This window comes from Enterococcus alishanensis, from assembly GCF_019218635.1.
In the GTDB taxonomy this organism is placed as follows: domain Bacteria; phylum Bacillota; class Bacilli; order Lactobacillales; family Enterococcaceae; genus Enterococcus_A; species Enterococcus_A alishanensis.
On the sequence record NZ_JAHUZB010000003.1, the window covers coordinates 115344 to 229923 of the forward strand.

125 protein-coding genes and 1 pseudogene (2 of these 126 only partly in view) are annotated in these 114580 nt (G+C 35.8%); 82 read left to right on the forward strand and 44 right to left on the reverse strand.

Annotated features, from left to right (window positions below; translation table 11 throughout):
• Positions 1–225, reverse strand: the beginning of a protein-coding gene (locus tag KUA55_RS07450; RefSeq protein ID WP_218325572.1) for a MerR family transcriptional regulator. Its footprint begins 237 nt before the window's first position; 225 of the gene's 462 nt are visible here — the first part of the coding sequence; it begins with the start codon at positions 223–225; its stop codon lies off the left edge, out of view.
• Between the two features lie 351 nt (positions 226–576).
• Between KUA55_RS07450 and KUA55_RS07455 the strand changes: the two genes are divergently transcribed.
• Positions 577–1263, forward strand: a complete 687-nt coding sequence (locus KUA55_RS07455) for a flavodoxin family protein (protein WP_218325573.1) — start codon at positions 577–579, stop codon at positions 1261–1263.
• 383 nt (positions 1264–1646) lie between these two features.
• Here KUA55_RS07455 and KUA55_RS07460 read toward each other — a convergent pair whose 3' ends face one another.
• The gene (locus KUA55_RS07460) at positions 1647–2147 is read right to left on the reverse strand and encodes a cysteine hydrolase family protein (protein ID WP_218325574.1); all 501 of its coding nucleotides are present in this window, start codon (positions 2145–2147) and stop codon (positions 1647–1649) included.
• A 12-nt stretch (positions 2148–2159) separates the two neighbouring features.
• Positions 2160–2702, reverse strand: a complete 543-nt coding sequence (locus KUA55_RS07465) for a cysteine hydrolase family protein (protein ID WP_218325575.1) — start codon at positions 2700–2702, stop codon at positions 2160–2162.
• A 115-nt stretch (positions 2703–2817) separates the two neighbouring features.
• Here KUA55_RS07465 and KUA55_RS07470 point away from each other — a divergent pair, with 115 nt between their 5' ends.
• A complete protein-coding gene (locus KUA55_RS07470; RefSeq protein WP_218325576.1) occupies positions 2818–3213 on the forward strand; it encodes an Lrp/AsnC family transcriptional regulator in 396 nt (131 codons plus the stop codon).
• 607 nt (positions 3214–3820) lie between these two features.
• Positions 3821–4798 carry a bile acid:sodium symporter family protein gene (locus KUA55_RS07475; protein WP_218325577.1) on the forward strand — a complete coding sequence of 326 codons (978 nt, stop codon included), beginning with the start codon at positions 3821–3823 and terminating at the stop codon, positions 4796–4798.
• Positions 4799–5089: 291 nt separating this feature from the next.
• Here the strand turns inward: KUA55_RS07475 and KUA55_RS07480 are convergent, their stop codons facing one another.
• From KUA55_RS07480 to KUA55_RS07490, 3 genes are read right to left on the reverse strand one after another with little or no spacing between them, the layout of a single operon-like run.
• Positions 5090–5452 (reverse strand): hypothetical protein, encoded by a 363-nt coding sequence (locus KUA55_RS07480; RefSeq protein WP_218325578.1) that lies wholly within the window; start codon positions 5450–5452, stop codon positions 5090–5092.
• A 30-nt stretch (positions 5453–5482) separates the two neighbouring features.
• A complete protein-coding gene (locus tag KUA55_RS07485) occupies positions 5483–6154 on the reverse strand; it encodes an HAD family hydrolase (RefSeq protein ID WP_218325579.1) in 672 nt (223 codons plus the stop codon).
• Between the two features lie 60 nt (positions 6155–6214).
• Positions 6215–6601 (reverse strand): hypothetical protein, encoded by a 387-nt coding sequence (locus KUA55_RS07490; RefSeq protein WP_218325580.1) that lies wholly within the window; start codon positions 6599–6601, stop codon positions 6215–6217.
• Positions 6602–6880: 279 nt separating this feature from the next.
• On the opposite strand from KUA55_RS07490, the gene KUA55_RS07495 reads away from it, so the two are divergent.
• The 9 genes from KUA55_RS07495 (at position 6881) to KUA55_RS07535 (ending at position 14805) form a co-directional block, all read left to right on the forward strand.
• Entirely contained in the window at positions 6881–8101 is a 1221-nt protein-coding gene (locus tag KUA55_RS07495; RefSeq protein WP_218325581.1) for an MFS transporter, read from the forward strand.
• 318 nt (positions 8102–8419) lie between these two features.
• Entirely contained in the window at positions 8420–9217 is a 798-nt protein-coding gene (locus KUA55_RS07500) for a helix-turn-helix domain-containing protein (protein WP_218325582.1), read from the forward strand.
• Positions 9218–9564: 347 nt separating this feature from the next.
• Positions 9565–11019, forward strand: coding sequence for a DNA-3-methyladenine glycosylase 2 family protein (locus KUA55_RS07505; RefSeq protein ID WP_218325583.1), 1455 nt, complete (start codon positions 9565–9567; stop codon positions 11017–11019).
• 10 nt (positions 11020–11029) lie between these two features.
• Complete coding sequence (locus tag KUA55_RS07510; protein WP_218325584.1) at positions 11030–11575, forward strand: methylated-DNA--[protein]-cysteine S-methyltransferase; 546 nt, start codon at positions 11030–11032, stop codon at positions 11573–11575.
• 209 nt (positions 11576–11784) lie between these two features.
• On the forward strand, positions 11785–12324 hold the full coding sequence (locus KUA55_RS07515) for a methylated-DNA--[protein]-cysteine S-methyltransferase (RefSeq protein ID WP_218325585.1): 540 nt from the start codon (positions 11785–11787) through the stop codon (positions 12322–12324).
• 25 nt (positions 12325–12349) lie between these two features.
• On the forward strand, positions 12350–13177 hold the full coding sequence (locus KUA55_RS07520; protein WP_218325586.1) for an isocitrate lyase/PEP mutase family protein: 828 nt from the start codon (positions 12350–12352) through the stop codon (positions 13175–13177).
• Between the two features lie 314 nt (positions 13178–13491).
• A complete protein-coding gene (locus KUA55_RS07525; RefSeq protein ID WP_218325587.1) occupies positions 13492–13749 on the forward strand; it encodes a hypothetical protein in 258 nt (85 codons plus the stop codon).
• A 562-nt stretch (positions 13750–14311) separates the two neighbouring features.
• Positions 14312–14512 (forward strand): cold-shock protein, encoded by a 201-nt coding sequence (locus tag KUA55_RS07530; protein WP_218325588.1) that lies wholly within the window; start codon positions 14312–14314, stop codon positions 14510–14512.
• A gap of 59 nt (positions 14513–14571) precedes the next feature.
• Entirely contained in the window at positions 14572–14805 is a 234-nt protein-coding gene (locus KUA55_RS07535) for a hypothetical protein (RefSeq protein WP_218325589.1), read from the forward strand.
• A 246-nt stretch (positions 14806–15051) separates the two neighbouring features.
• Here the strand turns inward: KUA55_RS07535 and KUA55_RS18305 are convergent, their stop codons facing one another.
• Positions 15052–15222, reverse strand: coding sequence for a hypothetical protein (locus KUA55_RS18305; RefSeq protein ID WP_246601438.1), 171 nt, complete (start codon positions 15220–15222; stop codon positions 15052–15054).
• Positions 15223–15668: 446 nt separating this feature from the next.
• On the opposite strand from KUA55_RS18305, the gene KUA55_RS07545 reads away from it, so the two are divergent.
• On the forward strand, positions 15669–16286 hold the full coding sequence (locus KUA55_RS07545) for an NUDIX hydrolase (RefSeq protein WP_218325590.1): 618 nt from the start codon (positions 15669–15671) through the stop codon (positions 16284–16286).
• A gap of 116 nt (positions 16287–16402) precedes the next feature.
• Here the strand turns inward: KUA55_RS07545 and KUA55_RS07550 are convergent, their stop codons facing one another.
• Complete coding sequence (locus tag KUA55_RS07550; RefSeq protein WP_218325591.1) at positions 16403–16702, reverse strand: bacteriocin immunity protein; 300 nt, start codon at positions 16700–16702, stop codon at positions 16403–16405.
• A 138-nt stretch (positions 16703–16840) separates the two neighbouring features.
• Between KUA55_RS07550 and KUA55_RS07555 the strand changes: the two genes are divergently transcribed.
• The 6 genes from KUA55_RS07555 (at position 16841) to KUA55_RS07580 (ending at position 22164) form a co-directional block, all read left to right on the forward strand.
• Positions 16841–17278 carry a hypothetical protein gene (locus KUA55_RS07555; RefSeq protein ID WP_218325592.1) on the forward strand — a complete coding sequence of 146 codons (438 nt, stop codon included), beginning with the start codon at positions 16841–16843 and terminating at the stop codon, positions 17276–17278.
• 403 nt (positions 17279–17681) lie between these two features.
• Complete coding sequence (locus KUA55_RS07560; protein ID WP_218325593.1) at positions 17682–18272, forward strand: TetR/AcrR family transcriptional regulator; 591 nt, start codon at positions 17682–17684, stop codon at positions 18270–18272.
• A 12-nt stretch (positions 18273–18284) separates the two neighbouring features.
• A complete protein-coding gene (locus KUA55_RS07565; RefSeq protein WP_218325594.1) occupies positions 18285–18476 on the forward strand; it encodes a cysteine-rich KTR domain-containing protein in 192 nt (63 codons plus the stop codon).
• Between the two features lie 60 nt (positions 18477–18536).
• A complete protein-coding gene (locus tag KUA55_RS07570; RefSeq protein ID WP_218325595.1) occupies positions 18537–19238 on the forward strand; it encodes an ABC transporter ATP-binding protein in 702 nt (233 codons plus the stop codon).
• Positions 19232–21532 (forward strand): ABC transporter permease, encoded by a 2301-nt coding sequence (locus KUA55_RS07575; RefSeq protein WP_218325596.1) that lies wholly within the window; start codon positions 19232–19234, stop codon positions 21530–21532. Before KUA55_RS07570 ends, KUA55_RS07575 begins: the two co-directional genes overlap by 7 nt.
• 29 nt (positions 21533–21561) lie before the next feature.
• Positions 21562–22164 (forward strand): efflux RND transporter periplasmic adaptor subunit, encoded by a 603-nt coding sequence (locus KUA55_RS07580; RefSeq protein ID WP_218325597.1) that lies wholly within the window; start codon positions 21562–21564, stop codon positions 22162–22164.
• 53 nt (positions 22165–22217) lie between these two features.
• On the opposite strand, the gene KUA55_RS07585 is transcribed toward KUA55_RS07580, so the two are convergent.
• The 10 genes from KUA55_RS07585 to dapA all read right to left on the reverse strand — a co-directional run bounded on the left by KUA55_RS07585 (position 22218) and on the right by dapA (position 29830).
• A complete protein-coding gene (locus KUA55_RS07585; RefSeq protein ID WP_218325598.1) occupies positions 22218–23129 on the reverse strand; it encodes a hypothetical protein in 912 nt (303 codons plus the stop codon).
• A gap of 57 nt (positions 23130–23186) precedes the next feature.
• Positions 23187–23681 carry an AraC family transcriptional regulator gene (locus KUA55_RS07590; RefSeq protein ID WP_218325599.1) on the reverse strand — a complete coding sequence of 165 codons (495 nt, stop codon included), beginning with the start codon at positions 23679–23681 and terminating at the stop codon, positions 23187–23189.
• A gap of 48 nt (positions 23682–23729) precedes the next feature.
• Positions 23730–24104, reverse strand: a complete 375-nt coding sequence (locus KUA55_RS07595; protein ID WP_218325600.1) for a helix-turn-helix transcriptional regulator — start codon at positions 24102–24104, stop codon at positions 23730–23732.
• Between the two features lie 375 nt (positions 24105–24479).
• Positions 24480–25328, reverse strand: a complete 849-nt coding sequence (locus KUA55_RS07600; RefSeq protein WP_218325601.1) for an SDR family oxidoreductase — start codon at positions 25326–25328, stop codon at positions 24480–24482.
• A 154-nt stretch (positions 25329–25482) separates the two neighbouring features.
• Positions 25483–26403: a helix-turn-helix domain-containing protein gene (locus KUA55_RS07605; RefSeq protein WP_343214717.1), complete on the reverse strand. Its 921-nt coding sequence runs from the start codon at positions 26401–26403 to the stop codon at positions 25483–25485.
• A 135-nt stretch (positions 26404–26538) separates the two neighbouring features.
• Positions 26539–26700: a hypothetical protein gene (locus KUA55_RS07610; RefSeq protein ID WP_218325603.1), complete on the reverse strand. Its 162-nt coding sequence runs from the start codon at positions 26698–26700 to the stop codon at positions 26539–26541.
• Positions 26701–26808: 108 nt separating this feature from the next.
• Entirely contained in the window at positions 26809–27411 is a 603-nt protein-coding gene (locus tag KUA55_RS07615; RefSeq protein WP_218325604.1) for a hypothetical protein, read from the reverse strand.
• 56 nt (positions 27412–27467) lie between these two features.
• A complete protein-coding gene (gene dapD, locus KUA55_RS07620) occupies positions 27468–28175 on the reverse strand; it encodes a 2,3,4,5-tetrahydropyridine-2,6-dicarboxylate N-acetyltransferase (protein WP_218325605.1) in 708 nt (235 codons plus the stop codon).
• Between the two features lie 7 nt (positions 28176–28182).
• Positions 28183–28938 (reverse strand): 4-hydroxy-tetrahydrodipicolinate reductase, encoded by a 756-nt coding sequence (gene dapB, locus KUA55_RS07625; protein ID WP_218325606.1) that lies wholly within the window; start codon positions 28936–28938, stop codon positions 28183–28185.
• Position 28939: 1 nt separating this feature from the next.
• Complete coding sequence (gene dapA / locus KUA55_RS07630; protein ID WP_218325607.1) at positions 28940–29830, reverse strand: 4-hydroxy-tetrahydrodipicolinate synthase; 891 nt, start codon at positions 29828–29830, stop codon at positions 28940–28942.
• A 392-nt stretch (positions 29831–30222) separates the two neighbouring features.
• Between dapA and KUA55_RS07635 the strand changes: the two genes are divergently transcribed.
• Positions 30223–31371: a M20 metallopeptidase family protein gene (locus tag KUA55_RS07635; protein WP_218325608.1), complete on the forward strand. Its 1149-nt coding sequence runs from the start codon at positions 30223–30225 to the stop codon at positions 31369–31371.
• A gap of 301 nt (positions 31372–31672) precedes the next feature.
• Complete coding sequence (locus KUA55_RS07640) at positions 31673–33004, forward strand: uracil-xanthine permease family protein (RefSeq protein WP_218325609.1); 1332 nt, start codon at positions 31673–31675, stop codon at positions 33002–33004.
• Between the two features lie 36 nt (positions 33005–33040).
• On the opposite strand, the gene KUA55_RS07645 is transcribed toward KUA55_RS07640, so the two are convergent.
• Positions 33041–33382, reverse strand: coding sequence for a carboxymuconolactone decarboxylase family protein (locus KUA55_RS07645; RefSeq protein ID WP_218325610.1), 342 nt, complete (start codon positions 33380–33382; stop codon positions 33041–33043).
• A gap of 46 nt (positions 33383–33428) precedes the next feature.
• Positions 33429–34178, reverse strand: coding sequence for a DeoR/GlpR family DNA-binding transcription regulator (locus tag KUA55_RS07650; RefSeq protein ID WP_218325611.1), 750 nt, complete (start codon positions 34176–34178; stop codon positions 33429–33431).
• Positions 34179–34365: 187 nt separating this feature from the next.
• Here KUA55_RS07650 and KUA55_RS07655 point away from each other — a divergent pair, with 187 nt between their 5' ends.
• A complete protein-coding gene (locus tag KUA55_RS07655; RefSeq protein WP_218326147.1) occupies positions 34366–35046 on the forward strand; it encodes a ribulose-phosphate 3-epimerase in 681 nt (226 codons plus the stop codon).
• Between the two features lie 2 nt (positions 35047–35048).
• Complete coding sequence (gene hxlB / locus KUA55_RS07660) at positions 35049–35606, forward strand: 6-phospho-3-hexuloisomerase (RefSeq protein WP_218325612.1); 558 nt, start codon at positions 35049–35051, stop codon at positions 35604–35606.
• Between the two features lie 45 nt (positions 35607–35651).
• Here the strand turns inward: hxlB and KUA55_RS07665 are convergent, their stop codons facing one another.
• Positions 35652–36404 (reverse strand): DeoR/GlpR family DNA-binding transcription regulator, encoded by a 753-nt coding sequence (locus KUA55_RS07665; protein ID WP_218325613.1) that lies wholly within the window; start codon positions 36402–36404, stop codon positions 35652–35654.
• Between the two features lie 220 nt (positions 36405–36624).
• On the opposite strand from KUA55_RS07665, the gene KUA55_RS07670 reads away from it, so the two are divergent.
• The 19 genes from KUA55_RS07670 to KUA55_RS07760 all read left to right on the forward strand — a co-directional run bounded on the left by KUA55_RS07670 (position 36625) and on the right by KUA55_RS07760 (position 56054).
• Positions 36625–37425: a sorbitol-6-phosphate dehydrogenase subunit gene (locus tag KUA55_RS07670; protein ID WP_218325614.1), complete on the forward strand. Its 801-nt coding sequence runs from the start codon at positions 36625–36627 to the stop codon at positions 37423–37425.
• A 12-nt stretch (positions 37426–37437) separates the two neighbouring features.
• Positions 37438–39351: a PTS mannitol transporter subunit IICBA gene (locus KUA55_RS07675; protein WP_218325615.1), complete on the forward strand. Its 1914-nt coding sequence runs from the start codon at positions 37438–37440 to the stop codon at positions 39349–39351.
• Positions 39352–39366: 15 nt separating this feature from the next.
• Positions 39367–40527, forward strand: a complete 1161-nt coding sequence (locus KUA55_RS07680) for a mannitol dehydrogenase family protein (RefSeq protein ID WP_218325616.1) — start codon at positions 39367–39369, stop codon at positions 40525–40527.
• Positions 40527–41174 carry an HAD family hydrolase gene (locus KUA55_RS07685; RefSeq protein WP_218325617.1) on the forward strand — a complete coding sequence of 216 codons (648 nt, stop codon included), beginning with the start codon at positions 40527–40529 and terminating at the stop codon, positions 41172–41174. Before KUA55_RS07680 ends, KUA55_RS07685 begins: the two co-directional genes overlap by 1 nt.
• A gap of 78 nt (positions 41175–41252) precedes the next feature.
• Complete coding sequence (locus KUA55_RS07690; protein WP_218325618.1) at positions 41253–41456, forward strand: TMEM175 family protein; 204 nt, start codon at positions 41253–41255, stop codon at positions 41454–41456.
• Between the two features lie 467 nt (positions 41457–41923).
• Positions 41924–42316 carry a hypothetical protein gene (locus tag KUA55_RS07695; RefSeq protein WP_218325619.1) on the forward strand — a complete coding sequence of 131 codons (393 nt, stop codon included), beginning with the start codon at positions 41924–41926 and terminating at the stop codon, positions 42314–42316.
• A gap of 102 nt (positions 42317–42418) precedes the next feature.
• Positions 42419–45196: a sigma-54-dependent transcriptional regulator gene (locus KUA55_RS07700; protein WP_218325620.1), complete on the forward strand. Its 2778-nt coding sequence runs from the start codon at positions 42419–42421 to the stop codon at positions 45194–45196.
• Between the two features lie 147 nt (positions 45197–45343).
• Complete coding sequence (locus KUA55_RS07705) at positions 45344–45775, forward strand: PTS sugar transporter subunit IIA (protein WP_218325621.1); 432 nt, start codon at positions 45344–45346, stop codon at positions 45773–45775.
• Positions 45772–46251, forward strand: coding sequence for a PTS sugar transporter subunit IIB (locus KUA55_RS07710; protein WP_218325622.1), 480 nt, complete (start codon positions 45772–45774; stop codon positions 46249–46251). Before KUA55_RS07705 ends, KUA55_RS07710 begins: the two co-directional genes overlap by 4 nt.
• A gap of 21 nt (positions 46252–46272) precedes the next feature.
• Positions 46273–47088, forward strand: coding sequence for a PTS mannose/fructose/sorbose transporter subunit IIC (locus tag KUA55_RS07715; RefSeq protein WP_218325623.1), 816 nt, complete (start codon positions 46273–46275; stop codon positions 47086–47088).
• Positions 47081–47929: a mannose/fructose/sorbose PTS transporter subunit IID gene (locus KUA55_RS07720; protein WP_246601439.1), complete on the forward strand. Its 849-nt coding sequence runs from the start codon at positions 47081–47083 to the stop codon at positions 47927–47929. Before KUA55_RS07715 ends, KUA55_RS07720 begins: the two co-directional genes overlap by 8 nt.
• A gap of 231 nt (positions 47930–48160) precedes the next feature.
• Complete coding sequence (gene lysA, locus KUA55_RS07725; protein WP_218325625.1) at positions 48161–49459, forward strand: diaminopimelate decarboxylase; 1299 nt, start codon at positions 48161–48163, stop codon at positions 49457–49459.
• A gap of 10 nt (positions 49460–49469) precedes the next feature.
• Complete coding sequence (gene dapF, locus KUA55_RS07730; RefSeq protein WP_218325626.1) at positions 49470–50300, forward strand: diaminopimelate epimerase; 831 nt, start codon at positions 49470–49472, stop codon at positions 50298–50300.
• Positions 50301–50484: 184 nt separating this feature from the next.
• Positions 50485–50934 (forward strand): flavodoxin, encoded by a 450-nt coding sequence (locus KUA55_RS07735; protein WP_218325627.1) that lies wholly within the window; start codon positions 50485–50487, stop codon positions 50932–50934.
• A gap of 232 nt (positions 50935–51166) precedes the next feature.
• Positions 51167–52189 (forward strand): adenosine deaminase, encoded by a 1023-nt coding sequence (gene add, locus KUA55_RS07740; protein WP_218325628.1) that lies wholly within the window; start codon positions 51167–51169, stop codon positions 52187–52189.
• A 140-nt stretch (positions 52190–52329) separates the two neighbouring features.
• Positions 52330–52977, forward strand: coding sequence for a GNAT family N-acetyltransferase (locus tag KUA55_RS07745; RefSeq protein ID WP_218325629.1), 648 nt, complete (start codon positions 52330–52332; stop codon positions 52975–52977).
• 136 nt (positions 52978–53113) lie between these two features.
• Positions 53114–53473, forward strand: coding sequence for a YxeA family protein (locus KUA55_RS07750; RefSeq protein WP_218325630.1), 360 nt, complete (start codon positions 53114–53116; stop codon positions 53471–53473).
• Between the two features lie 11 nt (positions 53474–53484).
• On the forward strand, positions 53485–54231 hold the full coding sequence (locus KUA55_RS07755; protein ID WP_218325631.1) for an ABC transporter ATP-binding protein: 747 nt from the start codon (positions 53485–53487) through the stop codon (positions 54229–54231).
• An 11-nt stretch (positions 54232–54242) separates the two neighbouring features.
• Positions 54243–56054 (forward strand): ABC transporter permease, encoded by a 1812-nt coding sequence (locus tag KUA55_RS07760; RefSeq protein WP_218325632.1) that lies wholly within the window; start codon positions 54243–54245, stop codon positions 56052–56054.
• 156 nt (positions 56055–56210) lie between these two features.
• Here KUA55_RS07760 and KUA55_RS07765 read toward each other — a convergent pair whose 3' ends face one another.
• The 5 genes from KUA55_RS07765 to lepB form a co-directional block, all read right to left on the reverse strand.
• Positions 56211–56810: a response regulator transcription factor gene (locus KUA55_RS07765; protein ID WP_218325633.1), complete on the reverse strand. Its 600-nt coding sequence runs from the start codon at positions 56808–56810 to the stop codon at positions 56211–56213.
• Positions 56803–57912 carry a sensor histidine kinase gene (locus KUA55_RS07770; protein ID WP_218325634.1) on the reverse strand — a complete coding sequence of 370 codons (1110 nt, stop codon included), beginning with the start codon at positions 57910–57912 and terminating at the stop codon, positions 56803–56805. The genes KUA55_RS07765 and KUA55_RS07770 overlap by 8 nt, the downstream gene beginning before the upstream one ends.
• Before the next feature lie 63 nt (positions 57913–57975).
• Entirely contained in the window at positions 57976–58728 is a 753-nt protein-coding gene (locus KUA55_RS07775) for an ABC transporter permease (protein ID WP_218325635.1), read from the reverse strand.
• 14 nt (positions 58729–58742) lie between these two features.
• The gene (locus tag KUA55_RS07780) at positions 58743–59402 is read right to left on the reverse strand and encodes an ABC transporter ATP-binding protein (RefSeq protein ID WP_218325636.1); all 660 of its coding nucleotides are present in this window, start codon (positions 59400–59402) and stop codon (positions 58743–58745) included.
• A gap of 161 nt (positions 59403–59563) precedes the next feature.
• The gene (lepB, locus tag KUA55_RS07785) at positions 59564–60106 is read right to left on the reverse strand and encodes a signal peptidase I (RefSeq protein WP_281419016.1); all 543 of its coding nucleotides are present in this window, start codon (positions 60104–60106) and stop codon (positions 59564–59566) included.
• 148 nt (positions 60107–60254) lie between these two features.
• Between lepB and KUA55_RS07790 the strand changes: the two genes are divergently transcribed.
• The 5 genes from KUA55_RS07790 (at position 60255) to KUA55_RS07810 (ending at position 65179) form a co-directional block, all read left to right on the forward strand.
• On the forward strand, positions 60255–61307 hold the full coding sequence (locus KUA55_RS07790) for a serine hydrolase domain-containing protein (RefSeq protein ID WP_218325637.1): 1053 nt from the start codon (positions 60255–60257) through the stop codon (positions 61305–61307).
• Positions 61308–61317: 10 nt separating this feature from the next.
• Positions 61318–62475, forward strand: coding sequence for a cation:proton antiporter (locus tag KUA55_RS07795; protein ID WP_218325638.1), 1158 nt, complete (start codon positions 61318–61320; stop codon positions 62473–62475).
• Positions 62476–62593: 118 nt separating this feature from the next.
• Complete coding sequence (locus KUA55_RS07800) at positions 62594–62974, forward strand: HsmA family protein (RefSeq protein WP_218325639.1); 381 nt, start codon at positions 62594–62596, stop codon at positions 62972–62974.
• Between the two features lie 15 nt (positions 62975–62989).
• Positions 62990–64459, forward strand: a complete 1470-nt coding sequence (locus tag KUA55_RS07805; protein WP_218325640.1) for an MFS transporter — start codon at positions 62990–62992, stop codon at positions 64457–64459.
• A 69-nt stretch (positions 64460–64528) separates the two neighbouring features.
• Entirely contained in the window at positions 64529–65179 is a 651-nt protein-coding gene (locus KUA55_RS07810) for a hypothetical protein (protein ID WP_218325641.1), read from the forward strand.
• A 180-nt stretch (positions 65180–65359) separates the two neighbouring features.
• Here the strand turns inward: KUA55_RS07810 and KUA55_RS07815 are convergent, their stop codons facing one another.
• Complete coding sequence (locus tag KUA55_RS07815; protein WP_218325642.1) at positions 65360–66121, reverse strand: MurR/RpiR family transcriptional regulator; 762 nt, start codon at positions 66119–66121, stop codon at positions 65360–65362.
• Between the two features lie 162 nt (positions 66122–66283).
• Here KUA55_RS07815 and pfkB point away from each other — a divergent pair, with 162 nt between their 5' ends.
• The 6 genes from pfkB (at position 66284) to dhaM (ending at position 70954) form a co-directional block, all read left to right on the forward strand.
• A complete protein-coding gene (gene pfkB / locus KUA55_RS07820; protein ID WP_218325643.1) occupies positions 66284–67237 on the forward strand; it encodes a 1-phosphofructokinase in 954 nt (317 codons plus the stop codon).
• 2 nt (positions 67238–67239) lie between these two features.
• Positions 67240–68229, forward strand: a complete 990-nt coding sequence (gene lacD / locus KUA55_RS07825) for a tagatose-bisphosphate aldolase (RefSeq protein ID WP_218325644.1) — start codon at positions 67240–67242, stop codon at positions 68227–68229.
• A 103-nt stretch (positions 68230–68332) separates the two neighbouring features.
• Positions 68333–69301 carry a dihydroxyacetone kinase subunit DhaK gene (locus tag KUA55_RS07830; protein WP_218325645.1) on the forward strand — a complete coding sequence of 323 codons (969 nt, stop codon included), beginning with the start codon at positions 68333–68335 and terminating at the stop codon, positions 69299–69301.
• Between the two features lie 19 nt (positions 69302–69320).
• Positions 69321–70010, forward strand: a complete 690-nt coding sequence (locus KUA55_RS07835) for a YczE/YyaS/YitT family protein (RefSeq protein ID WP_218325646.1) — start codon at positions 69321–69323, stop codon at positions 70008–70010.
• 12 nt (positions 70011–70022) lie between these two features.
• Positions 70023–70583: a dihydroxyacetone kinase subunit DhaL gene (gene dhaL, locus KUA55_RS07840; protein WP_218326149.1), complete on the forward strand. Its 561-nt coding sequence runs from the start codon at positions 70023–70025 to the stop codon at positions 70581–70583.
• A complete protein-coding gene (gene dhaM / locus KUA55_RS07845; protein WP_218325647.1) occupies positions 70583–70954 on the forward strand; it encodes a dihydroxyacetone kinase phosphoryl donor subunit DhaM in 372 nt (123 codons plus the stop codon). The genes dhaL and dhaM overlap by 1 nt, the downstream gene beginning before the upstream one ends.
• An 88-nt stretch (positions 70955–71042) precedes the next feature.
• Here dhaM and KUA55_RS07850 read toward each other — a convergent pair whose 3' ends face one another.
• Positions 71043–71687: an HAD family hydrolase gene (locus tag KUA55_RS07850; protein ID WP_218325648.1), complete on the reverse strand. Its 645-nt coding sequence runs from the start codon at positions 71685–71687 to the stop codon at positions 71043–71045.
• Positions 71688–71862: 175 nt separating this feature from the next.
• On the opposite strand from KUA55_RS07850, the pseudogene KUA55_RS07855 reads away from it, so the two are divergent.
• A pseudogene (locus KUA55_RS07855) lies at positions 71863–72048 on the forward strand (family 1 glycosylhydrolase); the annotation flags it as partial.
• A 13-nt stretch (positions 72049–72061) separates the two neighbouring features.
• Entirely contained in the window at positions 72062–73186 is a 1125-nt protein-coding gene (locus tag KUA55_RS07860) for a glycerate kinase (RefSeq protein WP_218325649.1), read from the forward strand.
• A 10-nt stretch (positions 73187–73196) separates the two neighbouring features.
• On the opposite strand, the gene KUA55_RS07865 is transcribed toward KUA55_RS07860, so the two are convergent.
• Positions 73197–73643 carry a GNAT family N-acetyltransferase gene (locus KUA55_RS07865; protein WP_218325650.1) on the reverse strand — a complete coding sequence of 149 codons (447 nt, stop codon included), beginning with the start codon at positions 73641–73643 and terminating at the stop codon, positions 73197–73199.
• Positions 73640–74104: an Rrf2 family transcriptional regulator gene (locus KUA55_RS07870; protein ID WP_218325651.1), complete on the reverse strand. Its 465-nt coding sequence runs from the start codon at positions 74102–74104 to the stop codon at positions 73640–73642. Before KUA55_RS07870 ends, KUA55_RS07865 begins: the two co-directional genes overlap by 4 nt.
• A gap of 484 nt (positions 74105–74588) precedes the next feature.
• Between KUA55_RS07870 and KUA55_RS07875 the strand changes: the two genes are divergently transcribed.
• From KUA55_RS07875 to KUA55_RS07885, 3 genes are read left to right on the forward strand one after another with little or no spacing between them, the layout of a single operon-like run.
• Positions 74589–75125: a hypothetical protein gene (locus KUA55_RS07875; RefSeq protein WP_218325652.1), complete on the forward strand. Its 537-nt coding sequence runs from the start codon at positions 74589–74591 to the stop codon at positions 75123–75125.
• A gap of 9 nt (positions 75126–75134) precedes the next feature.
• On the forward strand, positions 75135–75929 hold the full coding sequence (locus KUA55_RS07880) for a hypothetical protein (RefSeq protein ID WP_218325653.1): 795 nt from the start codon (positions 75135–75137) through the stop codon (positions 75927–75929).
• Between the two features lie 12 nt (positions 75930–75941).
• Positions 75942–81257, forward strand: a complete 5316-nt coding sequence (locus KUA55_RS07885) for a hypothetical protein (RefSeq protein ID WP_218325654.1) — start codon at positions 75942–75944, stop codon at positions 81255–81257.
• Positions 81258–81301: 44 nt separating this feature from the next.
• Here the strand turns inward: KUA55_RS07885 and KUA55_RS07890 are convergent, their stop codons facing one another.
• Positions 81302–82273 (reverse strand): VOC family protein, encoded by a 972-nt coding sequence (locus KUA55_RS07890; RefSeq protein ID WP_218325655.1) that lies wholly within the window; start codon positions 82271–82273, stop codon positions 81302–81304.
• A 40-nt stretch (positions 82274–82313) separates the two neighbouring features.
• Between KUA55_RS07890 and KUA55_RS07895 the strand changes: the two genes are divergently transcribed.
• The 3 genes from KUA55_RS07895 to KUA55_RS07905 all read left to right on the forward strand — a co-directional run bounded on the left by KUA55_RS07895 (position 82314) and on the right by KUA55_RS07905 (position 85812).
• Positions 82314–82895: an alpha/beta hydrolase gene (locus tag KUA55_RS07895; protein ID WP_218325656.1), complete on the forward strand. Its 582-nt coding sequence runs from the start codon at positions 82314–82316 to the stop codon at positions 82893–82895.
• Positions 82896–82969: 74 nt separating this feature from the next.
• The gene (locus KUA55_RS07900; protein WP_218325657.1) at positions 82970–84424 is read left to right on the forward strand and encodes a helix-turn-helix domain-containing protein; all 1455 of its coding nucleotides are present in this window, start codon (positions 82970–82972) and stop codon (positions 84422–84424) included.
• 272 nt (positions 84425–84696) lie between these two features.
• A complete protein-coding gene (locus KUA55_RS07905; RefSeq protein ID WP_218325658.1) occupies positions 84697–85812 on the forward strand; it encodes a tyrosine-type recombinase/integrase in 1116 nt (371 codons plus the stop codon).
• 43 nt (positions 85813–85855) lie between these two features.
• On the opposite strand, the gene KUA55_RS07910 is transcribed toward KUA55_RS07905, so the two are convergent.
• Positions 85856–86839 (reverse strand): hypothetical protein, encoded by a 984-nt coding sequence (locus KUA55_RS07910; RefSeq protein WP_218325659.1) that lies wholly within the window; start codon positions 86837–86839, stop codon positions 85856–85858.
• Between the two features lie 73 nt (positions 86840–86912).
• On the reverse strand, positions 86913–87683 hold the full coding sequence (locus KUA55_RS07915; protein WP_218325660.1) for a glycyl-radical enzyme activating protein: 771 nt from the start codon (positions 87681–87683) through the stop codon (positions 86913–86915).
• 151 nt (positions 87684–87834) lie between these two features.
• Here KUA55_RS07915 and KUA55_RS07920 point away from each other — a divergent pair, with 151 nt between their 5' ends.
• The 12 genes from KUA55_RS07920 (at position 87835) to KUA55_RS07975 (ending at position 100122) form a co-directional block, all read left to right on the forward strand.
• Positions 87835–88578 carry a DeoR/GlpR family DNA-binding transcription regulator gene (locus KUA55_RS07920; RefSeq protein ID WP_218325661.1) on the forward strand — a complete coding sequence of 248 codons (744 nt, stop codon included), beginning with the start codon at positions 87835–87837 and terminating at the stop codon, positions 88576–88578.
• A gap of 115 nt (positions 88579–88693) precedes the next feature.
• A complete protein-coding gene (locus KUA55_RS07925; protein ID WP_218325662.1) occupies positions 88694–91138 on the forward strand; it encodes a glycyl radical protein in 2445 nt (814 codons plus the stop codon).
• An 11-nt stretch (positions 91139–91149) separates the two neighbouring features.
• On the forward strand, positions 91150–91830 hold the full coding sequence (locus KUA55_RS07930; protein ID WP_218325663.1) for a fructose-6-phosphate aldolase: 681 nt from the start codon (positions 91150–91152) through the stop codon (positions 91828–91830).
• Between the two features lie 370 nt (positions 91831–92200).
• Positions 92201–92551, forward strand: coding sequence for a MerR family transcriptional regulator (locus tag KUA55_RS07935; RefSeq protein WP_218325664.1), 351 nt, complete (start codon positions 92201–92203; stop codon positions 92549–92551).
• A gap of 175 nt (positions 92552–92726) precedes the next feature.
• Entirely contained in the window at positions 92727–94328 is a 1602-nt protein-coding gene (aspD, locus tag KUA55_RS07940; protein WP_218325665.1) for an aspartate 4-decarboxylase, read from the forward strand.
• 9 nt (positions 94329–94337) lie between these two features.
• A complete protein-coding gene (locus tag KUA55_RS07945; RefSeq protein WP_218325666.1) occupies positions 94338–95066 on the forward strand; it encodes a GntR family transcriptional regulator, LSA1692 subfamily in 729 nt (242 codons plus the stop codon).
• Between the two features lie 12 nt (positions 95067–95078).
• A complete protein-coding gene (locus KUA55_RS07950; protein WP_218325667.1) occupies positions 95079–96374 on the forward strand; it encodes a Sapep family Mn(2+)-dependent dipeptidase in 1296 nt (431 codons plus the stop codon).
• Positions 96375–96581: 207 nt separating this feature from the next.
• Positions 96582–97535, forward strand: a complete 954-nt coding sequence (locus KUA55_RS07955; protein WP_218325668.1) for a glycosylasparaginase — start codon at positions 96582–96584, stop codon at positions 97533–97535.
• 18 nt (positions 97536–97553) lie between these two features.
• Positions 97554–97883, forward strand: a complete 330-nt coding sequence (locus KUA55_RS07960) for a PTS sugar transporter subunit IIB (protein WP_218325669.1) — start codon at positions 97554–97556, stop codon at positions 97881–97883.
• A gap of 19 nt (positions 97884–97902) precedes the next feature.
• Complete coding sequence (gene celB, locus KUA55_RS07965) at positions 97903–99258, forward strand: PTS cellobiose transporter subunit IIC (protein WP_218325670.1); 1356 nt, start codon at positions 97903–97905, stop codon at positions 99256–99258.
• Between the two features lie 12 nt (positions 99259–99270).
• The gene (locus tag KUA55_RS07970; protein WP_218325671.1) at positions 99271–99789 is read left to right on the forward strand and encodes a GrdB-related putative oxidoreductase; all 519 of its coding nucleotides are present in this window, start codon (positions 99271–99273) and stop codon (positions 99787–99789) included.
• A 15-nt stretch (positions 99790–99804) separates the two neighbouring features.
• Positions 99805–100122: a PTS lactose/cellobiose transporter subunit IIA gene (locus tag KUA55_RS07975; RefSeq protein ID WP_218325672.1), complete on the forward strand. Its 318-nt coding sequence runs from the start codon at positions 99805–99807 to the stop codon at positions 100120–100122.
• A 34-nt stretch (positions 100123–100156) separates the two neighbouring features.
• On the opposite strand, the gene KUA55_RS07980 is transcribed toward KUA55_RS07975, so the two are convergent.
• Positions 100157–100849 carry an alpha/beta hydrolase gene (locus KUA55_RS07980; protein WP_218325673.1) on the reverse strand — a complete coding sequence of 231 codons (693 nt, stop codon included), beginning with the start codon at positions 100847–100849 and terminating at the stop codon, positions 100157–100159.
• Between the two features lie 173 nt (positions 100850–101022).
• Between KUA55_RS07980 and KUA55_RS07985 the strand changes: the two genes are divergently transcribed.
• From KUA55_RS07985 to KUA55_RS08025, 9 genes are all read left to right on the forward strand, one after another.
• The gene (locus KUA55_RS07985; protein WP_218325674.1) at positions 101023–102480 is read left to right on the forward strand and encodes an NAD-dependent succinate-semialdehyde dehydrogenase; all 1458 of its coding nucleotides are present in this window, start codon (positions 101023–101025) and stop codon (positions 102478–102480) included.
• Between the two features lie 125 nt (positions 102481–102605).
• Positions 102606–103892 carry an MFS transporter gene (locus KUA55_RS07990; RefSeq protein WP_218325675.1) on the forward strand — a complete coding sequence of 429 codons (1287 nt, stop codon included), beginning with the start codon at positions 102606–102608 and terminating at the stop codon, positions 103890–103892.
• Positions 103893–105914 carry a CocE/NonD family hydrolase gene (locus KUA55_RS07995; protein ID WP_218325676.1) on the forward strand — a complete coding sequence of 674 codons (2022 nt, stop codon included), beginning with the start codon at positions 103893–103895 and terminating at the stop codon, positions 105912–105914. It begins immediately after the preceding gene.
• A 79-nt stretch (positions 105915–105993) separates the two neighbouring features.
• Positions 105994–106767, forward strand: coding sequence for a Cof-type HAD-IIB family hydrolase (locus KUA55_RS08000; RefSeq protein WP_218325677.1), 774 nt, complete (start codon positions 105994–105996; stop codon positions 106765–106767).
• A 15-nt stretch (positions 106768–106782) separates the two neighbouring features.
• Positions 106783–106971 carry a hypothetical protein gene (locus KUA55_RS08005; RefSeq protein WP_218325678.1) on the forward strand — a complete coding sequence of 63 codons (189 nt, stop codon included), beginning with the start codon at positions 106783–106785 and terminating at the stop codon, positions 106969–106971.
• Between the two features lie 540 nt (positions 106972–107511).
• Positions 107512–108075 (forward strand): GNAT family N-acetyltransferase, encoded by a 564-nt coding sequence (locus tag KUA55_RS08010; protein WP_218325679.1) that lies wholly within the window; start codon positions 107512–107514, stop codon positions 108073–108075.
• A gap of 67 nt (positions 108076–108142) precedes the next feature.
• Complete coding sequence (locus tag KUA55_RS08015; protein ID WP_218325680.1) at positions 108143–109279, forward strand: hypothetical protein; 1137 nt, start codon at positions 108143–108145, stop codon at positions 109277–109279.
• Between the two features lie 253 nt (positions 109280–109532).
• Positions 109533–110195 (forward strand): CoA transferase subunit A, encoded by a 663-nt coding sequence (locus KUA55_RS08020; protein WP_218325681.1) that lies wholly within the window; start codon positions 109533–109535, stop codon positions 110193–110195.
• Positions 110189–110827 carry a 3-oxoacid CoA-transferase subunit B gene (locus KUA55_RS08025; protein WP_218325682.1) on the forward strand — a complete coding sequence of 213 codons (639 nt, stop codon included), beginning with the start codon at positions 110189–110191 and terminating at the stop codon, positions 110825–110827. Before KUA55_RS08020 ends, KUA55_RS08025 begins: the two co-directional genes overlap by 7 nt.
• Before the next feature lie 45 nt (positions 110828–110872).
• Here the strand turns inward: KUA55_RS08025 and KUA55_RS08030 are convergent, their stop codons facing one another.
• The 10 genes from KUA55_RS08030 to KUA55_RS08075 all read right to left on the reverse strand — a co-directional run.
• On the reverse strand, positions 110873–111085 hold the full coding sequence (locus tag KUA55_RS08030; protein WP_218325683.1) for a hypothetical protein: 213 nt from the start codon (positions 111083–111085) through the stop codon (positions 110873–110875).
• A gap of 33 nt (positions 111086–111118) precedes the next feature.
• Positions 111119–111559 carry a VOC family protein gene (locus KUA55_RS08035; protein ID WP_218325684.1) on the reverse strand — a complete coding sequence of 147 codons (441 nt, stop codon included), beginning with the start codon at positions 111557–111559 and terminating at the stop codon, positions 111119–111121.
• A gap of 32 nt (positions 111560–111591) precedes the next feature.
• Positions 111592–112062 (reverse strand): GNAT family N-acetyltransferase, encoded by a 471-nt coding sequence (locus KUA55_RS08040; RefSeq protein WP_218325685.1) that lies wholly within the window; start codon positions 112060–112062, stop codon positions 111592–111594.
• A 94-nt stretch (positions 112063–112156) separates the two neighbouring features.
• The gene (locus tag KUA55_RS08045; protein ID WP_218325686.1) at positions 112157–112294 is read right to left on the reverse strand and encodes a glycine zipper domain-containing protein; all 138 of its coding nucleotides are present in this window, start codon (positions 112292–112294) and stop codon (positions 112157–112159) included.
• Positions 112291–112821 carry a putative immunity protein gene (locus tag KUA55_RS08050; protein ID WP_218325687.1) on the reverse strand — a complete coding sequence of 177 codons (531 nt, stop codon included), beginning with the start codon at positions 112819–112821 and terminating at the stop codon, positions 112291–112293. The genes KUA55_RS08045 and KUA55_RS08050 overlap by 4 nt, the downstream gene beginning before the upstream one ends.
• Positions 112821–113327, reverse strand: coding sequence for a GNAT family N-acetyltransferase (locus tag KUA55_RS08055; protein ID WP_218325688.1), 507 nt, complete (start codon positions 113325–113327; stop codon positions 112821–112823). The genes KUA55_RS08050 and KUA55_RS08055 overlap by 1 nt, the downstream gene beginning before the upstream one ends.
• A gap of 8 nt (positions 113328–113335) precedes the next feature.
• Entirely contained in the window at positions 113336–113869 is a 534-nt protein-coding gene (locus KUA55_RS18510; RefSeq protein WP_281419017.1) for a sugar O-acetyltransferase, read from the reverse strand.
• Between the two features lie 24 nt (positions 113870–113893).
• Positions 113894–114067, reverse strand: coding sequence for a hypothetical protein (locus KUA55_RS08065; protein ID WP_218325689.1), 174 nt, complete (start codon positions 114065–114067; stop codon positions 113894–113896).
• 21 nt (positions 114068–114088) lie between these two features.
• Positions 114089–114424: an SdpI family protein gene (locus tag KUA55_RS08070; RefSeq protein ID WP_218325690.1), complete on the reverse strand. Its 336-nt coding sequence runs from the start codon at positions 114422–114424 to the stop codon at positions 114089–114091.
• A gap of 12 nt (positions 114425–114436) precedes the next feature.
• Positions 114437–114580: the 3' portion of a hypothetical protein gene (locus tag KUA55_RS08075; protein ID WP_218325691.1), read on the reverse strand. 63 nt of this gene lie beyond the right edge of the window; the window shows 144 of its 207 coding nt (coding positions 64–207); its start codon lies off the right edge, out of view; it ends in the stop codon at positions 114437–114439.

A 114580-nucleotide genomic window follows, 5' to 3' on the forward strand; every position in this document is an offset into this window, starting at 1 on the left:
GTCTCCTTGAATTTGTGATAAACGAGCAAATTCAATTAACGATTCGATGGATACACCAGCGTTTCGTAAACTCTTAACGAGAAAAACCCAATTCAAATCTTTCTTTTGAAAATCTCGATAACCTCGCTGGTCACGAGTGACTGGCGGAATCACACCGATTTTTTCATAATAGCGAATCGTGTCTGTGGTTAAGTTGAATAAGTCAGCAACTTCTTTAATGTTCATATTTTCGCCTCCTAATTGAGTTACCTTGAATCATTCAATAAATGAACTATATGCTATGGAGTGAACTTCAAGGCAAGTGAAAAGTTTTATCATTCCTCATTTTTATTGTACCTGGAAATTTTCCAAAAGAAAAAAAGACTTGCTTTGAAGTGAGCTCCAGACTGTAGACTTAGTTTTATCAACAAACGAAAGGAAGAAATAAATGAAGAAAAAAATTTGATAACGCTATTTTTCGTTCGTCGGGTCACTATTTTAACGGCCTGTGGCAATATTGATGATGAAAATAGCTGGCGTATGACAAAACTGTACAAGTTTATTTCCAGCAAGATAAAATATTAGGAGGATTTTTTCATGAAATTAAAAAAACAAACAATAGTGGCATTGACTTCATTTTTATTCATTTTAACGGGTTGTCAAACCGGAAACACGGAAGATTCTGAAACAAGTAATACTAATGAGAACACGCAAACAAGTGAAACAAGACAAAGACAAACTGGACGAGGAGCAGAATCAGATGGACAAGATACTAACGCTGATGCCGATCCAACTAGAATTCTAACTGAAGATGCTGATGCAATTGTCATCTATTTTTCTAGAGGAGGAAACACTGAAGATTTAGCAAATATGATTCAACAAGAATCGAATGCTGATATTTTAGAATTAACAGTTGCTGATCCATATCCTGCTGATTACGAAGAAACGGTTGAAAGAGCTAACCAGGAACGAGAAACAGAAAATTATCCTGAGCTATCAGTTGAAATTCCAGATTTAAATCAGTATCAAACAATTTATCTCGGATCACCAACATGGGGCATGAGTTTATCTAGTCCAGTTACTACTTTTCTTCAAGAAAATGGCGGAGCTTTGTCTGGCAAAACAATTGCCTTCTTCAACACCAATGCTGGTTATGGCGTGGGATCATCTGAAGACCAACTAGCCCAACTTGTACCTGATGCAAATTTACGCGCTAGTCTTTCCATGGAGGATGTTGAAGTGCCAGATAGTCAATCTGCTGTGGAGGCTTGGGTAAATCAGTAGTTTTAAGACAAGCATTTAACTATTCTGATTTTCTAGAGAACCTTATTGTAAGCCAGCATAAGAGTCATTCGGTCAAAGAAGTTATAAAAAATCGATATTGCATTTTAGTTTAAGATATTTAAATAATAAAGAGCCATCAATTCTAATTGAGAGAAGGAATAACTGAAAAGAATTTCAGAAACTCGATTAATCTCTTAAGCGGTCTTAATAAAGGGACGTTGTTTACGCAACGTCCCTTTTCAGCTGTATTTTAATAAAAAATCAAGAGGCCGTGGGCTATATTTGCAATCCTAATCCTTCGAGAAATTTGTAGCTTTTTAAATAATAAAGAGACCTTCGCTATTAAAGAAAGTCTCTTAATCATTCTCAAATCGCGGATAAATCTAATCCAAAAGTAAAAAGCGCTCCTGCCAAATGCCTTCATAAAACTGAATCGTCTTTTCAGCAGTCATAAAAGGATTGTCAAAAGTACTCGTCAAGCCTTTTTCCATAAGAACATTATAACCAAGACCGTGAGCAAATTTAACAGTAGCATCGATGCAATATTCCGTCTGAGCACCGCAGATTTCAAAGGTCTGAATCTTATTTTCAATTAGCACATCTTGTAAGGAAGTCTCAAAAAAGGAGTTTGCATGCCTTTTAGTAACAAAGTTAGTCCCATACTCTGTTTTTAACTCAGGAATAATTTTCCATTCATACGTGCCTTCAACTAAATCTTCATCAATGTGCTGAACAAAAATGATTGGTTTATTTTTGGCTGTGTATTTTTCAATCTTGGCATTAACCTGTGAAATTAATCTATCTAAATGGTCAATTTTACCATTGTTAAAACAGACCCCATTTTGTAAATCAATCAATAATAATGCTTGGCTTAAATCAGTCATTTTAAGTCCTCCTTAATTAAAAATAAATTCTTCAACTGTCTGAACGGTCGCAATTTTACTTAAATTGGTGAGGTAGCTTTCATGAACATCTTCGGCTTTTACCAATTTATCCTCAATGAATAAATCTTTTGTCGTCGTCGCATCAGACAGAACAATCGGTGAAAAATTTCGTTTGGTACTAGCTTTTGTTGTAGCATTGATGCACATATGGGTCATCATACCACAAATTACTAGTTGTTCAATTTCAAATTCTTTCAGTAAACAACGTAAATTTGTCTGGCGAAAACTATCTGGAAAGTGCTTTATAATTTTTAAAGAGGTGCTATTTATTTTCAATTGAGGATGAAATTGCACGCCATCTGTGTGGGCAGCAAAAAAATCAGCTTTTTTCCCTAATTTAACATGTTGAATGTAGATAATTGGCAAGTGCTGGGTGATAAAATAGTCCTCCATTTGATTAATTTTAGTCAAGGCTTTGTCGGGTTGGTATAGTGGTGACTTACCTCCGGGGAAATAATCTTTTTGGACATCAATCACTAAAAGTGCCTGTTTCATCAAAAAACTCCTCTCTGAACTATTGTTTAAGTATAGAGATACCGCTATGATTTACATAGAAGCTGATGAAAATGATCGATACAAATTATTTTCACGATGAAAGGAATCAATATAAATGGATGAAATTGATTTTCAAATACTAAATTTATTGAAAAATAATAGCCGTTTAACGAATAAGGAAATCGGTAGTCAGATTCATATGACTGGTCAGGCTGTGGGCAATCGAATCAACCGCTTATTGGATGATAAAATTATCAAACAATTTACGATCGAGATTGCTTATGACAATACCCAATATATTCGTCTATTTATGAATAACTCTGAATTCACAGCCCTTGAAGAAGCAGTGAATCGCTTTTCCGAAATCGAAGTGTTCGATAAAGTTTCCGGTCAAGCCTGTTACATAATCGTTGCTCATTTCAGTAGAGAACAATTACAAGTGTTTATTGAAACCATTTCAAGATGGGCGCGCTACAGTGTGGAAACAGTACTGGTGAACCGCAAGAAATAGTTTTAAATATTTTGGTTCGAATGATCAAAGTCTTTAAAGCACTACAAAAGAAGGACCATTTCTTATTTTTCAGAAATGGTCCTAGTTGTTTATTCTGTTAAAAAGGGTGTATTTTTTTCGCGGCGGCTGATGCTTTTTTCCGATCACTGGATGAGTCCCGTGATCAAAAAGGTGATATTGCGCGTATTTATAGCGTTTGTTTTCATTCGTTTTCATAATCCTGCAAGTTATTTACGAAAAATACAAGAAAAATTCAAATTTAGATTGACATTGCAGTGGCAATTTTGTACACTGTAAAGAAATATTTATAAAATATTCTGAAAATTCAGGAAAAGAGGGTGAAGACCATGATGAAGACAAACGCAATCATTATTTTATTATTATAGTCGGGACTTTTTTGAGAAATTAATCAAAAAGTCCCTGTTCACATTGCATTGAAAAGAAGGAAAGACTTCTTTTATGGAATGTTTTTTTTATACCTAATTTATCTTGCACTTATTTTAAAAAATGAAAAGACGAGAGACAGCTCTCTTTTAAATAAAACACACTAAAACAGCGATTCTCTTGGTAGTAAGTACCAACTAGAATTTGGAAGGAAGAAACGCCTATGAAAACCGTCAATGCGATAGCAACTTTTGTAAACAAGTACCTGATCTACATCATGATTATATTAATGTTTATCTCCTATTTTTTCCCGCAGCCTTTCTTATGGATTCCTGATCGTACGACTAATCTATTGAGTATCATCATGTTTTGTATGGGGATGACCTTGAATCTAGATGCTTTTAAAATGGTGGCACTACAGCCAAAAGCTTTCTTTTTAGGGATCCTTTTCCAATTCACGATTAGTCCGCTAGTAGCTTATGGATTAGCTAATTTGTTTGGTCTTTCTTCTGGTTTAATTATTGGTTTCGTTTTGTTGGGAGCCGTTTCAGGTGGAACTGCCAGCAACGTGATGACTTTTATTGGTCGCGGTGATGTGGCTTTGACTGTTTCATTGACCACCGTTTCTACTTTACTGGGGACAGTTGTGACGCCATTTTTAACTTTGACTTTAGCTGGTAAATACACTAATATCTCATTTATGGCGATGTTGTTGTCAGTTCTACAAATGGTATTGGTACCGATTATTCTTGGGGTTATTGTTCATAAAATCATCGAAAAATACATTGAATATTGGTTGAAAACTTTTGTTTTGATTTCTTCAGTAAGTATTTTGCTAATTGTTGCCGGAACGGTTTCAAAAAATGGTGCAGCAATTGTTCAATCAGGTTTGATCGTGATTGTTTTAGTGTTCCTGCACAACTTGATTGGTTATGGTGCTGGTTATGGTTTAAGTCGGATGTTAGGTGTCAGTAAAAAGCAAGCCAAATCAATCATGTTCCAAGTAGGTATGAAAAATACTGGTTTAGCGATTTCCTTAGCGAACGCCCATTTTGCTTCAATTGCTGCCGCTGTGACGCCAGCTGCTGTTGGAATGGTTATCCATCAAATTACTGGTCCAATCTTAGCGAATCTTTTTGTTAAAAAAGAAGACGAGAAGAAGGAAGAAGTTTTCGTTGAAAAAAGTGAACAAGTTTCGTAAGGAATAAGAATTTTTAGTATATGAAAAAAACAAAGAGCCATTGAATCGTATGATTCATGGCTCTTTTTGCGTTTACTGAAGTTATTTCTGGGAGCAAGTTTACTAAATTATGAATGTAATATCTCCTTAACCTTTTTCCAATTTCATGTGCTCGTTTTTTTAATATTTTTAAAAGTATCCGCTCGCTAAAAAAAAGCGTAATCCAATCGCTGCACAAGTTTAAAATAACCCATCAAAATAATGAAGGAATCATATTTGCTAAAAATTTCTACGGTATGAAAACTAGTCTGTTTAGTGTTTAAATTTTTGAGCTAGTCTTTGGAAAAAATTAGGACGAAATGAAGCTGAAATGTCTGTCCAATTTTCAATATTGGGCACTTTATTTTTCTCGAAATAATCTACAAAGAATACGATAATTTCATCCTCATTTTCTGGGATATAAGAGTAATGGCGCATCTTTCCTTCTGCAGATAAAAAACGAATTTCTATCGTTGCTGCGTACTGCATATAAAGGCTAGTATGGATGGGCTCTTTGGGTTCTAAGATGATAAATTCCGTTTCCTTATTTCTTAAGGCGTTTACAATCAGTTCTTTTGTTATTGTGGGAGATAGATAAACTTTATCATTAATGGTTAGCTTAAATTTATTTAACATCTGTAAAACTCCTTGGGTTTTCATCATAAACTAATGCTTAAAAATATTAGCTATCAGCTGGAATATTTCTTTCATATCTTTTCCTAGATAGTCGGCGTGGGATTGATCAATCGTCATTCTAGTTTCTTGATAAGCAATTGTAGTAATACCAGCGCTGATGGCAGCCGTAATACCGTATGCTGAATCCTCGATAGCAATAGCATTTTCGGCTAGAACACCTAATTTGTCCAAAGTAATCCGGTATATTTCTGGGTCCGGTTTACTTTTTTCAACGAATTCACCACTAAAAATCACATCAAAATAGCTTTCGATTTTACAACTCTTTAAAACTTCCAAAATATGGTTGTATTCAGAAGAAGAAGCTACCGCCAATTTAATATTCTGCTCTTTTGCAAACTTTAAAATTTTGACAATATCTTTTCGAAATAGTTTAGCATAATCTACTCCTTCATATTTTTCTTTATTAAAAGATTCAAATTTAGATTTAAGGGTATCAAGAGGAAGGGGTTCTTTCAAGAAACTTGCTAAGGTGAGGTACAGGTCATCAAATGATCGTCCCACCAGAACATTGTATTTTGAAGTATCAGGGTCAATCGGCTCATGGTTTTCAGTAGCGATAAATTGTCGTTGAATATCAAAATCTAAAAATTCTGAATCGACAATGACACCATCCATATCGAATATGATTGCTTTATGATTCATATTTAACCTCCAATGAAAATATTGTCTTTAATTAGCCTATAAAAAAATCAGTACAAATCTTTATCTAGCTTTTATATTTTTTTGAATATCTCGTGAATTAAGGGTAAATCCAACACTCATCACTAAAATAAAAATAAAATCGATTAAGTCATTGCTACTTTGCTGAAGATTGATTTGTAACCAGTTAATAATTGTAAAAAACAAGAAAAAAATAATCCCGAAAATAACAAATTGAAGGAAGAGACTTGCTGAAGTATAAAGTGTCAAATAATAGCCAATGAATAAAGACAATAACATTGGGAGCAAAAAAATATAATGTTGATAAGAAAGAGAATGGTTAAATAAATCAAAAATCAATCTTCCAACAATCAAAAGAAAAAAGATAAATAACGTTCGATAAATTACATTAGCAGGCTTTGATGGATCAAAAATTTTCCAATTAAACATCCCCGATTCCCCCTATATATACAGTTATCTTAACATATTTTTCCCATGGTTATGGCAAGAAAAACTGAGTATTATCTAATGATTTCGTTTATCTTGTTGCTTTAGATGTAAGTTAAGTGATAGAAGACTGAACCCTTTTTTTTAAAATAAGAAAAGCCAACCTTCTTGCAAATAATAAGTCTCGTGATATACTCAATGGTGCAATTAGGAATTCTCCGAAAAACCCATTTGGGCGTATAAATTGTATACACTAAATTTATTACTCAAAGGAGAGTTCTTATGAAAACAAGAGAATATCAAGTAAATAATTGGAGAAAAAATATAGCATACTTACTATCATCGCAGGCGATCTCTATGATCGGAACGATGTTAGTGCAGTATGCTATTATTTGGCATGTCACCCTTTCTACAAATTCGGGGCTAATGACTGGGCTTGTCGCTTCTGTCGGTTTGTTACCAATGGTTATTGTGATGCCTTTTGCTGGTGCGCTTGCAGATCGCTACAATCGCAAAAAAATTTCAATTATCTCAGACAGTGTAATCGCATTGGTATCTTTGTTAGCAGCAATAGCCTTGTTGCTCGCAAATAATTTAGAAAGCAATATGTTCTTACTAGTAGGATTAACTTTTATTCGTTCAGTTGGTCAGGGATTTCAAACGCCTGCTGTGTCGGCCATCTTACCACAATTGACGCCTAAAGATTCCTTAGTGCGGATTAACGGAATTGACCAAACTATTCAAGCCGGTATGATGCTAGCTAGTCCGGCATTAGCAGCAACTTTGTTAAATTTTTTACCACTAGCTTTCATTCTACTAATAGATTTTATAACGGCTATAATCGGTGTGTCTATTATGTTAACAAAAGTAAATGTACCAAGCATAAAACGTAAAGAAAATTCTCAAATAAATATAATTGATGATATTAAATCAGGATTGACATATTTAAATGCCCACAAAATTTTAGTTGCACTGATTGTGGCAGGATTTATTGGAAGTGTGTTAGCTACGCCAGCTTCAAATTTAGCCCCCTTGCAAATTACCAGAGAATTTAATGACGGGCTTTGGCAATTATCGGCTAGTGAGATTGGTTTTGCGGCAGGAATGCTGATTGGTGGAGTAATAATGAGTGTGTGGGGAGGACTGATAGATAAAATAAAGACAGTCGCATTAGGCTATGCTCTTTTAGTTATTCCCTTCCTTACACTCGGAATAACTTCTCATTTCTGGATATATTTTCTGATGATGGTTACTATTGGTTTGGTTGTTCCTATTTCGCGAACAGCAATGGTTTCATTTTTTCAAACAGCAACGGATAACAGCCATATGGGTAGAGTCATGAGTATTGTTACCATGACTATTAGTTTTGCATCGCCAGTCACTTTACTGATAATCGGACCATTAGCTGACGTTATTTCAATTAATTTAATCATGATTGCTGCCGGATTTTTACTGATCCCTTTGGTCATTTGGCTGTTATCTGGAAAATATTTCAAAGTATGAGCAATCAGAAGGTTTTAGTATCTCAGTAGATGGAAAATGGTGTATTTACTCTTACAAGATAGAAACTAAATATAGTTATTAGTCGATTAATATTGATAGAGGGGATTGTTTTTTACTAATAATCAACCGTATTAAGCAATTTATTGGTAATCACTGGTTTTTAAATTTCTTCAGTTTCTTTCAAAGTTATCCGGAAATTATTAATGTATAAATGATATCATTACTTGCAATATAAAAAGCGTACTATTTAAAAAATATATACAATGATAAAATCTATAGGTGATGATAGTTGTTTGAAAAATATTAGGAGGTAAAAAAATGGATATCTCTAAAAAATTAAAAAATTACCGTAAGGATCAAAATATGACTCAAGAAGAATTATCAAGAAAAATCGGGGTCTCATTAAAACTAATAAAGGAATGGGAGAGCGGGATAAGCGCTCCAGAAGATAGTGAGTTACAGCAAATAAATAACCAAATAATAGTTACTGATTTAAAGTTGCCGTTTTATTTCGGTAAGCCAACAAGTAGAAAACCATTTCTTATTTTATTAATAATACCATTATTGATATTTGCAATTTTCATTCAAGTTAATATTTTTGTAGGAATTTTATCAGGATTTTTATCAATGATCTTCATATATGGATTAGGGTTTTATGATTTTAGGAGATATTATGCTTATTTTATTGTAAAAAAAGATGGAATAATCGTTTCAAAAGAAAAGGAGCTCCAACTATTCCCACTGATATCAATAATTAAGGGTGGTTTAAAAATACGGAAAGAAGAAAAAATCCAATATAACGATATTAACTACATGAATATTTTTTTTGATAGTGATGGTTTTAAAGGATATGGGACTTCAATATCGTATCGGCCAAGACAACTTTATACAACCCGAGAAGTAATCATGTTACAGGTGTATTTAAAAACGAATAATGAGGTTATTAATCTTAATTTGGATCAGATTTTTTACCCGGACTCCAAAGAAAGAAAACATATATTATATTTATTTAAGTTTTTTAATCAAAAGGGTATACCCATCATTGATGATCATAAAATTTTAAAAGCAATTAACGAAGGTCAGTCATTTATTGATTCCGCATATAAAAAGAATTGATGAAAGTTTTTTGTTCCAATAATTTTGATTTTTAGACTTACTTGCCTGTCAGTTGATAATCTGACAGGCATTTTTAATGCTATTTTTCAGAGCATAGGTAAAAAATACAAATGACTCTGAATAAAATTGATTTAGTTACTACATTTTCATACATAAAGAATGGTTATCTTCAATTTAACTACTATGTAAAAAGTTCGACAAATATTACCGTAAATAAGTACCGGCTTTTTTGATTTTTTATTAGGCACTCTTTATAGAATTCCTTGCTATCTAATAAATGCCATGTCCGAAAACGACCAGATATATGTTATGCTTTTGCTATAATTAAGTAGCAGAGGAGAAAATTTATGGAAATACATGATAGTGGATTATATGCTGCTTTTAAAGCAAAAGATAACCGTTTTGATGGTCGATTTTTTGTGGGTATCTCTTCAACTGGGATATATTGCCGTCCAATTTGTAAAGCGAAACAAGCAAAAGAAGAAAATTGTACTTTTTTTCAATCGGCAGCTGAAGCAGAACAAGCTGGATTCCGTCCATGTCTGCTTTGTCGTCCCGAACTGGCACCGGGGAAATCCGTTGCTGATGCAAACGTGAATTTAAGTTATCGTGCTGCTAAATTGTTAGAAGAAACCTGTACCTATAAATTAAGTATTCAGGAACTTGCTGAACAGTTAGGCTATACAGATAGACATTTGCGCCGTGTATTTACAGCTGAATATAATGTGTCACCTGTCCAGTATCTTCAAACGTGTCGACTACATCTTGCAAAACAATTACTCACGGATACGAATCTAACTGTGCTTGAAATTGCAATGGCAGCTGGTTTTGGAAGTTTAAGACGTTTCAATGCTGTTTTTAAAGAGCAATATCGTTTAACTCCTACACAACTACGAAAAAAAGTTATCACAAAACCTACTGTTGATGAGATTACATTGTCCTTGAGTTATCGACCTCCTTATCGTTGGAATGAGATCCTCACTTTTTTAAAGAGTCGAGCGATCGAAGGTGTTGAAGCGGTCATTGATGATAAATATATGCGGACTGTCCGATTAAAAAATATTAAGAACGAAAAAATTGAGGGTTGGATTAAGGTATCTCATAATGAGGAAAAAGAATCATTGAATTTAACAGTGAGTCATTCTTTACTGTCTGTACTCCCGCAAGTTTTAGCACGGACAAAAAAGATGTTCGATATTTATTGCAATCCTGAAATTATTTATCAAGCATTAAAACCAATGAACAAAATCATCAAAGATTCTTGCGTACTTGGAACACGATTACCTGGTTGCTTTGACTCCTTTGAAATGTCGGTACGGGCAATTTTAGGGCAACTAATTACTGTGAAAGCTGCAGGTACAATTGCGGCACGCATTGCTAAGACTTACGGACATGAAATACAAACAGGAATTAATGGGCTTACTCATACATTTCCGTCATCAGAGGATATTATAGCGTTAGAAAATATTGAAGAATCTTTCGGAGTTCTCGGTGTTACTTCTGCAAAATCAAGGACAATCCTTCAGTTGGCAGAACTTGTACAAACAGCTGAATTAAATCTAGATTTTTGCGTCAATCCAGAAACGGAAATGAAGAAATTACTTGCTATTACCGGTATCGGAAATTGGACAGCTCAATACATCGCTATGCGTGCGATGGAATGGACAGATTCTTTTCTTGAAACTGATGCTGGTGTAAAGAAAGCTTTAAGTGGCTATTCTGCAAAAGAAATGTTGTCTATTGCGGAAGAATGGCGACCCTGGCGCAGTTATGCTGTGATCAATTTGTGGCAGACATTATAAGGAGGTTTTTATGTACTATTCGACAATTTATCCATCACCTATTGGCAATATTACTCTTGCTTGTGATGGCAATGGAAAAAATCTCGTTGGTCTATGGATGGACGGACAAAAATACTACGGTGATACAATCCCTGAAGCTATGATACCAAATGATGATATTTCACTATTTAATAGGACAAAAGACTGGTTAGGCCAATACTTTAGTGGTGATAAACCTAAAATTTCAAAATTACCGTTAGAACCTATCGGTAGTGAATTTCGACAAGGAGTCTGGCAAATTCTGCGTGAGATTCCTTATGGCGAAGTCATTACATATGGCGATATTGCAACTATAATGGCGGCGAAATGTGGAAGAAAAACAATGTCAGCTCAAGCTGTCGGCGGTGCGGTAGGACACAACCCCATTTCAATAATTATCCCTTGCCATCGTGTAGTTGGTACAAACGGAAGTTTAACGGGTTTTTCTGGTGGGATCAAAACAAAAATAAAGCTGTTGGAACATGAAGGGGTAGACTTATCAAAAATGTTTATTCCCAAAAAAGGTACAGCCCTTTAGTAGTCTCGTATTTATCGGAGGATCACTTATAATTTAATTCCCGATCAACGAAAAATCATTTTGCAGGGTTGGTATATGAAAAAAATAATTTTAATCGGATTGTCCGGTTTCATTTATTCAGTTCATGATTATTTTATAACCAAATTTGCTTTAAATTGACCATATATGTAAACACGTAAAAGGACAAAACTTAAAATGGAGGAGAAAAAATGCACTATTATACTTATTATAATAGCCCGTTAGGAAAGATATTGTTGGTTTCTGATGGAGTCGCGTTAATTACTTCAAAATTAGAATGTCACAGATTTTATGATAAGTTTAGCCAAGAGGCAACTAAAGAAAAAGATGATTTAAAGGTTTTCGAAGAAACTAAAACGTGGTTAAATAGATATTTTGCAGGAGAAAACCCTAGTATTAAAGAAATAAAGCTAAAACCAGTTGGAAGTCACTTCCGACAAGTTATTTGGAAAATGCTTTGTAATATAGCTTACGGTGAGACAGTTACATATGGTGAACTTGCAAGACAGGCCGCTATTCAGCTTGATAAAGATACGATGTCTGCGCAAGCCGTTGGTGGAGCGGTGGGACATAATCCAATTTCAATAATTATCCCGTGTCATCGAGTGATTGGCTGTGACGGAAATTTAACAGGGTATGGCGGAGGGTTAAAAAATAAAATCCATCTCTTGAAATTAGAAGGGGTAGATACATCCGAGTTCAAAATACCAACTAAAGGCACAGCCCTATAAAATAAATATTTAGCGAGGTAAAACTATGGATATGGAGAAACAAAGAAAACAAGCTAGAATATTTTCAGAAATGCATAAAAATGGGGAAATGTTTATTTTGCCTAACGTCTGGAATGTTGGTAGTGCAGTTGTTTTTGAAAAAGAAGGATTTCAGGCTGTTGCAACGTCTAGTGCTGGAGTCGCATACGATTTAGGTTATTCAGATGGGGAAGACATTTCATTTGAAGACCTACTAGAAGTTGTGAATAAGATATCTAATCGCATAGATGTACCTCTTTCAGTAGATTTTGAACGGGGATATGGAGAAACAAAAGTAGTGGTAAAAGAAAATGCCAAAAAATTAGTTCAAGCTGGAGCCGTTGGTTTCAATATTGAGGATGGTATGCCTGACGGAACATTGTCCTCCTTAGAATTACAGCTTGAAAAGATTGAAGGGCTAGTGGAATTAAAACAAGAGCTGGAGATTGATTTTGTTATAAATGCTCGAACTTGTGCCTACTGGTTACAGGTGGCAGATGAAGAGAAAAGGTTAGAGATTGCGATTGAACGAGGAAATGCATTTTCAAAAGCTGGAGCAGACTGTATTTTTATCCCTGGTGCTTTAAGTAAACAGGTGGTGAAAAATATTTTAACAGAAATATCTGCCCCACTTAACATTATTTTGAATAATCAGTTTCATGACCTCAATGAATTAAAAAAAATGGGTGTACAAAGAATAAGTTTAGGTTCTTCTCCAGTTAGATATATATATAATGAGACTATTGAGCTAGCTGAAAAGATTAAAAAGAATGATTTCGATGAGTTGCTTAAAAATCCTTTTTCATACGAAATCGCAAACGAGTATTTTAAATAGATAAATCAATCTTAATTTGTATACTAAGAATTCTATTTGGAATAAATCGTCTTTTATCTAAAAATAGATGCTTTCCAAAATTTATTTAAAAATGAAAGAGACATAAGCAATTTGTGCTTTTCGCTCCTAAAAAATGGTGTCAATTGCAAAAATGACAAATTTTGAGGAGAGTTACTCAAATTGTGTTTTTTCAAGTAAAATCAGCCAAACTTTATGGTAATTTAATATGACTATTATATAAAAATGGTTATGATTGGACGTAAAAAATATTTAGGCGTATCATAAAATTATAAATAAAGAAAGCGGTGTTTATTATGGCAGATTACGAAAAAAAAGAAGAAAATGTGTTGAATAATATTGCTGATACAGTAGTTAGATTAGATGGTGAATTGGATAAACTTAATTCACTTAATGAAGACACTACTAAGAAACATGAATTTAAGAAATGGTATGCAGAAAAAAAAGCAATTCATGAAATTAAACATATTTTACACGAAGTTGGAAAATATGCTAAATATGATGATGATGAAATGAAAAAAATTGATGATTACTTCACTAATTTTGAAGGATAGAATTTCAACACACAAATAAAATCATTCAGTAAGATCAAAAACCGAAAAAGTTTTTGATCTTTTTTGTTTTCGTTTTATATGTTTCTCTTAGATAAATAGCGCAGTTCCATGAAAATGATCAAATATATCTAGATCAGGCTATTAAGAATCAAGGTTTATCGATTGCTTTCAAAGATATTTACACAAGCGATATCGAAGAGATTAAAGCCAAAATTGTTCGATCTTTTGAAAAAGTTTGATGGCAACTGTTTACGACAGTGATTATCGGTTTTTTTTAACGCTATTCACCTCATAAGTGTTTATTCAATATAACGTTTATCAAAAGTCAAGGATATCCTAAAAGATTAATATCATTGGATCAATATTAATATATGATAGGTTCTTTTCATACTTTTCTCACTTTTAACTTGTAAGTGACAGTGACAGCTGTTAAGGTAGGAAAGTAGTAAAGTTTCATTGTGAATGCAGGTCATCATTAAATAATTATTTTAATGCTTCTTTCTTACACTTTAAGATTCTATTGCAAATAAACACTTAGATGTGTAACTGGAGGTAATTATATATGAATAAAGGTACTGTAAAATGGTTTAACGCTGATAAGGGTTTTGGATTTATTACTGGTGAAGATGGCAATGATTTATTCGCTCATTTCTCAGCAATCCAAGATCAAGGCTTTAAAACTTTAGTAGAAGGTCAATCGGTTTCTTTCGACATTGAAGAAGGACAACGTGGACTTCAAGCAACAAATATCATTAAAGACTAATTTTTCGGTGGAGACCCACAGCGGTCTTCTTTTTTTTTAAATGAAGGAGGAAAATAATCATGGCACAAAGTTTTGGTATTTCGACACCCGTTCCCTCTGCTTTAGGGGAAAAATTTTATATTGGTGAAATTGTTTTGAGTGTGGACGGAAATAAATCTGAGAAGGTTGTTATTGAACGTTTATTGACTAATTCAGCGATTGTTATTTTTGATCGCACTGGTGGTAACGACTATGAACAACTAACTAATAAAACAGTCATCAGTTATTCTAAACTTCAAAAAATTGAAGATTAAGCTGAGCTAACCTCACGGATAGTTAAATCGACAGTTATTATGTAGAAATGCTACGGCTTTCTCTATAATAGCTGTCGATTTTTTTGTCTTCTTTATCATAAAGATTATTAATCATTTTTATAAGGACGATAAGTCTGATGTTTGGCTTCAAACTCACTGAGCTTAATTATTTTATCTGTTGAAAATTCGATAATTGAAACCCCTTCAAAAGTATACTCCCTTTCTTCCTTAGCATGAAAAAACCATTCAGCAACGAAAATATCCTGGTGCTACTTCCAAGATCCGATAGATTTTCCATTCCAACACAGTTTGTTTTTTTAACATATCCGCAATCCATCGTTTTATTTCTGATAAGCCCATATAAATCGGACCATAGCATTCTCTGTAGATAATTTCTTCATGGAAATAATCTGTCAACTGCGAAAAATCCTGAGTAATCCAGCAATTAAATAATTTTGGACAGTTTGCTGATGAGTCATTTTAAAAATCTCTTTTCGATAGGACTTAGTTTAAATTTTTACCGTGAATCGAATCTAATATAAATCGGAATTTTTATTAAATATTTCAATTAATTAGGTATAATAAAAATGAGTTTGTAGCTATAAAAATGTGTAAATGATTGGGGTCGAACAAGTAGGAAGGGAAAGAAATTAAAATTGGAGTTAGATTTTTGATAGAGATTAAAAAACCGCATTATTCCTTCTTACAGTGATTAAAAAAGATATTTTTAGTAGCTAATTTACTAGTTACACAACAAGCAGATAGTTTGGAAAAAAATCAGAGAAGTGCTATGAGTTGATGTGGAAGTGGACCTCAGAATTATAGGTGGCGGAATAAAAGAGAAATCAGATAGGATGATAAGAATGACAACTAGATGGTTAGATTGGGCGCAAAAATTACAAGCGATTGCACAGGCAGGACTGACTTACTCGAAAGATAAATATGATATTGAACGGTTTCAAGCAATTCGTGAAATCAGCATCGATATGATGACACAACAAACAGATTTAGAGCAATCAAAAATCAAAAATTTATTTGCTAATGAATCTGGTTATGCTACACCAAAAATTGATATTCGAGCTGTTATCTTTCGTGATAATAAATTATTGATGGTTAAAGAAGAAACCGATGGATCTTGGGCATTACCAGGCGGCTGGGGGGACATTGGTTTGTCACCTAGTGAAGTCGCAGTGAAGGAAGTAAAAGAAGAATCTGGTTACGAAGTCAGAGCGACTAAATTTTTAGCATTGATGGACAAAAATAAACATGCTCACCCTGAATCAGCTTATTATGTCTATAAAGCCTTTATCCAATGTGAAATTATTGGAGGAGAGCCAGTAGCTGGGATGGAAACTTTAGCAGTCGGTTTTTTTGATGAAGCACATTTGCCAACGCTATCGACAGAAAGAAATACTGAAGGACAGATTAAGACTATTTTTGAATACTTAAAAGATGAAAGTAAACCAACTAGTTTTGATTGATACTGACACGTAAAAAAGCAGTCGAAGGACGGCTTTTTCTCTTTTTCTCTTTTTCTCTTCTTCTCTTCTAACGGTTCAAAAAAACTGTTTCTGTAGGTTTTTTCTAGTAGGAAGTCTTAAAACCACAACGGTAACATCATTGCGCTCAAGGCTACTCCTTTATACTTATTAGCATCAGAAGCGATTTGATAATATAAAGTCATTAGCGCTTTAGGACAATCATTTTTATGACCTAGGAAATATTTTGGAATATCGTAAGAAAGTCTAGCAGCAATCAATTTTGAATCACCAGATTTTTCTAGCTCTTTTGCTGAATCAAGTAGCATTTTTTGTATTTCAGGATATTTTTTCATTTCTTCATCACCATAAGCAACACTTAAGTTGTTCATCATCGCAGTAATTTTTTCTTCAGACATACAAATCATCTCCTTGGTATTAGCCTACGCTTGATAAAAATAAATACAATAGAGCTTGACGAATGTGACAAAAGCGTTAGATTTTTTGTTGCAAAAACAGTTGTTGCTATTACAATAAAATTAATAGGAGGGATTGATATGAAAGCATGTCCAGAATGTTATGGCAGTGATAATCGCGCAACACCGATACTAAATAAAAAAGCTTGTTTGAGTGAACATATGCAATACATCTGCGGTACTTGTGGTAGATGTATATGCATAGCTAAAGATTCAAAAAGAAATTTAGCCCGTTGGAATTTTCCCTTTAAATCATTGGAAATTGCAAAGCTCTATCTTAGAGCGGCAGATTTTTCGGAAAAACATAATTGTGGAATTTACGAAATCATTAGCCAAACAGGTAGAAAATCCTATAAAATTTTCCCAACTAAAAGGGATTTTATGAATTACTTAGAAAAAAATAATAAGCAATCATCTTCTATGGCGGCCTTATTTCAAGAAGAGACCTATCTAGTTTTTCCAAATACAGAAGTAAGAAAATTAACTAAAGATGAGATTGTTAAATACTTACAAAGCTAAAAAGGTGCCAAAGAAGCGAAAAATATCCGTTTCTTTAGCACCTTTTTTAATTGGAAAAAATGTAGATAATGTCATAATAGAAATTCATATTTTTTTTTAGCGTCATTTATCTTGAAAAAAGGTTCACCAATATATTATCCAAAATCGCTAGAAGAACTAATTAGAAAGCTGCAAAGATTGATAATCGGTAGAATCGAATAGTTTTTATCGTTCAGATTATGGTAGCATGAATCAGTTTTAAGTTTGGATGTAAGAGATATAAATTTAAACGAATCATTTTCCCTTCACCAATAAACTGGTGAATTTTTTATTTATAAATCTTTACTAATTCCACCAAAATAGTTATAATGACTTTAAATAATAAATTAGTCATTAAAGTCATTATGTTTTAGGGAGGGGAAAAATGCCTAGGAGTTTAACGGAACAAGAAAAAGAGATGCAACGACAATTGTTGTTAAAACATGGAAAAGAATTGAGTTTTCGCTATGGTATTAGTCGTGTGAGTGTCGATGATATTGTCAAAGATGCTGGCGTGGCAAAAGGAAGTTTCTACAATTATTTTTCTTCTAAAGATGATTTTTTGTATCAGTTAATTTTACAAATTCACGAAGAAGGTTTTGCTGAGGTAAATCAATTAATTGAGGTAATCGGGAAATTATCTGCTAGTGAAAAAAGAGCACAAATTAAACGATTTTTCTTAGCTTTGATGAATGATCCAAAACAACGATTTTTGTTGAAGGAACGGCAAGAGGTTGAAAATTTCCTAGCCCGTCATTCTAAGGATAGCTTTGCTGAAATAGAAAAAATGGAAATCGATAATTATCAAAAAATTATTGCCAAGTTAAGTTTAGGAGAAAAGAATCCTTTTATTATCCAAAATTATATTCATATTATTTTTTTCGGGGTAAGTCACAAGGAGCTGTTGTTTGTTGATTATATTGATGCAACGGTAGAAGTCATGTTGGATGGTTTGTTAAATTATTTGGAATTGTAGGAGGGAAAGATGATGCTCGTTAAAGATAATTGGCTGCATTGCCCCATCTGTAAAGCCAAGACGCGAAATAAGATTTATGCCAATACAATCGTTAAAAACTTTCCACTTTTTTGCCCGAGGTGTAAAGGTGAAAGTGTGGTAAATGTAAAAGAATATCAAGTTACCGTAATTAAAGAGCCGGACGCTAAGACGCAGAGCCGATAACAAAAAGGAGAAAATCCTTGAAGTTATTGGCTCTTTTTGTTTGTTGGAAAGGAGAAAAAAATGTCATTTATTCAATTAAAAAATGTCAGTCGGCATTATGATGTTGGGACGCAAGTAGTTAAGGCGGCTGATGAGGTTTCTTTTGAAATTAGTAAAGGAGAATTATGTGTTGTACTGGGGCCAAGTGGTGCTGGTAAAACGACAATCTTAAATTTATTAGGTGGTATGGACACTGTGACCAGCGGAGAAATTTTGGTGGCAGGTCAACGAATTGACCAATTAGATGAATATGAGTTAACTGAGTATCGCAGAGTGGAGGTCGGTTTTGTTTTCCAGTTTTACAATTTAATGCCTAGTTTAACTGCTTTAGAAAATGTAGAGTTGGCTCGTCAAGTCAGCCAGAATGCTTTAGAGCCACGGGAAGTTTTAGCTCGGGTGGGTCTGGAAGATCGGATGGATAATTTTCCAGCTCAGTTGTCAGGAGGGGAGCAACAAAGAGTTTCAATTGCGCGGGCATTATGCAAAAACCCAACGCTGTTGTTGTGTGATGAGCCAACTGGCGCGTTGGATTCTGAAACAGGTGCGCAAGTGCTAAAAACTTTGAAAGATTTAAGTGACAATTTCAATACGACTGTCGCGATTATTACTCATAATGCCCAAGTAGCACCAATTGCTAATCGCGTGATTCGAATGAAAAATGGTCGGATTGATCAAGTAGAAATAAATCCCAATCCTGTATCGGTGGAGGAGATTGCATGGTAAAAAAAATGCTGACAAAAAAACTCTTGCGAGACATGTGGGCAGCAAAATGGCAGTTTTTGTCGATTATTCTTTTGAGTGCGTTAGGTGTAATGGTGTTTGCTGGGCTAGATGCCGGCTGGCGAGATATTGATGTTTCTTTAAACAAGAATTTCCGCGAACAAAAACTACCAGATTTGTGGGTCTCTCTTTCAACTGTCGATCAAGCAACTGTTTCAAGACTAAACCAAATTGATGGCGTTAAAACCACGCAAGTTCGTTCTAGTTATGAAGCGACTGCGCAAGATTTAACTAATGAGCCCACGATTTTGTTAAATGGTTTTGAAGGAGAAATCAATCTTAGTCAACCTACGGTGCTGGCTGGGAAAAGACTAGCAGAAAACGATGTAAGAGCGGGATTGATGGAAAAAAAATTCGCTGAGGCACAAGGATTAACGGTAGGTGATACGGTAAAATGCAGCATTGGAAATATGGAAATTGATTTTTTGATCACCGGATTGATTCAGAGCCCTGAATATATTATGAGTACTAACGACATTGTGCCGAATCCGAAAGTGTTTGGCTATATGTACGTAAATCAGCAGGCTCTCAATTTACCTGCAAATGAAGTATTGGTCATGTTGGAAGATGGTGTAAAAAGTGAAAGCTTAAAACATCAAATTGAAAAAGTTTTTCCTGGGAGTATGGTTCGTGATCGATCTGCACATCGTAGTACCGATACGGTATTGTCAGAAGTTTCTCAATTTCGTTCTTTTTCCTATGTATTTCCGGTTCTCTTTTTTATGGTCGCCGCTTTAGTGGTCTTAACAACTATTTCAAGAATGGTGGACAATCAGCGTTCGCAGATGGGTATATTAAAAGCTTTAGGTTATAGCAAAAAGAAATTGTATTTTCATTATTTAAGTTATGGCTTTTTTCCATCTTTAATCGGTGGTGTTTTAGGTTTATTTATCGGTAAAACATTAGTAGCAAAAATATTGTGGCAAGCAGAAGCAGGCACTTTCACAATGCCGCAACATTATAACGCACCGATTTCCATGCTATCGATATTTGTTTGTTTGCTCTCAATTGGCTTAGCAGTTGGCATTTGTTTTTTCGCTTGTCGTCAACAATTGAAAGAAACTGCTGCTGAGTTACTACGACCAAAACCACCAAAATCTGGAGAACGAATATTGCTGGAACGATTCCGTCATCTTTGGAAGAAAATGTCCTTTAACGGGAAACTAATTAGTCGTAATATGTTTCGGGCGAAAACGCGAAGTTTTATGGCATTGTTTGGGATTTTAAGTTGTACGGCTTTATTGATCAGTGCCTTTGGAATGGAAAATAGTTTTCGTCATTTAGTGGATGTCTATTACGGGGAAACTTATACCTATGATATCAAAGCACAGTTAGAACCAAATCCTGGTTCAATTGAATCTTATCAAAAACGCGTACCGGCAAAAAAAATTGAAGGGATTATGGAGAAACCAGTCAGCTTAGCCGCTGAAGATACTAGTCGTATGGTAAATATGACGGTCGTTGACAATCAACAGAGTTTAATTCATTTCTCTGAAGATAATTCGAATTTACCGAAAGAAGGGCTTGTGATTACTGAAAAGTTAGCCGAAACTATTGGTCTTTCACGAGGAGAAAAAGTAGCACTTACTTTGCCTGGTGATGCAAAGCCGCTAAATACTTTTATTGCAGATTTTGCATCTTTTGGTACTGGACAAGGTATTTTTATTTCTCGAAGTTTATGGGATAAAAGTGGGAAGGGTGATTTCGTTCCTACTTCGTTATTAATCAAAGAACCTAAAAAAGATATTGCAGCATATCTTGAGCGCACAAAAACAATTGCTAGATGGTCAACAGTCGAGACTCAAATAGCTGAAACTTTGACTTTGATGGATAGTATGCGAGGTGTGATATTTTTATTAGGCGTTTTTGCTTTATTGTTGGCTTTTGTCGTGATTTATAACATGGGTATCCTAAATTTCGTAGAGAGAACACGTGAATTTGCGACGTTGAAGGTTTTAGGTTATCACAATCGTGAAATCAGGAGCTTAATCATTCGAGAAAACAGTATTCTCAGTTTAGTTGGTGTATTACTCGGGATACTTCCAGGGATTTTATTGGCTAATTTGGCATTAAAAGTAGCTGAGCCAGATGATTTTGTGATTAGTGTGGCATTTTCACCCTTGAATATATTATGGTCCTGTCTCATCACATTTATATTTTCGTTAGGTATTCAAATGATATTGGCACGTAAAGTCGCATCGATTGATATGGTTTCTGCGCTAAAAAGTATCGAGTAAATTTTTTTTCGAAGAAAGGGAGATAGATAATGAAAAAAATTATCAAATTAATTATACTATTAGGCGTTTTAGGCCTAATAATAACTGGCTGTTCCCAAGATAAATCTGAAAATAAAACAACGGCTTCCGAACCTACAATAAAAACTAGTATGTTTGGTAAAGTAACGGCCGCCAAATCTTATACTTTATTTGCACCAATTAGTGGAACAATTAATGGATTTGATTTAAATAATGGACAAGAAGTTAATTTGAATGACCTACTTTTCCAAATTAATTCTGGAGAAGAAACGGCTCAGATGAATGCTAAAAGTGCCGGTGTGGTAACAAATATTTCAGTTACTGAAGACCAACCAATTCAAGCAGGAGAACCGTTAGCGATATTGATGGATGATTCTCAAAAAGAATTGTTAGTAGAAGCAGATGAGGTAGATTTAGCCCAAATTAGAGTGGGGGATGCAGTTGATATTGAGTTAGATAGTCAACCCGATGAGCAATACGAAGGGAAAATTGAATACATTTCAGCGATTGGTGAGGAACAGCAAAATGCTACTTATTATGAAGTCCAAGTAAGTTTTAACCCTGATAAAGATGTGTTGTTAGGTATGAGTGCCACAGCTTTTATTCGTAAATGATCTATAGAATAGATGGAAAAACCACGACTGATCAGTCGTGGTTTCGTCTTCTACTAATCCATCAGAGCGGCTACTCGATTCGCTAGATTATCAGAAACACCTCTAATATCAGTAACATAGGCTTTATTAATAATTTCGTTTGCCATTTGTTTTCCTTTGACTGGATCATCCCAATCAAGATCTTGAAAGTGAGTGGGCACTGGATAAACCGTTACCGTGCCGTCTCCATTATTGTGATAAACAAAGGTACCACCGGCTAAAGGTGAGGCGGAGACAACAGTCACATTTTGCGGAAGATAGACCCCTGTGTACCAAATTTCAAGAGGAATATTTTGATCAAAGCTAAACTCCCAGACATAGTTGAGGTAACTATTAATGTTGGTATTGTTATCCTCGACCGTTTTAATGACTACTTTTGCTGCTAATTGTTTGCCATCTTTATACTGATAAGAACTGGGCTCAGAGTTATCAACTTTAAGACCATACCAACCAATATTTTCGTTATGCCAACCAGCATTTATTAAATTATTTTGTTCTGCTAAGCTGACTGTATAGTTGTGAGAGCCAGAGATTGCGTTGGGATTGTAGGCGCGATAAACGGCTTCTCCTTGATTTGTATCAGAATACCAGCCGACACCTTCATATTTCCAGCCAGCTTTGACTAAACTATCTCTTTCACTGGCATTTAAAGTATAATGATGATCTGCCGCATTGGCATTATATAAACGATAAACTTCATCACCACTATCAGGTGCGGTCCAACCAATTCCCTCAGTCCACCAGCCAGCACTTATTAGATAATTCCGCTCTTCGATACTTTTGGTGTAAAAATGTTCCCCAGTATTGTGATTGTACAGACGTTGCATCAATTGTCCTTGATTTGCTGCGTGACTGGTGTCTGAGAAACTTAATGCTACCGTCGCAGTCAGTGCCAAACTGCCTACCAACAATAAAATCTTTTTCATGTTTTCCCCTCCCTAATATTTATCTCTATTAAGTGTACCAATTCTCTAAAATATTGCCTAGTTTTTTATAGGGATATAAATATCAGTCAAACTTTTATCTTTATAATTTTTGGCTGGCTCAGTCACGTATAGTTCAAAGGGAACAGCATCACGGATTTGATCTGGATGCTTAAATAACCACTCTTGATACATGTATTGCCAAGCATCACCGTACTCTTTAGCAGATATTTCAAAATGTCCCACCATAAATTTTCCAGAGATATTGGAAATCGTGATCTCACCACTTTCTTCAATTGGTTTATCAGTGGGAATGGTCATAGCAACACTGGTTCTTAAATTTTTATCCTGCGTGATAAAAGGATTGTCATCATAAATAGTTAACACCTTTGTCTTATCAGGAACAATCAAGTCATTTTCAGTAGCAAATGCAAATAATTGATGGAACATTTTGCGGCTTTGTTTTCTAAAGGCGGAGTAACTTCCTCTGAAGCGAATATAAATAATTTTTAAATCTTCTAACCTCTCGACAGTCATACTTTTTGGTGTAATCATACAATGATCCTCCTATATTTTAAGATAACTTAATTATGAAAGAATCAGTCATTGATTTCTTGTCAATTCTTGCTGTTTACGATATTGTGTCGGGCTAAAACCAAATTGTCGTTTAAAAGCTTTACTGAAGGTACTGCTATCATTGTAGCCGTAATTTAAAGCTACTTCTGTAATTGGAATCGTCTGATTGACGGATATAAAAATAGCTGCCCGTTCCAATTTAAAGCGGGTAATAAATTGATTTAAAGATTCTGTTGCGTATTTTTTAAAAATACGGTGAAAATGAAAATTGGAAAAATGCGCATGAATTGCTAAATCTTCTAAGCTAATCGCTTCACTGAGATGTTGTTCAATATAATCTTCTGTCTTATTTATTAAACGTTGGTACACCTGATGTTTAGATTCTGGTTCATTTTCTGGCACCTGACAACCTCCTTAAAAGAGCTAATAATTTATTTTAACATTTTTTTGTTGTTATTTAGAACCTCTGCTTGTAGCGATCTCAAACTATATAAATGAGTTGTTAAATGCCAATTCATAAAACGGAGTAAATAGACTATCTTCAGTCAGATCTGTTGTACAAACTTTAGATTTTTAAATAGATGGGTATTATTGTACTTTATCAAACCACTAATAATTCATTTAATATGTAGTTAACGAAGCATTAATCGATATGCTCCAAAAAAAGCTGCTAGCCAAGAGGGAGAATTTATGTGCTTTTCTTCAAACAGAAAAAAGCCTATCAAGCAGTTTTCAGACTGTTCGATAGGCTTTTTGCCATGATAATTTTTAAATTTATTAGCCTTGCAACAATTCTTTTAATCCATCTACCCGTGAAGCAAGTGGACGACCTAGAGCTTGGGCAAAATCATCCGAAGTGACATCTAACTGGCCATTTTTAATATCATGTTGGAAAGTTAAAAACATTTCTGCCACAGACTGAGGCAATCCATTAGTAACCAGATTTTCGATGAATGCTTGATCACTACCAGCAATGACCTCAATATCTTTGCCGGTTGCTTCTTTCAAATCTTGAGCCAATTCTCCGTAAGATACTGGTGTTCCAGATAATTCTAAAACCTCAGGGAATTCTCTCGTTGCTACAGCTTTCGCGGCAACTTCAGCATATTCACGTTTTAAAGCCCAGCCAGTTTTACCATTTTCTGCTGCATAAACAAATTTTCCACCTGCTAAGGCTGCACCGGCAAGCGGTAACTCATTTTCTAAATACCAATTGTTTCGTAAAAAAGTATGGGGAATACCGGACGCTTTAATCGTTTTTTCGGTGAATAGATGGTCAGCAGCTAAAGCACTAGTTGAATGATCCACATCTGCAAAACTAGTGTAGGCGATAAAAGATATATCGTTAGCTTTAGCAGCATTGACAACATTTTCATGCTCTTCCTGACGATTACCTGGCGCACCAGAAACAAATAAGAGTGCATCGATATCTTTCAAGGCAGCGTTCATTTTTTCAGCAACGCTGTAATCGGCAATCCGCACCTTAAAACCTTCTGTTGTTAATTTTTCTGCTTTTTCTTGGCTGCGGGCCAAAGCAAAAATATTTTCTTGTGGCACTAAATCTTTCAAAAATCCTAAGGCTAATTGTCCAAATCCACCAGTCGCACCTGTTACTAAATAATTCATATCAAATCGCTCCTTTTTCTGTGTTGTATATTTTAAATTTACAAGATTCATCTTAAGCATTATTAATATATAAGTCAAGCAGAAATATTCAATATCCATGATTTTTTTTGAAATAGGCAATAAAAAAACTGTGAAATTCGCTTAACAGCGCCTCTCACAGTTCTTGATTTAAAATTTCCACCCAAATTTCAATTTTTTGAATTTGTTCAGTAGACAACAGATATTTTTCTACCGAAAAAGGCGCGATGTGTATTTTATGGGTAGGTAGCCAGGTCTCTAATAAATATTTTAGTGCCGTATCAATATGTTGCATTGTTGCTGTTTTCAAATCTTCAGCTTCAAAATGGCAGACCACATATTCGCCAGGTTCCATCCGCCATTCTGCTAAATCGGGAACTAAAGTGCCGTCACTTTTTCCTCCTGCGAAATAATTAAAGCTAGCGTCTTTTCCTAAAGTAGTCGGATCGATGCTTTGATCTTTGAGAAATGAGGCACCTAATTCAGGACCATCAGGTAAAATAGCTGGATAATTCTTTTTAACACGATGAAATTTTTTCCATAGTTTTGCTGGACCATCGATGCCTGTTGCGCCCGCGATTGGGATATGACTGGCGATTGATAGGTCGCCTATAAAACCTAGATAAGTTTCAGGCACTGTTAATGTATGGCGCTGGATTTCCAAAACTATCTGGGAAGTAATCAGCGGAACATTTTCATCTACGTCAGTATACATTAGGCGTAATTCTGGTTTGGCGACTTGATTTAGTAAAGGTCTTTCTTGTCTAAATTTTTCAGGAGTCAGGCCGTAAGCTGACTTAAAAGCTTTGGTAAAAACGGCATGACTATGAAATCCTGTTTTTATAGCAATGTCTAAAATCCGATGGTCCGTTTCCAATAAAAGTTGACTAGCTTTTGCCAGTCGTCGCAGTTTTACATATTCTGAAAAAGAGCGACCTACCAATCTTTTAAATAGACGTTGATAATAAAAAGGAGAGAGATGTGCCATTTTTGCTAAATCAATAGCTCTTAGATCTTGTTGTAAATGGTCTTCAATATAATCAATCGTTTGTTGAATTTCCTACCAAGTTTCCATAAATACCCTCCTTTGTTTTAAAAAAATTTGCAACCAAACGTTAGATTTTTCTTTTTACTGCAAGAATGGCTAAGCATTGTTTAATATCAGGTAAGATATCTTCATCTTTGACATTAATCACTTTTGACCCATTCCTTCTTTAGTTGTGTTATTTAAATCTTGTAAATAAGGGGTGAAACTTTCCAATTGTTCGTTCAACTCATTCCAAAGGGGATTTTGTACAAAATTTGTAACTAGATCCATCGTTGGCTTATTTGCACGATCAAATTTATCCCACATTTTTCTTCACTCCTTTTTCTTTTAGCTTATCATAAAGAAATTTGCGAGATTTGTTCTGTGATGCTCTTTTGAGAACAAAAAAACTGCCGCAACGACAGTTTATTGAAACTATTTTTCCATCGACACAAATGGTGGAAAGTGGTCGCCAGATTCTTTGCGAAGTAAGCTAACCGTATCTACATCAAAGCTTTCTCCATCGTAATGATAATGGAGTTTTTCTTGATCTAAATAAAATTTGTGACAAGCTTTAAAGGCGATTGTTTTAAACTTTCCATCGGCAATCGGTTGGTCGCGATACAAAGTCTGGTCCTCCATTAACGATAATACTTGATCTTCTAATTGCACATCATAAATTCCACTGACGATTCCATAGGCAGGCACGTCCTTTCCGGTTGCTGAAATGAAGCGAAAGCTACCGGTAATTTTCCCGCTGCTATGACGTTTTGCTAATTCAAAACGAAAAAGTCCCACACTGCTGAAATCTTTTCTCAATTTATCAGGTTTACCAGCAGTCATTTCCCAAATTTTTTCATTTGATACAATGAACATGTCCCATTGGCAACTTGATTTATTGTATTTTAAATTGGAAAAGGACATTTGATCACTGTAAACACCTTGCAATTCGCCGTTTTCTAATTCATAGATTAGTTCTTCGGTGGCTAAAGTTTTTCCATCGACATGTTCTTCTAAATAATCAATTAAATCTTTCAAAAAATCGCTCCTAAAATAAAAAAATTCCCTACAAAATAAATTGTAGAGAAAAATGACTATTTACGCAAATCGTTTAAGAATTCTGTTTTACCAGCAGTTTTTTCATCTTTCATCTTGATGACTTTAGCTGGAGAGCCGGCAACGACAGCACCAGCAGGTACATCTTCAGTTACGATAGCACCAGCAGCAACAACCGCATCTTTTCCGACGCGAACGCCTTCTAAAACTACGGCATTGGCACCAACTAAAACATTGTCCTCAATGATAACTGGTGTCGCTGAAGGTGGCTCTAAAACGCCAGCTAAGACTGCACCAGCACCGATATGAGCGTGGTTGCCGACAGTTGCTCGCGCGCCTAAAATTGCGCCCATGTCAATCATTGTTTCTTCGCCGATGGAAGCACCAATATTAATTACGGCCCCCATCATAATCACAGCATTGTCACCAATCGCTACTCGATCACGAATAAAGGCACCCGGTTCGATTCGAGCATTGATTCCAGTCATATCTAGCATGGGAATCGCTGAATTACGGCGATCATTTTCCAAATAGCTGTCAGTGATTTTTTCTGCATGGTCGGCTAATACTTTTTTTACAGCAGCCGCATCACCAATTAAAGTCCAACTATTGTTTTCGCCGAAAAATTGGACTTTGTCAGCTGTTACGTCAGTTAAATTTCCTTGGACATAAGCTTTGACAGGGGTCATTTTTTCAGCATTTTTTATATATTTGGCAATTTCATAAGGGTCAGTAAAATTTGTCATAGTATCCTCATTTCTCATCAATTAATTTTTCCATGTCGTATAGGCCAGCAGTTTTTTTATTTATATATTTGGCTGCTTTTACTGCACCGTTGGCAAATATATTACGGGATAAAGCAAAATGATTCAGCTCAATGATTTCATCAGGACCGGCATAAATTACGGTATGTTCACCGGGAATCGTCCCACCGCGAACAGCATGAATTCCTAGTTCAGATAATGGATTGGTTAAATCATTGCCATGGCGACCATAAATATATTCTTTCTTTTCTTTAACACTGTCATTGACGGCATCCGCTAAAAGTAAGGCAGTGCCGCTAGGGGCGTCTTTTTTCAAATTGTGGTGTTTTTCTACAATTTCGATATTAAATTCGTCTTCTAGTAACGGTGTAATTTCGCGAATGGCTTTCGCTAATAAATTAATGCCTAGAGACATATTAGCTGAGAAGAAGACGGCAGTTTCTTTGCTAGCAGCTAATAATGCTTGTTTTTGTTCTTCTTCCAAACCAGTTGTAGCAATTACCACAGGCATTTTTTTCTCAACTGCAAACCCTAAAACTGCTGGTACATTTGAAAAGTGGGAAAAGTCAATGATCACATCTGCTGAAACATTTACGTCAGAAATTTGTGTAAAAGTAGGAAACTCAGCGGCAAAAGATTCACGATCGACACCAGCTACGACTTGCATTTCAGTTTGTTGAGCAATTATTCCTTGCAAAACTTTACCCATTCTACCATTGGCGCCACTTAATATAACGTCTAGCATGTTAACCCTCCAAACCGTACGCTTGCATTTCTTTTTCTAAACGAGCCACTGTTGCCTCAGATGGTTGGCTTAACGGTAAGCGATAATGAGTTTCGGTTCCTTTAAGTAGTCCAACAGCTTTTTTAACTGGAATAGGATTGACTTCAGAGAAAATTGTATGAATCAAAGGGATTTGTGCCAATTGTAATTGACGTGCCCGTTCATAATCGCCGGCTAATAAACGTTTTGTTAATTCGCTGGTCGCTTTTGGAGCAATGTTGGCGATCGTTGAAATCGTACCAGAACCGCCCAATGCTGTAATGGCTAATACTTGGTCATCATTGCCCGAATAAATCGCGAAGTCTTGATCTTCTGCCATGATTTGAGCGATTGTAGCGATTTGCGAAATATCGCCAGAAGCTTCTTTGATGCCCACGATATTTGGAATTGTGGCTAATCTTTTTACCATATGAGGTGGGATATTAAAGTTTGTCCGTGAAGCAACTGAATATAATAAAATAGGCAGTTTGACACTTTGAGCAATTTTTTCATAATGCATGAACAAACCATCTTCATTGGCTTTGTTGTAATAAGGTGTTACTACTAATAAAGCATCTGCGCCAACTCTTTCCGCGCCAGTTGATAATTCGATCGCATGATTGGTGTCGTTAACACCAGTACCGGCAATCACAGGAATTCGGCCATCTACTTTTTTTACTACTGCTTCGATGACAGCAATATGTTCATCATTGGTTAAGGTCGATGCTTCCCCAGTCGTTCCACAAGCGACAATTGCATCAGTACCTTGAGAAACTTGCCATTCAGTTAATTCTTCTAATTGGTTAAAATCGACAGAGCCATCCGCAAAAAATGGGGTGACTAGCGCAACTGCAGAGCCTTCAAAAATTTTCAATCTATACACTCCTCGAAAAAAATATTCTTATTAAGATGATTGAATTATAACTATTATATGAGAAAGTATCAATGATTTTCTAATGAAAACCCAAGTTATTAACAAAAAAATCAGCCTCCCAAAATGGGGGACTGATAATAAAAAAGGTGCAGCAGGAATATAACGAAAGGATTCGATTAAGAGGTTAGAGAATTAGCGGATAATTCTGCACCTTTAGTGAACTGTAACGTAATACATTAGAAATCTTTGAAAACGATTCCTTATAGCTTTATCCTACAGAATTCAGCTACTGTAGTCAATAAATTTTCATAAAATAATCATTTTTTATGAAAATTAGGCAAAAGTAGCGATCTATATTATAATAAGAAAATAAAAAAATTGGAGTTGATTAAATGCTAGCTTCAGAAATAATTGAATTAGAATCTTTTGTGACACAGACTCGTCGTGATTTGCATCAAATCCCTGAACTGGGTTTAGCTGAAAAAAAAACAGCTGCATATATTCGTCAAAAATTAACCGAATTTGGTATTCAAGAAATTTATGAAGTGATTGAAACTGGAACAATTGCTGTCTTACGAGGAGAAAAAACTGGCAAAACCATTGCTTTTCGTTCAGATATTGATGCGTTACCTGTAGAAGAAGAAACGGGTGTTTCATTTGCCTCAAAAACTAAAGGGAAAATGCATGCTTGCGGACATGATGGACACATGGCGACCTTATTAGCTTTTGCCAAATATTTAACTGCACATCCTGATGAAATCATCGGTACGATCGTTTTAATTTTTCAGCCAGCCGAAGAGGGACCTGGTGGAGCACAGTTAATTTTAGAAACAGGGATTTTACAAAAATTAGGCGTAGAAAAAATTGTCGGTCTCCATGTTTGGCCAGATTTATCTGCTGGGAAAATTGCTTCACGTCCTCATGGCTTAATGGCAAGAAATGCTGAAGTCACTTTGAAAATTAAAGGCCGCTCCAGTCATGGCGCCCAACCGCAATTAGGGGCAGATGCTATTGTGGCTGCTGGTGGAATTATTTCAGGCCTAAATAGCATTTTAGCGAAAAATATCAATCCTTTAGACGCCGTAGTTTTGAATTTTGGAACGATCCACGGTGGTGAGGCCATGAATATTGTCGCTAAAGAAGTTGAAATGAAAGGTACTTTACGGGCATTTGATGATCGGGTATATGATGAAATCGTTCGACGAATTGAACTTTTAGCTGGAGAGATTGCTAAAGGTTACGGTTGTGAAGCAGAAGTCCAATTTAATCACATGTATCGAGTGGTTGATAATGATCCAGAGATGGTCCAAATTTTAGCTGAAACGACAGCAGAATACTATGAAGAAACGCCGCCTTCCTTGACAGCTGAAGATTTTTCTTTGTATCAAACTGAAATACCAGGTTTATTTTTCTTTTTAGGTATTCGTAACGAAGAAAAAGGTTATATTCATCCATTACACAATGGAAAAATGCAATTTGATGAAGCTGCATTGTTGACGGGTGTAGAAACTTACGTGCGCTTGTTAAAAGCTTTTAATTAAATAAGTCCGAGAGAAACAGCTGAAACTGTTTCTCTTTTTTATTGCGGCACATATCGAAAGCGCTTAAATAAATAACGGTTTAAAGACTCAAAAGAGAATCTCATGAAAATATTTTAAAAAAACAAAAAATTATTTGTATCGAAAAAAATATTTTTATATAATAGATTTGTTGAAGGTGACGAGTCATGATCTTTTTTTAAAATGTAAGCCCTTTCTGTTTACCCTTGTGATGCTGTTCACTTTCGAATCCTTAATTGCTCAGTCACTTAAGTCTCAGAAAAATGTTTTGAGGAGGAAAAGAATGAAAGCAGAGATGAAAAGCAATTTATTTCAGTACGATGCAAAAACTAAACTATCAGAAGTAGTTCCTTTAGGTATGCAGCACGTTGTCGCAGCAGCCGTTGGAATCGTTACACCCGGAATCATGATTGCCGGAGCCAGCGGAATGGGTGCGGCAGATCGAACCTTAATTATTCAAACTTGTTTAGTTTTTTCTGGTTTTGCTACCTTGATTCAACTTTTTAAACCTTTTGGAATTGGTTCCCGGCTACCAGTGATGATGGGGACTAGTTTTGCCTATGTGCCAATTTTACTTTCTATCACCAATGGAGAAGCTTCAGGTTTTGGCATGATCATTGGTGCTCAAATGGTGGGTAGTATTGTTTCCGTCTTAGTTGGTCTGGGGATTAATAAGATTCGAATATTATTTCCACCTTTGGTTACTGGAACAGTTATTTTGAGTATTGGATTTTCATTATTCGATGTAGCGGTAGGTTATATGGCGGGAGGAAAAGCTAGTCCTACTTTTGGTTCGCTGCAAAATTGGGGCGTCGGCTTAGCGACGTTTGCGATTGTTTTTTTCTTTACGTATTTTGTTAAAGGCGTGTTTAGTCTAGCATCAATTTTAATTGGTGTAATTGCTGGTTATCTATTATCCATTGCATTGGGAATGGTAGATTTTTCGGCGATTTCAAATGCTGGTTATTTCCAAATGGTTCAGCCATTACATTTTAAACCAGAATTTGAAGTTATCCCCATCGTAACTTTAACTATTATGTTTATTGTAAATGCAGTGCAGGCGATAGGAGATTTGACTGCTTTGACTGTCAGTGGTTTAGATCGTGAACCAACCAATCAAGAATTAGGCGGCGGTATCATCGGAAATAGTATTACAACTTTTGTAGGGGCGTTTTTCGGAGCATTACCTACAGCAACTTTTAGTCAAAATATCGGTTTGGTTTCTGTTACTAAAGTGGTTAATCGTGGCGTTTTCTTGTTTGCATCAGTTGTTTTAATGATTGCTGGATTTGTGCCTAAAATTTCAGCCTTATTGACGACTATTCCACAAGCCGTAATTGGTGGGGCTACTATTGCTGTATTTGCTTCAATCTCCATGACGGGAATGAAAATGATTGCTTCGGCTGGTTTTTCTCGAATTAATACAGGCATCATCGGCTTATCGTTAGCTTTTGGGATTGGAATCCCATTGACAACAGGTTCATTGGCTGGTCCAGGATTTCCTGCTTGGGTCGACCAAATTTTTGGTGGTTCTGAAGTAGTTCTTACTACAATTATCGCGATTATTTTGAATTTATTATTAAATCATACAAAAGTGGGACGTGAAAAAGCCTAAAAATTGCCAGAGCATAAAATTGCTCTGGCTTTTCTCTTATTGATTTTCTAACATTTCTTTTGCATAAGCTAAGGCTTTCCCACTGTAGGCTGCCCCAGGTCCGCCAGACATACCAATTGCAATTTTTGCTACATCAGCTAGCTCTTCAAAAGTTGCGCCAGCTTTAATCGGTAAACCGACATGTGTGATGATGCAACCTTCGCAACGAGCACCAATAGCTACGCCTAAAGTAATTAGTTCTTTCGTTTTGGCATCAACGGCACTTTCTTCGTTAATCGCTTGTGCCATTCCCTTAAATGCTTGACCGGTACTTCCGATGGCTTCCATCAAAATCTTATTTTGTTGCGCCATTTCTTGTTGGGTTTCTGCTAAACTCATAAAATACCGCCTATTATTTGATGGATTTATTATAAAACAAACGTTTTCAATCAATTAATAGAACATCTTTCAAACTATATTCCCGACGAATTTGATTAGGTAATTTTTCCGCGATTAAATAAGTTAAATCATCAATTGGTCCGACAATTGCATGACTGACAGTACTAAACTTATCAGTTGTGGCCATGCCTAAAACTTCAGTAGCACACCTTGTCATTTCTTGTTTAATTTCTGCCTCAGCTATCGTAGGGACACTTGTTCCTGCATCTAAATCAAGATTATATATTCCCATTACATAAAGATCGGCTCGAATTTGTTTGAGACTCTTATAAGTTGTTACCCCAATATTAATCATTGATTGTTTATAAAATTCTCCCCCCAGATTAATTACTTCTAAATTTTTGTGCTGGGACAATGCCATTGCAATCGGTGGACTGTTAGTAATAATCCGTCCTCTAAAATCTAGCGGAATTTCGTTGGCTAAAGCTAGATTAGTCGTACTGCCATCAATGATAATGACACTATCTTCTTTTAGAAACGGTAAGGCTTTTTTGGCTAACGCTGTTTTTTTGTCGTTGTCTAGATTAATCCGAAAGCTAAAATCAGTAACAGGAGGCCCTACCCGTAATGCGCCACTATGAACACGTTTTAAAAGGCCTTTACTATCTAGTTCCTTTAGATCACGGCGAATTGTGTCTTCAGAAACTTCCAAGCGAGCACTTAAATCGCTGGCAATGACTTTTTGTTCGGAATTTAAAATATCGATAATTGTCTGCTGTCTTTCCTCTTTTAACATCTTTTTAGCACCTACTTTAAGTCTTTTTCATATTTTCTCATTTTTGCGGTTTGTCGTCAATTTTTCGATATTTTGCATGCTTAAAAGCATTAACATGCAAAATATATAATTTATTTTGCATGTTTGTATTGATTTATATTTAATGAGCGTTTACAATGAAAGCAATTAAGAGAGGAGATATATGAAAATGACGAAAGATATTGTGCTGTCACCGTCAATTATGTGTGCTGATTTGGTTAATTTAGAGAATGATATTCGTGAACTGGAGAAAAATGGTTTAAATACCTTACATATCGATGTGATTGATGGCGATTTTTCTCCCAGTATGCCTTTAGGTTTAGAGACGATTAAGCGGATGCGGGAAATTACAAAAATGAATTTTGATATTCATATTATGTCCACAAATAACGAATTTTTCATTCAAGAAATGCTGAAAATTGGCGTGGAAAGCATCACTTTTCACCTAGAAACCAGTTTACACGTAGATCGGTACATTCAATTAATTAAAAATACCGGTACCAAAGTAGGTGTAGCTTTAAATCCAGCGACTCCTTTGTCAGATTTAGCTTATGTTTTACCTGATTTAGACTTGGTCTGCTTGATGCTTATTAATCCTGGTTTTGCAGGTAATAAGAATGAAAAGCAAGTTCCTTATGCGCAACAAAAAATTATTGATCTGAAAACATTAATCGAGAAAAATAGTTTAACGACTGCTATTCAAGTGGATGGCCGGGTCTCACTAGCATCTATACCGGATCTAATTAAGGCAGGTGCCAATAATTTAGTGTTAGGAAGCACCAGCTTATTTATTCCTGATAATACTTTAACGGAAAATAAAGCGACTTTGATGAAAGTGATTGGAGGATAAACATGTCATTTAACCAAGTACAAAAAGAAATTTTATCAGAATTAATTTCTACTTTAGAAGCAGTTTCAAATGAACAGGTTGATCAATTGATTGGTGCAATCGAGCAAGCTGATCGTGTATTTTTCGTAGGAGTTGGCCGGGTTTTATTATCATTAGAAGCAGTTGCCAAGCGTCTAGCACATCTAGGTGTAGATACTGTAGTAGTGGGTCAGATTACTGAACCAGCGATTACTGAAAATGATTTATTGATTGTTGGCTCTGGTAGTGGGGAAAGTTTATTTCCATTAGGAATTACCAGAAAAGCCCGATCCTTTAATGCTAAAGTTGCCCATATCGGTGCCAATCCTAAGAGTTCTATGAGCGAGTTGACAGATTATTTTGTGCGAATTCCTGTTCAAACGAAACTAAATTTACCAGGAGAAATCCCTTCAATTCAACCGATGACTAGTTTGTTTGAACAAAGTTTATTGTTGTTAGGAGATACAATCGCATTAATGATAATTCAGAAAAATCAGATTGATCTGCCGAAACTGTGGCAGTATCATGCAAACTTGGAGTAACAAATAAAGAAGCCCATCAATTAAATTTTGACGGGCTTCTTTACCTTAGGCCGGTTTGACATGAATATTTTTTTTACTGAACTCGGCTAAAAGTTTTTGATCTTTGGCATCAGTGACTAAAATGGTTACAACTTCTGGCGTACAGCAAATATAATTACTATATACATTTAGCTTATCAGCCGAAGCCATGGCGATCACTTCATCAGAAACTTGACACATTTTTTGTTTCATTTGAGATTCTTGTTGACTGTGGACCGTCACGCCAATTTCCGGATGAAAATTATAAATACCCATTAGATAAGTATCAATCCGCATTTCATCTAAGACAGTTAAGGCTTCTACACCTAAACTAATGGCTGCTCGTTTCGCGACAATTCCACCCAAAGCAATAGTCTTGATATTTCTTTTTTTGATTGCTTCAATCGTAATAAAAGGTGAATTTGTGACAATTGTAGCTGAAAATTCTTCCGGTAACGCTTTAACCAATTCAAGATTAGTAGTGCCACCATCAATTAAAATGACACTATCCTCAGTTAGCAGTGGTAGCGTTTGGGCAACCAAAGCCTGTTTTTTTTCAACATTTGAAGACAAACGTTGTTCAAATGTTGTGACGGCTGGACCTAAACTGATGGCCCCACTGTAAATTCGTTTTACCAAGCCTAGTTGATCCAACTCCCGCAAATCTCTTCGAATTGTATCTTCAGAAACTTCGAATTTCCGACTCAAATCAATTGCTAAAATCTTTTTTTTCGCATTTAATTCTTCTAAAATTAAATTCTGTCTTTCTCTCTTCAGCATAAAATCCCTTCTTACTTATATTCATTTCCTTAATATTACCATAAAATCGCAATAAAAAATTTTTTTATAAAACGTAATCGTGCAAAAAAAATGAATGATTGTGCAAAAAAATGTTGTAATTTGCACGTTAAGCGTTTACAATGTAAACAAGCAATGAGGAATCACTAAAAACAAGCAAAAAAATAGCTTGTTTTAAAAATTTAAAACGAGGTGCGAAAAAATGATGGAAAAATGGTTGAACTTATCTGGAAAAGTGGCAATTGTAACGGGTGGAAGTATGGGGTTAGGTGAAAAAATGGTCGATGCACTTGCAACAAATGGGGCACAGGTGATCTCAGCAGATATCACTGAGATGGATACTCATGCAGGTAAAGACAATGTGACCTTAATCGTTTGCGATGTTGCCAATAAGGCCTCTGTAGATAGCATGGTGGCTGAGGTTGTTGAAAAATTTGGCAAAATTGATATTTTAGTCAACAATGCTGGCGTAAGTCGTCCACGGATGTTGGTGGATTATTATGGAGAACATCCTGAATACGAATTGACTGAAGATGATTTTGATTTCATGACTAACGTCAATCAAAAAGGTGTTTTCTTATGCTCTCAAGCGGTGGCGAGAGTCATGGTGAAACAAGAATTTGGCGTCATTATCAGCATGTCTTCTGAAGCAGGGATTGAGGGTTCCAAAGGCCAAAGTGTTTACTCAGCGAATAAAGCTGCAGTTCATGCCTTTACCAAAGCTTGGGCAAAAGAATTAGGTCAATTTAATATTCGCGTCGTAGCAGTAGCACCTGGCATTAATGAAAGAACACCAATGAACAACGATGCAAATTTTAAAGCATTAGCTTATACTCGTGGCCTTGATCCAACTGTTGTTCATCAAGACTTTTCATCAATCCCATTAAATCGTCCTGGGAAAATGACGGAAATTGCTGACTTAATTTGTTACTTATCATCTGATCATGCTTCATATATTTCTGGCACGACAATTAATATCACAGGCGCTAAATCTACTCGTTAGGAGGAAAACTGGATGGAAATCTCTCAAAATAAACCAGGTATTTTGGCTAAAATTCGCCGCTTCGGTGGATTCATGAGTGGCATGGTAATGCCAAATCTAGGTGCTTTTGTTGGTTGGGGTTTGATGGCCGCACTATTCATTCCCAATGGTTGGTTACCCAATGCTCAATTAAATGAACTTGTTGGTCCGATTTTAAATTATGTCTTTCCATTATTAATTGGTTACACTGCTGGATACAATATTCATGGTCAACGTGGTGGGGTAATTGGTTTATTCACTAGTATGGGTGTGGTAGTGGGTTCAGACATCACTATGATTAGTGGTGCGATGATCATGGGGCCATTATCCGCTTGGGTCTTAAAGAAATTTGATCAATTTATTGATGGTCGTATTAAACCGGGCTTTGAAATGTTTGTTAATAATTTTAGTTTAGGTATTATTGGTGCCATTTTTACAATCGTAGCTTTTCTGTCTGTAGGACCAGCAATTCGTGGTTTAGTTGCTATCTTAACCGCGGGGGTTCAGTGGGCAACCGATAATCGAATGATTCCCGTGTTATCCGTTTTTATGGCTCCAGCTCAGGTATTATTTTTAAATAATGTAGTGAATCATGGGATTTTAGCGCCAATTGGGTACGCCCAAGCTGCAGAATTAGGAAAATCAATTATGTTCTTGGTTGATACAAATAATGGTCCATTATTAGGAACGTTATTCTCAATTGCCTTATTTGGTCGCGGTAAAGCAAAAAACACAGCTCCGATGGCGATGTTTATTGCTGGAATTGCCGGGATTGGGGAGGTTTACTTCCCATTCGTTTTAGGAAATCCGATTATGGTCTTTGCCACAATGGGTGGCTTGGCGGTCTCCTTGTACTTGCAGGTCTTGTTAGGAGGCGGGTTGATCGGAGTCGCCTCGCCGGGTAGTTTGATAAATATTGCTTTAATGACACCAAAAGATGCCATCTTTGCCAATTTTGTCTCGATACTTGCTGGTTTCATTGTCTCGACCCTGATAGGAATGTTCTTATTAAAGACATTCGGATCAGGTGAAGAAAATGAGCTAGAAAGTTTTGAAGTCGGTGATCGTAAAGTTCGGAGTGTGGCTGATTTTGCTGCAAGTTCTGGAAAACAAACAGCATTATTGAAAAAAATCAATGCAGCAGTGGCAAAAATTGTCGTGGCTTGTGATTCAGGGATGGGTTCTAGTGCGATGGGGGCTTCTGTCTTGAAGAAACGCTTGAAATCAGAAGGTTTAGGTGGGATTAAAGTGGTTAATTCTTCCGCTAATCAAATTGATTCTGATGCCGATCTGGTTATTACACTGGACTCGTTAATTGAACGAGCCGAGATTAGTGGAAATAATCCTAATATTGCTTACATTCCAATTAATAATTTCTTGAAAGAGAGTGATTACGATGAAGCAATTGCTTTTGTTAAAGAGAGAAATAGTGAAAGTAGCGAACCAGAAATTTTTGAGACTGAAGAAGAAATTGCAATTGATTCCAAAATCTTAAATGAAGACAATATCCTCTTAAATCAAAATTTTAATAATGTAGAAGAAGCTATTATCGCTTCGGGGAATCTGCTAGTGAAAAGAGGTTATGTGACTGGTGATTATGTAGATCAAATGATTGAACGAAATAATCGTTTGCCAGTCTATGTAGGAAATCATGTGGCAATTCCTCATGGTTTAGAAGACGCTCGCGGAGCGATTAAACATTCTGGAGTATCAATTATTCAAGTACCTGAAGGCGTAGCTTTTCCAGATGGTGATATCGCGTATATCTTTATTGGGATTGCCGGAAAAGATAATGAACATTTAGAAATTTTAAGTACAATCACAAATGCGTTGGTGGACGAAGCCAATGTTGAAAGGATTCGCAAGGCGGAAACAGTCAAGGAAATTTTAACTGTTTTTAAAAAATAAAATGGAGATGAAGGTATGAGTAATAAAAATGTGTTAATTGTCGGTGCTGGTCGTTTAGGCAAAGGATTTGTAGGAGAAACGTTCTTTAATGCTGATTGGCAAATTAGTTTTCTCGACAACAGTCCAAAAGTAATCGATAAATTAAATGAAAAAGGTTATTATGATGTGCGGGTTCATACCACAGATGATGTTTTCATGAATAAAATTGAAGGTTATAAAGCCTATTTAGCAGATGATAATTATGCTGTCATGGATGATTTTTTAGCAGCTGACTTAGTGATGTTGCCACTTTACCCAGAAGATTTTGAAGAATCAGCGAAATACTTAGGAAAATGTTTTGATAAACAATTTGAAGTCAATCCTGAAAGTAAAAAAACTTTAATTTGTTTAACTAATAAGAATCATATTATTGACCAAATTACTGCATACTATCGAGAAAATTTAGCTTCAGAAGAGGCAAAGGCCTGGTTTGATAAAAATGTTGTCGTAAGAGATTCCATCGTTCGTCGTTCAACTGATGCCGATTCAGAATATAGTACTGATTTAGTGACGACTGCAGTGGCGGCCTTAATTATCCAAGGGCCTGTTAACAGTGACTTTAGTGATGTAAAGTGGCTAGATGTTAGAGACAATGTTGAGATGCTGAAGGATATTAAAGTCTTTACCATCAATGGGCCCCATGCGGCGACGGCTTACTTTGGCTATTTGAAGGGTTATGATGATATCACTACGGCTCAAACAGATCCAGAAGTGGCGGCTTTAATTAAAGAAGTTCACGATGCGACTGTTCACGCAGTACTGTTTGAATATCCCGTGACTCGTGATGAAATTCGTGAACTAGAATATCTGCCAAAAGCTAAAAATGAAATGCCTGATGCGATTTATCGAGTTGCTTACGATCCAATTCGCAAAGTGGGAGCTCATGATCGTTTTATGGGTGTCGTGGCGCTATGTGAAAAATATGGGATTGATTACACTGGTTTAACGAAAGCTTTAGCTAGTGCCTTTGCTTATAATGAACCACGAGATGAGAGCGCCATGGAAATTCAAGCAGATATTAAAGATATTGGCTTAACTAAAACAATTGCCAAATATATTGGAAGAACAGAAGATGATGACGTTGTAGCGAAAATCGTAGAACAATACCAAAAACTGGCAATTAAGGAAGTAGTATAGTGACTTTTCAAGCAGTTATCTTTGATATGGATGGAGTAATTATTGACTCTGAGCCGATACAACTGGCCCGGCAAAAGGAATTTATCGCCCATAAAAATATCCATATTTCTGAAGAAGAAATGCTAAAAGTGGTGGGTGCTAATCGAAAATTAACGTATCAAATTATCTCTCCTTATGCGCCAGAAGAAACTTTTGATACCTATTTTCAAGGTTTTACGGATTATTTTAAAGCGCAAAAGATTGATTTTCAAAGTATTTTAAACGAAGAAATTTTAACTGTCTTTGATTGGTTAAAGAAAAAAGACAAAAAAATCGCTTTGGCTTCTTCAGGATCACCAGAAAAAATTGCAACGGTATTAGAAGAATGTGATTTAGCGGGCTATTTCGATGTTGTTTTAAGTGGTGATCAGTTTAGACAATCGAAGCCTCATCCAGAAATCTATTTCACAACTGCAGAAAAGTTAGCTTTGCCTGTGGAAGCGTGTATCGTAGTTGAAGATTCTGAATATGGTATCACCGCCGCAAAAAAAGCCAGCATGTATACTTTTGCTAAAAAAGAAACCCGATTCAATTTCTCTCAAATAGATGCCGACCAACTGTTTACTGACTTTGATGAGTTACAACTTGCTTTGGAAAAACAAAATTAATTCTAAAGAGAGGCTTGCCTCTCTTTTTTTGTTCTTCTGTATTTTTTTAGGTCCTACACTAAACAAAAAGGAGGCAACATGTTAAAGTCACGGGTTGAGATTTTTACTGAGGGGATTATTTCGATCGTTACGACATTATTAGTTTTGGAATTGCCACAATCAGCTGGTGGTAGTTGGAACGATTTATTTGCAGTGGGTCATAAGTTAGTCGTTTATTTAATTAGTTTTGTGCGCTGGCTACTTATTGGAACACAACCATTACCATCTTTTCCAAATCGTTGATAAAAACGATGGGGTGGTTTTATGGGCGAATAATGTGTTTATTTTAATGATGACTCTTTTTCCATTTGTAACACATGGGTGGGTGATCAATCCTTGTGCTTGGCCACCGCAAGCCTTGTTTGGTTGGATTCTTTCAGGCACCATCAGATCATATTTTTTTCCGCTTATATTTTAGCATATCCGATAGGTGAGATTCTCCTTTAGTAAAAGTTATTTAGTCACTATCCAAAGCTTTATTGGTCAATTGTTTGGGTGGTAGTAGCCTTATTTACAAGTTATTTTATTACGCAGTTAACTGTTATTACCATCAATATAATTGTTCTGGTAAGGTGATTTATTCATGAACGGAAGATTAAAAGATGAATCTAAATGATATGGTTGAGATTTTTTTTCAAGCAATTTTTTATTGCTATGAGATTCTGAAGTAAGGTACACTGCAAGTATGAAAATAAGTGAGGGGATATTGTATGGCGTTATTTTTGCAAGAGGAGAGTTTTTGTCAATTTTTAGCTAGTAAGTTTACTGACCGTCAGTTTTCGTTAGGGCATTCGGTGATTTCCATCAATGTAGTCAGTCTAAGTCCTATTATGAGTTGCCTCTATTATAGTGAAAATTTCTTTGCGGCTGCTAAATATAATCGTCAACTGGAAGTTTTCACGGATTATTTATTGGTAGATCAATCAGAAATTGTTAGTAAAGAGCTAACCAAGCAAGGTCTGAACTATCAGTTAACCATTGAAACACAAGAGAAATTAGCCAATGATCAACATTTAAAATTGTCATTCAATCTATCATCCATGACAGGAACAAAGTGGCATAAACAAAATCTAAAAAATATTGTTGCTAGTTTTAGTGAATAGTTAAAAAATCCGAGATTGCCGTCTCGGGTTTTTAATTTAGATTGGCAAAAGACCGAGCATTGTCTATAATGAAGAAAAGTGTTTCAAAAAAGGGGTGAAAAAATGAAGCGGATTGACAAAGTGTATCAAAAACTAAATGAAATTTGGTATACGAGTGATGAGACTCGTTTAATCCAAGAAAAAGGTTCTTCAGCTTCTGAGTTGGCAGAATTGTTAGCGTTGTCTCGAGCAAATGTTAGTTCAGAGTTGAACAAGTTAGTCCGGGATGAAATGGTTGTTAAAATCAAAGGATATCCTGTGCGTTATATTTCAGTGGAAGCTTTAGAAGAAATTTTACATATTCAATGGCCAGCTAGTCGTAATGAAATCGAAAACGTTGATGAATTTATTGTCGACAATCAATTTAAATTCAATCATAAAAAAAATCGTAATCCCTTTGATTTATTGATTGGTCACAAGGCTAGTTTGAAAAAGGCTGTCTCTCAAGCCAAAGCTGCAGTTCATTATCCACCGAATGGCTTGCATATGTTGCTTTTGGGACCAACAGGATCTGGAAAAACTTTTTTTGCCAATAAAATTTATCAATATGGGATTTACGAGCAGTTGTTTGATGTTGAAGCACCCTTCATTAGTTTTAACTGTGCTGATTATTATAACAATCCTCAACTTTTGATGTCGCAACTGTTTGGTTATGTTAGAGGGGCTTTTACTGGTGCGGATGAAGACCATCCCGGCTTAGTAGAACAAGCCAATCATGGCGTATTGTTATTAGATGAAGTCCATCGCTTAACGCCAGAAGGTCAAGAAATGTTGTTTTATTTTATTGATAACGGGCATTTCAATCGAATGGGGGAAAATGGTTTTCAACGGGAAGCCGAAGTTTTAATCGTGTGTGCCACTACCGAAGATCCTAACTCAAATTTGTTAGGTACTTTTCAACGACGAATTCCTATGACCATTGAGATTCCTGCTTTAATTCACCGTTCAATCGAAGAGAGGGTAGATTTAATCAAGTTCTTGTTTGAAAATGAGGCCAAACGAGTGAAGAAAACTTTCTATATCGACATTGATGTGATTAGTGCGCTGGTACAAGGGGTAAATTATGGCAATGTTGGACAATTGAAATCGCAAATTCAATTGGTTTGCGCCCAGGCATTTTTGAAACAGCTCCATCAAGGCAATGAAATCAAGATTACACTCCAAAGTTTGCCGGAAGAAGTCCGTAATCAGTGGCATTCCAGCAGTCAAAATATTAAAAAATCCGAGGAAATTTCTTCTTATGTTGATGTGACAACGGTGATTTATCCTAATAAGTTACAAGAAAGCCTCGAAGAAGAAAACAGTGGTCTCAATATTTATGAGGTCATTGAAGATAAGGTCAATATTCTTGAAAAAGAAGGCATTTCTAAGAAGGATATCCATCAATATATTATGACCGACCTGCATCTATATGTACGGAACTTTGTTAATAAGAGCACAATTGACTATAATTTATTGAAATTTGTCGAGCCAAAGATTTCAGAATTGACTTTGCGTTTGAAAAATATTGCTGAGGCAGAGATGGGCGTTGTTTTTGACAACCGTTTCTTATATTACATTGGCATGCATTTAGATGCGTATTTTCACCGAGAAACGAAGGATAAACTACTTTCTCCCTTTGATATCATTGAAATAAAAAAAGAAAATGCGAGTGAATACCAAGTTGCCTGTTTATTTAAAACCGAAATAGAAAACAGTTTAGAAATTAGTTTCCCCGAAATAGAAGTTATTTATTTAACAATGTTGTTAGTCTCAATTGAAACACTTGATGAAAAGAAGAAGGTGAGTGTTTTAGTAGTGGCTCATGGTAATTCTACGGCAACTTCGATGGTGCAAGTGGCCAAAGATTTATTAGGAGATGTTCCGATGGCCGCTTTAAACATGCCGTTGGAAGTTCAGCCAGAGGAATTATTTGCTAAATTAGTTGAAACTATCAAAGAAATGAATCAAGGTCGTGGCGTATTAATGTTGGTTGATATGGGCTCTTTGGCAACTTTTGAAGAAAAGTTAATTAAAACCACTAAAGTTCCAATTAAAACCATTCCCAACGTGACGACTAGTATGGTATTAGACGTGGCGCGGAAAACAAATTATATGGATCTAGATTTAAACGGTATTTATCACTCTGTTACGAAAGATTTTCTGTCAGCTATGCAATTACAAGGCTTAACTGGTGGACGGGATAAAGCCATTTTAGCAGTCTGTACCACTGGTCAAGGGACCGCCAAAAAATTAGAAGAAATGATTACTAAAGTGGTGGATAGTCAAACAGATGAAACAGTTCGAGTAGTAACTGTTTCAAGTTTAAAAATGAAGGAAGACATCCCTAATCTTTTGGAAAAATACCAAGTCATTGCTTCTGTAGGTACCAAAAATCCCAAGATTGACGTACCATATATTTCTTTAGAAAATCTAGTGGACGGCTCAGGAGAGCGGGCCTTACGACAACTTTTAGGCCAGTACGATAGCAGCAAAGAAGTCATCACCAAAGAAAATGTCATTATTCGTGATTTGGTACAAGATACTTTGAATATGTATTTAGTCTACTTAAACCCTCATCATATCACTGATTTATTAATGGAATGGATCGACGATTTACAAATCAAGTTAGGTAGAAGTTTTCCCAATTCTTTGTCATTAAAATTAGTCGTCCACACAGCCTTTGCCTTTGAGCGGGTGCTGAAACAAAGTTCACTGGATTACGATGAGCCTTTGCGAGAAGAGTTAGTTGATTTACTGGCTTTAGTGGAGGAAACAATTGCCCCAGTTGAAGAGAAGCTGGACTTAAATATTTCGCAAGATGAGAAAATGTTTATTGCAGAAGTTTTATTAGCAGACTAAAGTGTTTTAAAAATTAAAAAAAGCTGGAGAAGTGTTTTGTTTTATTAAAACACTTCTTTTTTTATTGATAAAAACTGTCATTTTAAAGGGAAACACTTTTTTGGCACGTTGCTTGCTTTATTGAAAGTGAAGGAAAGGAGCGAAAGTATGGTGAAAATAGTCATTAGTGGACATGGGCAACTTTCAACTGGCATACTCAGTGCTTTTGAAATGATTTTTGGAGCAGATCCAGCGGTCATTGCTATTCCCTTTTTAAAAGGAGAAGGCTTACCACAAGTACAGGAGAAATTTCAGGCGGAGATTGATGCATTAGCTGAAGGAGAAGAAGTTTTATTTTTAGTTGATGTGTTTGGGGGAACACCTTACAATGCTGCAGCGCAGGTTATTTACCCATTGAAAAACGCCGATATTTTAACCGGTGTAAACTTGCCGTTAGTTTTAGAAGCCGCTAGTCGCAAGGACGGCGAGAATCTAGCCGAGATAATACCAGCATTAAAAAACGTTGGCTACGAGAGTTTTAAAGTTTTTACTGAAGAAATTAAAAAGACCCAAACAGATTCTGAGGAGGATTTACTATGAAAATAGAATTAGCAAGAATTGATGATCGGTTTATCCACGGACAAGTTTTAACTAAATGGGTTAAATTACGACCGGTTGATCGGATTATTATTGTATCAGATGCAGTAGCCAATGATGAAATGAGAAAAACGTTAATTTTATCTGTTGCGCCAGCAAATGTGAAGGCCAGTGCGGTAACTGTTGATAAAATGGTGCGGGCTTACAACTCACCACGCTATGAGAATGATTCTGTCATGCTGTTATTTGAAGGACCAGAAGATATCGTGGAATTAGTGGAAAAAGGTGTCCCATTAAAAGAAATTAATGTTGGTGGGATGCGTTTTGAAAAAGACCGCAAGCAAATTACTAAAGCTGTTAGCGTGTCACTAAAAAATATCGAAGCTTTTGATACATTACACGATCTAGGTGTGAAATTAGAATTACGTCAACTACCTGGAGATTCTAGTACTGATTTTTATAACGAATTACACAAATAAAGGATAAAGGAGTTTGAAAAGATGAACGCAATACAGATTGTATTACTTTTAGTGGTTGCTGGTATTACGGGTATGGGGAGTGTGCTAGACGAAGCGCAAACACACCGTCCATTAGTTGCTTGTACTTTGGTAGGATTAGTTTTAGGTGATGTTGGAACGGGCATACTCTTAGGTGGAACTTTAGAAATGATGGCCTTAGGATGGATGAATGTTGGTCTGGCGATGGCACCTGATACAGCAATTGCTTCAGTAATTTCAACTATTTTAGTAATTGTTTCTAATCAAGGAATCGGCGAAGGCATTGCGATTGCAGTACCTTTAGCTGCAGCCGGTCAAGCATTAACAATCTTTGTTCGTACTATTACCGTTTTCTTTGTTCATAAGGCAGACGATTATGCAGCTAATGGTAATTTTAAAGGGATTGAACGCATGCACTTACTCGGTCTTTCATTACAAGCGCTTCGTGTCATGATCCCAACATTTATCATTACAATGATTAGTGCAAATGCAGTTAGTAGTTTCTTAAATAGTATTCCAGAGGTAATCACAGGTGGATTGCAAATTGGTGGTGGCATTATCGTAGTTGTTGGTTACGCCATGGTTATTAATATGATGGATGTTCCTTATTTGAAACCTTTCTTTTATATGGGCTTCCTATTCGCCGCCTTCACTAATTTCAACTTAGTAGGTTTTGGTGGGCTCGGTCTTTGTTTAGCACTTCTTTTTATTCAATTAAAATATAATGTTGTCGGCGGAGGCAAAGCAGCTGTTGCAACACCAAATAATCAAAGTGTCAATGATTACGATGACGACCTAGACGACGACTTGGATGCTTAAGGAGGATAAAACTGTGGAAAATCAAAATAAATTAACAAAAAAAGATTTAAATAGTATGTTTTTAAGATCAAATCTATTGCTTGGTTCATTTAACTTTGAACGGGTACAAAATATGGGCTTCTGTTTTGTTATGATCCCAGCAATTAAACGTTTATATGCACCAGGAAAAGAAAGAAATGAAGCTTTGCAGCGTCACTTAGAATGGTTTAATACGCACCCCTGGTTAACAGCACCAATTTTTGGGGTTGTCGGTGCGATGGAGGAAGAAAAAGCTAACCACGGGAATTTGCCAGGTAATTCAATTTCCGCAATGAAAATTGGTTTGATGGGACCTTTGGCAGGTGTCGGTGATCCGATTTTCTGGGGAACAGCGCGTCCGGTATTAGCAGCTTTAGGTGCATCGTTAGCAGCAGCTGGTAGTATCGCGGGACCAATTCTATTTTTTGTAGCTATTAATGCGATTCGTCTAGCAACTAAATATTTTGGCTTAACTTTGGGATATGAAAAAGGAAATGAAATTATTAAAGAGATGGCTGGTGGCCGGATTCAAAAATTAACTGAAGGTGCGTCAGTCGTTGGATTATTCGTTATGGGGGCTTTAGTTAACAAATGGACCACGATAAATATTCCTATCATTGCGACTCGGATTACTAATGACAGTGGTAAAGTAGTTACACAAACAGTTCAAGATGTGCTAGATAGCATTATGCCTGGAATGTTGGCCTTATTACTGACCTTATTTGTTTCTTGGCTGTTGAAGAAAAATGTTAGTCCATTATTAATTATTTTAGTAATCTTCATTGTTGGTATTGCTGGTAAAGCTTTTGGCTTCTTGGGTTAAAATAAGTATGGATTGCGGAGAAAATGCGCAATCCTTTTTTCTATTCTACTGGATATTTATTTATTCATTAAAAGCTTTTTTGATTTTATAGAAAGTAAAAATACCAATTGATAAAGCTTAACTGTCTGTCATCAATATTTATTTTTTAATTATCTAGCCTTCATCAATCTTTTACTTTCTTTTAATAAAAAATCTTGTTAAGATGAAGCAAATAAATATTCGGAGGTTGCGATGGATTTTGAAACGAAAAATGGTCATTTGATGTGGGATGGCTGTGACACAGTTGCGTTGGCGCAAGAGTTTGGTACGCCGTTATATGTAATGTCGCAAACAAAAATTGAAAATAAATTAAATGAATTACAGACAAATTTTGTCGATAAATATGAAAAAGTAAGAGTGGCTTATGCCAGCAAAGCTTTTTCAACTTTGGCGATGCTAAAAATTATTGAAAAACAAGGCTTCTCATTGGAGGTTCTTTCTGATGGAGAATTGTATACTGCTATTAAAGCCGATTTCCCCCCAGAATTGATTGAGATGAATGGCAATAATAAAAGTCTGGCTGAAATTGAAATGGCGATTGATTATGGTGTCGGTCGAATTATTGTGGACAGCTTACAGGAAGTAGCGATTATTCGCTCAATTGCGGCAAAGAAAAATAAAGTCATTAATATTTTATTTAGAATCACGCCAGAAGTTTCCGTAGCTACTCATTCGTTTATTTCGACAGGACAAAAGGATTCAAAATTTGGTATTCCGATTGATCCAGCGATCTTATTCCCACAAGTGGAGCAAGCGATTCAAGCACCAGAAGTGAATTTCTTAGGCTTTCATTTTCATGTTGGCAGCCAATTGTTTGAAAATAATGCTCACTTAGCAGCTGTGACAATTGCTTTAGACTTAGTGCGGTTGGTGAAAGAAAAATTTGATTATATCATTGAAGAATTAAACTTTGGTGGTGGCTTTGGTGTTACTTATATGGATAGTGATCAGCCGCAACCCTTTAATTACTTTACCGATCCTATGATGGAAAGATTATTGGACTTTTGCCAAAAAGAGCATTATCCGCAACCGGCAGTTGTGATTGAGCCTGGTAGAAGTATTGTCGCTGAAGCTGGGATTACCCTTCATACGATTGGGGCAATTAAAGAATTGCCTGGTATTCGTAAGTACGCGTCAATTGATGGCGGAATGACTGATAATATTCGTCCAGGACTTTATCAAGCGGAATACACAGGAGTTTTAGCAAATAAAGCAGATGAACCAGCTATCGAGACGGTAACAATTTCTGGTAAAGCTTGTGAGAGTACCGACATTTTAATTAAAGATATTGAATTGCCAAAAATTGAAGCTGGGGATATTTTTGCGACTTTTTCGACTGGTGCATATGGCTATTCAATGGCTAGTAATTACAATAAATTAGCGATTCCAGCGGTGGTTTTAGTAAAAAATGGCAAAGCAGATTTAATTGTGCGTCGACAAAATTTTGATCAAATGTTGGCAAATGAAATCATTCCAGCATCATTAAAGTGAGGGAAAAAACATGAAATTGGCTTTTAGTAAAATGCAGGGAGCGGGAAATGATTTTATTCTCGTTGATAATATGGCGCTGACTTTTAATACTGAACAATTAATGAAATTAGCAAGACGAATTTGTACGCGCCGTTTATCCATCGGTGCCGATACGATGATTGTCTTAGAACCAGCAAAAAAAGGCGGCGATTTTTTTGCTCGTTATTTTAATGCGGATGGTTCAGAAGCTGAAATGTGTGGGAACGGCGCTCGTTGTGTTGCTCGTTACGCGATTGAACATCAGTTAGCTGGTGAAAAAATGGTGATGGAAACCATCGCAGGTGATGTGCCGGCAGAAAAAATTAATCAAAGAATTTTCCGTGTTCAATTAAATTCACCTAGTGTCTTCACAAAAGATTTAGCACTAGAAATTGATGGAGATGCTGTTTTAGTCGATTATGTCGAGTTAGGCAATCCTGGAATTCCTCATTTAGTCGTGCGCCAACCAGATTTAGCAATGATGGAAACTGAAAATTTAATGGATATAGCCAAAAAATTACGTCATCATCCACAACTGGAAAAAGGCGCTAACGTGAATTTTTACGATGTTTTACCAGATCAATCGTTAGTTGAAAGAACCTATGAACGAGGTGTCGAAGATTTTACTTTAGCTTGCGGCACGGGTACTGGTTCGACAGCTTATGCCGTTGTTCAGCGTGATTTAGTTAACGAAAACCTAGTAAAAGTTGAAGTTTTAGGTGGAGAATTACAGGTGGAAGTACAAGATGACCAATTATTTTTAATTGGTGATACGAATTTAGTCGCTGAAGGATTCGTGTTGGATGATGATTTAGAACTTTAATAAGTTGAATATCTAGTGCACAGGAAAGATAATTTTTCTGTGCACTTTTTTATACAATAAGAACATAAATGGTCAAAAACCTATATTCTGGCTATCTACTGATATATTGACTGAAACTCTCTTATAGCGTACTCTTTAATTAAGTGAAAAAAGTACTAAATATCAATTTTTTGGAGGAATTATGATGAAAAATGCGACAATTGTTTATGCAAGCTTAACAGGCAATACTGAAGAAATTGCGGAATTTTTAGTTGACGAGTTTAAAAGCCATGATGTTGAAGTTGAATTAATCGAGGCTGATGATGCAGATGAAGATAGTTTTGCGGATGCGGATATTTGTGTAGTGGCAACATTTACTTATACAGATGGCGATGTTCCAGATGACTTAGAAGATTTCTTTGAAGAACTACCTGATCAAGATTTAGCTGGAAAAGTATTTGGTGTTGTGGGTTCTGGCGATGATGACATGCACCATGCAACATTTTGTAACGCAGCTATTGAATTTGATAAGACTTTCGAAAAAACTGGGGCAGTCCGCGGAAGTGAATTAGTTAAAATTGATAACGCTTACGATGATGACGATGTTCCGGCATTAAAAGCATTTGTTAAAAATGTAGTGGAATTTGAAGCGTAAAATCCAGACGAGCGTTTAAAACGGGTGTGTTAGAAAAAAACTCTTAAAGTTCTGATATCAACTAATAAAAATTGATTTACAGACATTAGTTTGAAGTTCACCTCAATGCATAACCATTTTAACAATCCTATTTTTAGGATTGTTTTTTTATTTGCTTTTTTTCAATAAAAGCCTATACTTCCATCAAAAAACCCGTTATACTTCTTAGCAATATAAAAAAGTAGGTGTGGAAATGGAATTTTCAGAAATTCAGGCTTTTCCTAAGGCGGAGTTACATTGCCATTTGGATGGTTCGATTCGACCGGCGACGTTGATGGAGATTGCTAAGGTACAAAATATGGCGATTCCTCAAGATTTGGCGGTAGTAAAAGAAGCGATGACAGCGCCAGCAGATGCACAGGATTTAGTCGATTATTTGGCGCCATTTGATTTTGTGGCACCTTATTTACAAACGGAAATTGCTTTAGAAATGGCTGCCTTTGATGTGATGGAACAGGCTTTTGAAGATGGGATTGTTTATATCGAGATTCGTTTTGCACCTTCTTTGTCTCAAGAAAAAGGATTGACAGTTAGTCAAACGATTTTAGCAGTAGCTCGTGGAATTGCAAAAGCTGAAGAAAAATATCCGATTGATGGCAATATTTTAGTGATTGGGATGCGGCAGGAAAAACAAGAGGAAATCAAAAAAGTTTTTCAAGAAACGCAACAATTAGAAAATCCAAAAGTAGTCGGCTTAGATTTGGCAGGTCCAGAGCTAGATGATTCGGTGACGGATTTGTCGGAAACCTATCGCTTAGTGATTGATGAAACTTCCCTTTCTTTGACTTTACATGCAGGTGAGTGCGGTTGTATCGCAAATGTGGTAGATTCGGTAGCTCATGGCGCCCAAAGAGTCGGACATGGCATCGCGATTGCTACTGATGAAGCGGTGCAAGAAAAGCTGATTGCGGCTAATGTTTGTATTGAAGGCTGTCCTACAAGTAATTTACAAACTAAGGCGATTGAAAAAATTAGTGATTATCCTATCAGAAATTGGCTAGCTAAGGGTGTTCAATTTTGTTTAAATACTGATAATAAAACAGTTTCTGATACGACTTTATCAAAAGAATACGATTTAGTTATGAAAACTTTTGATTTAGACTTTATCGACTTTTATCAGATGAATCAAGTCGCCATTAATGCAGCTTTCGCCAGTTCAGTTATTCGGTCAAAAGTCCAAACTAAAATGCAAGCTGCCAGTCAAAAATATTTATGATAAAATAGAAGAAAAGAAATGAGGCATGTCTGATGAGGGTCACAGGTAACTAAAGCAATCCCAAAAGAATATAAGCTTATTTGGGTTGTTTTCAGCTATTTGTCGCAAATTCAAAGGATTCATTAAAGGAGACTATTTATATGAAGACAATTATTAGACATGAAAAACCAGAAGATTATCGCCGCGTTGAAGAAATTACACGAGAGGCTTTTTGGAATCTTTATCAACCGGGTGCTGAAGAACATTTCTTGGCTCACAGTATTCGTAAGCATCCTGATTATTTACCCGAACTATCTTTTGTGATTGAGAAAGATGGTGAAATCATAGGTAGTATCATTTATACCCGCGCCAAAGTGATTGCTAGAAACGGAGAAGAACATGTGGTTGTTAGTTTTGGTCCTGTTAGTATTTTACCGAAATATCATCGCCAAGGTTTTGGTAGACAAATGATTAGCCATTCGATTGCTGAAGCAAAACGTTTAGGCTATAAGGCAATTGTTATCGCTGGTTTTCCATACCATTATCAGCCTTATGGTTTTGTAGGAAGCAAAAAGTATCATATTTCCATGCCAGACGGCAAGTTTTATACTGGTGTGATGGCGTTACCGTTATATGAAGGAGCTTTAGACAATATTCAGGGAGAAATGCATTTTTCTGCAGCGATGTATCCTGATTTATCGGCTTTACCGGCATATGATGCAACTTTTCCAGAAAAAGAAAAACAAGTCTTACCTTGCCAAGCAGCATTTGAAAAAGCTGCTAGTGAACTGGATTTAACCGAATATTAATTGATAAAAACAACAGTTTAACAGCTGTTGTTTTTTTGTGTGACGAAATTGTAAGTTAAAGAATAGAAACTTCGATGTTACAAAAAATAAAATGATTATAAACTGACATTAATCAGAAAATACGGAGGAATTTAAAATGAAAAAATTATTAATTGGTTTAGTCTTGGTCGTTGTTCTTATATTTGGTGGACTGAAAATTGCTGAAACAGTTGTGATGGGTGGTACTGATTATTATGTCCAAATCACTGATGATGGCACAAAAACTTTAGAACAAGATGATTCTGGCAACGCGATTACTAAATACAGTTATCAATTAATTGGTTATGATAAAGAAGGTCAAGAAAAAGTATTGGATTTTTCAGCTTTTAAGGATCGGCCTTTAAAACGTGATGCTTATTTAAAATTAACCTGGAATCAGAAAAAAGGGGTGACTTCTTATGAAGAAGTCCAAAAAAACGATTTACCCCAAAAGGCTGAAACAAAATTAAGCAAATAGGAGAATTGAAAATGGAAAAAATTGTAACTGTTGAAGAAATAAAAAAAACATACGGTACTGGTAAAAAAACTGAAGCGTTAAAGGGTATTTCCTTTGAAATTGAAAAAGGTGATTTTGTTGGTATTATGGGTGCCTCGGGTTCTGGGAAATCGACGTTATTAAATATTTTAGCAACTTTAGATAAACCAACCAGTGGACAAGTGACCATTAACCAACAACCAACGCAAAATTTAAAAGGCAATCAATTGGCTGATTTTCGTAGCAAAGAAATTGGCTTTATTTTCCAAGATTTTAATCTATTAGAAAATTTAACTGCAGCTGAAAATATTTCGGTACCGTTATCCTTACAAAATGTAAAAGCGAAAGAAATTAAAGTTCGGGTTAAAAAAATTGCACAACGTTTAGGTATTTCAGAAATTTTAAACAGTTATCCAGCTGAAATTTCCGGCGGACAAAAACAACGAGTCGCTGCTGCAAGAGCTTTAATTACCCAACCAACGATTTTATTAGGAGATGAGCCAACAGGTGCGCTAGATTCTAAAAGTGCCAGAGCTTTATTGGATACCATGACGGATTTGAACCAAGAAGATCAAGTCTCTATTTTGTTGGTGACTCATGATCCATTTTCAGCAAGCTTTACTGATCGAATTTTGTTTATTAAAGATGGGGTCATCTATCAAGAATTAAATCGTGGAACAGCCAGTCGGGAACATTTTTATCGTGAAATCTTAGCGGTAGTGGCTGATTTAGAACAGTAGGGAGTGGGAAAATGTTATTAAAACTGTCACTTAGCGGAATGAAAAATCGCTTGCGGGATTATTTAGTCCTGTTCTCAGGATTGGTGGTTGCCGCTGGAATCTTTTATATGTTTGAAACATTGGCCTCTAATGAAGCTTTTTTAAAAAGTAACTCAACTATCTCAGCAGTGGTATTTATCTTTCATTTAGGGTCAATTTTATTAGGAATTATCACATTGGTTTATATTTTATATGCCAATTCCTTTTTAATGACGATGCGACAAAGAGACTACGGACTGTTTATGATGTTAGGAGCCAAAAGTCGAAAAATCGCACAATTGATCTTTTTAGAAACCTTTTTTGTCGGTATTGCGGCAACAATTGTTGGTGTATTGTTAGGCATTGGGCTAGCAGCTGGGGTGAATCAGTTACTCGTTCACCAATTGAATTTAACTGTTAGCCATTTTTCACCCGTTCATTTTTCGGCTTTTTTAACTACGCTTATTTTCTTTGTAGTAATCTTTTTTGTGGCAGCAATATTAAACGCTACAAAAATTGTAAAACTGCCAATTTTAAATCTATTGAAGGATGCCGATACACCGGTTCAAGTGAAACGATCAAAATTATTGTTATTTGTTGAAACATTGGCTGGTATTGCTTTACTTGGCATTGGTTATTTCATGATGTTTAAAGTGATGAATTTCGGTATCTTTGCTTTAGTTATCGCATTGGTCACAATTGTTTTAGGAACTTACTTTGTGTTTGATGGGGTAATTATATTTATTATATCGTTGTTGAAACGGTCAGCTAATTTGGCTTTAAATAAATTAAATAATTTTACTTTGGCACAATTAACATTTCGACTAAAAGACTATACCAAAATGCTATCAATGGTAGCGATGATTTTTGCTTTGGCTCTAGGCGCTGTCACAGTCGGCTTAGGTTTTCACAAAGAAATTACGAAAATGACCGAAGCAACCAATACTTATGATTTAGTTTTAAATAACAGTCAAAAAGTGGCGCAGGGGCAAGTCAGAAAATTACAGCCAATATCAAACACCAGCTACCAAATGAAAGAAACGGCTGACACAGTCTATTTCATTCAATCTGAATTTAATCAAACCCCTTTAAAAGTAGTTGAAATGAAAGAAGCTGGAGATTTTACAAAATCTGAATACTCTGGCGATCGTCTGGCAACAGATGTGACTGCTAGTGATCAATTAAGAAACTTAGAATTACCTAGCCAACGCTCGAAGAATCAAGTTTTTCTATCAGAAAGTGATTTTGCGGCATTACCAGAAAATACCAGTAGTTTACAGTTAATTCAAGTGAAAGATTTCTCAACATCCTTAGAAAAAATTGCTGATTTGGTGGCATTAAATCAAAAAAATAATCCTGAATTATCCGGTGATAACAATTTAAGTTTGTCACAAAAGTATGATGCCTATACTGTCTATAATAGCTTATTCTCCGGTTTTGAATTTATGGGCTTCTTTTTAGGGTTGGCCTTTCTAACCATGTTGGCAAGTTGCTTGATGTTTAAAATCTTATCAGGTGCAGCTAGTGATGCGATTCGTTATCAAATGTTAAACAAAATCGGTGCTCGCCGAAATTTATTACAAAGTGCTTTAAAAAAAGAAATCGGTACCCTTTTCTTAGTCCCAGGGATCTTAGGGATTTTCCATGTTTTGTTTGGTCTGCAAATGTTTAAATCCTTGTTGCAACAACCTTATCAAGGAATATGGTTGCCTTTCTTAATTTTCACTGTGCTTTATATACTGTACTATTTCTTAACAGTTTGGTTATATAGTGGGATTGTGTTACCGAAAGAAAAAAATTCCTAAAAATAATTAATAATAATTTCGTCTGCAATGAACTGTATTCAGTATTGTTTTGGGAATCGCGTTAATGGGACTTGCTAGTATCCTAATATTTATCAAAAAACGTAAAATGAATAACTAAGAAAAAGCCATGAAATGATTTTATTCATCTCACGGCTTTTATAGCCACCCATTCTCCTTAGCTTTCTCTGCCGCATCAATCCGATTTTTAGCTGCTAATTTACTGATGATTTCTGAAATATAATTACGAATCGTGCCGTCAGACAGGTAAAGTTTGGCGGCAATTTCTTTGGAGGTAGCGCCTTTGGCAATCAAATTCAAAATTTCTTGCTCTTTTTGGCTCAATGGATTTTTTTGATTGTTCATATAACCAGTAATTAACGAAGGTTCATAAAAAGTTTTTCCTTCCATCGCGGCTCGAATATGGTTAATCAATTCTTCGCTAGGGGTATCCTTTAACAAATAAGCGGAGACTTTCGCAGCAACAGCTCGTTCAAAATAACCGTCGCGAGCAAAGGTAGTTAAAATAATTACTTTGGTGGGGCTTGCTGTTAATTCTTCAGCTATATCCAAACCAGTTTTTTCCGGCATTTCAATGTCAGTCAATAAAATATCTGGTTTAAATTCTGACAGTAATTTCATGGCTTCAGCGCCATCTTTCGCTGTTCCAACAACTTCTAAATCGTCTTCTAAATTTAAAATCATGGCTAAAGCAGAAGAGAGCACGCCTTGGTCTTCAGCGATTAAGACTTTAATCATTTTCAACCTCCTTTAAGGGAATATTAAAACGTAATAGGGTTCCTTTATCTTCTTGAATCACAAAAGAACCGTTGATTTTTTCGATGCGTTCTTTCATGCCCGTTAGTCCGTTGCCTGTAATAATATCTTTCGTACCGATTCCGTTATCTTTGATACTGACTTGAAGATAATTTTGGGCTTTTTGAAAAGCAATCGTGCAATAGGATGCTTTACTGTGGCGCACAATATTTGTGACGGCTTCACGTAAAATACCGCTAAATTCAGTTTGCTGTGGCGGTACTAATTCAGCTGCTAATTCTTCATTTTCAGTGGTTAAAATAATTTTTGCCGCTGTTAAGGCTTGGTTGACGTCAATTAATTCTTCAGCCACGGTTCGTTGTCGCATATCTGAAACAATTTCCCGTACTGTTTTTAAAGTTGAACGGGAGATCGTTTCAATTTCTTTTAGTTCGTTTTCTACTAATGCCGGTTTTTTATATAAGATTTTTTGAGCCAAATCCAGTTTAATTGTCATGACGGATAAAGATTGGCCTAAAGAATCATGTAATTCGCGAGCGATACGGTTTCGTTCTTCTCCTTTAATGACGCCTTCCATTCGTTTATTGGCTTGATAATATTGTTTTCGTTGTTCTTGCTGATGATAAAATTCTTGACCAGCTAGCGGTGCGACTAGAGTAAATAAGCTAAAACCAATCGTCATTACCAATTGATCGCCACCACCTAAAACAGGGTAGCGAACCGGGCCAAAAATTAAACCAATCGTCATCAAAATAATTTGTAAAATAAATAATTGCCAAAACGTTCGGTTGCGGATTTTTGAAAAACCTAATTTCCAAGCGGGAAACATGAAAAGCTGGATAAAACCTAATGTCAGAACATAAAATAAGGCAATCAGATATTGCAGAACAATCCAATAAATGAAATATTTTCCATCAAATAAAGTATTACGATAAAACCATGCAAACAGTAAAAGCGACAAGCCAGCTATTTGTTTTAAAAAAGTATCATAGGGATACAATGACATCATGGGAATCAAGAGAAACAGCAGCCATATTAATGAGGAAATTGTCTCTCCAGCTGGAAATAAGCGAAATTTATTCATAGGAAATCCTTTCCAAACGGTTACTATAATTAAATCGGAAAATCCGCTTTTTAGCAATAAGAATTAAATTTTTTTGCGATTAAAGATTAATTTTGCAATGAAAATAAATAATAAGATATAAAGAATATTACCGATAACTAATTGATGAGTCGATAATAAGGTCATTTTTGAAAGTGAGCTATTGGCTAATTGATTGGCTAAATTCAACATATTAAAAGGATTCCAACGTAACCAAGGAGCTTTATCTAAAGCTATAAATTGTAAGCCCGCCAACATAGAAGACATGAAATATGAACCGATTCCTAACATGCTTGCTAAAGATTCGTTTTTCACGATTAAAGAAATCATCAAAGATAAGCTAGCAAATAGCCACATACCAATAAAACTTGCCAATATATTCGTCAATAATGTCTCAAAAATTACTGCGTCATTAAAAGCAATTTTGGGAAATAAAATTAAACTGGCAGCAATGGTTGTCACTAGTGCAATCAGATTCAGATAAATTGAATAGCCTATCAAAGTGAAGATTTTTCCTAAGAAAATATCTTTTCGTTGAGGATTTTTTTGTAGTAAGTTTTTGATAGTACCATAACGAAATTCCATCGAAAAAATTTGACTGGCCAGATAGACCATGTAAAAGACAATTAGCCAACCGCTGTTAAATAAAACCGGGAGAACTTTTTCGGCAGACATCATGTTGGTAAATTTAGTAACTAAGGCATTGAGAATAATAAAACTTGCTAGGACACTACTTTGTTTCAGAATTAATTGTTGTTTCGTCATTTTATATATTTCTTGTTGGATTGTATTTTTCATTTTTATTCGCTCCTTTAAGCTAATTTGGCCAATAAGCCATCTTCAAAGTCCTCTAATAATTCAGGATGTACAACATTTTCAACTAAATGACCGGCTTTCATTAATAGAACCCGATTGACGATTTGTTTTAACTCACTTAGAATGTGGCTGGAAATTAAAAAGCTAGTGCCCGTCTCGCTGTAAGTTAAAATCGCTTTTTTCAGAAGTTTAACAGAATAAGGATCTAAGCCGTTCATCGGCTCATCTAAAATGATTAAGTCCGGATTATTTAATAATCCAATGGCAATTCCTAAGCGTTGTTTCATCCCTAAGGAGTATTCTTTGGTCTTTTGATTTATAAAATCGGTTAAGTCCAATAAATGAATCAAACGATCAATTTCGACCTGAGTGGTTTGCTTTTCCGCCAACATTTTTAGGTGTTCCATTCCAGTCATGAAAGGGTAAAGACCTGGTTGTTCAATCAGTGAAGCCATTTTTATTTGTTGGTGCGCTATTTCCCCAGCGCTTATTGGAATAAAACCTAAAATAGTTTTCATTAAAGTGGTTTTACCGGCGCCATTTGGACCTACCAAACCGACCACTTCGCCACGATTAATTTGACAGTCAATCTTTTCAAGGGCGTTTTTTCTTTTGAAGCGAACTGTGACTTGTTTTATTTTTATGATTGTATTCATTCTCATTTCCCCCATCTCTTGTTGATAAGGTAAGTGTATAAGTGTACTGGAATATTAGAAGCGGTTTAAGAAGCATCCGTCATGACATTCTATGACATTTGTCACAAAAAAAAGACTTGATAAATCTGACGAAAAATCGTCAATTTTATCAAGCCCCTCTATTATACTGTGCCCATTTGGTTTAATGGCCAAATCACAAATTTTGCATTAGAGTCAATTTTATCTCTTTCTATCGAGCCAATAAACCGACTGTCTTTTGAAACTCGGCGATTGTCACCTAAAACAAAATAGCTACCTTCTGGAACTTTAACGGAAAAGTCTTCTGACATATTGGCATCCATTGTTAAAGGTAAATCATCAGTTAATTCACTTTTATATTGATCTAAATAATCTTCACTATAAGCCTTGTCATTAATATAAAGTTGGTCATTTTTATAGCTGACGGTTTCGCCAGGTAAACCAATGACACGTTTGATATAGTCTGTGCCAGGATTATCAGGAGCGTCAAAAGTCACGATGTCAAAACGATGAATTTCGCCCAATTTTAAACCAATAATTTTTTCTCGATCTTGTAAAGTTGGATCCATCGATGCACCATTTACAGTAATCGATGAAAAGACGAACATCCGCAAGCCAACCATGAGTGCAATCAAGCAGATGAAATAGACTAAATCTTTCCAAGTAAACCACGATTCTTTTTTCAAACTTGCAGCCTCCTTTTTTTATTTATCATAAAGAAAAAGTCTAGATTAAGCAATCTATTCTGAAAGTTCTTTTAAAAACATTAAAATAATGGTGATTTTTTTTCATCAGGTGTAAAGTATAATAAATCAATTAGTCAGAAGGTTCCCTATGAAAAAATCAGGATTTCGCTATATAGTTATTTTAGTTACTCTAATCATCTCAGTCAGCGGCTTTTATTTTTCTCAAAAAAAGACACCTGTTCAAAAAAAGGTCGCTGTTTCAAGCACTGAACAGATCACTCAATATTTGAAGGAAAAAGATTTTAATGGAGTTGCTTTAGTGGTAAAAGATAAAAAAATACAGTTATCAGCTGGTTTTGGTTACGCTGATTATCAGCAAAAAATTAAAAACACGGCTGAAACAAGCTTTCCCATCGCTTCAATTCAAAAAACTATAACAGGTAGCTTAATTGCTGAAGCCGTTGCGGAGGGTAAAATAAGTTATGATCAACCGATTATCGATTTTTATCCAGAATTAGCCAACAGTAGTCAAATTACCATTCGACAATTGTTAAATCAAACTTCGGGTATTCAAATGGAAGAAACTGATCCAGGGGAATTTTTAGAGACGCAAGATAGTCAGTTGAACTATGTTTTATCTGAATTAACAGTTGCTGACCAAATTGACTTTGAGTATACCAATGCTAATTATTCTTTACTAGCAGGTATTTTATCACAAGTCTATCAGCTTGATTATGCCGAGTTGTTTAGCGAAAAAATCAGTACACCGTTGCAATTAGATCATACTTATTTTTCTCAAGATTTGTCAGCGGACACCTCTTACGCTAAAGGGTACCCCTCAGAAGCTTCCCTTAAAAACTCTGAATTGGCAGAAGAGTCATTGCCTGATGCTGCCAATTTATTTTCAAGTTTGCTAGGTGCTGGTAATCTTTTAATGTCGGCTGAAAATTTGTGGCAAGTGGAATCAACTTTTCCAAATAGTAGTGAATTACAAAGTTTATTGGTTTCAGATAGTAATTATGCTGGTGGTTATTGGTTAGATAATCAACAGTTGATTGGCTTAGGTTCAATTGGGGCATACGCATCGGTTCTTTTAATGGATCAAAATCGTGATAGTGGAGTCATTTTATTATGCAATCAAGCCAATCAAAATGATCTAGGAGAAATTGCAAATAAATTATGGACAATCAGTCAAGAATAGGAGAATCTAAATGGCGTTCATTGGTATTCTAGTAATCATTTTAATCACAACAACATTGGCTGCCCATTTTTCCAAAAGAATCGGCTTACCGGCAGTTATCGGCCAATTGATTGTAGGCGTGCTGTTAGGTCAAGGGGGCTTAAATTGGGTGCATCCCAATTTATTGGTGACTGAGTTTTCTGAAATCGGTGTGATCTTGCTAATGTTTATTGCGGGTTTAGAAAGTGATCTGTCATTGTTAAGAAAATATTTTCGACCAGCAATTTTAGTAGCCAGCTTTGGGATAGTATTACCCTTGATTTTAGCTTTTGCCGGCGGGAAATTGTTACAAATAGCCAGCAATCAAGCACTGTTTTTCGGAATTATTTTGGCAGCCACTTCGGTAAGTATTTCCGTAGAGGTTTTAAAAGAATTACGGGCGCTGGATAGTAAAGAAGGAGCCACCATTTTAGGTGCAGCCGTTTTAGATGATATTTTGACTGTCTTATTAGTAAGCTTAAGTGTGGCGTTTATTGCTGAAAAAAATCAAGCTTCCTTGAGTGAAAACTTCTTTGTTTTGGCAAAAGAAATCGGCTTTTTTGTATTTATTTTCTTTTTAGTGAAGTGGATCGCACCGTTTTTAATGAAGTTAGCTCAAAGATTATTCACCACATCAGCTGTGATTATTGTTTCACTAATCATCTGTTTAGGAATGGCATATTTTGCTGATTTCGTCGGTTTGAGTTCAGTCGTCGGGGCTTTTTTTGCCGGAATTGCGGTAGGTCAAACAGAAGTGAAAGAGTTAGTGAATCAAAATATGGAGGCTTTAGGCTATTCAATATTTATTCCGGTCTTTTTTGTCAGTATCGGTTTAGAAGTAAATTTCCAATCGATGGCAACGCAACTAGGTTTTATTTTACTAATGGTAGTCGTTGCGGTAGCATCAAAATTATTAGGTGGTTTTTTTGGCGCCAAAATATCTGGTTTTGAAAATAATAGTGCTTGGATGATTGGTTCAGGTATGGTTTCTCGTGGAGAGATGGCATTAATTATTTTGCAATTAGGTAGCGCCAATCTTTTAGTAGCAGACAAATATTATTCTTCATTAGTAATGATTATTTTATTTAGTACGTTGCTGTCACCATTAATTTTAAAATATTTCACTCAAAAAGTTTATCCGAAAATTTAACAAATTTCCGTCAAAAAATGGCGGGAATTTTTTTAAGCAAAAATAGTGACAAAATGTCACCGAACAAGTATACTCATTTCATCAAGTAACAAAGTGTTACCGAAAATGGAGGAGAAAAATGAATACAACTTTAATTTTAGCCATCATCACCATTACTTTAGCATTAATTTTTTATACGATTGGTGTTTTTTCAGAAAGAAGAAGTGGCGAACTAAATTGGAAGCATGTCGGATTATTTGCATTAGGTTTAATTTTTGATACGACTGGTACGACAATTATGTCTGGGCTAGTAACTGCTGGTAACGCCGCCAATCCTTTACATCAGATTACTGGTATGTTGGCGATTTTATTAATGGCTTTTCATTTGATTTGGGCAATAATTGTCTTACTTCGCAAAAATGAAAAAGCCAAAGCAACCTTTCATAAATTTAGTTTAGTCGTCTGGTTATTCTGGTTGATTCCTTATGTGATCGGGATGTTAATCGGAATGGGCATTTAGAAAGAAGGAAGAACAATGCAAGCAAAACCAAAAACATTTGCCTTAGTTATTTTTATTTTAGGCGTTTTTATGTCGGCGTTAGATAATGGGATTATTTCCAGCGCATTAACGACGATTGAGTATAGTTTTAATATTAGTGCTGTTCAAGGCACTTGGGGAATCACCTTGTATACGTTAGGAATGGCAATTGCAACACCGATTGTCGGCAAATTAGCAGATAAATTTGGTCGCAAGAAATTATTTTTGATTGAAATTTCAATTTTTGCACTAGGCTCACTATTAGTCGCTTTCAGTCCTAGCTTTACTTTCTTTTTGGCAGCGCGCTTGCTTCAATCTTTTGGTGGCGGGGGGATTTTTATTATTGCTTCTAGTCATATTTTATCGACTTATTCAAAAGAAAAACAAGGTGCTTTATTAGGAGCATTAGGTGCGATTAACGGAATTGCTTCAGTCGTTGGTCCCAATTTAGGTAGTTTAGTTTTGAATGTGACAGGACATTGGAGTTGGTTGTTTTTAATTAATTTGCCGATCGCAGTATTTGTCATCATTGCTGGTTTAATTGCAATCCCAGAAACCAAACAAAGTCACACGCAACAATTGGATATTCGTGGTTTAACTTTATTAACCTTTGGAATCTTGAGTTTTATGTTGGCGATCACTAATTTACAAAGTGGTGCATTATTGGCTAGCCTATTGACAGTAAAAGTTTTAGGTTTGTTTGCTTTAGGAATTGTTTTCTTTGGCGCATTTGTCTGGGCTGAAAAAAATATCAAAGTTAAAACCGATCCATTTTTACCTTATAGCTTATTAAAGAGTCAAGGATTTTTATTGACGTTATTGATGGGATTATTATCTGGTACTTTGATTGCTATTTTTGTCTTTATTCCGAGCTTTGTGGAACAAACCTTTGGGATTTCAGCTAACAATAGCGGTATTTTCATGAGCGGAATTGGTTTGGGTTCGATTGTTGGTGCTGGTCTTGGTGGGATGTTGGTATCGAAACTAGGGGCAACCAGAACAATTACGTTATCTGGAATCATTTCCACAATTGGATTTGGTTTAATTGCCTTTTTTGGGACAAGTACAATTTTATTTATTGCCGCTTCAAGTGTTGCCGGTTTAGGTTTTGGGATGTTGATGGGGGCGCCATTTTCTGTTTTAATCAACCAAATTGCTGGAGCAAAAGACAGTGGCGTCGCCTTAGGAACCTTATCTGTCAGCCGTCAAATTGGTTTAACGATTGCGCCAACCTTATATGCGACGATTGTTCAAAATGGCTTTAGTGAGTTCGCTAAAAGTGTTGGCGGAAGTCATTTATCAGTGGAAGCTCTCTATTTAAAACTACAAAAATTAGGTGATACTGTTCAAATTAATTTATTTCATCAAACGGCACAATCTGCTTATCAAGGATTGTTTTTATTAGCAGTAGCAGCTTCGTTGATTATTCTGGCAGGCGGTATTTATTTAAATCGTAAAAAAATCTAATGTTTAAAGTCTTTTTTTGCCACAGTTTAAACCATTCGGTATACTGAAAAAAAGAACTGAGGGATGCAGATGGATTTTGCAAAATTTGACTTTGATTACTATGAGCGCAGCATCAAAGGCATGTACCAAAATTATTTTTCAAAACGAATAGGTTTAGCCAGTGGTACATTGATCTTGATTGTGCTCTATTCATTGGTTTTTCGCGAAAGCCTATGGCTAAACGGTCTACTGGTGCTTATTTTAGCAGGGATTATTTTTTACCTTAGCAGCCAACGGCAAAAATTTCCTGAGATTTATCAGCAGTTTCTAGCTGAAAATCTACCAGAAGCAAAAATCGAACGCATTCAAGAAAGCGAATATAGCTTTGATGTGATGCGAGGAAATGAAGTCGCTCTGCGGATTAATAAAAAAGGCATGCGGAATTTTCCCGCGCAAAACAAACAGTATACTTTGATGGTAGGCTTTGAGAAAACTTTTTTCGCCAAACAACCTTTAGAAATTTTGTATTATGATGTCTTGGATTTAACGTATGAAGAAAGCTATCGCTTGAAACGTAATGGTTATAGTAATGTGCCACGTTTTTTACGGCGCTTTTCTTGGGGAAATATCAAGTCTAGTATTGGTAACGGCTTTAGTTTTATTCTAGGGAATTTATTTTTACTGTTTATTTTATTTCGGTTGTTACGATATTTGCTGGTGATTTTTAGACAGTTTATGTAAATATTTTCATATTAATAAAATCGAAAGAGTAGTTAGCTAAACGAACTTAGCTAACTACTCTTTTTTTGGTTAGAAATTATTTGGCTTTCAGAGAGATAAATAAAGGGGGCTCTCCTGGTCTTAAATTTAATAAAAGTCAGAAGCTATGTACAGTCTAATATTAGTAAAGGAAGTAACCATTTAGTTACTTCCTTTTTTGGTATCCATTCGAATGACATAAGAATCTAGGAGAATGCGGGCAATAACTGATAGTGGTAGTCGGGAACGGACTTCATATTCTGGAAAGAAAGAAACTTCAGATTTATAGCCGATAAGCGCTAGTTCACAGAGGTCAGTTAAAGGTGATTCAGTGTTGGTAGTTATTAAAATAGTACCGATTTCTTTTTTGTAGCAATTTTCAGCGGCATTTACTAACTCCTCAGTCTCGCCATTTAATGAGACGAAGATAGCAATATCGCTTTTCTTTAAATATTGACTCATGATTTTGATGATATTTGGATCAGTGTGCAGCTCACAGTATTTATTTGCCAATTGAAATTTTATCTTCATTTCTTCACCGATTAATTCGGAAAAGCCTCTAGCAAAGATTAGCACGCGTTCAGAACTTTTAATTTTTTGGATAGCATCTTCAATCACACCAGTGTTCAGCATGTTTAATGTTCGGATGACTTCTTGCTCATTTTTGATAATAGATTTCTTGATTTCGCTGTCAATCTTTTCGACCTTTGAAAAATTAATGGATGTATTTTGCTCATCTTTTAAATGATGCTTGAAGGCAGTAAATCCTTCATAACCTTTTTTCTTCATGGTTCGAACAATGGTTGATGTGGAAACATTGGCTAGTTCGCTCAGTTTAATAATGGATAAGTTTGGGATGTCATTAATATTTGCGCTGATATACTTCCACAAATAAGCCTCTGTTTCACTAAGTTTTGAGTCCATAGGCACACTCCTTACAGTTCTTTATCTATTTTAGATATCTGACTTGAAAAAAGCAAACGCATTTTTTTGAAGTTGGCAAGATTTCCAGCTTTTTAACAATATTTAGAAAACATTTTCAGTCTGAGGTAGGTCATACTTAGTTCATTGATAGGAGGGAGTAGCTTGTCGAATATCTATACCTGTACTTTAAATTTAGCAATTGATTTATTTATAGAAACCGACACGTTGATACCAGCTGTCGTCAATCGAACCAAGGATGATGATATTCAAGCGAATGGTAAAGGGGTCAATGTTTCTCTAGTTTTAAAAATGTTGGGAATCAATAGTACCGCCATGGGGTTTAAAGCTGGTTTCACGGGCCAATATATTGATGACTTTTTAAAGGGAAAATCAATTGCAACAGACTTTATTGATGTTCCTGGATTGACCCGCATCAATGTGTTTACCCAGGTTAATCAAACAAAAGAAGAATACAAATTGGTTAATAAGGGACCAGAAATTCCAGCAGAAAGTACGATTGAATTTTTAACTCAAATTGAGCAATTAAAAGCGGGAGATTATCTCAGCGTTTCTGGTAGTTTGCCAAGAGGTGTTTCGCCAACAATTCTGATTGAAATTGCCAAACGTTGTTACCAACAAAAAGTATTTTTGATTATTGACAGCAGTTATTTGGAAGTGTTGGATTGTTTGACTTATCAACCTTATTTGTTAAAGCCTAACGAAGAAGAACTGGCTGCTTGGTTTGGTGTCACGATCAACACAAAAACAGAATATCTTTACTATGGTCGAAAATTAATTGAACTAGGTGCACAAAATGTGCTGCTTTCACTAGGTGGTGAGGGAGCGTACTTTTTTAGTCAGAATCAGATTTTATACGGCAATTCTCCAAAAGGAAAAGTCGTTAATACGGCTTGTGCTGGGGATACCTTACTAGGAACCTTTTTTGCAGGTTTATTAAAAAAAGACGATCTTGCAGCTACATTGAAAAAAGGTTTAGCGGCTGGTAGTTCTACAGCTTTTCGAAAAGGTATTACTGACTTTTCTGATGTATGGGATTTAGAAAAACAAATTACAGTTCACACTGTGACTGATCAATCTAAAATGGAGGCAAAATAAACATGAAAAAAATTAGCGGAACACAATTACAAAAGTTAAAAAATACGAGTAATTCTAATGGTATCATTGGTGCACTGGCAATTGATCAACGGGGCGCTTTAAAAAAGATGATTGGCAAGTATAAAGCCGAAGCTACAGAACAAGATATTGAGGATTTTAAAAAAATTGTTTCAGAAGAATTAACGCCTTATGCAACTTCAATCTTATTAGATCCTGAGTATGGGTTACCCGCTGCCAATGCTCGTGCGAAATCTGCCGGTTTATTATTGGCTTATGAAAAAACTGGTTACGATGCTACGACACCAGGACGTTTGCCAGATTCATTGAATGTTTGGTCAGTTAAACGCTTGAAAGAAGCCGGAGCAGATGCTTGTAAATTTTTATTATATTACGATATTGATGAAAGCGATGAGATTAATGATCAGAAGAAAGCCTACATGGAACGAATCGGATCTGAATGTGTCGCTGAAGAACTGCCATTTTTCTTAGAATTGGTGTCATATGATGCAACGATTGCAGATGCTTCATCAAAAGAATATGCCAAAGTAAAACCGCATAAAGTGAATGACATGATGAAAGAATTCTCAAAACCACGTTACAACGTAGATGTTTTGAAAGTAGAAGTACCAGTCAATATGAATTTTGTGGAAGGCTTTGGTGAAGAAATAGTTTACTCACGAGAAGAAGCTTTGAATTATTTCAAAGAACAAAGTGAAGCAACTGACTTGCCATTTATATTTTTAAGCGCCGGTGTTAGCGCAAAATTATTCCAAAAAACTTTGTACTTCGCTAAAGAAGCTGGTTCAAGTTTTAATGGCGTACTTTGTGGCCGGGCAACTTGGGCAAATGGGGTTGAACCATTTATTACTGAAGGTGAAGCAGCCGCACGTAAATGGTTACAAACAGAAGGCAAAAAGAATATTGATGAATTAAATAGTGTACTAGCAGAAACAGCTAGTTCGTGGTACGAAAAAATTATCAGTCAGCATTAAACTAATCGGATCACCTGAAAGTAATATTCTCAGTGCTTTCAGGTAACCCACTAGTTTTTTATTAAATAATGAAAGCGCAATAAAAATAAAGGGGGAGTTCAGCTTGCTAAACAAATTAAGGAATCGCCATGTATTAATCGATTTATCAGAGGATATTATTAAGAAAGAATTATTAGGCATTATTAAGACCCGACCTGATTACTATCAATTGGTGGATGACGATTTTGGTTATGGATTAATGTTAAAAGATCGACCACTTAAAAAAGTTGGCGTCATTGCATCTGGTGGTGGCGGATTAGGAAGACTATTTCCAGCGGTGGTTCATCAGGATTTAGCTGATGCGGTCAGTGCCGGAGCTATGGATACAGCACCTAATTATTTAACAATTTATAATTTGGCTAAAAAGATCGATACTGGCCAAGGTGTGATTTTACTAACCAACAATTATAGTGGCGATGTCATGAATAATGAAATGGCGGTAGAAATGTTAGAAGCTGACGGCATCGATGCGACGATTGTTAAAGTGACAGATAATTTTTTCAGCTCAAAAGAGAAAAATAAACGCTCTGGTTTAGCTGGTATTTTAACTTTAATCAAGATTGCCCAACAAGCTGCTAAGAAAGCTTTATCATTAAAAGAAGTGACTGAAATTGTTGAGCAGGCCAATCAAAATTTGACTTCTGTCACTGTCATGGCAACAAACGAAGGCAAATTAATGTATGGAAAAGGTTTGGCGGACGAACCAGCTAGCTATAATAGTGAATTTAAGGGAGAGGCTGCCTTAGTGAAAGAATTAAGCGATTTTGTCTTAAATCAATTAGCTAATGGCACCAGTAAAAAAGTTTGTATTCAGTTGAATACAATGATTTTCACTTCATATATTGAAGGGAATATTTTATTGAATAGTATTGTTGATTATTTTAGCCAACAAGGCTATGAAGTAGTCTTAGCTAATGTAGGTAGCTATTACGATATGTTTAATTATACAGGCTTGATTTTGACGGTTCTATCGGTTGATGAAAGCACGCAAGAATTTATTCAACCAGTTACAAATTACGATTATACAATCTAAAAAATGGGGGAAGTTAATCATGGATTTAAGTAAATATAATGTACGGAGTGTTTTTTCATCAGCATTAGGAATTGTGATTTTGTCATTAGGTATTTCAATTAATAAAGGTTCTGTTTTGGGAATGGATACTTACACGGGAATGAATACGACAGTTTCAACTTACTTTGATATGTCATTAGGCAATTATCAATTAGTTTTAAATATCATTCTTTTATTATCGATGTTTGTGTTTGGTCGCTACTTATTAGGTCTAGGAACAGTTCTAAACATGGTTTTTGTTGGTTATTTAGTGGATTTCTTCTTAAAATTATTTGATGGAACAATTCTATCATTTGATGTTGAAAAATCGATTTGGGTTAGACTCATCCTGCTAATTGCTGGTACAATTATTTTGTGTTTAGGCGCTTCACTATATATGACTGCTGATTTAGGTGTAGCACCGTATGATGCGTTGGCAATTATGATGTCTGATCATATCAAAGGACTCCCATTTAGTATTGCGAGAATTATTACTGATGTGATTTGTGTCATTGTTGGATTAATCTTTGGGACCGTTTTAGGATCTTATGCTTTTGGAACAATCATTGGGATCGGGACAGTCTTGACGGCATTCGGCACAGGACCATTTATTGATTTCTTTAATAAAACAATTTCAGCATGGATCGTTGGAAAAAATCAAATGGTAGAAACAAAACAAAAGGAGGCATAACTGATGGTCGAAATGACTACTGAAAATATAAAAAAATGGGTTTCTTTATGGGCAGATGATTTATTAGCCAATAAAGATTATCTAGATGAATTAGACACACCGATCGGTGACGATGATCATGGTACCAATATGGAACGCGGCGCAAAAGCAATCCAAGAAGTTTTAATGAATGAATACACTGACCCGCAAGAATTGACAAAAAAAGTTGCGATGGCACTTTTAACTAAAGTTGGTGGTGCTTCAGGTGTAATTTATGGCACCGCATTTTTAGAAATGAGTAAAGAAACTTCTCTACCAGAAATGATAAAAGCTGGAATTGCGGGCATTCAAAAAAGAGGGAAAGCCGAATTTGGTGAGAAAACTTTATTGGATGTTTGGTTGCCTATTGAAGACGCTATTTTAGCTGGAAATTTAGATGAAGACAAGGTTACAGCAGCTGTCGATGCAACAATTCCATTATTGGCAAAAAAAGGTCGGGCGGAATTTGTCGGTGAAGAATCGATTGGTCATGTTGATCCTGGCGCGGTTTCAAGTGGATACTTATTTAAAGCATTAATAAAGGTGGGAGAATAATGACAGTCTATGGTATTGTAATAGCCTCTCACGTGGCAGAAATAGCTGAGGGAACCAAAAAATTGGTAGAACAAGTTGCTAGTAATGTTCCCGTGACAATTGCCGGCGGTTTACCGGATGATGGCATTGGAACAAGTATAGAAACCATTCAAAGTGCAATTGAAAAAAACCCAGCAGATGAAATCCTAGCTTTTTACGATATTGGCAGCGCTAAGATGAATCTTGAGGTTTGTTGCGAATTGGTGGATAAAAAAGTGCAAATTTTTGATTGTCCCATTGTAGAAGGAACTTATTCGGCTGCTGCATTGGCCGAAGTAGGTGTCTCAATCGACGAAATTCAAAAACAATTACAAGCATTGGTGATCAAGTAAAACAATAAGCATCTCTCAAAAATCTGCTAAAGATTTTAAGAGGGATGCTTCTTTGTGGTTTATCAGCATGTCGCAATAAAAATCATTTTTAACTTTTCAATACTTCCTGAGCAGCAATAAAATCATGAAAACTCCCTGAAATAAGCGGGTCATATTCTTTTGGTAAGTCCATAAAATTTGTCAAATAGTAAACCGGTAGTTTAGCTCCTTGGGCTGCTCTCACACCGCTGATGGAATCTTCAAAAACGAGACAATCTTCGGCGGATACTTGCGCTTTAGCCAGAATATTTAAGAAGATCTCTGGATCAGGCTTTCCAACTCTGACTTGGTCACCAAAACTAGTATAAGAAAAATAATCAAACAAATTCAATTTTTTTAAAATAGTCGTTGCTTCTGCTTGATGTGAAGAAGTTGCCAAACAGCAAGTGATGTTTTTCTGAAGACAACTCTGTAAAAATTCTTCCGCACCATCCATTATTTCGAAATCACCGGTTGCAGTAGCGATTTCCCGTCGTCTTAAAAATTCAGTGAACAATTCGTCAAAGGGAAATTCTGCTCCATAATGGGCGATAAAATGCTGTTTAATAGTTGTAGTCGGGCGGCCCAACAAGGTTTGATAGAAGGCTACATCTAGAGGAAATCCTTTATTATTGACTAATTCCTGCCAAATATAAAAATATTTTTCTTCAGATTTAATCAAGGTGCCGTCCATATCGAAAATAATTGTATTCATTTATAGCTCCTTTTCGGTCAATTATACTCTAATTTTAGCATGGAATTTATCAGACACAAGACTGTTAGATGAAGTATAATAGAAAAAACAAATAAGGAGACTAAAAATGGTACAACTAGAACGAAAGAAATACCGACACCACCATTAAAACTCCTTATTTAACTGCAGTTGATTTTGGGGTTGTATTGATCTAATCTCAAACTCCACCAATCAAATGGAAAAACGTTATGGATTTATTTATGTTGATTTAGATGATTTTGGAAATGGTAGTTATAAACGTTATAAAAAGGCCTCATTTGACTGGTATAAGGAAGTGATTGCTACAAATGGGCGCTCATTACAAGCAACCAGTCTAGTCTGAAAAGGAGTGTACCATGAAAATTTTAGTCGCGATGGATTCATTTAAAGGTAGTGCCACCTCAAAAGAAATCAATCAAGCTGTCGCCGATGGAATGAAAAAAATCAATCCACAAGCGGAAATTTCAACTTATTCTGTCGCAGATGGCGGTGAAGGAACAACTGCCGCTTTTTATGAGAATGATTTAGGTCAATTAATGGAAGTGATGACGCTGGATTTATTTAACCAACCGATTTCAGCCAAATACGTTTTATTTGATGAAAAAACTGTAGTGTTAGAAGTCGCAGAAACAGCGGGGATTCATTTTTTATCAGAAGAAAAGGAAAACAAATATGCTAGTTCTTTTGGCGTTGGCGATATGCTGCGACGAATTAATGAAAAACATCCTGAGATTGAAAAATTTATTATTGGTTTAGGTGGTAGTGGGATTAATGACGCTGGGATTGGTATGATGCAAGCTTTGGGGATTTCTTTTAAAAAAAATAATGGCGAAGAAATTGTATACGGTACAACAGAGATTGAAGAGATCATGGAAATTGATACTAGCGGATTCAAACAGGCTTTGGCTACAAAAGAATTTATTTTATTATCGGATGTCAAAAATCCTTTAACCGGACCAAGTGGGGCGACTTATATTTTTGGCAAACAAAAAGGAGTAATTGATTTAGAAAAGGTTGATCAAGCTTTGCAGCATTATGCAAAAGTATTAACTACTAAATTTAAAATTGATTACTCAAAAGTGGAAAGTACCGGAGCTGCTGGCGGGATTGGCATTAGTTTCCTGTATTTTTTAAATAGCCATTTTGTTTCTGGGGCAGAATATATTACTGAGATGTTGGCTTTGAAGGAAAAAATGGCAACAGTTGATTTGGTCATTACTGGTGAAGGAAAGATGGATCGACAATCTGCTTACGGGAAATTACCAACTATTATCGCGCAATTAGCCAAAAGTCAGCAAAAAAAAGTCATTGCAGTAGTGGGTGATGCCAGTGAAGTGACTACTGAAAACTATCAGGCCGGAATTGATTTGATTTTGAGTTTGCTGCGAGGACCCATGACTTTGAAGGATTCAATCGAACAAACAAAAAAATTAGCCAGTCAGACTGGTGAGGATATTATGCGCATCATGAAAAAGCTTTAGCCTAATGAGGTTAAAGCTTTTCCTTATGCAAAACTTCTTCTAAGTGGCCAAATTTGTCTTTGGTCTCAGCTATTTTTTGGTAACCAAGCTTTTCATATAAACGACCTGTCTCGCGGGTCATTATATAAGCCTCGTGAAAACCTACTTGAATTAATTTTTCTTCAGCTTTTTTTACCAATAATTCACTTAAATGTTGTCCTCGATAATCTTCATGAACAAAAACCAATCCAATAAATGGTGTCCAAGGGGAGTTCTCTAACAAATCTTCTTTTAAAACAGCCACAAAACCAACTAATTTTTCCTGATCGCTTAAAATTAAGACTTGCTCCCAATCTGTTAATTTGTGATTTTCTAGTAACTCAGCTAAATGAGCTCCAGCCGGCCAGCTGATATTTTTGATTTGTTCGATTAAACTCGCTGATTGGGGTTCCTTTTGTGTTAACCAGACTTCTCTCATAAAAAGCGAGCCACCAATTCTTTATTTTCTGGTCGCCGTTTCGTTTCCAATTGAGAAATATCACCGATTACTTCTGCTAACGTAATTTGCTTCATTTCATTTTCGACTTGTTTTTGTAAAAAGCTATATTTTTCATTTAGGACATCTTGAATATTGGCCCCAATAACACAGTTGGGATTAGTGGTTTCATCTACATGTAAGAGTTGGTTATCGCCCTCAATCGCACGGTAAATATCGAAAAAAGAAATTTGATCAGCAGGTTTAGCTAAGCTGGGAGCAGCTTTTCCCGCTTGGGTTTTAATTAGACCAGCATTGCGCAATAAACCCATTAGCTTTCTAACATTAGCTGGATTGGTCTCAACGCTTTTACCAATCATCTCGCTAGATAAATTTGTCCCTTGGAAAATTTCTATATAAGCCATGATATGAATGGCATCAGAAAATCGAATCGAATATTTCATCTTCATTCCTCCCAATAAATTGCTCGTTTCATCATATCATATTTTTATTAACAAATGTGTAAGTTTAAAATATACAGAAACATCCGATAAAATCAAGGAATATATTATTATTGAAACGCCAAATTTTAAAATATTTGCATCAGCACTATAGAAGATTGACTATTTGCAGCTATTTACTCATAAAATAACATAATGAATTACTTTCTTAAGTAGGCGTAGATCATATCAATTGATTAAAAAAACTTTTAAACTCCCAAAGGTATCTTTATTTACTAGCTGAAGAAAATTCTATAGAGTAGTCTTCATATATTTTCCTATAAATGAAAAAAATCATTTTATGATTAATTTAATTGTTATAAAGTGATGTAGAAATTTCAAATTAAATACGTTATTATTAATATATAATAATTAAAATGAATATACGTAACAATTTATTTCGGAAATAACAATTAGTTTCCGCTAGCTAGCTAAGAAGGTGATAAAAATGTTGAAGGATTTGAAAACTAGACCGAATTTTAAACGAGTAGTAGCGCTTTTGCTAGTCGTTGCTTTTGCATGCCTAATTGCTTTGACAAATGCGAAATTTTTATCAACATTTGGTTTAAATAGTCCACAAGCTAGAGTCAGTTTTTTTTTAGGAGATGAAGAATTAATTCAGCCAATTAATGGAGAAGAACTTGCACCAGGAGAATCAAAAACTGACATCGACATTTTGTTAAGCAATCGGCAAGATTTCAAAAAGACCGAAGTTTCCATGATCTATACAATCAAGGTAAATAATTACGGTTCTCTACCTTTGACTTATCAACTATTTAAAATAGCAGCTGATGGCGCAAAAACGGAAATAACTGATTTCAAAAATAATCTGAATCATAGTGAAGAATTAGGACCAGGAAATATTGCTGAAGCCAATGTCAATTATTGTTTGAGAATCCACTGGCCTGAGGAATACAATCAGCTGAAATATAGCAATGATCTGGAAGTTAGTCGTTTAACGATTCAAGCAGAACAAATGGACTAGGTGAGTGAGATGAAAAAAATTAATATTAAAAGAAAATATTTGCTACTCTTAATTGGACTCGCTGTTTGCTTATTATTGGGAGGCATCCTTAGTTATGGGAAATTTTTTAGAAGCAACACGGAAGATATACCTACAAAAGCGATTGAGATGTTTTTTACTAGTGATGTTTTAACACCAACCAGTGAAAATAATCAACCTGAACATATCGTAGTTGATTGGCAAAATGGTGTAACAAATAATCTAAGTTTTGAATTACATAATTATCCAGATTCACAACGTTTTACCAATCGGCCGATTCTATATGAATTATCTGCAGATCAGCCTGGAGTCAGTTTTAGAAGTAGTAATGGTCATGATTTCGAATTACCGGCATCAACGGCTAATACAAATCAACAAAGTCAAAAAATCGATGTTCAATTGGAAACTGATTTTTGGCAGACGAATGAAAAAGAAAAAACGGTTACTATCTCAGCAAGAGCAACAAAACCTTATGTAGAAACTCTTTCGGCAAAATTTTTAATTAAAAGGCAAGCAACGGGTTATCAAGTTAAAGTAGAGGACGAAGCCGATAGCCCTTATATAACTGTGACTATTACCGCCGACACGGCACAATCCTTGTCTTTAACCTGGGATGACAGCTTAGTTGTGCCAGATCAAACCAATGCCTGTTTTGTAGATAAGATTGAAAATAATGCGCTAACTTTAAAAGAAATACCTGCTGGTGGAGCTGTTACTTTTTATCTATTCAAATTTGACGAATCAAATAATTATAGTGATGTCGCAGATATTTTTAAAATCAATTAAGGGGGAAGACAAGTGAAAAAAAATAAAAAATTGAAACTGTTTTTAATGGCCGGTCTCTTGATTGTCTTTCCTATAATAAATTGTGGCGTTGCATTTGCGGAGACATTTACCACTAAGACGGTCGAATCAGTTAAAAAAAATGAGCAGGATACAACTGAGCATTCTGCTGAATCAGATTCTGCAATAGATAAAGATTTGCCGGTTGTAGAAATACCCGAAGCAGCAGAAAGTACAGATGAGATTGTCCCTCAAGCAACGGACGTGCCATTTTCAGCTTCTTTAGGAGAAATGAATAATGGTGAAGTAAAATTGCGGGAAGCTGATGACACAACTGAAAAAGCTAATGTTAAATGGGAATTATTAAAAAATGATGGATACATTTTTAGTCTGCGATTAGATGGTTATGTACCGAGTACGACTCCCAGTACACGCCAGATTGAAGTAAAAATTCCTCAAGGGGTCATTGTAACCTTGGCTGATTTACAAAGAATTGTCCAAGAAAATACCAATGTAACTGCTTGTGATGTGGTTGATAAAAGTGCAACAGTCGTTTATCAATTTGACACGAATTTTAAACAATCTGTTTTCGTAGATCAATATAATGGTAACAATAATTTTTCACAAAACCAGGTAACTGATGGAACCATCGTGTTTTCAATCGCTCCAGTGGCAACAACTGTTGGTTTTAGTTTTAATTTGATTCCTAATTATGAAGATGCCAGCTCTAATAGTCCCAATTATTGGACCGGTGTTTCAGGGGACAGCTTAACTCGTAATCAACCGATCAATGTAAAATTGTTAGATGACCAGACTGTGGTGAAGGATTTAGTATTGGATGATATCGTGATCCCCAGTACTGTTAACTATTCAGTAGTAACCGGCGACCCTTCTGTTTCAGGTTCAACTAAACCCGGTTCTCAAGTATTGGATCAAGCGATGCAGATGTATATTCAACCGCGTGTTCGAAATAGTGAACGAGATTCAGACAATGCATACTATATGGGAAATGTAAGTTTTCATGCGTACTTGCCCTATAAAAAACTTGCCACCGGAAAATATTTATCTGCGACTTTAGATACTGCTAACATGAATCAGTGGATTGCTGATATCACTACTAGAAATGGTGGCAATGAGAAATTACGTTACAAGCAAGAGCGGCAAACGGATGGTCGGATTATTTTGACTTATTATTTTGTCGATCAGACACAAGAATACTTGCTAAGAGTGATGAATTTACAAATGTTTTATTCGTATCCAAGTGCAGTAAATGAAAATGGGGACCGTTTTGAAACAGGGGATACGATTTTCTATACAAATCAAAATTTAGGTCGAACATTTCACAATTATTTTTATGATGAAAACGGTAACAGAGAATTAAGGAAACGAGAAGTTGTTTCCTTAGGCGACTCCAGTGCAACAATGACGATTTCTGGTGATCAATTAGAGTTAGCTTATCTAAATGGATCGCCTAATCTGCTTTATAGTACTGTTTCCACTAAGGGAACTGAATCGACGGCCTTGTTAGGTTATTCATTGTTAACCAATCGTTCAACCGCTCAAGGGAATGTGAAAGTGAATTATCAGTTTGATACCGGAAACACTTGGAATTATGGTGTAACGACCGTTCAGTATTGGACAGTTGATACTAATTATTCTGATGGAACGATTACTCGAGGGCGAGACTATACTTATAGTTTTGATTTTGTTTTACAGGAAAAAGGAACCAACCAGACAATCAGTGGCCGTTATGATTTGAAACCGAGTGAAGAATATAAAAATGTTAAAATCACTAAGTCAAATGGTCGACCTGCTAATTTACTAGGCTATGCTAATGAACGTTACTATTATTATGTTAATCGAGAAATGCTGGCAAAGGGTTTGTCAACAACTGACAAACAAGCTTTTAATGATTCTGGTGAATACTACATCAAAGATCTTTCCTATAATATGTATATTTCGGCTTCGGGGACATCAAGCTATATCAGTGGAGATACTGGCAGACCGCGAGAATCAGGGGGACAATATTATGGTTACACCTTTGGCGAGATTGGCGATCAAGCAACTGCTCGCTTTAATATTGTTGATCCGGCTGACAATACGAAAGAATTACTGACGAAAAGAGACTATCGAACCAGGATTATTAAATCCAGCCTGAGTGAAACAACACTGGATCTAACGCTGCTCCTAGATAATCAGATGACTGTCAAAAATGAGGCCGGTGTAAAGTTGACTGAATTAACTGAACCTGTTGGTATTGGTGAGAAGTTATCAGTTTCGGCGATAGGAATTCCTTGTTTTTACCCATATGGTGCGACCAATTATGCACCAGATCCAGTTTTTATTATCCGTACCCCAGTTGATTTTGATTTGTATACTGAATCGATTCGAGTAACTCAGGGCGGAGAAGTGCTAGATCGAACAATTGAGCCGTTAGGTACACTGAGTGATGGCAGTAAAATATATTATGTTAAACCAGAAAACGGGAAAGGCATGGGTTATTACGATGAGAGTCGAGAACTTATCGGTGGACTGATTCAGATCGATTATGATATGGAAGTCAATCATACAGTCCGTGGGGGGTCAATAGGTTATCGTGAGTTACTATTTATTGCAGATGAGCAACTTCAAAATGGTGGTTCTGGTAGCTATGCAAGCTATCGAGTAAACGACACTTTTGGCGTAAACGAACGGTTAAAAAGTTATGGTAAGACACCTTCGACTAAAATTAATAGCAATCTTTATGGCTTGATGACTTGTGGTGGTGATCCACGCTTTAACACAATTACAGCAGAAGTGGATAAACAGCTTTCTAATGAATTGATCGGAACTGGCACGACCGAAATTACTGACCCTCTGAATATAGAAAATGGTGGGGTGCTCGATAAAAAGGATGCCACCTTTGATTTAAGCTTTACCATGAGTAATACTAAGCAAAGCGGTTATGTCGATCATGATGGTCTGTTTGTTTTTTACATGCCAGTTGCTAAAGAAGGAATCCAGTCAGATTGGAATCCTGAACGAATAAATGAATTTTCTTTAGAGCTTACTGGCCCGGTTAAAATTACCAGCTCTTTAGGAATCAATTATCAAGTTCGTTATACCACTGCAACCGAGAATTTTGATAATCGAGGAACCGGATTTAACGGTCCAGCAGGTTACGCCGATTATCTTACTTACGATGAAATTGAGAGTAACAGTCAGCTAGATCAAGTAACAATGGTCAAAGTGGTGGCTGAATTAACGGCCGGTCAAGAGCATGTCATTCCTTTTGGAGAAGTGATGAATGCTCGGATGCCGCTTAAATTTGCAGAGAACAATTCGCAGGAATTTGGTCAGTACACTGGACAAATAACCAATTGGCGTCCTTATGTTATTCAATCCTACACTGCGAATGGATTTAAAAACGATTATCGGAGTGCTGGCTCGGAAAAAACGGTACGGATTCGATATCGTCCTGAAGAGCAAGTTCGAGATATATGGGCTTATAATGAAAATGATTATCAAGGTGGGGTTGCTCCTGGTGGAGAAATCTTATCGAAACAGACCAGCGTTAAGTTGCCTGACTTTAACAAAAATTTTAATCTTGAACTGAATAAATTTAATAATGATAGCTTAATCAATATGAATTTGGCAACCGTTACGGATATTGTAACTACGCCCAATCGACCTGTTTCTTATGGAAACACTACTTTTGCTTTTGCAACAGATTTAAATGGCACAGGAAATTTAACGAATCCCGATATTTACCAAGCGTATGGAACGAGTGGACAAAATATTCAATTGGGCGCTACTACTTCTAGTGGTAATGCTCTGCGTTATCAAATATATAATGCCGATAATATTAATGATCCTTCAGGTAATCGACAATTAAGGGTGACTTATCACTCAATTGATGGCAATGGCAAGCCAACTGATGATGTCGCCTTCACGGTTCTTTTAAATATTAAACGTAAAGTTTCTGCGGTGGAGGCGGAGACAGCTCTAATCGCCGGGAAGGTCTATCGTGAATTTCCAAATTTAGCGTCTAATATTAAGACTACTTTAACTGATGGTGCTTTTACGACACAGTTTGCTTTGGAGGCACAAAATTTTCCAACATTTAGTGGCAAGGATGCTTCGGTATTTTTAGTCTTTGGTGATGAAAATGTGGGCGCAGGTTTACCGCCAGATGGAAGTTTCTTGTTAAAGGTACAATCAAGTTATGAAGACAATGGCGAGAAAAAATTAGTGACGCCAGAGTATTTTTACTACAAAAATAAATCGGGTAGCACCCAACAAGAAATTTCTTTGACAGAATTTACAAAAATGGGTACCGATCAGAAAATGACCTTAGCTGATATTGACCGACAAATAGAAGCCGTTAGAAAAACTGGGATGGTAAACGGTAAGTTATCTTATTTGATTGTGAGTGATTTTGCTAATGGTCACGCTGAGGAAGTCAGTGAAAATACAATTAACCTAAAATACGAAATAGATGATGGATCTAATGCACCACAAACAGCACCAAAATATTCAATTGAAGCTAAACGAAAAATTTCTAGCGCTATCACTAAGCCAGCAATTAATCAGGTTTATGAGCAATCAGAAGCGATTGAAGTTGATGGACGGTTTGAATTAGATAGCTTAGGAACAGTTATTGATGCTTATAATTTGAATAAATCACTAGGACTGAATGTTAGGTTATTGAAAGATGGGCAAGCGATTGATTGGCCACAAGGGACTTTGCTTGATAATAACGGTGAAATTATCACACCGCGGGTGATTAATAGCGATTTGCAATTTATTTATCCAGTTGCAGCAATTGGAAATACTAACAGCATAGCTTATGATTTTTCAATTATAACTGAGATGCTACCGTTAGCTGTTGGTGACTATTCGTTAGAAGTTACTAGTCTGAAGAGTTTATCGACAACTCATCCACTAAATGGTGATAGTATTTCCAAAATGATGATTTCATTTACGGTTAAGGCAAAAGTACCAACTGGTTTGCGAGTTCATTCAGATTTAAAACGACGAGTTATTTACAATCAAACTAGCAATCAAAAGACTCAGTTGACCTTAGCATATGAAAACTTGACAACAATTGAGGCTGTACTAGAGAAAAAAAATAGTCTTGGAAATTATGAAGTTATACCCAATACAGCTGATATTATTACTAGCCCATTGACTGTAGCTATTAGTGATACCAATTTAGATATAAAATTTAACACAATAGAAGCGAGTGACAATGGTGAGTATCGAATTTCTTTTACAGGATATAGGGACTCAGAAAAAGTAGTTGCGACAGCATGGACATTTATTGTGTGGGATCAGCCGACAAATAATTAAAAAATCTGAGAATGAAAAAAAGCTGCGACCCGCGTCGCAGCTTTTTATTCGTGTCTTTGTTCGGCCAATGTAGCTTCAGTTTGTGCTCTAATATCACTTAGATAATGGGGCAAATATAAAGGAATATCTTCAAAATGAGTACTTTGATTTTCATAGGCAGATGGATCGATACTGCCTTCAGCCGTGGCAATCTCAATTAATAATTGATTGGGCTCACGATAATATATAGATTTGAAAAATTCTCGGTCTTTTACTCCAGAATTACGAAAATTCTTGGCTTGAATTTGCTGATCAATCGCTTCAAGCTCTGCTAAATTTTCGACACCAAAAGCGACATGGTGAATGCCACCGATACCTTGCACAGCAATTTCATTTTTGATATCTTGGATGATGTGTACTTCTTGATAGAAGTGACTGTTTTGGTTACCTAAGATAATTACTTCGTTTTGGCTAGTGAAGAATTTGGTACGATTAATTTCTTCCCAACCAGCTTGCAGTAATTCTGTTTTGGTGGCTTCGGCATATTGAACGCGCATCTGAATAGCTCCGATGCCAACGATTGCGTGCTCTATAGGGATGATGCCACTATCGTAAGGGAAAAAGTTTTCACGACTTTCAAAATCTTTTAAGGCAACCAAAGCCATTTGAGTATTATCTGGCGCATCAAAGCGTAGAATTGGTGCACCATTAAATTCTTCAATACCATATTGGCAAACGTCATGCTCTTCTAAGTAATTTTCCCAAAATTTTAAAGATTCAACAGAGGGTACTTTTAAAACAGTTCGTTCCAAAGTATTGGTACCAAAAGATTGTTCTTTTCCTTCAGAAATCTCAAAAAAAGTTAACTCAGTACCGACTCGTTGTTGGTCATCGGAGAAAAAGAGGTGGTACATACTGTGATCATCTTGATTGATCGTTTTTATTAGCAGTTTCAATCCTAATAGATTATGATAAAAGTTGAAAGTAGGTTTTACATAACGATTAATAATTGAAATATGATGAATTTTTACAGACATACAAACAGTCCTTTCACAAATAATTGGAGGTAATCTTATCATGACATATTTTTTTCAAAAAGGCACCAATAAACAACTAATTGTCGCTTTTCACGGAACCGGCGGTAACCAGTACCAATTGTTAACTACTACGGCAGCGTTATTTCCTGAAGCGAGCTTAGTTAGTTTCCTAGGTAACGTGGGTAAGGCTGAAAATCGCCGTTTTTTTGCTCCCACTAAAAATGGGCAACTAGATCGTACAGAATTTGATGGTCGCACCCTTGAATTTATTGAAAATGAATGGCCTCAGATTGAGACAACCGACTATGAAGAAATTATTTTTATCGGTTATTCTAATGGTGCCAACTATATTTTAGGTTTATTAGAGAAGAACCCAGCGATTGCGGACACCGTGATTTTACTGCACCCGAGCGATTTGAATTATCAATTTGTTGGGCTAAGAGAGACACCCCGTATTTTATTAACAACAGGTTCACAAGATGAGTTAAGTTTAGCTGGAGATTTGGTGAAGTTAGAAAAACAGTTGGAAAATCATTTTACTGATGTCGAATTATTGATTGTTGATGGTGGGCATGGATTAGAAGCGGAAGAAATTACCAGGTTAAAGAAATATTTTAAATAAAATAGGACAACTACTTAAAAGTGTAAGACTAGAAAGTTTTACACTTTTTCTATAGATAAAAAGGTGAGTGGAAAATGCTACTGCGAGACTTATTGAATAATTATGAAAAGAGACAGTTGCAGGCATTGGATTTGTTATTACGTCGTCCATACACAACAAGCCAACTATGCCAAGCTTTACATGTTTCGCGAGATACAGTAAAAGAAGACTTAATCCAGCTTAAAGCGTATGAAAAAACTGTCAATGCGAAAATCTCAATGGAGAAAATCAACGGTTATTATCATATTAAATCTTTTGGAAAACTTTCAAATACTGAAATTAATCACTATTTTTTACAACATTCATTAAGTTATGAAATTTTGATATACATATTATTACATGGGGAATACCAATTAGACATAATGAGCACAGATTTAAATACCTCAGTGGCAACAGTGATTCGAAAGATTCGACAGTTAAACCAAATATTAAAAGAGTTTGAATTGACGATTGCAGGGGGGAAAGTGCATGGAACTGAGCTGCAAATCAGATATTTTTACTATCTTCTAATCTGGTACAGTAAAGACTACCAACAAAAAAAAGAGCTTTATTTAGGGTACAGCGGTAATCTGATACAACAACTTAGAGTAGATTTAAATTTTGTATTGTCTGAGCAAGAAGAAATTAAACAGAGTATCTGGTTTTATGTTACTAAGAAAAGATTTGAAAATAGACAAATATCAGATCAGTCAGTTTCTTTGGAAAAAAAATATCCGCCAAAAATTATTACTGGGCTTGAAAGTATTCTCGAGTCCCATTACAAAAATAACGGTATTTTTTGGGATGAACAAGAAACAATTTCCTATCAATTATTCTTGTTTGTGACGACTGAAATTTATGAAAACAAAGACAAATTTTTAGAATTATATCAAAAGAACATTGATTACTTAACGGCATTAAAAGTGACTAATGACGAAGTCTCTGAAAAATTATGGGAAAATTTAATGATTCAACGGACTAGTTTGCTAAAAGAACTGTTAGATATGACCATTTTTAAAATTAACTTGTGGGGTTACTATTTTCCAGGATTCATCGATATTTTCCAATACGAAATGAAAAGTACCAGTCAACCAGTGAAAAAAAGAGTAGACGCAGCGATGAAAGTGGTTGAAAAAAGATTGCAGATCGATTCTCAAGGCAATGGGCAAATGATGGCGAAATATTTTGGTGCTTTATTAGAAAATAATATTAAAGCAACTGGTTTTTCTTTGACAGTTGCCTACAATACTGGTTGGGATGATTTTATTACCGAAGAAAAAATAAGAAATATTTTATCCAGTATCGAATGGACAGTAAATCTGAAAATCATGCGCTATGAAGAGGGGAAAAGCTTTGATGTGATTTTATCAGACAGCAATCGAGATTTTGAAGGTATACCCTCAGAAAGAATCTATATTTTGTTGTCCCTAGTTTTTGGGTTAAATGTTGACCGACAAGAATTGAGTCAATTTATTAAGACTCATTATGAGAATAAATTAGAAGGTGTGTAGCAAGTGAATGCTATACACCTTTTTTGTTATTTAAAAAATCAGAAAAAAGATAATCACTTTTTGTTTTTTTTTACGATTTATTGAGAACCTCAGGGCATAAAAATGTTTATAATGAATAAATGAGAAAATGTCTCTAAAAAGGTAATCATTTTGTTTTTTTTATACCGATGCTTGATTAAAAAATAATGGATTGATAAAAATTACAAATTATTGTAAAGATACGGAGTGTTTTTTTAAAATTTTATTCCGATAGTATTTAAGGAGGATATTCCATGACACAAATAGGGGAAAATATTTATAGGAGAAAAGATGGTCGCTGGGAAGGGCGCTATATCAAAGATAGAACTGAAGCAGGGAAAATAAAATACGGCTATATTTATGGTCCAACTTTTCAACAAGTGAAAGAAAAACTAAAGACGCAATCCACTCGTTATCAAAAGCCGAAAGCTTCTGATGATGATAATCAGATGAAGCTAATCGAGTGGATTGAAATTTGGCTGAATGAAAACAAAGAATATTTAAAACCTTCCACAAGAGATAGCTATGTATTTAAAATGAATCAATATATTATTCCTTACCTGGGAGAGCTGGAATTAAACGAGTTATCTAACGCAACAATTCAGACATTGGTTAATCAATTACAGCGGGAAGGCCGCTCTACTAGTACCTTGCGGGTCACGTTTGGAATCTTAAAAAGATGCTTAACTGCTGCAGTAGTAAGTGAAATATTACTTCAGTCACCTTACCAAAAAATAGTTTTTCCCAAGGCTAAAGCTAATAATATTCATGCATTAAGCCGTTGGGAACAAAAGAAATTGGAAATGGTAGTGAAAAGCGATGGCGCCTTACCTAGTTTTGCAGTTTTACTTGCCTTGCGAACGGGTATGCGTATCGGTGAAATAGCGGCTTTACACTGGCAGGATATTGATTTTAGCGACAATAAAATATTTGTCCGACATACAATTACTCGAGTAAACTCACCAAAACAAGGGAATAAAAAAACAAATTTGACGATTTCTACACCTAAAACACTCTCGTCTCTTAGAGAAATTCCAATTAGTTCACAATTAAAAGCCGAGTTGCTTAAATATAAAAAACAAACACCAATCCACGAATTTATTTTTTCCAATTCTCCAAAACCCTATGATCCAAGACTGCTAACCTACTATTTTCATAAAATCAGAAGAACAGCAGACCTAGAACACATTACGTTCCACCAACTTCGTCACACTTTTGCAACTCGTTGTTTAGAATCAAAGGCTGATATAATGTCAGTTAGTGCAATTTTGGGTCACGCTTCTACCCAGATGACATTGGATATTTATGCTGATTCATTATTTGATGAACGGCGAAAAACGTTGGCAAAAATGGAGAAATCATTACAATAAAAAAAGACGCCATTAGTAAAATTTACTAGTGACATCTTTTTGACTAATAGCCCATTCCACGAAGAGTTTCGGTAATAAAATCTTGGTAGTCTGAATATTCCGTCATTAAATTTGTGGCTGCAAAGTTAACAGCTGCTGGAGTACTTTGCACACTATTTGGATCGCCGCCTTCAGCTGCAATTTGTTGCTGGTATTGTATAGCATCTGCTTCTGCTTGATTTAAGCGGTTGACAATATCTGCTCGAATTGTGTCGCCCGCAGGAACTTGTGATGGTTGGTTAATAATATTTTGGCCAGCATAAGTCACAGTGAAACCATAAAGCGCCCGCTGATCGCCAAAATTTGAGAAGACATTACTAAAAGTCGTTGTTGCTCCCGCCACTAGTTCGCGACTTTCTTGATAGTTTGCACCGATTGTATCGGCGCCATAAGTTTTATCTGCATAAATAAAGCCAAATTGTCCAGAATTTACTCGAATGGCTTTATTGGTTTGATTGGTGACAGTAATACTAACGTTAGAAGTAGAATCAGCCCCACCATTGCTCAAACTAAAGCTAGCCGCCAAATCATTACCTGTGGCATCAGACGTAGTTGTTTCCGATGTTTTAGTCACTTTAGAAGAGCTGGTAACGGTTTCTAGGCCATCATAAATATTTTTCAAACGTTTGAAAGCCATATTTTTTTTATCCAATAACAAGTTGGAACGCTCAATCGTGTCTTTGATTTCGTCTGTTTGATTGTCGTCTTGTAATTGGATAACTTCTTGGAGTAATTTTATTCCTTTAATGTCTTTTCGAATCCGATTTTTATTAGCACCGTCGTGATTCAATGCACTTTGCAAGGCTTTAATCGCTTGTTTATATTTTTTTTGATTGTAAAACTTTTGCGCACGTTTTACATAAGTATCGATATCTATTTGAGAAGAACTAATTGTAGTTGTACTCTCTGTTGTTTCTGCGCGATTCCCACAAGCGCTTAATGTAAACAGAGCCAACAAACTCATTAAAAAAAGCAGCCTTTTCTTCATCATCTCACATCCTGTTCAGTTTTTCTTACCTTAAATGTACCATAAACTAAACAAGGATGAACGAATATTTTTATTAGATATGACAATTAATCCCGTGAGCTTCCATAATCTCTTGAAAGTAAACCAATTCTTCTGGTTGAATTTGCGGTACATCGTGCATTTGATAAGAGCGATCTAAATACTGGTATTTTTTTTCGCCAAATTGATGGAAGGGCAGTAACTCAACTTGTTTAATCTGCATGTCTTGAAAAAGTTCGGCGAATTTTTGGGCATTCTCTTCGCCATCATTATATTGGGGAATCACCGGAATTCTGACAATCAAATGAGGGTGATGAGCAACTGCTTCAGCCAAGTTTTTTAAAATAGGTTGTAATGATACGCCAACACCGGCCTTGTGAGCCGCTTCATCATGATGCTTGACATCAAAATACAATAAGTCAACTTGAGCGATAAATTTTTGAAAAACTTCAAATCGCGCGAAGCCAGTTGTTTCACTAGCAGTATGGATATTTTTTTCCTTTAATTGGCGCAAAAGTTCCGTGGCAAAGTTGGCTTGGTACAATACTTCACCACCAGATAAGGTAACACCTCCGCCAGATTCTTCATAAAAAACTTCATCCTTCATTACTTCAACAATAATTTCTTCAATTGATTTGTATTCTCCCACTGTAGTAAAAGCTTTTTTAGATTGGTCCCACATTTTTTCTGGGCGACCATTTTGTGATTCAGGATTGGCACACCAATAACAACTTAATGGGCATCCTTTGAAAAAAACAACTGTTCGAATACCAGGACCGTCGTGGATGCTAAATTTTTGAATATTAAAAATACAAGCTGGTTCCATTTGTCAGGACTCCTTCCAAAGTTCAACTTCATTTTAGCAAATAAAAACCTATTCGTAAACAATAAAAGTTTCAAATGAAACTAACTTGTTGTGAAAATTTGTTCCTCTAAATTTTTTGTGTTATGCTAATGAAGCAGAAATGAGGGATTAAATGTCTAGAGAAGAAGAGATTATTGCGATTGTCAGTCAAGAAAAAAAAATACAAGTGAATCAATTGGCAGAACAATTAAATGTTTCTCAAGTGACGATTCGAAAAGATTTAGATAAATTAGAAAGTCGTGGAATTATTCACCGCCAGCACGGCTTTGCCTTATTAAATAATAGTGATGATATTAATTTTAGACTGGCACAAAATTACGATTTGAAATTAAAAATTGCCAAAGAAGCCGCTAAATTAGTCAATGATGGTGACGTTGTAATGATTGAATCTGGCTCAACTTGTTCTTTATTAGCAGAAGAATTAGCTTATCGGAAAAAGGATATCACGATTATTACGAATTCTTGTTTTATTGCTTCATATGTAAGAAAAGCTGATTCAGTTAAAATAGTTTTATTAGGAGGAGAGTACCAAAAAGAATCTCAGGTCAATGTAGGTCCTTTAGTAGAAAGAATTGTTAGCGAATTTCATGTGGATCGTTTATTTATCGGGATTGATGGCTTTGATCCGAAAAGAGGTTTTACTGGTAGCGATATTACTCGCTGCAACACGACTCGAGTATTGGCAACCGCCGCTGAAGAAACAATTATATTAACTGATGCATCTAAGTTTAACCAGTCTGGAGTGATTAAAGAATTTGATTTTAATGAAATTAGCCAAGTCTTTACAGATCAACGAATTACTGATGAAGTAGTCACGTTTTTAACTAAAAGAGAGATCACCGTATCAACTGTTTAAACCAACCATTGCGGTTGGTCTTTTTTTTAAATATTTATTGACGAAAAGTTTGTTCACATGTTATCATAGTTTCGAAAGTAATATAAAAATATTTCAAATGAAATGAGTGAAGAAAATGAATCCAGCAGTAAAAACAAACCCAACTGTCGAAAATCCGTCTCATTTTGGCTATTTAACCGAACGTATGAACAATTACCGTGAATCTGTATTAACAAAAAAAGCTTATATTGATGCTGAACGGGCCTTATTAGCAACTGAGTCTTATCAAGAGCATCAAAACCAACCAGCAGTGATGAAACGTGCTTTGATGTTACAGAATATTTTAGAAAATATGTCGATTTATATTGAAGATGAAACTTTAATTGTCGGTAACCAAGCTTCCGGAAATAAAGATGCTCCGATTTTTCCAGAGTATACTTTAGAATTTGTTTTGAATGAACTTGATTTATTTGATCAACGAGATGGTGATGTCTTTTATATTACTGAGGAAACAAAAGAACAACTTAGAAGGATTGCACCCTTCTGGGAAAATAATAATCTACGGGCGCGAGCAGGTGCTTTATTACCAGATGAAGTAAATGTTTTCATGGAAACAGGTTTCTTCGGTATGGAAGGTAAGATGAATTCAGGGGATGCCCATTTGGCTGTCGATTACCAAAAAATGTTAGCAGTTGGACTCCAAGGCTACGAACAACGAGCCCGTGAAGCCAAAGCAGCGTTAGATTTGACCCAACCAGAAAACATTGACAAGTATCATTTTTATAATTCAGTATTTATTACTATTGATGCAGTTAAAACATACGCAGAACGTTTTTCAAAATTAGCTGCTAAAAAAGCAGAAGTAGAAACAGATCCGGCGCGTCGTGCTGAATTATTAGAGATCAGTCGCATTACCGCCAAAGTTCCTTATCAGCCAGCTGATACATTTCATGAAGCGATTCAAGCGGTATGGTTTATTCAATTAATTTTACAAATCGAATCTAATGGTCATTCATTATCTTACGGTCGTTTTGATCAATATATGAATCCTTACTTGGTGCATGATTTAGAAAAAGGAAAAATTACTGAAGCAGCAGCTGTTGAACTGTTAACCAATTTATGGATTAAAACGTTGACAGTTAATAAGGTCCGCAGCCAGTCTCATACTTTTTCATCAGCTGGCAGTCCGTTATATCAAAACGTGACGATTGGTGGACAAACCACTGACAAAAAAGATGCTGTGAACCAAATGTCTTATTTAGTATTAAAAAGTGTGGCTCAGACGAAATTACCGCAGCCGAACTTATCTGTTCGTTACCATGCGGGTTTAGAGCAGGACTTTATGAATGAATGTATTGAAGTGATGAAACTTGGTTTTGGCATGCCAGCCTTTAATAATGATGAAGTGATTATTCCATCGTTTAAAAATATCGGGGTCTCAGAAGAGGATGCTTACAATTATAGTGCGATTGGTTGTGTAGAAACGGCTGTTCCCGGAAAATGGGGCTATCGTTGTACAGGCATGAGTTATATGAACTTCCCTAAAATTTTGATGATTGCCATGAATGATGGGATCGATCCAGTTTCGGGCAAACGATTTGTCAAAGGCTATGGACATTTTAGTCAAATGAAATCCTACGAAGAGTTATCGGAAGCCTGGGATAAAACGGTGCGAGAATTGACTCGGATGAGTGTAATTGTTGAAAATGCGATTGATCTTGGGTTAGAACGAGAAGTACCAGATATTTTATGTTCAACTTTAACAGAAGATTGTATTGGCCGCGGAAAGACGCTAAAAGAAGGTGGCGCAATCTATGACTTTATTTCTGGTTTACAGGTAGGAATTGCTAACTTATCTGACTCATTAGCTGCAATTAAACAATTGGTTTTTGAAGAACAAAAAATGACAACTAGCGAACTTTGGGAAGCCTTAATGAATAATTATCAAGGAGAGCGAGGGCAAGAAATTCAACAAATGATTCTTCATGATGTCCCTAAATATGGCAATGACGATGATGCGGTTGATTGTTTGGGAACCAAAGCTTATGATAGTTATATTGAAGAAGTTAAGAAATATCCTAATACTCGTTATGGTCGTGGACCAATTGGTGGGGTGCGTTATTCTGGGACCTCATCCATTTCTGCTAATGTGGGACAAGGAAAAGGAACAATGGCGACACCAGATGGGCGAAACGCTTGGACGCCGCTAGCAGAGGGCTGTTCACCAACGCATAATATGGATAAAAATGGTCCAACCGCCGTTTTAAAAACAGTGGCCAAATTACCTACTGAAGAAATCATTGGCGGCGTGTTACTGAATCAAAAAGTCAACCCGCAAACTTTGGCTAAAGAAAGTGACAAACAAAAATTAATTATGTTATTGAGAGCATTTTTCAATAAGCTACATGGCTATCATATTCAATACAATGTTGTCAGTCGTGAAACCTTAATTGATGCTCAAATTCATCCAGAAAAACACCGCGATTTAATCGTGCGGGTAGCCGGATATTCAGCTTTCTTCCATGTATTATCAAAAGCCACTCAAGATGATATTATTGCGCGAACAGAACATACTTTATAGGAGTGAATAAGATGAAATTTTTATTAGACACAGCTAACTTAGAAGATATTCAGCAATACAATCAGACGTTACCAATCGCTGGTGTAACCTCTAATCCTTCAATTATAAAAAAGGAAGGGAAAATTGATTTTTTCAATCACATGAAAAAAATTCGGGAAATCATTGGAACGGACAAAACTTTGCATGTTCAAGTAATTGCCGAAGATTATGAAGGTATGATCAAGGATGCAGAAGCAATCTTAGCTAAAATTGATCAGCAAGTCTACATTAAAATACCGACTACTGAAGCCGGTATTCAAGCGATGAAAGAGCTGAAACGTCGTGGAATCAATGTGACTGCAACGGCGATTTATACTAAAATGCAAGCTTATTTAGCAATCGCAGCAGGCGCAGATTATTTAGCACCGTACTTCAATCGGATGGAAAACTTGAATATTGATCCAAGAGAAGCAATTTTTGAGATGGCGGAAGAAATCAGTCGCACCAATAGTAAATCCAAAATTTTAGCAGCTAGTTTCAAAAATGTTGGGCAAGTGACTGCCGCATTAGAAAGCGGGGCACAAGCTGCTACCATGGGACCAGATATTTTGGCCGCAGCTTTCGCAATGCCATCAATCAATCAGGCTGTTTCAGATTTTTCAAAAGATTGGTCATCTATATTTGGTGAAAATGTAACAATTGCCGATTTATAATTTTCAATATTTAAAATAATATTTTTGAAATATTGCTGTCTTGTCAGAAAATATTGCAATTTCGGGAAATGTTTTGTTTGGTCAAAATAATTATAAATATTAAATCTTTTTGATTTATAAAAATAAGTATGATACAATAAGTTTGTAACAAGATAACCGCTTTCATTTTTGAAGAGTACACTTCCCCAAAAGCTGTTCCCACAGTTTGGTATACACTTCTCTGAACCCTAGCTCTTACGGAAATAGGAGCTAGGTATTTTTTTGTCTACCATAGCTAAAAAGCATAGATCGTTATTCAAGATAAGTATTGGTCAAAATGACTAAAAAGCTTTATGCTAACGTTAAGATTAAGAAAAGGAATGTGAATGCCATGAATATCTCTAAAGTAGCAGAAATGTCTGAATTGACGCCAGTGACTTTACGTTATTATGAAAAAGTTGGATTAATCCCACCGATTAATCGCAAAAGTGGTGGTGTAAGGGATTATTCAGAAGAAGATTTAGGTTGGATTGAATTTATCAAATGCATGAGAAATGCTGGCTTATCGATTGACTCATTAATTAACTATACTAATTTATATCAAATCGGTAGAGGAACTGAAGAAGAACGTAAAGAGATACTAAAGAAGGAAAGAGAACAACTGATGGAACGCTATCAGGAAATGGGCGAAACATTGGAGCGATTAAATTATAAAATTGCTAATTATGAAGCCATTCAATAAATTTTAACTGATGCAGTGATGCATCAGTTTTTTTGATATAGGATAGAAAAGGGTTACAAAGTATTAATAATTTCGGTCAGTTGAGTAAGAATTATCTTAGGAAACTTGAAATCTTTTCATTTATATTTAGTATATACTATATGGTATATACTTTTAATAATGTGAGGATGATTTTATGACCATGACAGACAATTGTACTGAACAAATGAGTCCCTTTGAATTAAGTTTATTTTTAGAAAAAGAAATTAGTAAAGATCCAAAGAATCGGCAAAGGTTATTAAACGCTGGGAGAGGAAATCCCAACTGGACAGCTCCGACGCCACGTGAGGCTTTCTTTTTGTTAGGACAATTCGCGACAATGGAAACCTTGAATACAGAGGGTGTTCTAACTGCTGGAATGATTTCAAAAGACAATGATGTAGATGAGCGTTTTGAAAAATTTTTAAGTACTCATCCGGGAAAAGGCAGCGATTTTCTTAAAGAAATTTGGCATAGTCAGGAAAATTATTTTGGTTTAATAAAATCTCAGTGGTTAAATCAAATCTTGGATTATTTAATTGGGGACAACTATCCTAACCCAGTGCGTTGTTTACCTGCTTGTGAAGAACCAATAAAAAATTACTTAAATCAGGAGTTGTTTTCTAATCAAGCGGTTCCTTTCGATATTTTTGCAGTGGAAGGTGGAACAGCAGGTATCTGTTATTTATTTGATACTTTATTTAACAACCATTTGTTAAATAAGGGAGATAAAATTGCGTTATTACTACCAACTTTTGCACCTTATTTAGAGATTCCTGAACTGCCTCAATACCATTTTGAAGTGGAAAAAATTCTTGCAGAACAAACAATTTTATCAGGGAAGACGACTTATCAATATAGTTCGGCAGAAATTGATCGTTTGAAAGACCCGCAAATCAAAGCGGTTTTTGTTGTTAATCCTAGTAACCCAACAGCAAATGCGATGTGTCAATCAACGATTGATCAAATCAAAGGAATTGTCGCTCATGACAATCCCAATTTAATGATTTTAACTGATGATGTTTATGGAACTTTTGTCCCAGAATTCCGATCACTGTTTACAGAGTTACCTTTTAATACAGCTTGTATTTACTCCTATTCAAAATATTTTGGCGCAACTGGCTGGCGAGTTGGTACCATTGCTGTGGCGAGAGAAAATATTTTTGACAAGTTGGTGCAGGAGTTGCCGAATGAGGTGAAAGAAAAGTTAAGATTGCGTTATCTTTCATTAAATGAACATCCACAGGAGACTAGTTTTATCGATCGGTTGGTTGCTGATAGTCGAGATGTGGCGTTGAATCATGCGGCCGGTTTATCCTCAGTCCAACAAGTGATGATGGCCTTGTTTAGTTTGTATTCATTGTTATATGAAGGACAAGCTTATAAAGAAGAAGTGATGGAAATTTGTCACACACGAGAAAAATTATTATTTGATAAATTGGGCATTGAAGAACCATTACCGGCTTTAAATACTGCTTATTATTGTGAAATCAATTTTAAAGATTGGACAGAAAAACGCTACGGAACAGATTTTTCCGATTATTTAAGTCAACGCTGGAATGTTACTAAATTTCTGACAACGCTAGCTCAAAATGAGCAATTGATGCTCTTAAAAGCCAATGCTTTCGGTAGCGATGATTGGTCAGTACGAATTTCACTAGCCAATTTAGCAACAAATCAGTATAGTGAAGTTGGAGATAGAATTATTCGTTTATCTGAAAAAATTAAAGATGAATGGCTAAAATCTAAACAGAAATAGGGGATTCATATGGAAGAAAAAAAAGCTACTCAAGCGATTTTTGATCAAGTTTCAGCTGAAATTGAAAAAAGAATTCGCGAGGGAATCTATGTTAGTTCGCAGAAGCTACCATCTGAATACGATTTAGCAAAGGAATTTAATTGTAGTCGTTTGACTATTCGTAAAGCGATTGATGATCTAATCAAAAAAAATATTATCGTAAAGCGTCGTGGAAAAGGTAGTTACGTGATGTCACAGCAAAAAATTCAAAGTGGTCGGGATGGTTTAGTTGGTTTTACCGAAGCGGCTAAAGCTTATGGCAAATCCAGTAAAACTGAAGTGATTTCCTTTGGCGTCTGTCAGCCAACAGAAGAGATGTTGAAAGCTTTGAATTTGACGAAAAATGATACTATTTATGAATTGGTTCGCCGCCGAATATTAGATGATGAACCAATGACAGTGGAAAAAACCTATTTACCAGAAGTTTATATCGCAGGATTGAAAAAAACTGATTTTGAAGGATCGCTATTCAAACAACTAGAAAAGAAAGTTGAGATTGCCTATTCCCATCAAGAAGTTGAAGCAATTTTAGTTGAACCAGAAATTTCAACATTGTTAGAGGTTCCGGTGGGAAATCCGATGTTGCAAGTCCATTCAGTGACTTATGCGATTGATGCGACCCCGATTTTATTTGATTTGTCTTATTATCGTGCAGATCGATATACATTTAAAAATACTTTGACTCGTTACAGCCATTAGGAGGCGCATTTTGTGGATATTAGAGAATTAATTGAAGCCAATAAATTAGATTTTTATCAAGATTTACAAAAAGTAATGTCAATTGCTAGTGTTAAAGGTGCTGCCGAACCTGGAGCGCCGTTCGGTAAGGAACCAAGAGCTGTGTTGGAAATGGTCATGAATTTGGCAGCAGAGTATGGATTTTATACAAATGTTGTTGAAGATGCGGTAGGTTATGCTCAGTGGGGCGAAGATGATTCATATATTGGCGTTGTGGGTCATTTAGACGTAGTTCCTGCTGGCGATGGGTGGAATTATCCACCGTTTGATTTAAGTTTAACAAATGGACGTTTTTATGGTCGAGGCATTCTGGATAATAAAGGACCAATTATGGCGTGTCTGTTTGGGCTGAAATTATTAAAAGAAGCTGGCTTAGTTAACCGAAAAACTTTTCGAGTTATTTTTGGTACCGATGAAGAAAGTGGTAGCAGTGATCTGCCACTTTATTTAAAACATCAAAAGGCACCGATATTTGGTTTTACTCCAGATGGAAAGTATCCGGTTGTTTACGGTGAACGTGGTATTGTTAATTATCAAATTGAGACAGCTTTTTCAACAGATGAATTGGCATTACTAGGTGATTTTATTGGTGATCAGGCCAAAGACCATGTACCTGATGCATTAAGTCTGACAGTTAATGGTCAAGTGATCTCAGTTAGTGGAAAAAGAGCACCATCTAACGCTCCAGAGCTTGGTGAAAATGCCATTACGCTATTGGCGGAAAAATTAACGGCAGAAAAATTATTGACAGGAAAATTATTGGCTTACTTTACTTGGCTAAAAGACAGTTTGGCTGAAAAGCATCATGGCGAGGGTCTAGGATTAGCTTTTGAAGATGCAGATAGTGGAAAGCTAATGATCACCCCTTATGAACTCATCAAAACAGCTAATGGGTTGGCTTTGTCTGTAGCGATCCGTTATCCTATCTCGGTAACCGAAGAAGAAGTGACTAACACCTTAGAGAAAAATCTTTTTGCGGATAGTCATTTAAAAGTGGTACGACGGATTAAAAGTACCCAATTTCCTAAAGCCAATAAAAATGTTCAAAAATTATCTGAAGTTTACGAAAAAGCGACTGGTTTAGATGGGACACCTGTAACCACAACGGGTGCAACTTATGCCCGTTTCATGCCCAATATTGTTGCTTTTGGACCTTCTTTTCCAGGTCAAAAAGGAATTGCCCATAACAAAGATGAATATATGGATGAAATTGATTTATTAAAAAACATGGAGATTTACATGGCAGCAATTGTTGCTTTGAATCAATAGTATTTTTATGCCGCAGTTCTTATGAGCTGCGGCTTTTTTGTGTAGTTTGCCTTTTTGTCATTCGATTATTAGAGAATTTTCTAAAAGTTTATTTAGAAAAAAATGAAAAAATAGAATTATTTTTGTAATTAGTATATACAAAATAGTATATACTAACTATAATAAAGACAACAACGTGATGAAAGCGTTAACGGAAGGAGCGAATCAATGGTCTGGGGAGCAATAGCAACTTGGCGCATGGCCCACGATGGTGTGGTAAAAGCGCTGGATTTATTAGAACGAAAGCAGCATTCTGGTGATGCCGTAGAGGAATTGATTAAAACAGTGGAGGATTATCCGTATTATAAATCAGTTGGCTATGGTGGGTTACCGAATGCGGAAGGAATTTTAGAAATGGATGCCGCCTTTATGGATGGCGATAGTTTTAAAATAGGAGCAGTCGCCGGAATTACCGATGTCAGTAATCCAATTTCTGTAGCAAGAAAGCTTAGTGATGATAAATTCAATAGTTTTCGAGTTGGAGAAGGTGCCACAAGATATGCCATGACTGAAGGATTTCATCGGAAAAATATGTTGACCGAACGAGCGCATAAAATTTGGGAAAAACGATTAAAAGAAATCCATGAAAATAATTTAAACCCTTATAATGGTCACGATACAGTTGGCGCAATCACATTAGATCAAATGGGTTCTATGACGGCTGGGACTTCAAGTTCAGGTCTGTTCATGAAAAAACCTGGTCGAGTGGGTGATTCACCATTATCTGGTTCTGGCTTTTATGTCGATAGTCAAATTGGGGGTGCTACTGCAACAGGTTTAGGGGAAGATTTAATGAAAGGCTGTTTGTCTTATGAAATTGTTCGCTTAATGGGAGAAGGTTTATCGCCTCAAGCAGCTTGTGACAAGGCTGTATACGAGTTTCATGATAAATTAACTGCGCGTTATGGAAAAGCCGGCGCCTTTTCACTAATAGCTATGAATAAAGCTGGTGAGTGGGGAGTCGCTACCAATGTTGAATTTACTTTTAGTGTTGGCAATGATAAAGAGGCACCTCAGATTTTTATCGCCAACATGGGAGAAAATCATACCACAAAAATAGAATCAATCACCCAAGAGTGGTTGGACGCTTACGAAAAAAGAATTAAAGCACCAATTGAATAATCTAGGAGGATGAAAATTATGGCAACAAAACAAATTTATTTATTCTGTGATGCAGGTATGTCAACAAGTATTATGGTGAACAAAATGATGGAAGTTGTGACTAAACATAATATGCCATTGCAAATTACTGCTTTTCCCGTGGCACGAGCACAAGAAGTTGTGGATAAAGAAAAGCCAGTTGCAATTTTATTAGGTCCCCAAGTGAAATTTTTGCTAGAAAAAACGAAAGAACAATTTAGTCCTCAAGGCATTCCTGTAGCTGCGATTGAACCAGAAATTTATGGAATGATGGATGGCGAAAAAGCATTAAAAGAAGCTTTAAAATTAATCAAGCAAAATAAAAAGTAGGATGGAGTGAAAAAGTAACATGCAGAAATTTTTAGGTTGGTTAGAAAGAGTCTTGACACCGATGGCTAAAGTTATTGGCGAAAATAAATATTTAGTAGCTATTCGAGACGGTTTCTTATTATCTACCCCATTGTTAATTGTGGGATCAGTATTCTTGCTGTTAGCCAATTTCCCATTACCAAATTGGGACACTTGGATGTCGAATATTTTAGGGGACAATTGGGCAATAATGATGTCGGTTCCAGCTAGTGCCAGCTTTGATGTGATGACGATTCTAGCCGTAGTCGGGATTGCTTATAGTTTAGGCCGTCAATTTAAAGTAGATGCAATGCAAGCTGGTATTATTGCTTTAGTTTCTTTCTTTATTTTGACACCGTATACGACTTTATTTACTCCTGAAAATAGTACGGCAGTTTATGAAGTGACTAGCTTGCCTTTAAAATGGATGGGTTCTAGCGGTCTATTCTTAGGCATGATCGTGGCATTGATTTCAACTAGACTATTTGTTTTTATTTTAAATAAAGGCTGGACGATTAAGATGCCTGAAGGGGTACCGCCAACCGTTGTTAAATCTTTTGAAGCTTTAATTCCAAGTTTTGTTGTTGTCTTTATTATGTTTATTATTAACTGGTTGGTTTCATTGACTTCATTTGGTAATTTACAAGATGTCATTTTCCAATTTTTACAAACACCATTATTAAGCTTAGGAAATACTCTAGGCGCCATGATCATCGCTTATATTTTCTTACACTTCTTCTGGTTCTTTGGGATCAACGGAAGCAGTGTCGTTGGCGCAGTATTCAATCCAGTTTTACGGGCTTTATCAGTTGAAAATTTACAAGCTTTTAAAGATGGACACGAAATTCCAAATATTATTACTGGTCAATTTCAAGATATGTTTGCTACTTTTGGTGGAGCCGGTTCGACCTTATCATTGATTCTAGTAATGGTAATTTTCTGTAAGAGTCAACGAATCAAAAAATTATCTCAATTGTCATTAGTGCCAGGTATTTTTGGGATTAATGAACCGATTATTTTTGGTTTACCAATTGTCTTAAATCCACTTATTTTAATTCCTTTTGCTTTAGTACCGACGATTAATATTATTATCTCTTACTTTGCGATGGATTGGGGCTTGGTTCCTTTAACTAATGGGATTCAGTTACCATGGACAACACCACCAATTATTTCTGGTTTCTTAGTTAGTGGTTGGCAAGGAGCAGTATTACAGGCATTATTATTTGTTTTAGGAATGTTTATTTATTATCCATTTATTAAAGTGATGGATGATCAATATTTGCGTGAAGAACGAGAAGCTGTCGAAGAAGAATCAGAAGAAATTGACTTTGATGATTTTGATTTTGACGACATTTAAGAGGTAAAAATGATGAAAAAAATTATTTTAGTATTGAACCATGTACAGGCAGGTATGGGAAGCGATGAGCATGCTGATTTAGCTCCAGGTGGGAAAAAAGCCCCTTTAGGACCAGGCCAAACTTTAACTCCTTATTTGAAAGAGCATGATAGCGAAATTATTGCGACTTTATATTGCGGTGACCAGTATTATCTGGCACATCCAGAAGAAGTAACTAAAAAATTTATTGGTTTTGCTAAGAAATTTGGTGCGGAGGCTGTGTTAGTGGGACCAGCGATGCATTATCCAAATTTTGGTGAAATGGCCGGTGCTTTAACAAAATCGTTTAATGATTACGGCATTCCAGCTATTTCTTCAATGTCGGTGGAAAATCCGGCGACAGAAGTGTATAAAGATCAAGAACCAATTGTAAAAATGCCAAAAAAAGGCGGGATTGGTTTAAACGATTCATTTAAAAATATGGCTTTGTTAGTTTCGGAAAAAGCTAAAGGTAATGATACGACGGAATTAGAAAAAGAGATTTGTTTTTAGAAAAGAGGATTACAGATGAATGATGAACAATTACAAGTAGTCATGGGATTAATCATGAACGCTGGTAATGCTAAAGCAGAAGCTGTTGCCGCATTAACAGCAGCTAAAGAAGGTAATTTCATTTTGGCAGAAGAAAAAATGATAGCGGCAAATGAAGCATTAGTTGAAGCCCACAATGTTCAAACGGGTTTACTAACCGCTGAAGCTAGCGGCGACCACACAACAGTAACTTTATTAATGGTTCACAGTCAAGATCATTTAATGAATGCTATTTCTTATTTAGGTTTGACGCAAGAATTGATTGATTTGTACCACCGCTTAGATAGTAAATAATAAAAATTGCCTTGCCGCTTTGGCAAGGCAATTTTTATGCTTTGTTTAACCATGTCGATAAAAATTGTAACTGTTCCTCGGTATGGAACCAATGTTCGCCGCCAGGCATTACTGTTAGTTGACAGTGATATTTTTCTGCGAAGGTCCTGATTTCAGCTAGACTAGTTAAGTTGTCATTTTCGCCAAACATAATTTTTGTGGGAATTTGCCAGTTGGTTACAGGATGTGTTCTTGTATAAGTAAGATATTGCCACGACAAGGTTTGACCGAAATCAGTTTCAATTAGTTGCTCCTGCTCTAATTGGACTTCACTGACTTGGGCCCACGACATCATCTTTGTTATCAATTTTTCCATATCAACAACTGGTGAAACTAATAAACAATGATCGAGTTCTATATCAGCAAAAGCCAGCAAACTAAACCAAGCAGAAATACTGTTAGCATATAAAGCAATGGTGGTCCAATTTTGTTTTAAGGTTTGATACAAATTTTTAAGCTCAGGTATGACTTCCCAAGGGACAAATTTTTCTGAACTATTTTTTCGGGTGCCATGTTCTGGTAGGTCATATGCGACCACTTGCCACCCTTTTGTAGTTAATATTTTTGCGGCAAATGCTGCTTCTTCTTGATTGCCATTTTGACCATGGAGATAGAGATAGACTTTTTCAGAAGTCTCACCATAGATAGTGATTGAAATAGAATTAAGCGTATTATGTTGGATTTTCATCATTTTCTCCTTTATTTTTTTCAGTATATCATTTTTTTCTATGAGAAGAAAAATTTGATTGTTTTTTGGCGAAATATTAGGTTGTTATTTTTGTACTTTGATATTTTGCGTGTTACCGTTAAAAGGTGATGAAAAAACAAATTAGACATTTAAATTCAGGAGGAATGAGACACATGACAAAACATCAACTACCGTCAGTCGAAACTCGTCTTTATATCAATGGAGAATGGGTCGAAGGCTCAAAAGAAAAGATCCCTGTAACAAATCCAGCAACTGGCGACGTTTTAACTGAAATTCATCAAGGGGCTGAAGCTGAAACAGAAGCAGCTATTGCTGCAGCGAAAAAAGCTTTTCCAACTTGGTCGGAATTACCAGTTACTGAAAGAGCCGCTTATATGAATAAATTGGCTGACTTGATTGAAGAAGATACAAATCGTTTGGCAACTATCATGACTTTAGAACAAGGAAAACCACTTACCCAAGCTGCTGGTGAAATTAAAAGTAATGTAGAAAATTTACGCTGGAATGCTGCTCAGGCACAACGGGTTTTCGGAGAAATTATTCCATCACCACCAACAAATCAATGGCAAGTGCGCAAGCAACCAGTTGGTGTAGTGGGCGCAATTACTCCGTGGAATTTTCCTTCCAACATGATTATTCGCAAGATTGCACCAGGTATTGCAGTAGGTTGTACAATTGTTTTAAAACCTGCTAAAGAAACCCCATTATCTGCCTTAGCTTTAATGGAGTTATTTGAAAAAGCAGAATTTCCTGCTGGTGTAGTAAATATCGTTTTAGGAGATGCGAAACCAATCGGAAAAGTATTGTCAGAGTCTGAAGATGTGGCGAAAATTACTTTTACTGGTTCAACAAATGTCGGTAAAATTTTAAACCAACAAGCTTCTGATTCACTGAAAAAAGTTTCTTTGGAATTGGGCGGACATGCGCCATATATTATTTTTCCAGATGCCGATTTGGAATTAGCCGTGGATACCTTAATTACGACAAAATTTAGAAATAATGGTCAAGTTTGTGTCTCGCCAAATCGTATTTTTGTTCATCAAGATGTGAAGGAAGAAGTTACACATTTATTAGTGGAAAAAATCCAAGAAGTTACGGTTGGTGATGGCATGGATGATCCAACTACGGGTCCTCTAATCAATCAAGCAGGTCTAGATAAAGTTGTCGCCCAATTAAAAGATGCCACAGAAAAAGGCGCAAAAGTTTTATTCGGTGGTCAGCAATTAACTGAGGGCGAATATCAAAACGGCTTTTTCTTCCAACCAACTGTTTTGGATGAAGTTACAACTGATATGGATATTTATTATGAAGAAACTTTTGGTCCAGTCATTCCTTTAATTACTTTTGAAGATGAGGACGAAGTAATTAAAGCAGCTAATGATACAGAATTTGGTTTGGCAAGCTATTTCTTTGCTAACAATATTCAAACCATTGACAAAGTCAGTCGTGGATTGGATTACGGCATGGTAGGAGTAAACGATACAGCTATCTCTAATTCTGCCACACCGTTTGGTGGCATGAAGCATTCTGGCTTTGGTCGAGAAAATGGAATATACGGTGTCGAAGAATATGTAGAAGTCAAATTTGTAAATATTCGCACAGCTAAATAGGAAAATCACCAGCACACGAATTCTTGAAAAAGGATTCGTGTTTTTTTGATTTTTACTTATTTTCAGAATATTTAATCATTAATTGTGCTAAAATAAAAGAAAATTCAAAAAAATGGAGGTTACTTATGGGAACAGTCGTGAAAACGGGTCTAAAGAAGAACTTTTTGACGATTATCTTGTTAGCATTAGCAGGATCAATCATCTATGGGCTGCCATATTTTCGAAGCTATTATTACGATGCTTATGTTACAGCCTACAATCTGACCAATACGCAAATGGGTATGCTGGGAAGTGCTTACGGATTTATCGGTTTGGTTTCTTATTTTATTGGAGGCGTTTTAGCTGACCGTTTTGCAGCTAAAAAGTTATTGGTTTTTTCACTGTTAGCAACTGGTTTAGGTGGATTCTTACATTTATTTGTATCAAGCTTTTGGCCACTGTTTTTTATTTATGGTCTATGGGGCATCACTTCTTTGCTGACTTTTTGGCCAGCTTTAATGAAAATTGTCCGAATGCAAGCCAATGATGATGAGCAAAGTCGCGCTTATGGATTATTTGAAGGAACTCGTGGGATTACGAATGTAATTCATTTAGCGATAGCCACTGCAATTTTTGGGTTCTTTCAAAGCCGTGCTACGGCTTTAGTCGGTTTGAACTGGATTATTATTTTTTATTCGGTGATTCCGATTGTCTGCGGATTGGCTTTTATTTTTATTTTAAAGGAACCAACTTCGGTCGAAGAAAATCAAGCCCAAGAAAAATTAACTTTCAAAGATGTAATTGATGTTTTAAAAATGCCGGCCCTTTGGCTGTCAATTGGGATTATGTTTACTAGCTATGTTTTTAATATGTCGATTTACTATTTCACGCCTTATGCTTCAAATGTTATTGGGACTTCAGCCGTTTTTGCTGCAGTGGTAGCGATGCTAGCCCAATATTGTCGTTTGGTAGCAGCACCCTTTGGCGGATTTTTAGCTGATAAAATTAGCAAATCAATGGTTATGTTTGCAGGTTTTGTATTTTTAGCTTTAGGAACTTTTCTATTAATTGTTAGTTCTGGTGTAAGTGGTCAACTGCAAGTGGTCGTGTTAGTTGTTGCGGCCAGTATGGTTTATATCGCCATGTACTCTAATTATGGTATCTTTTTCTCTTTCCTATCTGAGGGAGGTATTCCACTGAGACTTTCTGGGGTAGCAATAGGACTGGCTAGTACTTTAGGTTATTTACCTGAAGTGGTGGTTCCGCTGGCAGCTGGTAATATTTTGGATCGTTACCCAGGAAATACTGGTTATTTTATTTACTTTAGTATTATGATAGCAATGGCAGCGATTGGTGCAGTTTTATGTATTATTTGGAGTAAAACGTATGGCAAAAAATATCGTTTGAAAATGGCAGCCAAGGAGGCAAAATAAATGAAAAGAATTATCGAGAACTTTCCTTATGATGTAGAGGTAATTGAAAACAGTTGGTATACACTAAGTGACGGGACCGTTCTTTCGTATCGAGGTTGGTTTCCCAAATCAGATAAACCTTTACCAACAATTTTAGAATATTTACCTTATCGTAAAACAGATGGCACCCGTGGACGAGATAATCCCATGCATGGTTATTTTTCTGGCCACGGCTACAATGTGATTCGGATGGATATGCGAGGAACAGGTGAGTCAGAAGGGTTATTGAAAGATGAATATTTGAAACAAGAACAAGATGATGCCTTGGAGATCATTGACTGGATTGCCAAACAAGATTGGTGTGATGGCAATGTCGGTATGATGGGGAAATCTTGGGGTGGTTTCAATTCCTTACAAATTGCGGCACGTCAACCAGAAGCATTGAAAGCTGTTATGGTCGTAGGCTTTACTGATGATCGCTACAATAACGATATTCACTATAAAGGCGGCTTGATTTTAAATGATAATTTCTGGTGGGGCGCCATTATGTTGGGTTATCAATCTCGTGCAATCGATCCCCATGTTGTCGGCGACCGTTGGCGGGAAATGTGGCTAGAGCGTTTGAAAAATATGCCTTTATGGATGGCGAATTGGTTAGAACATCAAACCCGTGATGATTATTGGAAACATGGATCAGTGTGTGAAAACTATGATGCGATTAAAGTACCGGTTTTTGCCGTTGATGGATATGCAGATTCTTATACAAATACTGTGTTGAGTTTATTAGAAGGTTTGAGTGTACCGAAAAAAGGTATTTTAGGTCCATGGGCCCATGTCTATGCTCATGATGGTGTGCCAGGTCCAGCAATAAATTATTTAGGTGAAGGAGTTAAATGGTGGGATCATTGGTTGAAGGGTGAAAAAACGGATACTTTAGATGGTCCAATGATTCAAGCTTGGATTGAAGACAGTATGCCGCCACAGACCAATAAACCTGAAAGTAAAGGTCGTTGGGTAGCTGTCGAAAACTGGCCTTCCAAGGTTGTCAACGATAAGAATTTTGGCTTAAGCTATCACGAATTAGTAGCAGAAAATGCAAATACTAGTGAGAAAGTTGCCTTGAAAACACCTTTAAATCATACCCTCTTAGCAAATGAATGGATGGGTGCAGGCGTGCCAGGTGAATCTCCAGGGGATCAACGTTTAGACAATGGTTTGGCATTGAATTTTGATTCTGAAGTATTAACCGAAGATTTAGAAATTTTTGGCTATCCAAAAGTTACTCTTAAACTAAGTAGTGATAAACCAAATGCGATGTTATATGCTTCATTATGTGATGTTGCTCCAGATGGGTCATCTGAGCGGGTGAGCTATGGTGTCATGAATCTAACGCATCTAGCTGGTCATGACAAAGTAGTCTACTTGGAACCGGGCAAAGAAGTTGAAGCCACCGTTCAATTAAATACTTGTGGGCATTCATTTAAGGCGGGTCATCGGTTACGTTTGTCTTTAGCAAATTCAGCTTGGCCAATGTTTTGGACGATGCCAGAAGATAATACTCTGACCTTAGAATTAGCCGATGCGCAGTTTAGTTTGCCAATTTTTACTGGAGAAGATACAGTGGGACCAGACTTGGATGCACAATCTGCTCCATTGACACCAACAACTATCTTGTCGGAAGGAAGAGTTGAACGAGAAATATCTTATGATTTAGTGACTGATACCTGGACTTGCATGACGAATGGTATTGGTGGCGTTTTTGGAGAAGGAATTTATCGGTTTGATGAAATTGATGTAACGGTTGAACATAACCTAAAACGACTATTAACCTTATCAAATCAAGATCCTTTGTCTGCAAACTACACGATTACTCAAAATATGCGAATTGGTCGTGAGGGCTGGTGGACCAATGCAGAAATTACCACTACGCAAACTTCTGATAAAGAATACTTCTACATTACAGGTGAGATGAATGTCACCGAAAATGAAGAACCAATTTATGCTACAACTTGGGATAAAAAGATTAAACGAAACGGTATGTAAACAATTGAAAGAGCTGGATTTTAAAATCCGGTTCTTTTTTCTAGTATTTTAATAAAATAAAAAAATGGGGCGAATTTTTTTGGATAAAAAATATTTTTTCTTTGATATTGATGGGACACTGACAGATCGGAAAACAGGAGAAATTGTGCCAAGCGCACAAGAAGCTCTGAATAAATTACAAGCAGCCGGACATTTTGTAGCAATTGCGACTGGACGGGCCCATTATAAATCGATTGATTTTATGAATTCGGTGGGATTAAAAAACATGGTTTGTGCAGGTGGCGGTGGTTTAGTCTTGAATAATCAATTGGTTCAAAATCAACCGCTGAATTTAGCGGATGCGAAAGCATTGTTGTCACAAACAGAAGCTTTGGGACTGGGAACTTTATTAATGTTAGACGATTCGATTAAAGTTTATGCTAAAAATGATCTGTTTAGAGAACAAGTCGGTGAGAGACGTGAGCCAACAGAATATATCATCGACGAAACATTAGACTATGAAAAATTGACAGAAATCTACAAAATATATGTGGTCATTTCCGAAGCAGATGAGGCGCAATTAACGACTAAAGATCCTTTGGGCTATGTTCGTTTTATGCCAGATTATTTGACGATTCAATACGATGATAAATATAGTGGAATCGTTGCGACTATCAATCACTTAAAAGGAGATTTATCAAAAGTTGTTGTTTTTGGCGATGATACCAATGATTTGGTGATGTTTTCACCGGAATGGACCAGTATTGCCATGGGTAATGCGCATCCGGAATTGAAAAAAAAGGCTGACTTTGTCACAGCAAACAATGTGGATGATGGGATTTATTTGGCTTGTCAGAAATTTGGCTGGATTTAAAATTTTGGAGAATCTATGAAAATTGTGGGCGAGAAGTTTTATGGATTTCTATTTCAAAGGTTAACTGACTTTGTCGATTTTTTAGCTACTCTGCTTAATTTAGCGCAGTTAGAAGTGTTGTCAAAAATAGTTAAAGGAATGATCTATTTTTCGATTGTAGGTTTTTATTTAGTCTTGCGAAATTTCTATGCTCTAATTGGCTGATTACTTTCGCTTTAATTGGAATTTATAATTTTCCTATTATTTTTGCTAATATGTGTTGTGCTTTGTGAAAAAAAATGGATTACGAGGAAAAGAAAATTTACCTCCTAAAAAAGTAGTTTTTGGATTGATTTTTTTAGAAATATCATCGGCAAACTGATGTGAAAAAATCTCAAAAAAGCTGATGAATGCTGCAATTATAGGCTTTATTATCATTTTTATTCTTTTTGGCTGTTTTCAAGAAATATCGTAATTATTTTACTTATTCTTCCCATGAGCCTTGAATTTGTGGCTAATTGTTTATCTGATTTAGTTGAGCTTCAAATTTGAGAAGTTGTAAAAGATGAAAAATGTCACCAAGCAAAAGTAGCTAAACGAAAGCCCAGGGCTATTAAAAGAATTAGTAATAATGAAGTGCCACCAAAAAGCAGATTCTTGATCTAATTTTGGATAGGAACTTCAAAATTACTAGGTTCTGGCATTGTTAATCATTTAAAAGAATTTGATATGAGTAAAATTTATTATTTGTAAAAGGAGAAAAATATGTTAGATAAAAGTATTCTCTATGCTGATTTTTGGATGGTACTGCCAGCTGAAAAAACAATCTTAGACTTTCCTTTGAAGACAGACTTCTCATTGGAATTTTATCAAAAAGGGGATGAAAAAGACTGGTGTGAGATCGAAACTTCCGTTTTAGAATTTGATCAACCAGAAGCGGCACTGACTTATTTTGAGAAAACTTTTTTGCCTTATCCAGATGAACTAAATCGTCGTATGTTATTTGTAGAAAACGCTAAGGGTGAAAAAATTGCAACTTGCACTGGCTGGATGAAAACATTGAATGATGGTAGAACTGTTCCGCAATTTCATTGGTTGGCGGTTAAGCCAGAATATAGTGGTCAAGGATTAGCTAAAACGTTAGTGAGTCAGATTTGCCAAGAGTTACGGAAGATCTATCCAGACCAATCAATTTATTTACACAGCCAGACTTGGAGTAAGCCAGCGGTATTTTTATATCGTAAATTTGGTTTTGAAATAATGCCAACTGATCTTAATGGCAATCAGAATGAGGACTATGAAAAAGCTTTAAAAATCCTAGATCTATAATAATAGTGAATCATTTTAAGCGTTAGAAATATGTTAAAATGATTTTAAATAATAGGGAGGTTTTTTTGTGAAAAAGTGTCGGATGTTTTTGATAATTTTAGCCGCATTGTTTTTCTTGACGGGGTGTGGGAAAAAAGCAAGTGATGATTTCAAAGAAACTCTGGAGCAACAAAATGAAATGAACAGCAGTGATTTTACTCTGAAAATGAAAACGATTGAATTTGGCGATACAGAAAATGTTTCTTCAATCATTGCTGGGGCGATGGGGGATCGTCTAAAGTTAGCAGTCATTACTGGGGAAAATATTATCGATTCGGAGAACGAAACCGCTGATACCAATTTTTCAATGGATCTTTCAGACTATCAATTACCGATGCATTTTATTACGGATTTAAAAAAGGGCAATATGTATTTAGAGGCTACTTATTTAATTGAAATTCTAAAAATAGCCGCTTCTTTAAATGACATGAATGCCGAAGACTTTTATGATTTTTCAAATATTGAAGGGAAATATATTGAAGCTACTGCCGAAGAAGAAGCTGATGAACTGTCGATGGAATCGCCAGAAGAAACGACTGAATCAGGTTATGATTTTGCTGAAATGCGGAGTATTTTTTCAAAAGAGTATTTTTATGGCTATTTAGGAACCCGAGGAAATGATGCTTTCAAAGTGACCAAAGAGACCATGAGCTATACTTTTAATAGCAAAAGTTTTAAGGAATTTTTGAGTTATGTCAGTGATGAAGGTGACGAAAGACAAAAAATTATTGCCACCGAAATGTTAAAAGAACTTGCTACAAATGAAGGCTTAATTGATATGAATATAAAAATGACTTTAAACAAAGCTAAAAACAGTGCTAAAATTGATTTTAAATTTTCAACTGATGAAACAGATACCGCAATTAGAAAAATCGCTGGGACGCTGAATTTAAAATACAAAGACAGCAAAAAAACAGTTAAACTTCCAAAAGATGATGAAATTATAACTGGCCAAGAAGTTGAAAGTGACTTAGAAGAACAACAAGGTGGCGATCAGTATATGAGTGAGGAAGATTTCCAAGAGATTTATGATTATGTTAGTCAATATCAAGCTGCTATAACACCAGAAATTGCGCAACAAATTCTGGAAGAATATGCGCCATATTTAACTGAAGAACAGTTGGCACGTTTAGAAAGCTTACTTCAAGGACAAATAGCCGCTTAAATAATCTGATAACAATTATCACCACTCGTGAAAACGAGTGGTTTTTTATTGTGGAAAAAATCTTGTGAGAAAACTTAGTAACCTTAAAGAATTGGGTATACATTAGTCTCAAATCAAAATTAAAATAATTAATTATAAAAAATATATTCGTAAATGATATTTGAAATACAGACTATTTTTGCTATTATTATTTTATAAATAAAAATAAAATATCTGAATATTGTTATAAATAATCTTTACGAAAGGGTAAGCCATGGAAAATAAACAAATAAGTTTAACTGAAGCTATAGATTTAGTTAAAGAAGGAGACATTGTTGCGGTGGGTGGCTTTATGACAAATGGTACACCGGAATTATTGGTGGATGCTTTAGTAGAAAAAGGCATCAAACATTTGACTTTAGTCAGTAATGATACCGGTCTCATTGATAAAGGTGTCGGGAAATTAATCATGAACCATCAGTTTGATAAAATCATTACTTCTCACTTAGGACTAAATCGCGAGGCTGGTCGTCAATTAAATGAAAATGAAACTAAATTTGAGATTATGCCTTTAGGAACCTTGGTGGAAAGAATTCGTTGTGGCGCATTTGGTTTGGGTGGTGTTTTGACGCCAACGGGTATCGGAACGCTCATTGAAGAAGGTAAGCAAAAGATTACAGTTGCGGGTCGAGAATATTTATTAGAGACACCAATTAAAGCGGATGTTGCCTTGGTCTTAGCTGATCAAGCTGATCAAACGGGCAATTTACAATATGCCGGATCTGAAAATAATTTTAATCATATTATGTCAGCAAATGCAAAGACAACCATTGTTCAAGCGAGAAAAGTTGTCGCAACGGGCACAATTAATCCGAGTTTTGTTCATACACCGAGTATTTTTGTTGATTGTGTGGTGGAAGGGGACGTATTATGCTAACGAAAGAGCAAAGACACGAGCAAATAGCGAAACGAGTTGCTCAAGAACTTTCTGATAGTTCTTTAGTAAATTTAGGGATTGGCTTACCGACAAAAGTTCAAAATTATATTCCAGCTAATTTATCGGTTATTATTCAGTCAGAGAATGGATTTGTTGGTTTAGGTCCGACACCTGATCCGATTGATCCAACAATCGTTAATGCCAGCGGGCAACCAGCTTCAATTAAACAAGGGGGCGCTTATTTTGATATTACAACTTCTTTTGGTATTATTCGAGGGGGTCACGTAGATATCAGTGTGTTGGGTGGTTTACAGGTTGATGAAACAGGAAATTTAGCAAACTATTTGATTCCGGGCGTGTTTGTTCCCGGCATCGGCGGTGCAATGGATTTATTAGCAGGAGTAAAAAAAGTTATTGTAGCGATGGAGCATACTAATTATGGAAAGCCTAAAATTTTAAAGCAGTGTACTTTACCGCTAACTGCGCGAGGACGCGTCAATCAAATTATCACTGAAATGGGTGTTTTTGAAATTACTCAGCAAGGAATTGAGATTACTGAAATTGCATCAGGCTATACTTTTGACGAAATTCAAGCAGTTACTGCAGCACAATTAATCAATCATTTAACGTGATTAACCCTTAGCAAATCCCTTTGAAGTAGAGATTTTATTAGTTTTTCAAGAATTTAAACCAGTCAAACCTAACCAAATAAAGAAATACAAAACCAGAATGACTAGAGCAACAAAACTACTAATCAAAATGAAAAAAAGTATATTTTGCAGACGATTTTTCTTTTTGAAAGCTAGTAATAGACTACCAATAATAATAAAACCAAAAAAAGTTAACAGCGGAGTTTTTAGATTAAATAGGTGAATTAATTTAATCAACATAGTAAACCTCCGCTGTTCTTTTATAGTTAATTGTTATTCCTCAATTACCAACATATTATTTTCATCAAACTGCCAGATTTTCCCGTAAGCAACTTCCCAATAATAACCGTTTGGATCAGTAAAATAGCCGGAATAACCGTCCCAATCAGGATTTTTAGTCGGCTGCTTGATGATTTTTCCACCGGCGGAGTGGACGTCTTTGAAAAAAGCATCAACTTCTTCAGGTGTTTTCATATTAATAGCTAAGGTGATACCAGGAAAAATGCCAGTTTGAAATTTTGGTGGACTGTCTGGATTAATATCTTTTGTTAATTGCTCCAGTGGATAAAGTTCTAATTTAGTGCCTTGATTATCGAAAAAAACAATCGGCGGATTGTCAGATTTTTCGTAAGTTTTAAAGCCGATATTCTTGTAAAAGCTTAACGATTCCTTCATATCATTTACCCCTAAACAAATCAAATTCAGTCTATTCATAGTAGCCTCCCAATATTTTTTTGTGTTAAAAGCTAGTTGATTGATGATTGTTCTTTGATTTTTTTTTCGTAAAGGTACGTAATGACATCAGATCGAGGATCTTTTTTTTCACCGACCTTATGGTAGCCAAGCGACTCATAAAAGCGATGTAACTGGAAGTTTTCGCTAACTGTTTCAAGGGTCCATTTTTTTACATGGGGATGGGCAGCTTCAAGAGCTGAAAGGATTTCTTTTCCGTATCCTTGGTGTTGATATTTTGGATCAATAAAGATAGTTGCTAATTCAGCTTTTTTACCTAAAACAATCACAAATACGCCACCAATTTCGTTACCATCAGCTAAAATAACTTTTCCAAAAAGTAAAGGTGGTTGGAAATTTTTCTTTTTCAAATGTAACAATGGTGGATAGATACCATATTTTTCAAAGTCTGATTGAAATGCCCGTAAAGCCATTTCGTAAAGTTTGGGTACATCGGTTTTTTTCATTTTTCTGAAGGTTATCATAAGAAGAGCCCCTTTTTAATCGGTTGTTGAAACTATCGTAGCAGACAGTAAATTTTTTTCAACACTGATTTAGTCATCTAACGATAGTGTAAGTTTATTTTTCAGAAAAGATACCAGCAGCACCTAATGAAATACCAATTGCTAAACCAATAGCCAAATGATCAAATAAATATCCAAAGACTAATCCAAAGATGATCCCTAAAGTTAACGAGTAATTTTCTTTCTTTTTCATCTGTTTTCTTCACCCTTTTGTTGGGCCGTTTTTATTTGCTTTTGTCGTAATTTTAATACTTCAGTCTGATTGTCTGGAAAAAGTAGATTGAAAACTTTCACGCTATAGTCAGCGGATACGAGGGCATGGCCACGCATATGGGCGGTGGCAATTGCCTGTGCGAAAACTCTAGCAGCATATTTTTCAATCGGTGTTTTTGATTCTTTTGCAATCTGATTTGCTAGAAACCCAGCTTGCCGAAACTCGTAAGCTGAGATTTCTCCAGCTATTTTTTGCTGAAAGGCATCAATTGCCTGCTGAATTCGCGGATCACTGATTCGTGGCGCATTCAAATAAACTAAAAAAGGTTGTGCGTTTACTAAAGCCCACTCAGCAAGTTCCTTGTGGGAAAGTAATTCCAGTTGCCTTTCCAAATCTGCTCTTAATTCTGAATGGTCAAAGATTTTTATTTTTGGCTGACTAGGAAATTTTGCTTGTCCCATTAAGCTTTGTTCATGAAGGTTCCAAGAATAAATTTCAGGTTTCATTAAACAATCTCTTTAGAAAAATCTCTTACCAAGTTATACCAAACTTCATTTGCATGGGTGGATTCAGAAACACCTTCTACTTGATAGTGATTTTTTTGATAAAAAGGAATCAAATTCGCTAAACAAGTTAAGGTGATACCAGCGCGTTTTTTTTCTTGTGAAATTTGCGCAAGACCTGTTAGCAAGCGACTCGCAATCCCAAAATTATAATACTCAGGGGCAACAGCTAAGCTAAGAATAGTTTGGAAGCCGCCTATTTCTGGATTGGGGATCGTTTTTTCAAATAGTTCATCAGTTAAATATCTTTCTGAAACAACTGGACCAACGACATAGCCCAAAATTGCCTGTTCTGGGTTAATAGCCACTAGAAAACTGTCAGGAATTTGCTGAATTCTTTCTAGCATAGCTTTTTCTGAAGCCGCTTCAGCTGGAGAAAAACCACTTCTTTCAATGGTCATAATCCGATCTAAATCTTTTTCAGTTGGTTGTCTAAAATCAATTTGCATCTGCTCACCTAGTTTTCAATCTTTTTTATAATTTTGGCTGGATTACCAGCAACCACTACATTTTCTGGTACGTCTTTAATTACCACTGAACCAGCTGCTACGATGGAATTATCGCCAATTGTTACACCACCTAAAATGGTTACACTTCCGCCAATCCATACGCGATTACCAATTTTGATTGGTTCGGCATAACCAGATAAGTTGCGGTCTACCGGATTGAGTTGATGGCCAGTTGCATAAAGTCCAACATTTGGTCCAATCATACAATCATCACCGATAATGACTTGCGCCATATCTAAAATAGTAAAATTAAATCCCGCATAAAAACGTTCTCCAACGGAAATATTACTTCCTAAATCACAATTAAAATTGGTTTCAATCACCGGTAACTCACCGCAAGAATGAAACAACTCTTTCAAAATCTCTCGCTTTTTTATTATTTCGCGGTTGGTCAACTGATTAAAGGTTTTTAGTTTTTCCTGTAAATCGATACTGTCAGTTGAAAAATTGTGCAGGTCACGTTGGTAAAATGAACGGGTCATTTTTTTCCTCCTGAAGATTTCTGGTTATTTATTTTCACTTGGTTTCAATAATGGGGTTAAAGCAACGCTAGATCCACTAGCGGTAATGACGGTTGTTTGTAGATATTGCTGTCCAGTTGTTAAATCTGTAATGACGGCTAGTTCTTGTTTTCCCTTTGCGTAAACTTGTTCGATAGTAAAATTTTTTGAATCAGTCATATTTTTTCCTCCTAATATAAATTAATTTAATTTGTGATTCACATAAAAAAATTGAAAAATTAATAGTAATGTTAAACTTAATAAGATCAACCATAAGACTAGAACATTATTGAAATGAAGTAAAAAGAGTAAGACCAGTGTTAAAATCAATTGCAATAACCCTAAGACCAACGAAGATCGTTTCACTGCTAATTGTGCTTGTTGCCAATTTTTTGAATTTTTGACGGATTTTGTAGAACGAAATCCCTGAAGCGATTGAATACGATAGTGATCATTTTTAGCTAAATAACTAGATTGAATGGGTAAGATAATTAAAAAAATAATTGTTGGAAAAAAGGTAAAGAAGGTTAACAACATGCTTGATTCTCCTTAAGTGAAGACATTAAAAGCAATTAAACCAGCTAAAAGAAGCAAAACTACGACTATTAAAAGATAAAAACTACCATTTTTACTATTTTTTTCAACCGCAAAAGCCTTTATTGAAGCATAAATAAAGCTGATTAAAGCAATTAA

What these genes read in the sequence shown, in the direction of transcription:
- KUA55_RS07670 (WP_218325614.1), top strand. Translation starts at nt 36,625, where the DNA reads ATGATGGAAAAATGGTTGAACTTATCTGGAAAAGTGGCAATTGTAACG.
- KUA55_RS07515 (WP_218325585.1), top strand. Translation starts at nt 11,785, where the DNA reads ATGCACTATTATACTTATTATAATAGCCCGTTAGGAAAGATATTGTTG.
- lysA (WP_218325625.1), top strand. Translation starts at nt 48,161, where the DNA reads ATGGATTTTGAAACGAAAAATGGTCATTTGATGTGGGATGGCTGTGAC.
- KUA55_RS07895 (WP_218325656.1), top strand. Translation starts at nt 82,314, where the DNA reads ATGACATATTTTTTTCAAAAAGGCACCAATAAACAACTAATTGTCGCT.
- KUA55_RS08010 (WP_218325679.1), top strand. Translation starts at nt 107,512, where the DNA reads ATGTTAGATAAAAGTATTCTCTATGCTGATTTTTGGATGGTACTGCCA.
- KUA55_RS07745 (WP_218325629.1), top strand. Translation starts at nt 52,330, where the DNA reads ATGAAGACAATTATTAGACATGAAAAACCAGAAGATTATCGCCGCGTT.
- KUA55_RS08035 (WP_218325684.1), bottom strand. Translation starts at nt 111,559, where the DNA reads ATGAATAGACTGAATTTGATTTGTTTAGGGGTAAATGATATGAAGGAA.
- KUA55_RS07945 (WP_218325666.1), top strand. Translation starts at nt 94,338, where the DNA reads ATGGAAGAAAAAAAAGCTACTCAAGCGATTTTTGATCAAGTTTCAGCT.
- KUA55_RS07590 (WP_218325599.1), bottom strand. Translation starts at nt 23,681, where the DNA reads ATGATTACACCAAAAAGTATGACTGTCGAGAGGTTAGAAGATTTAAAA.
- KUA55_RS07930 (WP_218325663.1), top strand. Translation starts at nt 91,150, where the DNA reads ATGAAATTTTTATTAGACACAGCTAACTTAGAAGATATTCAGCAATAC.
- KUA55_RS08055 (WP_218325688.1), bottom strand. Translation starts at nt 113,327, where the DNA reads ATGCAAATTGATTTTAGACAACCAACTGAAAAAGATTTAGATCGGATT.
- aspD (WP_218325665.1), top strand. Translation starts at nt 92,727, where the DNA reads ATGACCATGACAGACAATTGTACTGAACAAATGAGTCCCTTTGAATTA.
- KUA55_RS07650 (WP_218325611.1), bottom strand. Translation starts at nt 34,178, where the DNA reads ATGTTAAAAGAGGAAAGACAGCAGACAATTATCGATATTTTAAATTCC.
- KUA55_RS07780 (WP_218325636.1), bottom strand. Translation starts at nt 59,402, where the DNA reads ATGAATACAATCATAAAAATAAAACAAGTCACAGTTCGCTTCAAAAGA.
- KUA55_RS07835 (WP_218325646.1), top strand. Translation starts at nt 69,321, where the DNA reads ATGGATTTAAGTAAATATAATGTACGGAGTGTTTTTTCATCAGCATTA.
- KUA55_RS07935 (WP_218325664.1), top strand. Translation starts at nt 92,201, where the DNA reads ATGAATATCTCTAAAGTAGCAGAAATGTCTGAATTGACGCCAGTGACT.
- dhaM (WP_218325647.1), top strand. Translation starts at nt 70,583, where the DNA reads ATGACAGTCTATGGTATTGTAATAGCCTCTCACGTGGCAGAAATAGCT.
- KUA55_RS07535 (WP_218325589.1), top strand. Translation starts at nt 14,572, where the DNA reads ATGGCACAAAGTTTTGGTATTTCGACACCCGTTCCCTCTGCTTTAGGG.
- KUA55_RS07470 (WP_218325576.1), top strand. Translation starts at nt 2,818, where the DNA reads ATGGATGAAATTGATTTTCAAATACTAAATTTATTGAAAAATAATAGC.
- KUA55_RS07575 (WP_218325596.1), top strand. Translation starts at nt 19,232, where the DNA reads ATGGTAAAAAAAATGCTGACAAAAAAACTCTTGCGAGACATGTGGGCA.
- KUA55_RS07790 (WP_218325637.1), top strand. Translation starts at nt 60,255, where the DNA reads ATGAAAAAATCAGGATTTCGCTATATAGTTATTTTAGTTACTCTAATC.
- KUA55_RS07635 (WP_218325608.1), top strand. Translation starts at nt 30,223, where the DNA reads ATGCTAGCTTCAGAAATAATTGAATTAGAATCTTTTGTGACACAGACT.
- KUA55_RS07880 (WP_218325653.1), top strand. Translation starts at nt 75,135, where the DNA reads ATGAAAAAAATTAATATTAAAAGAAAATATTTGCTACTCTTAATTGGA.
- KUA55_RS07600 (WP_218325601.1), bottom strand. Translation starts at nt 25,328, where the DNA reads ATGAATTATTTAGTAACAGGTGCGACTGGTGGATTTGGACAATTAGCC.
- KUA55_RS07555 (WP_218325592.1), top strand. Translation starts at nt 16,841, where the DNA reads ATGAAAGCATGTCCAGAATGTTATGGCAGTGATAATCGCGCAACACCG.
- KUA55_RS07875 (WP_218325652.1), top strand. Translation starts at nt 74,589, where the DNA reads ATGTTGAAGGATTTGAAAACTAGACCGAATTTTAAACGAGTAGTAGCG.
- KUA55_RS07735 (WP_218325627.1), top strand. Translation starts at nt 50,485, where the DNA reads ATGAAAAATGCGACAATTGTTTATGCAAGCTTAACAGGCAATACTGAA.
- KUA55_RS07975 (WP_218325672.1), top strand. Translation starts at nt 99,805, where the DNA reads ATGAATGATGAACAATTACAAGTAGTCATGGGATTAATCATGAACGCT.
- KUA55_RS08025 (WP_218325682.1), top strand. Translation starts at nt 110,189, where the DNA reads ATGCTAACGAAAGAGCAAAGACACGAGCAAATAGCGAAACGAGTTGCT.
- KUA55_RS07810 (WP_218325641.1), top strand. Translation starts at nt 64,529, where the DNA reads ATGGATTTTGCAAAATTTGACTTTGATTACTATGAGCGCAGCATCAAA.
- KUA55_RS07610 (WP_218325603.1), bottom strand. Translation starts at nt 26,700, where the DNA reads ATGTGGGATAAATTTGATCGTGCAAATAAGCCAACGATGGATCTAGTT.
- dapF (WP_218325626.1), top strand. Translation starts at nt 49,470, where the DNA reads ATGAAATTGGCTTTTAGTAAAATGCAGGGAGCGGGAAATGATTTTATT.
- hxlB (WP_218325612.1), top strand. Translation starts at nt 35,049, where the DNA reads ATGTCATTTAACCAAGTACAAAAAGAAATTTTATCAGAATTAATTTCT.
- KUA55_RS07705 (WP_218325621.1), top strand. Translation starts at nt 45,344, where the DNA reads ATGGTGAAAATAGTCATTAGTGGACATGGGCAACTTTCAACTGGCATA.
- KUA55_RS07775 (WP_218325635.1), bottom strand. Translation starts at nt 58,728, where the DNA reads ATGAAAAATACAATCCAACAAGAAATATATAAAATGACGAAACAACAA.
- KUA55_RS08045 (WP_218325686.1), bottom strand. Translation starts at nt 112,294, where the DNA reads ATGAAAAAGAAAGAAAATTACTCGTTAACTTTAGGGATCATCTTTGGA.
- KUA55_RS07870 (WP_218325651.1), bottom strand. Translation starts at nt 74,104, where the DNA reads ATGAAATATTCGATTCGATTTTCTGATGCCATTCATATCATGGCTTAT.
- KUA55_RS07490 (WP_218325580.1), bottom strand. Translation starts at nt 6,601, where the DNA reads ATGTTTAATTGGAAAATTTTTGATCCATCAAAGCCTGCTAATGTAATT.
- KUA55_RS07665 (WP_218325613.1), bottom strand. Translation starts at nt 36,404, where the DNA reads ATGCTGAAGAGAGAAAGACAGAATTTAATTTTAGAAGAATTAAATGCG.
- KUA55_RS07485 (WP_218325579.1), bottom strand. Translation starts at nt 6,154, where the DNA reads ATGAATCATAAAGCAATCATATTCGATATGGATGGTGTCATTGTCGAT.
- KUA55_RS07710 (WP_218325622.1), top strand. Translation starts at nt 45,772, where the DNA reads ATGAAAATAGAATTAGCAAGAATTGATGATCGGTTTATCCACGGACAA.
- KUA55_RS18510 (WP_281419017.1), bottom strand. Translation starts at nt 113,869, where the DNA reads ATGACCCGTTCATTTTACCAACGTGACCTGCACAATTTTTCAACTGAC.
- KUA55_RS07520 (WP_218325586.1), top strand. Translation starts at nt 12,350, where the DNA reads ATGGATATGGAGAAACAAAGAAAACAAGCTAGAATATTTTCAGAAATG.
- KUA55_RS07505 (WP_218325583.1), top strand. Translation starts at nt 9,565, where the DNA reads ATGGAAATACATGATAGTGGATTATATGCTGCTTTTAAAGCAAAAGAT.
- KUA55_RS07925 (WP_218325662.1), top strand. Translation starts at nt 88,694, where the DNA reads ATGAATCCAGCAGTAAAAACAAACCCAACTGTCGAAAATCCGTCTCAT.
- KUA55_RS07760 (WP_218325632.1), top strand. Translation starts at nt 54,243, where the DNA reads ATGTTATTAAAACTGTCACTTAGCGGAATGAAAAATCGCTTGCGGGAT.
- dhaL (WP_218326149.1), top strand. Translation starts at nt 70,023, where the DNA reads ATGACTACTGAAAATATAAAAAAATGGGTTTCTTTATGGGCAGATGAT.
- KUA55_RS07655 (WP_218326147.1), top strand. Translation starts at nt 34,366, where the DNA reads ATGACGAAAGATATTGTGCTGTCACCGTCAATTATGTGTGCTGATTTG.
- KUA55_RS07905 (WP_218325658.1), top strand. Translation starts at nt 84,697, where the DNA reads ATGACACAAATAGGGGAAAATATTTATAGGAGAAAAGATGGTCGCTGG.
- KUA55_RS07860 (WP_218325649.1), top strand. Translation starts at nt 72,062, where the DNA reads ATGAAAATTTTAGTCGCGATGGATTCATTTAAAGGTAGTGCCACCTCA.
- dapD (WP_218325605.1), bottom strand. Translation starts at nt 28,175, where the DNA reads ATGACAAATTTTACTGACCCTTATGAAATTGCCAAATATATAAAAAAT.
- KUA55_RS07960 (WP_218325669.1), top strand. Translation starts at nt 97,554, where the DNA reads ATGGCAACAAAACAAATTTATTTATTCTGTGATGCAGGTATGTCAACA.
- KUA55_RS07480 (WP_218325578.1), bottom strand. Translation starts at nt 5,452, where the DNA reads ATGTTAAATAAATTTAAGCTAACCATTAATGATAAAGTTTATCTATCT.
- KUA55_RS08005 (WP_218325678.1), top strand. Translation starts at nt 106,783, where the DNA reads ATGAAAATTGTGGGCGAGAAGTTTTATGGATTTCTATTTCAAAGGTTA.
- KUA55_RS07915 (WP_218325660.1), bottom strand. Translation starts at nt 87,683, where the DNA reads ATGGAACCAGCTTGTATTTTTAATATTCAAAAATTTAGCATCCACGAC.
- KUA55_RS08070 (WP_218325690.1), bottom strand. Translation starts at nt 114,424, where the DNA reads ATGTTGTTAACCTTCTTTACCTTTTTTCCAACAATTATTTTTTTAATT.
- KUA55_RS07805 (WP_218325640.1), top strand. Translation starts at nt 62,990, where the DNA reads ATGCAAGCAAAACCAAAAACATTTGCCTTAGTTATTTTTATTTTAGGC.
- KUA55_RS07680 (WP_218325616.1), top strand. Translation starts at nt 39,367, where the DNA reads ATGAGTAATAAAAATGTGTTAATTGTCGGTGCTGGTCGTTTAGGCAAA.
- KUA55_RS07495 (WP_218325581.1), top strand. Translation starts at nt 6,881, where the DNA reads ATGAAAACAAGAGAATATCAAGTAAATAATTGGAGAAAAAATATAGCA.
- KUA55_RS07585 (WP_218325598.1), bottom strand. Translation starts at nt 23,129, where the DNA reads ATGAAAAAGATTTTATTGTTGGTAGGCAGTTTGGCACTGACTGCGACG.
- KUA55_RS07910 (WP_218325659.1), bottom strand. Translation starts at nt 86,839, where the DNA reads ATGAAGAAAAGGCTGCTTTTTTTAATGAGTTTGTTGGCTCTGTTTACA.
- KUA55_RS08040 (WP_218325685.1), bottom strand. Translation starts at nt 112,062, where the DNA reads ATGATAACCTTCAGAAAAATGAAAAAAACCGATGTACCCAAACTTTAC.
- KUA55_RS07455 (WP_218325573.1), top strand. Translation starts at nt 577, where the DNA reads ATGAAATTAAAAAAACAAACAATAGTGGCATTGACTTCATTTTTATTC.
- KUA55_RS07850 (WP_218325648.1), bottom strand. Translation starts at nt 71,687, where the DNA reads ATGAATACAATTATTTTCGATATGGACGGCACCTTGATTAAATCTGAA.
- KUA55_RS07750 (WP_218325630.1), top strand. Translation starts at nt 53,114, where the DNA reads ATGAAAAAATTATTAATTGGTTTAGTCTTGGTCGTTGTTCTTATATTT.
- KUA55_RS07690 (WP_218325618.1), top strand. Translation starts at nt 41,253, where the DNA reads ATGTTAAAGTCACGGGTTGAGATTTTTACTGAGGGGATTATTTCGATC.
- KUA55_RS07795 (WP_218325638.1), top strand. Translation starts at nt 61,318, where the DNA reads ATGGCGTTCATTGGTATTCTAGTAATCATTTTAATCACAACAACATTG.
- add (WP_218325628.1), top strand. Translation starts at nt 51,167, where the DNA reads ATGGAATTTTCAGAAATTCAGGCTTTTCCTAAGGCGGAGTTACATTGC.
- KUA55_RS08065 (WP_218325689.1), bottom strand. Translation starts at nt 114,067, where the DNA reads ATGACTGATTCAAAAAATTTTACTATCGAACAAGTTTACGCAAAGGGA.
- KUA55_RS07920 (WP_218325661.1), top strand. Translation starts at nt 87,835, where the DNA reads ATGTCTAGAGAAGAAGAGATTATTGCGATTGTCAGTCAAGAAAAAAAA.
- celB (WP_218325670.1), top strand. Translation starts at nt 97,903, where the DNA reads ATGCAGAAATTTTTAGGTTGGTTAGAAAGAGTCTTGACACCGATGGCT.
- KUA55_RS07990 (WP_218325675.1), top strand. Translation starts at nt 102,606, where the DNA reads ATGGGAACAGTCGTGAAAACGGGTCTAAAGAAGAACTTTTTGACGATT.
- KUA55_RS07800 (WP_218325639.1), top strand. Translation starts at nt 62,594, where the DNA reads ATGAATACAACTTTAATTTTAGCCATCATCACCATTACTTTAGCATTA.
- KUA55_RS07865 (WP_218325650.1), bottom strand. Translation starts at nt 73,643, where the DNA reads ATGAGAGAAGTCTGGTTAACACAAAAGGAACCCCAATCAGCGAGTTTA.
- KUA55_RS07765 (WP_218325633.1), bottom strand. Translation starts at nt 56,810, where the DNA reads ATGATTAAAGTCTTAATCGCTGAAGACCAAGGCGTGCTCTCTTCTGCT.
- KUA55_RS07815 (WP_218325642.1), bottom strand. Translation starts at nt 66,121, where the DNA reads ATGGACTCAAAACTTAGTGAAACAGAGGCTTATTTGTGGAAGTATATC.
- KUA55_RS07550 (WP_218325591.1), bottom strand. Translation starts at nt 16,702, where the DNA reads ATGTCTGAAGAAAAAATTACTGCGATGATGAACAACTTAAGTGTTGCT.
- KUA55_RS07460 (WP_218325574.1), bottom strand. Translation starts at nt 2,147, where the DNA reads ATGACTGATTTAAGCCAAGCATTATTATTGATTGATTTACAAAATGGG.
- KUA55_RS07500 (WP_218325582.1), top strand. Translation starts at nt 8,420, where the DNA reads ATGGATATCTCTAAAAAATTAAAAAATTACCGTAAGGATCAAAATATG.
- KUA55_RS08020 (WP_218325681.1), top strand. Translation starts at nt 109,533, where the DNA reads ATGGAAAATAAACAAATAAGTTTAACTGAAGCTATAGATTTAGTTAAA.
- KUA55_RS07645 (WP_218325610.1), bottom strand. Translation starts at nt 33,382, where the DNA reads ATGAGTTTAGCAGAAACCCAACAAGAAATGGCGCAACAAAATAAGATT.
- KUA55_RS07580 (WP_218325597.1), top strand. Translation starts at nt 21,562, where the DNA reads ATGAAAAAAATTATCAAATTAATTATACTATTAGGCGTTTTAGGCCTA.
- KUA55_RS07980 (WP_218325673.1), bottom strand. Translation starts at nt 100,849, where the DNA reads ATGAAAATCCAACATAATACGCTTAATTCTATTTCAATCACTATCTAT.
- KUA55_RS08050 (WP_218325687.1), bottom strand. Translation starts at nt 112,821, where the DNA reads ATGAAACCTGAAATTTATTCTTGGAACCTTCATGAACAAAGCTTAATG.
- KUA55_RS07890 (WP_218325655.1), bottom strand. Translation starts at nt 82,273, where the DNA reads ATGTCTGTAAAAATTCATCATATTTCAATTATTAATCGTTATGTAAAA.
- KUA55_RS07640 (WP_218325609.1), top strand. Translation starts at nt 31,673, where the DNA reads ATGAAAGCAGAGATGAAAAGCAATTTATTTCAGTACGATGCAAAAACT.
- KUA55_RS07900 (WP_218325657.1), top strand. Translation starts at nt 82,970, where the DNA reads ATGCTACTGCGAGACTTATTGAATAATTATGAAAAGAGACAGTTGCAG.
- KUA55_RS07695 (WP_218325619.1), top strand. Translation starts at nt 41,924, where the DNA reads ATGGCGTTATTTTTGCAAGAGGAGAGTTTTTGTCAATTTTTAGCTAGT.
- KUA55_RS07755 (WP_218325631.1), top strand. Translation starts at nt 53,485, where the DNA reads ATGGAAAAAATTGTAACTGTTGAAGAAATAAAAAAAACATACGGTACT.
- KUA55_RS07770 (WP_218325634.1), bottom strand. Translation starts at nt 57,912, where the DNA reads ATGAATAAATTTCGCTTATTTCCAGCTGGAGAGACAATTTCCTCATTA.
- KUA55_RS07565 (WP_218325594.1), top strand. Translation starts at nt 18,285, where the DNA reads ATGCTCGTTAAAGATAATTGGCTGCATTGCCCCATCTGTAAAGCCAAG.
- KUA55_RS08030 (WP_218325683.1), bottom strand. Translation starts at nt 111,085, where the DNA reads ATGTTGATTAAATTAATTCACCTATTTAATCTAAAAACTCCGCTGTTA.
- KUA55_RS07995 (WP_218325676.1), top strand. Translation starts at nt 103,893, where the DNA reads ATGAAAAGAATTATCGAGAACTTTCCTTATGATGTAGAGGTAATTGAA.
- KUA55_RS07970 (WP_218325671.1), top strand. Translation starts at nt 99,271, where the DNA reads ATGAAAAAAATTATTTTAGTATTGAACCATGTACAGGCAGGTATGGGA.
- KUA55_RS07570 (WP_218325595.1), top strand. Translation starts at nt 18,537, where the DNA reads ATGTCATTTATTCAATTAAAAAATGTCAGTCGGCATTATGATGTTGGG.
- dapB (WP_218325606.1), bottom strand. Translation starts at nt 28,938, where the DNA reads ATGCTAGACGTTATATTAAGTGGCGCCAATGGTAGAATGGGTAAAGTT.
- KUA55_RS07525 (WP_218325587.1), top strand. Translation starts at nt 13,492, where the DNA reads ATGGCAGATTACGAAAAAAAAGAAGAAAATGTGTTGAATAATATTGCT.
- KUA55_RS07530 (WP_218325588.1), top strand. Translation starts at nt 14,312, where the DNA reads ATGAATAAAGGTACTGTAAAATGGTTTAACGCTGATAAGGGTTTTGGA.
- KUA55_RS07560 (WP_218325593.1), top strand. Translation starts at nt 17,682, where the DNA reads ATGCCTAGGAGTTTAACGGAACAAGAAAAAGAGATGCAACGACAATTG.
- KUA55_RS07510 (WP_218325584.1), top strand. Translation starts at nt 11,030, where the DNA reads ATGTACTATTCGACAATTTATCCATCACCTATTGGCAATATTACTCTT.
- KUA55_RS07985 (WP_218325674.1), top strand. Translation starts at nt 101,023, where the DNA reads ATGACAAAACATCAACTACCGTCAGTCGAAACTCGTCTTTATATCAAT.
- KUA55_RS07465 (WP_218325575.1), bottom strand. Translation starts at nt 2,702, where the DNA reads ATGAAACAGGCACTTTTAGTGATTGATGTCCAAAAAGATTATTTCCCC.
- KUA55_RS07715 (WP_218325623.1), top strand. Translation starts at nt 46,273, where the DNA reads ATGAACGCAATACAGATTGTATTACTTTTAGTGGTTGCTGGTATTACG.
- KUA55_RS07720 (WP_246601439.1), top strand. Translation starts at nt 47,081, where the DNA reads ATGCTTAAGGAGGATAAAACTGTGGAAAATCAAAATAAATTAACAAAA.
- KUA55_RS07955 (WP_218325668.1), top strand. Translation starts at nt 96,582, where the DNA reads ATGGTCTGGGGAGCAATAGCAACTTGGCGCATGGCCCACGATGGTGTG.
- lacD (WP_218325644.1), top strand. Translation starts at nt 67,240, where the DNA reads ATGAAAAAAATTAGCGGAACACAATTACAAAAGTTAAAAAATACGAGT.
- KUA55_RS07675 (WP_218325615.1), top strand. Translation starts at nt 37,438, where the DNA reads ATGGAAATCTCTCAAAATAAACCAGGTATTTTGGCTAAAATTCGCCGC.
- KUA55_RS07475 (WP_218325577.1), top strand. Translation starts at nt 3,821, where the DNA reads ATGAAAACCGTCAATGCGATAGCAACTTTTGTAAACAAGTACCTGATC.
- KUA55_RS07700 (WP_218325620.1), top strand. Translation starts at nt 42,419, where the DNA reads ATGAAGCGGATTGACAAAGTGTATCAAAAACTAAATGAAATTTGGTAT.
- KUA55_RS07545 (WP_218325590.1), top strand. Translation starts at nt 15,669, where the DNA reads ATGACAACTAGATGGTTAGATTGGGCGCAAAAATTACAAGCGATTGCA.